The organism is Achromobacter sp. NPDC058515, from assembly GCF_042721735.1.
In the GTDB taxonomy this organism is placed as follows: Bacteria; Pseudomonadota; Gammaproteobacteria; order Burkholderiales; family Burkholderiaceae_B; genus Achromobacter.
The window spans coordinates 1-114,516 of the sequence record NZ_JBHXNI010000018.1 but is presented as its reverse complement, the minus strand read 5'-3'; the positions used below and the strand labels follow the sequence as shown (position 1 = coordinate 114,516).

At 67.7% G+C, this 114,516-nt stretch carries 100 protein-coding genes (1 of these 100 only partly in view); 56 read left to right on the top strand and 44 right to left on the bottom strand.

The genetic code is table 11. The features are described 5' to 3' along the window. The 3 genes from ACFWP0_RS25700 to ACFWP0_RS25690 all read right to left on the bottom strand — a co-directional run. Positions 1-217, bottom strand: the beginning of a protein-coding gene (locus ACFWP0_RS25700; protein ID WP_377846988.1) for a DNA cytosine methyltransferase. 914 nt of this gene lie to the left of the window's left edge; the window shows 217 of its 1,131 coding nt (coding positions 1-217); its start codon is at positions 215-217; the stop codon falls past the left edge of the window. Then, positions 210-617 carry a very short patch repair endonuclease gene (locus ACFWP0_RS25695; RefSeq protein WP_377846986.1) on the bottom strand — a complete coding sequence of 136 codons (408 nt, stop codon included), beginning with the start codon at positions 615-617 and terminating at the stop codon, positions 210-212. The genes ACFWP0_RS25700 and ACFWP0_RS25695 overlap by 8 nt, the downstream gene beginning before the upstream one ends. A gap of 242 nt (positions 618-859) precedes the next feature. Further along, positions 860-1,786, bottom strand: coding sequence for a DUF4928 family protein (locus tag ACFWP0_RS25690; protein WP_377846984.1), 927 nt, complete (start codon positions 1,784-1,786; stop codon positions 860-862). A 144-nt stretch (positions 1,787-1,930) separates the two neighbouring features. Between ACFWP0_RS25690 and ACFWP0_RS25685 the strand changes: the two genes are divergently transcribed. Continuing rightward, positions 1,931-2,896: an HNH endonuclease gene (locus ACFWP0_RS25685; protein ID WP_377846982.1), complete on the top strand. Its 966-nt coding sequence runs from the start codon at positions 1,931-1,933 to the stop codon at positions 2,894-2,896. A gap of 174 nt (positions 2,897-3,070) precedes the next feature. Continuing rightward, on the top strand, positions 3,071-3,352 hold the full coding sequence (locus ACFWP0_RS25680) for a peptidylprolyl isomerase (protein WP_173145302.1): 282 nt from the start codon (positions 3,071-3,073) through the stop codon (positions 3,350-3,352). A 103-nt stretch (positions 3,353-3,455) separates the two neighbouring features. Here ACFWP0_RS25680 and ACFWP0_RS25675 read toward each other — a convergent pair whose 3' ends face one another. From ACFWP0_RS25675 to ACFWP0_RS25640, 8 genes are read right to left on the bottom strand one after another with little or no spacing between them, the layout of a single operon-like run. Next, positions 3,456-4,766, bottom strand: coding sequence for a 3-hydroxyacyl-CoA dehydrogenase NAD-binding domain-containing protein (locus tag ACFWP0_RS25675; RefSeq protein ID WP_377846979.1), 1,311 nt, complete (start codon positions 4,764-4,766; stop codon positions 3,456-3,458). A gap of 20 nt (positions 4,767-4,786) precedes the next feature. Further along, positions 4,787-5,938, bottom strand: a complete 1,152-nt coding sequence (locus tag ACFWP0_RS25670; protein ID WP_377846977.1) for an acetyl-CoA acetyltransferase — start codon at positions 5,936-5,938, stop codon at positions 4,787-4,789. Beyond that, complete coding sequence (locus ACFWP0_RS25665; RefSeq protein ID WP_377846975.1) at positions 5,931-6,338, bottom strand: Zn-ribbon domain-containing OB-fold protein; 408 nt, start codon at positions 6,336-6,338, stop codon at positions 5,931-5,933. Before ACFWP0_RS25665 ends, ACFWP0_RS25670 begins: the two co-directional genes overlap by 8 nt. A gap of 12 nt (positions 6,339-6,350) precedes the next feature. Beyond that, the gene (locus tag ACFWP0_RS25660; protein ID WP_377846973.1) at positions 6,351-6,563 is read right to left on the bottom strand and encodes an acetyl-CoA carboxylase biotin carboxyl carrier protein subunit; all 213 of its coding nucleotides are present in this window, start codon (positions 6,561-6,563) and stop codon (positions 6,351-6,353) included. Between the two features lie 17 nt (positions 6,564-6,580). After that, on the bottom strand, positions 6,581-7,981 hold the full coding sequence (locus ACFWP0_RS25655) for an acetyl/propionyl/methylcrotonyl-CoA carboxylase subunit alpha (RefSeq protein ID WP_377846971.1): 1,401 nt from the start codon (positions 7,979-7,981) through the stop codon (positions 6,581-6,583). After that, complete coding sequence (locus ACFWP0_RS25650) at positions 7,978-10,047, bottom strand: acetate--CoA ligase family protein (RefSeq protein ID WP_377847072.1); 2,070 nt, start codon at positions 10,045-10,047, stop codon at positions 7,978-7,980. The genes ACFWP0_RS25655 and ACFWP0_RS25650 overlap by 4 nt, the downstream gene beginning before the upstream one ends. 19 nt (positions 10,048-10,066) lie before the next feature. Further along, entirely contained in the window at positions 10,067-11,062 is a 996-nt protein-coding gene (locus ACFWP0_RS25645) for a Bug family tripartite tricarboxylate transporter substrate binding protein (protein ID WP_377846969.1), read from the bottom strand. A 58-nt stretch (positions 11,063-11,120) separates the two neighbouring features. Next, positions 11,121-12,665, bottom strand: a complete 1,545-nt coding sequence (locus ACFWP0_RS25640) for an acyl-CoA carboxylase subunit beta (protein WP_377846968.1) — start codon at positions 12,663-12,665, stop codon at positions 11,121-11,123. Positions 12,666-12,805: 140 nt separating this feature from the next. On the opposite strand from ACFWP0_RS25640, the gene ACFWP0_RS25635 reads away from it, so the two are divergent. The 4 genes from ACFWP0_RS25635 (at position 12,806) to ACFWP0_RS25620 (ending at position 17,631) form a co-directional block, all read left to right on the top strand. Further along, complete coding sequence (locus ACFWP0_RS25635; RefSeq protein WP_377846966.1) at positions 12,806-14,476, top strand: sigma-54 interaction domain-containing protein; 1,671 nt, start codon at positions 12,806-12,808, stop codon at positions 14,474-14,476. 159 nt (positions 14,477-14,635) lie between these two features. After that, positions 14,636-15,568, top strand: a complete 933-nt coding sequence (locus tag ACFWP0_RS25630; RefSeq protein WP_377846964.1) for a 3-keto-5-aminohexanoate cleavage protein — start codon at positions 14,636-14,638, stop codon at positions 15,566-15,568. A 31-nt stretch (positions 15,569-15,599) separates the two neighbouring features. Beyond that, positions 15,600-16,799 carry an ABC transporter substrate-binding protein gene (locus ACFWP0_RS25625; RefSeq protein WP_377846962.1) on the top strand — a complete coding sequence of 400 codons (1,200 nt, stop codon included), beginning with the start codon at positions 15,600-15,602 and terminating at the stop codon, positions 16,797-16,799. Between the two features lie 25 nt (positions 16,800-16,824). Next, positions 16,825-17,631 carry an SDR family oxidoreductase gene (locus ACFWP0_RS25620; protein ID WP_377846961.1) on the top strand — a complete coding sequence of 269 codons (807 nt, stop codon included), beginning with the start codon at positions 16,825-16,827 and terminating at the stop codon, positions 17,629-17,631. 5 nt (positions 17,632-17,636) lie between these two features. Here the strand turns inward: ACFWP0_RS25620 and ACFWP0_RS25615 are convergent, their stop codons facing one another. The 4 genes from ACFWP0_RS25615 to ACFWP0_RS25600 all read right to left on the bottom strand — a co-directional run bounded on the left by ACFWP0_RS25615 (position 17,637) and on the right by ACFWP0_RS25600 (position 20,968). After that, entirely contained in the window at positions 17,637-18,566 is a 930-nt protein-coding gene (locus ACFWP0_RS25615; protein WP_377846959.1) for a LysR family transcriptional regulator, read from the bottom strand. Continuing rightward, positions 18,563-20,035 carry a DUF1254 domain-containing protein gene (locus tag ACFWP0_RS25610; RefSeq protein WP_377846957.1) on the bottom strand — a complete coding sequence of 491 codons (1,473 nt, stop codon included), beginning with the start codon at positions 20,033-20,035 and terminating at the stop codon, positions 18,563-18,565. Before ACFWP0_RS25610 ends, ACFWP0_RS25615 begins: the two co-directional genes overlap by 4 nt. Positions 20,036-20,183: 148 nt before the next feature. Then, entirely contained in the window at positions 20,184-20,741 is a 558-nt protein-coding gene (locus ACFWP0_RS25605) for an ureidoglycolate lyase (RefSeq protein ID WP_377846955.1), read from the bottom strand. Continuing rightward, positions 20,738-20,968 (bottom strand): Arm DNA-binding domain-containing protein, encoded by a 231-nt coding sequence (locus tag ACFWP0_RS25600; RefSeq protein WP_377846953.1) that lies wholly within the window; start codon positions 20,966-20,968, stop codon positions 20,738-20,740. Before ACFWP0_RS25600 ends, ACFWP0_RS25605 begins: the two co-directional genes overlap by 4 nt. Positions 20,969-21,069: 101 nt before the next feature. Between ACFWP0_RS25600 and ACFWP0_RS25595 the strand changes: the two genes are divergently transcribed. Beyond that, positions 21,070-21,450, top strand: a complete 381-nt coding sequence (locus ACFWP0_RS25595; protein WP_377846951.1) for a cupin domain-containing protein — start codon at positions 21,070-21,072, stop codon at positions 21,448-21,450. Positions 21,451-21,456: 6 nt separating this feature from the next. Here the strand turns inward: ACFWP0_RS25595 and ACFWP0_RS25590 are convergent, their stop codons facing one another. Both ACFWP0_RS25590 and ACFWP0_RS25585 read right to left on the bottom strand, forming a co-directional pair. Then, positions 21,457-22,698: an MFS transporter gene (locus ACFWP0_RS25590; RefSeq protein WP_377846949.1), complete on the bottom strand. Its 1,242-nt coding sequence runs from the start codon at positions 22,696-22,698 to the stop codon at positions 21,457-21,459. A gap of 84 nt (positions 22,699-22,782) precedes the next feature. After that, positions 22,783-24,204 (bottom strand): sensor histidine kinase, encoded by a 1,422-nt coding sequence (locus ACFWP0_RS25585; protein WP_377846947.1) that lies wholly within the window; start codon positions 24,202-24,204, stop codon positions 22,783-22,785. A gap of 93 nt (positions 24,205-24,297) precedes the next feature. On the opposite strand from ACFWP0_RS25585, the gene ACFWP0_RS25580 reads away from it, so the two are divergent. The 4 genes from ACFWP0_RS25580 (at position 24,298) to ACFWP0_RS25565 (ending at position 31,934) form a co-directional block, all read left to right on the top strand. Then, positions 24,298-24,939 (top strand): response regulator, encoded by a 642-nt coding sequence (locus ACFWP0_RS25580; RefSeq protein WP_377846945.1) that lies wholly within the window; start codon positions 24,298-24,300, stop codon positions 24,937-24,939. Positions 24,940-25,211: 272 nt separating this feature from the next. Next, on the top strand, positions 25,212-25,796 hold the full coding sequence (locus ACFWP0_RS25575) for an RNA polymerase sigma factor (RefSeq protein WP_377846943.1): 585 nt from the start codon (positions 25,212-25,214) through the stop codon (positions 25,794-25,796). 256 nt (positions 25,797-26,052) lie between these two features. Further along, complete coding sequence (locus tag ACFWP0_RS25570) at positions 26,053-29,052, top strand: WG repeat-containing protein (protein WP_377846941.1); 3,000 nt, start codon at positions 26,053-26,055, stop codon at positions 29,050-29,052. A gap of 2 nt (positions 29,053-29,054) precedes the next feature. After that, on the top strand, positions 29,055-31,934 hold the full coding sequence (locus tag ACFWP0_RS25565) for a WG repeat-containing protein (RefSeq protein ID WP_377846939.1): 2,880 nt from the start codon (positions 29,055-29,057) through the stop codon (positions 31,932-31,934). Here the strand turns inward: ACFWP0_RS25565 and ACFWP0_RS25560 are convergent. Further along, the gene (locus ACFWP0_RS25560) at positions 31,928-32,788 is read right to left on the bottom strand and encodes an oxaloacetate decarboxylase (protein WP_377846937.1); all 861 of its coding nucleotides are present in this window, start codon (positions 32,786-32,788) and stop codon (positions 31,928-31,930) included. The two genes, ACFWP0_RS25565 and ACFWP0_RS25560, sit on opposite strands and share 7 nt — an antisense overlap. Before the next feature lie 103 nt (positions 32,789-32,891). On the opposite strand from ACFWP0_RS25560, the gene ACFWP0_RS25555 reads away from it, so the two are divergent. Further along, positions 32,892-33,782: a LysR family transcriptional regulator gene (locus tag ACFWP0_RS25555; RefSeq protein ID WP_377846935.1), complete on the top strand. Its 891-nt coding sequence runs from the start codon at positions 32,892-32,894 to the stop codon at positions 33,780-33,782. Between the two features lie 12 nt (positions 33,783-33,794). Here the strand turns inward: ACFWP0_RS25555 and ACFWP0_RS25550 are convergent, their stop codons facing one another. The 4 genes from ACFWP0_RS25550 to ACFWP0_RS25535 form a co-directional block, all read right to left on the bottom strand. Beyond that, positions 33,795-34,610 (bottom strand): siderophore-interacting protein, encoded by an 816-nt coding sequence (locus ACFWP0_RS25550; protein ID WP_377846933.1) that lies wholly within the window; start codon positions 34,608-34,610, stop codon positions 33,795-33,797. Between the two features lie 28 nt (positions 34,611-34,638). After that, positions 34,639-35,373 carry a PadR family transcriptional regulator gene (locus tag ACFWP0_RS25545; protein ID WP_377846931.1) on the bottom strand — a complete coding sequence of 245 codons (735 nt, stop codon included), beginning with the start codon at positions 35,371-35,373 and terminating at the stop codon, positions 34,639-34,641. Between the two features lie 63 nt (positions 35,374-35,436). Beyond that, entirely contained in the window at positions 35,437-36,330 is an 894-nt protein-coding gene (locus tag ACFWP0_RS25540) for a DMT family transporter (protein WP_377846929.1), read from the bottom strand. A gap of 102 nt (positions 36,331-36,432) precedes the next feature. Further along, positions 36,433-37,311, bottom strand: a complete 879-nt coding sequence (locus tag ACFWP0_RS25535) for a helix-turn-helix transcriptional regulator (protein ID WP_377846927.1) — start codon at positions 37,309-37,311, stop codon at positions 36,433-36,435. 96 nt (positions 37,312-37,407) lie between these two features. Here ACFWP0_RS25535 and ACFWP0_RS25530 point away from each other — a divergent pair, with 96 nt between their 5' ends. After that, positions 37,408-38,847: an MFS transporter gene (locus ACFWP0_RS25530; protein WP_377846925.1), complete on the top strand. Its 1,440-nt coding sequence runs from the start codon at positions 37,408-37,410 to the stop codon at positions 38,845-38,847. An 18-nt stretch (positions 38,848-38,865) separates the two neighbouring features. Here ACFWP0_RS25530 and proC read toward each other — a convergent pair whose 3' ends face one another. Further along, complete coding sequence (gene proC / locus ACFWP0_RS25525) at positions 38,866-39,672, bottom strand: pyrroline-5-carboxylate reductase (protein WP_377846922.1); 807 nt, start codon at positions 39,670-39,672, stop codon at positions 38,866-38,868. Between the two features lie 36 nt (positions 39,673-39,708). Continuing rightward, a complete protein-coding gene (locus ACFWP0_RS25520) occupies positions 39,709-40,842 on the bottom strand; it encodes an alpha-hydroxy acid oxidase (protein WP_377846920.1) in 1,134 nt (377 codons plus the stop codon). 338 nt (positions 40,843-41,180) lie between these two features. Here ACFWP0_RS25520 and ACFWP0_RS25515 point away from each other — a divergent pair, with 338 nt between their 5' ends. From ACFWP0_RS25515 to dapA, 5 genes are read left to right on the top strand one after another with little or no spacing between them, the layout of a single operon-like run. Further along, a complete protein-coding gene (locus ACFWP0_RS25515; protein WP_377846918.1) occupies positions 41,181-42,608 on the top strand; it encodes an FAD-binding oxidoreductase in 1,428 nt (475 codons plus the stop codon). A gap of 49 nt (positions 42,609-42,657) precedes the next feature. Next, positions 42,658-43,740: an ABC transporter substrate-binding protein gene (locus ACFWP0_RS25510; protein ID WP_377846916.1), complete on the top strand. Its 1,083-nt coding sequence runs from the start codon at positions 42,658-42,660 to the stop codon at positions 43,738-43,740. A gap of 20 nt (positions 43,741-43,760) precedes the next feature. Next, complete coding sequence (locus ACFWP0_RS25505; protein ID WP_377846914.1) at positions 43,761-44,855, top strand: ABC transporter ATP-binding protein; 1,095 nt, start codon at positions 43,761-43,763, stop codon at positions 44,853-44,855. A gap of 4 nt (positions 44,856-44,859) precedes the next feature. Next, entirely contained in the window at positions 44,860-46,635 is a 1,776-nt protein-coding gene (locus tag ACFWP0_RS25500; protein WP_377846912.1) for an ABC transporter permease subunit, read from the top strand. A gap of 33 nt (positions 46,636-46,668) precedes the next feature. Beyond that, entirely contained in the window at positions 46,669-47,574 is a 906-nt protein-coding gene (dapA, locus tag ACFWP0_RS25495) for a 4-hydroxy-tetrahydrodipicolinate synthase (RefSeq protein ID WP_377846910.1), read from the top strand. A 552-nt stretch (positions 47,575-48,126) separates the two neighbouring features. Here the strand turns inward: dapA and ACFWP0_RS25490 are convergent. The 4 genes from ACFWP0_RS25490 to ACFWP0_RS25475 form a co-directional block, all read right to left on the bottom strand. After that, complete coding sequence (locus ACFWP0_RS25490; RefSeq protein WP_377846908.1) at positions 48,127-48,954, bottom strand: IclR family transcriptional regulator; 828 nt, start codon at positions 48,952-48,954, stop codon at positions 48,127-48,129. A 143-nt stretch (positions 48,955-49,097) separates the two neighbouring features. Continuing rightward, complete coding sequence (locus tag ACFWP0_RS25485; RefSeq protein WP_377846906.1) at positions 49,098-49,868, bottom strand: phytanoyl-CoA dioxygenase family protein; 771 nt, start codon at positions 49,866-49,868, stop codon at positions 49,098-49,100. Between the two features lie 111 nt (positions 49,869-49,979). Continuing rightward, positions 49,980-51,080, bottom strand: a complete 1,101-nt coding sequence (locus tag ACFWP0_RS25480; RefSeq protein WP_377846904.1) for an AI-2E family transporter — start codon at positions 51,078-51,080, stop codon at positions 49,980-49,982. A gap of 151 nt (positions 51,081-51,231) precedes the next feature. Continuing rightward, positions 51,232-52,299: a LysR family transcriptional regulator gene (locus ACFWP0_RS25475; protein WP_377846902.1), complete on the bottom strand. Its 1,068-nt coding sequence runs from the start codon at positions 52,297-52,299 to the stop codon at positions 51,232-51,234. 395 nt (positions 52,300-52,694) lie between these two features. Here ACFWP0_RS25475 and ACFWP0_RS25470 point away from each other — a divergent pair, with 395 nt between their 5' ends. The 3 genes from ACFWP0_RS25470 (at position 52,695) to ACFWP0_RS25460 (ending at position 58,680) form a co-directional block, all read left to right on the top strand. Further along, the gene (locus ACFWP0_RS25470) at positions 52,695-53,888 is read left to right on the top strand and encodes an efflux RND transporter periplasmic adaptor subunit (protein WP_377846900.1); all 1,194 of its coding nucleotides are present in this window, start codon (positions 52,695-52,697) and stop codon (positions 53,886-53,888) included. A 25-nt stretch (positions 53,889-53,913) separates the two neighbouring features. Beyond that, a complete protein-coding gene (locus ACFWP0_RS25465) occupies positions 53,914-57,129 on the top strand; it encodes an efflux RND transporter permease subunit (RefSeq protein ID WP_377846899.1) in 3,216 nt (1,071 codons plus the stop codon). Between the two features lie 72 nt (positions 57,130-57,201). Next, positions 57,202-58,680, top strand: coding sequence for an efflux transporter outer membrane subunit (locus ACFWP0_RS25460; RefSeq protein ID WP_377846897.1), 1,479 nt, complete (start codon positions 57,202-57,204; stop codon positions 58,678-58,680). A 720-nt stretch (positions 58,681-59,400) separates the two neighbouring features. On the opposite strand, the gene ACFWP0_RS25455 is transcribed toward ACFWP0_RS25460, so the two are convergent. Together ACFWP0_RS25455 and ACFWP0_RS25450 are read right to left on the bottom strand one after the other, a co-directional pair. Further along, positions 59,401-59,946, bottom strand: a complete 546-nt coding sequence (locus tag ACFWP0_RS25455; protein ID WP_377846895.1) for a hypothetical protein — start codon at positions 59,944-59,946, stop codon at positions 59,401-59,403. Continuing rightward, positions 59,946-60,881 carry a LysR family transcriptional regulator gene (locus ACFWP0_RS25450; protein ID WP_377846893.1) on the bottom strand — a complete coding sequence of 312 codons (936 nt, stop codon included), beginning with the start codon at positions 60,879-60,881 and terminating at the stop codon, positions 59,946-59,948. Before ACFWP0_RS25450 ends, ACFWP0_RS25455 begins: the two co-directional genes overlap by 1 nt. Before the next feature lie 181 nt (positions 60,882-61,062). Here ACFWP0_RS25450 and gtdA point away from each other — a divergent pair, with 181 nt between their 5' ends. From gtdA to ACFWP0_RS25380, 14 genes are all read left to right on the top strand, one after another. Further along, positions 61,063-62,130 carry a gentisate 1,2-dioxygenase gene (gene gtdA, locus ACFWP0_RS25445; protein ID WP_377846891.1) on the top strand — a complete coding sequence of 356 codons (1,068 nt, stop codon included), beginning with the start codon at positions 61,063-61,065 and terminating at the stop codon, positions 62,128-62,130. Positions 62,131-62,184: 54 nt separating this feature from the next. After that, on the top strand, positions 62,185-62,883 hold the full coding sequence (locus ACFWP0_RS25440; RefSeq protein WP_377846889.1) for a fumarylacetoacetate hydrolase family protein: 699 nt from the start codon (positions 62,185-62,187) through the stop codon (positions 62,881-62,883). A 2-nt stretch (positions 62,884-62,885) separates the two neighbouring features. Beyond that, positions 62,886-64,145 (top strand): flavin-dependent oxidoreductase, encoded by a 1,260-nt coding sequence (locus ACFWP0_RS25435; RefSeq protein WP_377846887.1) that lies wholly within the window; start codon positions 62,886-62,888, stop codon positions 64,143-64,145. Positions 64,146-64,169: 24 nt separating this feature from the next. After that, positions 64,170-65,135 (top strand): tripartite tricarboxylate transporter substrate binding protein, encoded by a 966-nt coding sequence (locus ACFWP0_RS25430; RefSeq protein ID WP_377846885.1) that lies wholly within the window; start codon positions 64,170-64,172, stop codon positions 65,133-65,135. Between the two features lie 45 nt (positions 65,136-65,180). Further along, a complete protein-coding gene (gene maiA / locus ACFWP0_RS25425; RefSeq protein WP_377846883.1) occupies positions 65,181-65,819 on the top strand; it encodes a maleylacetoacetate isomerase in 639 nt (212 codons plus the stop codon). Next, positions 65,816-66,199, top strand: a complete 384-nt coding sequence (locus ACFWP0_RS25420; protein WP_377846881.1) for a chorismate mutase — start codon at positions 65,816-65,818, stop codon at positions 66,197-66,199. Before maiA ends, ACFWP0_RS25420 begins: the two co-directional genes overlap by 4 nt. Beyond that, entirely contained in the window at positions 66,192-67,220 is a 1,029-nt protein-coding gene (locus ACFWP0_RS25415) for a Bug family tripartite tricarboxylate transporter substrate binding protein (RefSeq protein WP_377846879.1), read from the top strand. Before ACFWP0_RS25420 ends, ACFWP0_RS25415 begins: the two co-directional genes overlap by 8 nt. 51 nt (positions 67,221-67,271) lie before the next feature. Next, on the top strand, positions 67,272-68,624 hold the full coding sequence (locus tag ACFWP0_RS25410; protein ID WP_377846877.1) for an FAD-dependent oxidoreductase: 1,353 nt from the start codon (positions 67,272-67,274) through the stop codon (positions 68,622-68,624). Between the two features lie 19 nt (positions 68,625-68,643). Further along, on the top strand, positions 68,644-69,870 hold the full coding sequence (locus tag ACFWP0_RS25405) for a 3-hydroxybenzoate 6-monooxygenase (RefSeq protein WP_377846875.1): 1,227 nt from the start codon (positions 68,644-68,646) through the stop codon (positions 69,868-69,870). 108 nt (positions 69,871-69,978) lie between these two features. Continuing rightward, entirely contained in the window at positions 69,979-71,154 is a 1,176-nt protein-coding gene (locus ACFWP0_RS25400) for an ABC transporter substrate-binding protein (protein ID WP_377846873.1), read from the top strand. A 68-nt stretch (positions 71,155-71,222) separates the two neighbouring features. Next, entirely contained in the window at positions 71,223-72,137 is a 915-nt protein-coding gene (locus ACFWP0_RS25395; protein ID WP_377846871.1) for a branched-chain amino acid ABC transporter permease, read from the top strand. 11 nt (positions 72,138-72,148) lie between these two features. Continuing rightward, the gene (locus ACFWP0_RS25390) at positions 72,149-73,177 is read left to right on the top strand and encodes a branched-chain amino acid ABC transporter permease (protein WP_377846869.1); all 1,029 of its coding nucleotides are present in this window, start codon (positions 72,149-72,151) and stop codon (positions 73,175-73,177) included. Further along, on the top strand, positions 73,170-73,922 hold the full coding sequence (locus ACFWP0_RS25385) for an ABC transporter ATP-binding protein (protein ID WP_377846867.1): 753 nt from the start codon (positions 73,170-73,172) through the stop codon (positions 73,920-73,922). Before ACFWP0_RS25390 ends, ACFWP0_RS25385 begins: the two co-directional genes overlap by 8 nt. Continuing rightward, positions 73,922-74,614: an ABC transporter ATP-binding protein gene (locus tag ACFWP0_RS25380; protein WP_377846865.1), complete on the top strand. Its 693-nt coding sequence runs from the start codon at positions 73,922-73,924 to the stop codon at positions 74,612-74,614. The genes ACFWP0_RS25385 and ACFWP0_RS25380 overlap by 1 nt, the downstream gene beginning before the upstream one ends. 10 nt (positions 74,615-74,624) lie before the next feature. Here the strand turns inward: ACFWP0_RS25380 and ACFWP0_RS25375 are convergent, their stop codons facing one another. The 6 genes from ACFWP0_RS25375 to ACFWP0_RS25350 form a co-directional block, all read right to left on the bottom strand. Further along, positions 74,625-74,987 carry a glyoxalase superfamily protein gene (locus ACFWP0_RS25375; protein ID WP_377846863.1) on the bottom strand — a complete coding sequence of 121 codons (363 nt, stop codon included), beginning with the start codon at positions 74,985-74,987 and terminating at the stop codon, positions 74,625-74,627. Between the two features lie 139 nt (positions 74,988-75,126). Next, on the bottom strand, positions 75,127-76,143 hold the full coding sequence (locus ACFWP0_RS25370) for a Bug family tripartite tricarboxylate transporter substrate binding protein (RefSeq protein WP_377846861.1): 1,017 nt from the start codon (positions 76,141-76,143) through the stop codon (positions 75,127-75,129). Between the two features lie 199 nt (positions 76,144-76,342). Then, positions 76,343-77,083 carry an amino acid ABC transporter ATP-binding protein gene (locus tag ACFWP0_RS25365; protein WP_377846859.1) on the bottom strand — a complete coding sequence of 247 codons (741 nt, stop codon included), beginning with the start codon at positions 77,081-77,083 and terminating at the stop codon, positions 76,343-76,345. 61 nt (positions 77,084-77,144) lie between these two features. After that, positions 77,145-78,245, bottom strand: a complete 1,101-nt coding sequence (locus ACFWP0_RS25360) for an amino acid ABC transporter permease (RefSeq protein ID WP_377846857.1) — start codon at positions 78,243-78,245, stop codon at positions 77,145-77,147. Between the two features lies 1 nt (position 78,246). Next, on the bottom strand, positions 78,247-79,437 hold the full coding sequence (locus ACFWP0_RS25355) for an amino acid ABC transporter permease (RefSeq protein ID WP_377846855.1): 1,191 nt from the start codon (positions 79,435-79,437) through the stop codon (positions 78,247-78,249). Between the two features lie 129 nt (positions 79,438-79,566). Next, the gene (locus ACFWP0_RS25350) at positions 79,567-80,583 is read right to left on the bottom strand and encodes an amino acid ABC transporter substrate-binding protein (protein ID WP_377846853.1); all 1,017 of its coding nucleotides are present in this window, start codon (positions 80,581-80,583) and stop codon (positions 79,567-79,569) included. A 290-nt stretch (positions 80,584-80,873) separates the two neighbouring features. Here ACFWP0_RS25350 and ACFWP0_RS25345 point away from each other — a divergent pair, with 290 nt between their 5' ends. The 3 genes from ACFWP0_RS25345 (at position 80,874) to cheD (ending at position 83,569) form a co-directional block, all read left to right on the top strand. Beyond that, the gene (locus ACFWP0_RS25345; protein WP_377846851.1) at positions 80,874-81,635 is read left to right on the top strand and encodes a cell division ATP-binding protein FtsE; all 762 of its coding nucleotides are present in this window, start codon (positions 80,874-80,876) and stop codon (positions 81,633-81,635) included. Beyond that, complete coding sequence (locus ACFWP0_RS25340) at positions 81,632-82,540, top strand: cell division protein FtsX (RefSeq protein WP_377846849.1); 909 nt, start codon at positions 81,632-81,634, stop codon at positions 82,538-82,540. The genes ACFWP0_RS25345 and ACFWP0_RS25340 overlap by 4 nt, the downstream gene beginning before the upstream one ends. 243 nt (positions 82,541-82,783) lie before the next feature. Continuing rightward, complete coding sequence (cheD, locus tag ACFWP0_RS25335) at positions 82,784-83,569, top strand: chemoreceptor glutamine deamidase CheD (RefSeq protein WP_377846847.1); 786 nt, start codon at positions 82,784-82,786, stop codon at positions 83,567-83,569. Positions 83,570-83,582: 13 nt separating this feature from the next. On the opposite strand, the gene ACFWP0_RS25330 is transcribed toward cheD, so the two are convergent. After that, positions 83,583-84,539, bottom strand: coding sequence for a GlxA family transcriptional regulator (locus ACFWP0_RS25330; protein WP_377846845.1), 957 nt, complete (start codon positions 84,537-84,539; stop codon positions 83,583-83,585). A 227-nt stretch (positions 84,540-84,766) separates the two neighbouring features. Here ACFWP0_RS25330 and ACFWP0_RS25325 point away from each other — a divergent pair, with 227 nt between their 5' ends. The 4 genes from ACFWP0_RS25325 to ACFWP0_RS25310 all read left to right on the top strand — a co-directional run bounded on the left by ACFWP0_RS25325 (position 84,767) and on the right by ACFWP0_RS25310 (position 88,041). After that, positions 84,767-85,453, top strand: coding sequence for a M24 family metallopeptidase (locus ACFWP0_RS25325; RefSeq protein ID WP_377846843.1), 687 nt, complete (start codon positions 84,767-84,769; stop codon positions 85,451-85,453). Positions 85,454-85,495: 42 nt separating this feature from the next. Beyond that, a complete protein-coding gene (gene thpR, locus ACFWP0_RS25320; RefSeq protein WP_377846841.1) occupies positions 85,496-86,026 on the top strand; it encodes an RNA 2',3'-cyclic phosphodiesterase in 531 nt (176 codons plus the stop codon). Positions 86,027-86,071: 45 nt separating this feature from the next. Then, the gene (locus tag ACFWP0_RS25315) at positions 86,072-86,632 is read left to right on the top strand and encodes a 5'-3'-deoxyribonucleotidase (protein WP_377846839.1); all 561 of its coding nucleotides are present in this window, start codon (positions 86,072-86,074) and stop codon (positions 86,630-86,632) included. A 71-nt stretch (positions 86,633-86,703) separates the two neighbouring features. Then, positions 86,704-88,041 carry an NAD(P)H-dependent oxidoreductase gene (locus tag ACFWP0_RS25310; RefSeq protein ID WP_377846837.1) on the top strand — a complete coding sequence of 446 codons (1,338 nt, stop codon included), beginning with the start codon at positions 86,704-86,706 and terminating at the stop codon, positions 88,039-88,041. A 24-nt stretch (positions 88,042-88,065) separates the two neighbouring features. Here ACFWP0_RS25310 and ACFWP0_RS25305 read toward each other — a convergent pair whose 3' ends face one another. Further along, entirely contained in the window at positions 88,066-88,812 is a 747-nt protein-coding gene (locus tag ACFWP0_RS25305; RefSeq protein ID WP_377846835.1) for a FadR/GntR family transcriptional regulator, read from the bottom strand. Between the two features lie 137 nt (positions 88,813-88,949). Beyond that, positions 88,950-89,687, bottom strand: coding sequence for an SDR family NAD(P)-dependent oxidoreductase (locus ACFWP0_RS25300; protein WP_377846833.1), 738 nt, complete (start codon positions 89,685-89,687; stop codon positions 88,950-88,952). A 413-nt stretch (positions 89,688-90,100) separates the two neighbouring features. On the opposite strand from ACFWP0_RS25300, the gene ACFWP0_RS25295 reads away from it, so the two are divergent. The 10 genes from ACFWP0_RS25295 (at position 90,101) to lpdA (ending at position 101,384) form a co-directional block, all read left to right on the top strand. After that, positions 90,101-91,336 (top strand): branched-chain amino acid ABC transporter substrate-binding protein, encoded by a 1,236-nt coding sequence (locus ACFWP0_RS25295; RefSeq protein ID WP_377846831.1) that lies wholly within the window; start codon positions 90,101-90,103, stop codon positions 91,334-91,336. A 153-nt stretch (positions 91,337-91,489) separates the two neighbouring features. Next, a complete protein-coding gene (locus tag ACFWP0_RS25290; RefSeq protein WP_377846829.1) occupies positions 91,490-92,431 on the top strand; it encodes a branched-chain amino acid ABC transporter permease in 942 nt (313 codons plus the stop codon). Continuing rightward, positions 92,428-93,708 carry a branched-chain amino acid ABC transporter permease gene (locus tag ACFWP0_RS25285; protein WP_377846827.1) on the top strand — a complete coding sequence of 427 codons (1,281 nt, stop codon included), beginning with the start codon at positions 92,428-92,430 and terminating at the stop codon, positions 93,706-93,708. The genes ACFWP0_RS25290 and ACFWP0_RS25285 overlap by 4 nt, the downstream gene beginning before the upstream one ends. Beyond that, positions 93,705-94,457, top strand: coding sequence for an ABC transporter ATP-binding protein (locus ACFWP0_RS25280; RefSeq protein ID WP_377846825.1), 753 nt, complete (start codon positions 93,705-93,707; stop codon positions 94,455-94,457). The genes ACFWP0_RS25285 and ACFWP0_RS25280 overlap by 4 nt, the downstream gene beginning before the upstream one ends. Beyond that, the gene (locus ACFWP0_RS25275) at positions 94,454-95,173 is read left to right on the top strand and encodes an ABC transporter ATP-binding protein (RefSeq protein WP_377846823.1); all 720 of its coding nucleotides are present in this window, start codon (positions 94,454-94,456) and stop codon (positions 95,171-95,173) included. The genes ACFWP0_RS25280 and ACFWP0_RS25275 overlap by 4 nt, the downstream gene beginning before the upstream one ends. A 35-nt stretch (positions 95,174-95,208) precedes the next feature. Continuing rightward, positions 95,209-95,997 (top strand): SDR family NAD(P)-dependent oxidoreductase, encoded by a 789-nt coding sequence (locus ACFWP0_RS25270; RefSeq protein WP_377846821.1) that lies wholly within the window; start codon positions 95,209-95,211, stop codon positions 95,995-95,997. Positions 95,998-96,033: 36 nt separating this feature from the next. After that, positions 96,034-98,217 (top strand): thiamine pyrophosphate-dependent enzyme, encoded by a 2,184-nt coding sequence (locus ACFWP0_RS25265; RefSeq protein WP_377846819.1) that lies wholly within the window; start codon positions 96,034-96,036, stop codon positions 98,215-98,217. Further along, positions 98,214-98,702 (top strand): VOC family protein, encoded by a 489-nt coding sequence (locus ACFWP0_RS25260; RefSeq protein WP_377846817.1) that lies wholly within the window; start codon positions 98,214-98,216, stop codon positions 98,700-98,702. Before ACFWP0_RS25265 ends, ACFWP0_RS25260 begins: the two co-directional genes overlap by 4 nt. Before the next feature lie 10 nt (positions 98,703-98,712). Further along, positions 98,713-99,978 (top strand): pyruvate dehydrogenase complex dihydrolipoamide acetyltransferase, encoded by a 1,266-nt coding sequence (locus ACFWP0_RS25255; RefSeq protein WP_377846816.1) that lies wholly within the window; start codon positions 98,713-98,715, stop codon positions 99,976-99,978. A gap of 8 nt (positions 99,979-99,986) precedes the next feature. After that, positions 99,987-101,384, top strand: a complete 1,398-nt coding sequence (gene lpdA, locus ACFWP0_RS25250; protein ID WP_377846814.1) for a dihydrolipoyl dehydrogenase — start codon at positions 99,987-99,989, stop codon at positions 101,382-101,384. Positions 101,385-101,502: 118 nt separating this feature from the next. Here the strand turns inward: lpdA and ACFWP0_RS25245 are convergent, their stop codons facing one another. The 4 genes from ACFWP0_RS25245 to ACFWP0_RS25230 all read right to left on the bottom strand — a co-directional run bounded on the left by ACFWP0_RS25245 (position 101,503) and on the right by ACFWP0_RS25230 (position 107,353). Next, complete coding sequence (locus ACFWP0_RS25245) at positions 101,503-102,384, bottom strand: LysR substrate-binding domain-containing protein (RefSeq protein WP_377846812.1); 882 nt, start codon at positions 102,382-102,384, stop codon at positions 101,503-101,505. Positions 102,385-103,671: 1,287 nt separating this feature from the next. Beyond that, a complete protein-coding gene (gene ilvD / locus ACFWP0_RS25240; protein WP_377846810.1) occupies positions 103,672-105,540 on the bottom strand; it encodes a dihydroxy-acid dehydratase in 1,869 nt (622 codons plus the stop codon). 106 nt (positions 105,541-105,646) lie between these two features. Beyond that, complete coding sequence (locus ACFWP0_RS25235) at positions 105,647-106,453, bottom strand: AraC family transcriptional regulator (protein WP_377846808.1); 807 nt, start codon at positions 106,451-106,453, stop codon at positions 105,647-105,649. 9 nt (positions 106,454-106,462) lie between these two features. After that, a complete protein-coding gene (locus ACFWP0_RS25230) occupies positions 106,463-107,353 on the bottom strand; it encodes a LysR family transcriptional regulator (protein WP_377846806.1) in 891 nt (296 codons plus the stop codon). A gap of 124 nt (positions 107,354-107,477) precedes the next feature. On the opposite strand from ACFWP0_RS25230, the gene ACFWP0_RS25225 reads away from it, so the two are divergent. Together ACFWP0_RS25225 and ACFWP0_RS25220 are read left to right on the top strand one after the other, a co-directional pair. Next, positions 107,478-108,023, top strand: coding sequence for a GNAT family N-acetyltransferase (locus ACFWP0_RS25225; protein WP_377846804.1), 546 nt, complete (start codon positions 107,478-107,480; stop codon positions 108,021-108,023). After that, positions 108,020-109,207, top strand: coding sequence for an MFS transporter (locus tag ACFWP0_RS25220; protein ID WP_377846802.1), 1,188 nt, complete (start codon positions 108,020-108,022; stop codon positions 109,205-109,207). The genes ACFWP0_RS25225 and ACFWP0_RS25220 overlap by 4 nt, the downstream gene beginning before the upstream one ends. Before the next feature lie 409 nt (positions 109,208-109,616). On the opposite strand, the gene queC is transcribed toward ACFWP0_RS25220, so the two are convergent. Continuing rightward, positions 109,617-110,336: a 7-cyano-7-deazaguanine synthase QueC gene (queC, locus tag ACFWP0_RS25215; RefSeq protein WP_377846800.1), complete on the bottom strand. Its 720-nt coding sequence runs from the start codon at positions 110,334-110,336 to the stop codon at positions 109,617-109,619. A 162-nt stretch (positions 110,337-110,498) separates the two neighbouring features. Between queC and ppc the strand changes: the two genes are divergently transcribed. Together ppc and ACFWP0_RS25205 are read left to right on the top strand one after the other, a co-directional pair. Next, positions 110,499-113,348, top strand: a complete 2,850-nt coding sequence (gene ppc, locus ACFWP0_RS25210) for a phosphoenolpyruvate carboxylase (protein ID WP_377846798.1) — start codon at positions 110,499-110,501, stop codon at positions 113,346-113,348. Positions 113,349-113,359: 11 nt separating this feature from the next. Continuing rightward, positions 113,360-114,172 (top strand): alpha/beta fold hydrolase, encoded by an 813-nt coding sequence (locus ACFWP0_RS25205; RefSeq protein WP_377846796.1) that lies wholly within the window; start codon positions 113,360-113,362, stop codon positions 114,170-114,172. Positions 114,173-114,516: the final 344 nt, after the last annotated feature.

Sequence of the window (114,516 nt, the reverse complement as noted above, 5' to 3'; positions counted from 1 at the left end):
ATGGGAAAGACGCCCAAGCTAGATCAGCATGGCCAGGCAGGTTATTCAACGCTACTGCAGCAACGTCCCCTACCACCAGATGATCGTTACCCCAATTGGCGGCATAGCTAGCAGCTTTCTTGGGATCAAAATCATTAGCAAAACGGCAAGTCCAGCCCTTCCCTAGGCCGGCTCTCGCCATGCCGCCGCCTGCGAAGAACTCATAAAACTCAGCCATCCAAAAACTCCCTCAATTTCACTTCGAGCATCGCGCCATCGCGCAACTCGCACTCCCAAACCACCATTACTTCCCAGCCTTCCTGAAGCAGTGCAGAAAGCTGAGCCGAATCACGACTCACATTGCGTCCAATCTTCGCTTCCCAGTAAGGTCGATTGCACCCAGGAATGCGTGCTCGACTGCAATTCTCATGCGCATGCCAAAAACAGCCATGCACAAAAATCACCTTTCTTCGTCCAGCGAATACTAAGTCAGGTTTTCCCGGCAAATCCTTTTGATGCAACCGATAGCGGTATCCCAAGCCGTGCACAATACGTCGAACGACTAGCTCAGCACTCGTATTCTTCGACCGTACTTGCCGCATGATTTCTGAGCGGCGTTTAGGACTAACGTTGTCCATACAACTCACCGGGAACGACGGGACCGCCGCTATTGATAGCTTTACCGCGGGCCAACATCTGCGATCGACCAACGCCCTGGGCATGCTTTGCCAGCCCTCGGCGTCCCGATCATCACACTCGCTTTCGATACATTAGCTCGGATCCGATCGGACGGGCTGCGAACTCTGTCCTAGATGCTTGGAGCGGTAGGCTCGCGCGTCACTTTACACCACGACGTAGTACGGAGGAAGCCACTTATCGGTCACGATCTGAACTCAACTTTCAGGGACGGGTCTGTCTCGAATTCATCAATGATCTCGTTGTAGCGCTCGGAGAGCGCTGTCACTGCGCTTCTTCTACCCGGCGCGGTGAAATCGCCTAGCTCGTACACCCCGGCGGCCACGAACTGCTCAATCTCGAACACATCAATGCGGGAGCCCAGACCAGCGTTGTCCGCTAGAGCTTCCGCCACCATCACACCCCTGCGTCTTGTAACCAACACTGGCCGATAGCCATCGTTCAGATTGTCGCGACAACGCGAAATTACCGCCTCGCCTGGCGCCGTGGTGACATGAATTGCAACGTCACCAATGAAGAAGTCGCCGGATCGACCAGACTGAGCATCAGAAGTCGTGAAGCTGTTGTGCTCAAACTTTCCAGCCCCCATTACGCAATCAAGCTTTGCTCCCACAAGGTGCTGCATGACCGCCCCAACGTACATCGTGCCTGCGCTTTCACGCTGCCGTTCCTCAGCCTGATCCAACAAGTCTCTGACGAGGGCCCGCAGTCCGTGCGCGCCATCCAACCTGATCTTGAAAGGTTTGGCCGCGAAGAACTCGCGGGTTCTAGCTATCCAAAAATTCTCAACGATATCCAGGTCCAGGGCACCCGTCACAACAAGGCTATTCAAGAAGCCGACATAGTCCCGCATGTTGCCGATGCTTCCCCTACTCGTCCGACCACCCTCAGACGCCAAAACCCTCGTGATCCCGTATCTTCCTAGCACATTCTGAACGGCGCTTCTCCCCAGACCAAGGACCTGACCACCACCGTCCGTGACCAACGCATCAGCATCCAAAGGAAGGCCCTTTTGCCTAGCGACATCAGTGACTATCAGTGCCACGCACAAAGACCCTTTTCGATTGAATTTCTTCTCACGGGTGAACGTCGATAACGCGTCGAGCAACAAGGCTGCATCCTCCATCTAGTTAAGTTCTTAGCATAACGGCGAGACCGCCATCGCCTTTCATAACTTGCACGCAGTGCATAACCCATTGTAATTTGCGTTTACTACAGATTGCTGCAAGAATTTCCACTTCCAACTGAGGTTGAAATGGCGAAATTTTGGTGGGTAAACCACAAGCAAACGCTTCGACAGGAGATCAAAGGCGGATTCCTGTGGTCCCCAAAAGTAGAGCGAAACGGAGCTCAGAGCCACTTCTATAACAATCTGAGGTTGGCTGCCCCAGGGGATTTTGTGGTTTCGATGGCTCACGGCAGAGTGGCGCACATCGGTTGTGTGGCCGATTACGCAATCAGCGCACCCAAGCCAGTCGAGTTCGGAAAAACGGGCAACAACTGGCGCGACGAAGGCTGGTTGCTGGCGATGGTGTGGTCCAACGTACAGCAGCCGTTCTTGCCCAAAGCTTGCCTCGCCAAAGTCGCTCCGCTCCTGCGAGATCGCTATGCTCCGCTGCAACGCGCAACTGGCCATGGCAATCAGAAGGCCTATTTTTCTGAAATTGACGAAGCGCTATTTTCCGTCGTTGCAGATGGAACAAATTTCTCGAAACTTAGTCTGAGCACACTCGTTGAGCGCAGCAAAGAACGAACAAGCGACGAATTTTCCGATGCGTTAGAAGATAGTATTCTGGCCGGTCTCGAGATGGATTCAAGCCTATCATTAACAGAAAGGACAGAATTAAAAAAATCACGGCGCGGTCAAGGAGTTTTCCGACATAGCCTATTCGGCTTGCACCAGATGTGTCGCGTAACAGGAATTCGGAACGCTGATCTACTGATTGCAAGCCACATAAAACCGTGGCGATCCTGTGAAACCTCGTTCGAGCGATTGGATGGATATAACGGACTATTGCTAGCGCCCCACGTGGATTTCTTATTCGATAGAGGACTAATCAGCTTCGAAAACTCAGGAGAAATTCTGCTGTCTCCAAAGTTACAAAAAAGTGATCTGGAAAAATTTGGGATCACTTTAGAAACACCTCGTCCCTACCCCGAATTCCATCAGAACTACAATACGTATCTTGAACACCATCGCCACAATGTGTTTTTGAAGTAGGTGTGCGACAACAAGCAATTCCCCCTGCAAAGTAGTGCACACTGCTCGACGTAAGGACGGACTGTGGCGCTTGCTTTAGGTCAAGCACGAACATCGCTTCCAGCCTAACGCCAATCTGTCGTCGAATGCGTTACTCTCCCCCTCCCCAAATCAAGCCTCCCAAGGAGCCTCCTCATGGCACAAGCCTCCGCCCGTCACATCCTCGTTTCCACCGAAGCCAAGGCCAACGAACTCAAGACCGCCATTGAAAATGGCGCTGACTTCGCTCAGCTCGCCAAGGAAAACTCCAGCTGCCCGTCGAGCCGTGACGGTGGCAACCTGGGTTCCTTTGGCCCGGGCCAGATGGTCAAGGAATTCGATACCGTCGTGTTCAGCGCCCCGGTTGGCGTGGTCCAGGGCCCGGTGAAGACCCAGTTCGGTTATCACCTGGTTGAAGTGACCAGCCGCAAGGACTAAGTCCCGCTGCAGCATGCAAAAAGGCGCCGCCAGGAAAACCTGGCGGCGCTTTTTTTGTCGGCGAATCCTGTCCGCCTCGATGCGGGGAAAACGTCCCCGGTCCTTACGCAAACGCGCGGACCACGCTCGCGCCTTCTCCCGCCAGCCTGAGCAGCAGCGGAGCCGGCGCCAAGGTCTGCCGCCCGGTCTGCTTCGCCATGCGGGCCAGCGCCACGCTGACAACTCCCAGCCCTATCTGATCCGCATACCGCATCGGCCCCACGCTCTCCGCGGGCCAGCCATAGCCATATCGCCACACCACATCGATGTCGCTGGCGCGTGGGACGATGCCTTCTTCCAGGATGCGCATGCCTTCGTTGATCATCGGATACACCAGCCGCTCGAACATGCTGGCGGGGGCCATGGGTGCGCGGACGATGCCCTGGGCTTGGGCGATGGTATCGATGATGTCCGTGACGGCGGGGTCGGGCAGCGGCTTGCGGCTTCCGTCTTCATAGCGGTAGTAGCCCTGGCCGGTCTTTTGCCCGAGGCGGCCGGCGGCGTAGACGGCGTCGGCGATCGCCAGGGGCAGGCCGCGGGCCTGGCGGGTGCGCCAGTTGACGTCGACGCCGGCCATGTCGGTCATGGCGAAGGGGCCCATGGGGAAGCCGAATGCCGTCAATACCGCGTCCACTTCTTGCGGCGAGGCGCCGTGCAGCAGCAGGCTTTCGGCTTCGACGGTGCGGCGCGACAGCATGCGGTTGCCGACGAAGCCGTCGCAGGCGCGCATGGCGACGGGTTGCTTGCCCAGGGTGCGCACCAGGGCCATGGCGTCGGCCAAGGCCGCGTTCGACGAATGTTCGCTTTGCACGACTTCGACCAGCGGCATGATGTGCGCGGGGCTGAAGAAGTGCAGGCCGACCATGCGCGCGGGGTCCTGCACGGCCTGGGCGATTTTGTCGATGTCCAGGAACGAGGTGTTGGACGCGAGCAGGCAGCCGGGCGCGACGATGGCGCTGAGCGCGGTGAAGATCTGTTGCTTGAGGGGCAGGTCTTCGAAGACGGCTTCGATCACGACGTCGGCGCGAGCGGCGGCGGCAAGGTCCGTGGCGGTGCGGATCTGTTGCCGGGCCGCGTCGGCCCGGGCGGCGGTGATTTTGCCTTTGCGGGTGGACGCGGCGTAAGTGTCTTCGATGATGCGGGCGGCGTTTTCAAGCGCTGCCGCGTTGTTGTCGATAAGGGCGACGGCGATGCCGGCGTTGGCGAGGCACATGGCGATGCCGCGTCCCATCGTGCCCGCGCCCAGCACCGCGGCCTGTTTGAAGGCGCGGCCGGTAGCGGGGAATTGCGGCGCGAAGGCGGCGAGTTTTTCCGCGTGGGCGAGGTATTGGGCGGCGTCTAGCGCGGCCGGGTCCAAAGAAGGCGTCGTGTTCATGGGGTTCCTGGAAGGGTGTTCTATAGCGTTGCCGCGGTTCCCAGCAGCGCGGTGACCTGGCTGGACAGTTGACCGCCGTTGCCGTGCACCAGCGCCACTTGCGCGTCGGCCACCTGGCGCTTGCCGGTCTGGCCGCGCAGCTGCAGCACGCCTTCGGCCAGCGCGAAGATGCCGTACATGCCGGGGTGGCAGCACGAGAGTCCGCCGCCGTTGGTGTTGACGGGAAGTTCCCCGCCGGGCGCGATGCGGCCGCCGGAGACGAAGGCGCCGCCTTCGCCTTTGCGGCAAAAGCCCAGGTCTTCCAGGAAGAGGATGGGGTTGATCGTGAAGGCGTCGTAGAGCTGCAGCACGTCGACGTCGGCGGGCGTCAGTCCCGCCATGGCGAATGCGCGCTCGCCGGAATGGCGGGCGGCGGTGGCGGTCAGGTCGGGCATGCTGGAGATCTGGCGGTGCGTGGTGGCGGCGCCCGCGCCCAGCACGTAGACGGGCTCCTGGCGCAGGGAACGGGCGCGGTCCGCGCGCGTCAATATCAGCGCGCCGCCGCCATCGGTGACCAGGCAGCAGTCCAGCAGCGACAACGGGTCGGACACCATGCGGGACGCCAGCACGTCTTGCACGGTGATCGGGTCGCGCTGATGGGCCTGGGGGTTCAGGCCGGCCCAAGCCCGGGCGGCGACGGCGACCTGCGCCAGTTGTTCGCGTGTGGTGCCGTACTGGTGCATGTGCCGCGCCGTGGCCATGGCGTAGCCGGAGATGGGGTTGCGGGGCGCGAAGTCGGCCTCCCAGGTCATCCGCTCGGACAGGGTCTTGAGGCGCGCGCCTTGCGAGCGCTGGTCGGAGCCATAGCAGACGCATGCCACGGTGCACAGGCCGGCTTCCAGCGCCAGGAGCGCGGGCAGCAGGTGGCCGACAAAGGAGGAGCCGCCGATGTTGGTGCCGTCCATGTAGGTGGGCTGCAGGCCCAGATACTCGGCGACGGACAGGGTCGGCATGAATTCGGACAGGGTCGAGGCGAACAGGCCGTCGATGTCGCTGACTTCAATGCCGGCGTCGGCGCAGGCGGCCGACACGCTTGCGGCAAGCTGGTCCAGCGAGGTCATGCCGGGGTTGATCCAGGCTTGCGTCATGCCCACGCCGACGATGGCGGCGCGGCCCTTCAGGTGTTCAGCCATGCGAAGCCTCCACGGGGTCGAATACGACGTTCAGGCGCTGCGAGACCTCGGCGATGCGGGCGATGACCGGCATGCCGATGCTGACGTCGCCCGGGGCGATGTTCTCGACGCGGCTCATCATCCTGGGGCCTTCTTCCAGGTCGATGAGCGCCACGTTGTAGTCGCCGCCTTGTTCGGCGCGGCGGCGCACGACGGTGGTCGAATACACCACGCCGCGGCCGCTGACGGGCTCCCACCGCAAGGTCGGCCGCCCCGTCCAGGGGGATATGCGGCGCGGGTAGAACAGGAAGTTTCCGCTGACGGTGCAGCGCTGCAGGCGAAAGCAGCCCTGGCCGAGCGATAGCCGATAGAACGCTTCGGGGGTGATCGACGCGTCGTCGATGCTGGAGGACGGTGACATGGGCATCGTTCCTCAGGCCAGGGTTGCGACGTCGTCGTCTTCGTTGACGGGCTGGCCCACCACCACCAGCACGGCTGCGATGACGCCCGCTACCTCGGCTTCGACGGGGATCTCCATTTTCATGGATTCGACGGTCACGATCACGTCGCCCGGCGCGACGCTTGCGCCCGGTTCAACGTGGACCTTGACGACGGAACCGGAAACGATGGATTTGATTGTGTTCATGCATCACCTTCGTGGAATCAGGGGGTGGCTCGCGCAGGGGCGTCGCCGGCGGCGAGCAGGCGCTCGACGATGCGGATGTCGAGCGCGCCGGCGGCGTAATCGGGGAAGTCGAGCGCGCGCAACAGGAATGGGATGTTGGTCTTGATGCCCTCGACGTGAAAGCGGGCCAGGGCGCCGCGCAGCGTGCCCAGCGCCTCCGCGCGGTCGCGGCCGGAGGCGATCACCTTCGCGACCATCGGGTCGTAGAAGCGCGGAACCTGGCAGCCCTGGGCATAACCGGTCTCGACGCGCACGCCGGGTCCGACCGGCGGTTCGAAGCGAGCGAGCGTGCCGGGCGACGGGAAGAAGCGCTTCGGGTCTTCGGCATAGACGCGCGCCTCGATGGCGTGGCCTTGCGATTGGATGGGGCCGGGCACCACGTCTTCCAGCCGCTCGCCGGCCGCCAGGCGGATTTGCGCCGCGACGATGTCGATGCCGGTCGTCTCTTCCGTGACGGCATGCTCCACCTGCAGGCGCGTGTTCACCTCAAGAAAGCTGAAGCCGCCTTCGGGCGTGTACAGCATTTCGACGGTGCCGATCACGTCGTAGCCGATGTCCGTGAGGATCTGCTCCAGCTTGGATGCCATGGCGTCCAGGACGGCGGGGGCTATGCCGGGCGCGCGCGATTCCTCCAGCACCTTCTGGTGCCGCCGCTGCACGCTGCAATCGCGCTCGAACAAGGCGCGGGCGTTGCCATGGCGGTCGGCCAGGAACTGGAATTCGATGTGGCGGGGCCGGTCGATCAGTTTTTCCAGGTAGAGGGACGCCTGGCCGAAACTGCGCTGCGCGATGGCCGTCGCCGACGCCCATGCCTGGGGCAGGCTTTGCGCGTCGGCGACGGGCACCATGCCGATGCCCCCGCCGCCCGCCGCGGGCTTGATCAGCACGGGGTAGCCGATAGACTGGGCCGCGGCGCTGACCTGCGCGATGTCGTCGGGCAGGATGTCGGAGCTGGCCGTCTGCGGCATGCCATAGCGCTGCATGAAGCGCCTGGCCCGGGTCTTCTCGCCTAGCTGCTCGATCCATTCCGGGCTGGGGCCGATGTAGCAAAGGCCCGCCTCGCGGACCCGCCGCGCGAAGCCGGCGTTCTCCGACAGGAAGCCATACCCCGGATGAATCGCCTGCGCGCCCGAGCGCCGGGCGATGTCCAGGATGGCGTCCTGGTTCAGGTAGGTGGCGGCCGGCTCGTTGCCCGGCAGCGGATAGGCCTGCGTCGCCTGCCGGACGTACGGCAGGTCTGCGTCGATCTCCGAGTACACGACGACGGACTCCAGCCCCAGCTTTTGCAGCGCCCGCAGCACGCGGGCCGCCACCGCGCCCCGGTTGGCGATCAGCACGCGCGCAAGCGGGGCCGCCGTGGTGGGTAGAGAGCCGGTCATGCCTGCGCTCCTTGGGGAATCACCACCGCGTCGACCAGCACCGGCGCCGCCGTTCGCGACACCAGGACGGGATTGGCGTCCACGGACAGGAAGGCGCCGTTCTGCTGCGCGAACCACTGGCCCAGCGTCACGAGCATCGCGGCCAGCGCCTGCGTGTCCACCGCCGGCAGCCCGCGTGTGGCGGCAAAGCCGCGCGCGATGGCCAGCCGCGAAATCGCGGCCAGCGCCTGCGCTTCGGTGAACGGGGCGACCAGGAACTGCATGTCCTGGTAGGCCTCCACCAGCACCCCGCCCTGCCCCACCATGACGACCGGCCCAAAGGTCGCATCCCAATGCGCGCCCACGGCAAGCTCGAAGTCGCCGCGCGACTGCTCGGCCACGAGCAGTCCGCCGAAGCCCGCCTTCAGTCCGTCCAGGACTTCCTGGTAATCACGCCACGCCTCGTGGCCTTGGTCGACGGTGTGCGCACCCAGCCGCACCAGTCCATGATCGGATTTATGCGTGATGTCGGCGGACACGCCCTTTAGCACGACGGGCATCTGCAATTCCTCGAAGGCCGCGGCGATGTCCTCCGGCTGGCGGCAGACACGATGCCGCATCACGGGCAGGCCCGCCTGCGACAGCAGGGCAAGGCTGGCCGGCTCGTCCCAGGCCGCGCCGGCGGCGCCGGGCGTTGCGCCGCTGAACGCGGCGGGCTGCGCGGCGGCGCGCCCTGCCTCATAGGCGGCGAGCAGGGCCAGGCCGCGCACGGCGCGGAATTCGCTGTTGAACACCGGCACGCCGCGGGTGCGGAAGGCGGCGGCGACCCAGTCCTGCACGGCGCTGACCGCCACCGGCACGCCGTTGGCCGCGACGAAGTCGGCGGTCTGCTGGGCGAAGTACGGCATGTCATAGCCTTCGCCGCCGATGGGAAAGCCCGCGAAGATGCCGTGCGCCGCGGTGCTCGCGGCCACGGTGCGCAGCGCCTCGCCGTAGATGGCGGGCTGCCCGAGCAGCGCCGTGGTCATGTCGATGGGGTTGCGGGCGGCGACGTAAGGCGGCAAGACCGCCCGCAGGGCCTGCGCGTCGGCATCCGTGAACTCCCCCAGCGCCAGGCCGTTCTGCTCGGCGGCGTCGGCGGCCAGCACGCAGGTCGCGCCGGAGTTGCTGATGGCCACGACTTTTCCGCCCTTCGGGCGCTCCCGCCGTTCGAAGAGCTGCGCGTATTCCACCAGTTCGTCGAAGTCGCGCATTCGGATGATGTTGCGCTGGCGCAGGAACGCGTCGGCCAGGGCGTCCTCGCTGGCCATGGCGCCCGTGTGCGAACTGGCGGTGAGCTGTCCGGCCCGCGTGCGCCCGGCCTTCACGGCCAGGATGGGCACATCGCGCGCGGCGGACAGCGCCGCGGCCTCGGCCAGCAGGTCGGGATCGCGCAGCGATTCGGCGTACATCAGGATCAGGCGCAGGGACGGGTCTTCCAGCAGGCCCCGCACCGTGCCCGCCACGTTGACGTCCGCCTCGTTGCCCGTAGCCACCATGTAGCGCACGCCCAGGCCCTGGCGGCGCAGGCCGCCATAGACGATGGCCGCGCCCGCGCCGCTCTGGCTGACGATCGCGATCGAGCCGTCCTGCGGCGGGCATTCGTTGATCATCGTGGAGAAGCTGAGGATGGCGCCGGTCTGGAAGTTGGCGACGCCCTGGGTGTTGGGGCCGATCAGCCGCAGGCCGGCCTCGCGCGCCCGCCGCACCAGCGCTTGCTGCGCCAGCAGGCCTTCCTGGCCCAGCTCGGCAAAGCCCGACGAATAGATCACCGCGCCGCGCGCGCCAACCTCGATGCACTGCGCGACGGCGTCGTCGACCTCGCTGCCGGCCAGGCTGATGACCACTAGGTCGGGCGCTTGCGGCAGGTCGCGCAGGCTCGGGTAGCTGGGCAGGCCCTGCACCTCGGCGCGCTTGGGGTTGACGGGGTAGATGTCGCCCTGGAAGCCGTGGCGGCGCATGTAGGCGATGGGGCGTCCGCCCGCCTTGATCGGGCTTTCGGACGCGCCCAGCACCGCGACGCGGCGCGGCGTCAGCAGTTCGAGCATGTCCGGGGTGGATGGCTGCTTATTCAACTTTCACTCCTGCGCGGGTCACGACGTTTTTCCATTTGGCCAGTTCGTTCGCGACGAAGGCTGCGTATTGCTGCTGGTCCATGTCGCCCGGGTCGGTGCCGTTTTCCTTGAACCACGGACGCGCCGCGTCGCTGTTCACGCTGGCGCGCGCCAGGGTATTGAGGCGTTCGGCCACGTCGGCCGGCAGATTGGCCGGGCCGTAGAAGCCGATCCAGGTGATGGCCTCGTAGCCGGGCACGCCCTGTTCGGCAATCGTCGGCACGTCGGGCAGGGCGGCGCTGCGCGTGGACGAGGTGACGCCCAGCGCCTTGACGCGGCCGTCCCGCACGTAGGGGGCCATCGTCATCACGTCATGAAACAGCGCCGGGATCTGGCCGCCCAGCAGGTCGGTCAGCGCGGGCGACGCGCCCTTGTAGGGCACATGGGTCATCGGAATGCCGGCGTCCAGCTTGAGCATCTCGCCCGACAGATGCGTGGCCCCGCCGATGCTGGAGGAGCCGAACATGAGGCCGCCGGGCTGCTTCTTGGCATAGGCGATGAACTCGGGGATGTTGGACACCGGGATGTCCTTGTTGACGACCAGCAGGTTCGGCGTGGTGGCCAGAAGCGCCAGGGGCGTGAAGCCCGTGCTGGCGTCGTACGGCAGCTTGGCGCGCACGGCCGGATTGATGACGTGATGGGTGGCCGAGACCAGCAGCGTGTAGCCGTCGGGCGCGGCGCGCGCGACGTACTCGGTGCCGATCTGTCCGCTGGCGCCCGCCCGGTTTTCCACCACCACCGACTGCTTCAACGCGTCCTGCATGTCCTTGGCCATGCGCCGCGCCACCACGTCCGTCATGCCGCCCGGCGGGAACGGCACCACGATGGTGATGGGGCGGCTTGGCCACTTGGCGTCCGCGGCCAGCGCGGGCGCCGTAGCCAAAATGCTCAGGCCCGCCACGATGGCGGCGCCGAAGCGCGCAAGGTGTCTCGTGCGATGCAACGTCATGTCTGTCTCCGTATTCCGGCGGTCTTGCCGCCGGCTTGTTATGAAAAGCCTCCGCGCCTCAAGGCCGGATGCCGAACGACCGTTGGCCGGGCTCGCGCAGCCGGGCCGCCAGATTGGCGAAGTCCACCAGCCGCGCGCGGGTCTCGCGCGGGTCGATGATGTCTTCGATGACAAAGGCCTCGGCGCTGCGAAAGGGCGAGGTCAGGCTGCGCACCCGCTGCTCGATCTCGGCGCGCTTGCGCTCGGGATCGTCCGCGCCTTCGATCTCGGCCTTGTAGGCCACCTCCAGCCCGCCCTCGATGGGCAACGAGCCCCAGTTCGCGGACGGCCACGCGTAGCGGAAGTTGTGGCGCCCCATGTGCTGGTGCGCGGCGGCGGCCACGCCGTAGGCGCGGCGCAGGATGATCGAGCACCACGGCACCGTCGCCTGGTACACCGCGGCCAGGGCGCGCACGCCATAGCGCATCACGCCGGATTTCTCCGCATCCAGCCCGATCTGGAAGCCCGCGATGTCGACCAGGTTGACGACCGGCAAATGGAACGCCTGCGCCAGGTCGACAAAGCGCGTGAGCTTTTCGGCGGTGGCGCGGTCCCAGCCGCCGCCGTAGTGATAGGGGTCGCTGGCCAGCACCGCCACGGGCCAGCCGTCGATCCGGGCAAGGCCCGTCACCAGCGCGCGTCCCCACTTGCAGCCGATCTCCATGAACGAGTCCGGGTCCGCCAGCGATTGCACGATGGGGCGGATCTTGTAGACCGCGCGCGGGTCGCGGGGGATGGCGGACAGCAGCCAGTCCTGCGCGGCGGCATCTACCGGCGCCTCGCTGCGCGGCGGCAGTTCGAAGACCGAACTCGGCAGGTACGACAGGAAACGCCGGGCGCGCGCAAAGGCTTCGGCTTCGGTGTCCACTTCGTCGTCCACCACGCCATTGCGCGTGTGGATCTGGCTGCCGCCCAGCTCGTTCTTGGTCACGACCTGCCCGATGCGCGCCACGACCGGCGGGCCGGCGTTGAACAGCTGGGACGTGCCCTTGACCATGACGGAGTAATGGCTGGCGGCCACGCGCGCCGCGCCCATGCCGGCCACCGAGCCCAGCGCCAGCGACACCACCGGCACCAGCGTCATGTTCTCGACGACGTGCTGCCACACCTTCATGGTGGGGATCAGGGTATGGCCCTTGGTCTCGATGTTGCGCACGGAGCCGCCGCCGCCCGTCCCGTCGACCAGGCGGACGACGGGCAGGCGCAGATCGCCGGCCATGCGTTCGGCATAGATGAGCTTGTCTCCCACCGCGCCGTCGTTGGCGCCGCCGCGCACGGTGAAGTCGTCGCCCATCAGCACGACGGGCCTGCCCTCTATTTGCGCGCGGCCGATCACCAGGTTCGAGGGCACCACGCCCAGCACCTTGCCGGCCGCGTCGTACTGGCCGCTGCCGGCCAGCGCGCCGATTTCCTGGAACGACGCGGCGTCCGCGATGGCCTCCACCCGTTCGCGCACCGTGAGCTTGCCGGCGGCCTTGTGCCGCTGCACCTTTTCGGCGCCGCCCATTTGCTGCGAGAGCTTCTTGCGGAATTCCAGTTCATCGACTTCGGGTTGCCAGGACACGTGCTACTCCTTTCTGAGGTGTCTTCGTTGCATACACCTCATAAGCAATTGCCGTGCCAACATGGATTCGCGGGGGAAGCGTCGCTTCCCATCCGAAAAATGTATTCTGTGTGGACAATGAGACCTAGAACGGAGACACAGTGTCCTCAATAAAGACACTCGCGCACAGACAGTCCATCGGTGTACTCGTGCTGGACAAGGACGGCGCGCCGCAATGGGCGCACGGCCTGGCGAGCGATCCCGCCGTGCAGCAGACCGCCATTGCGGCGCTGGCCAAGAGCCGGACCGGGCAAGGCGATGCGCCCGCGGAAACGCTCTTGAGCATTGCGGTGCAGGACCCGGCCGTCCAGTTGCTGGCCTTGGTCATTCGCGATGGATCGTCCACGGTGCTGCTCATGCGCCCCGCCGAAGCCGCCAGCCCCCTGTTCGGATTCATCGGGGCCGTGCCCTTCGCCACCGAGATATTCAGCTACATGATCAGCAACCCCTACCAGGCCATGACGGTGGCGGACGCGGCGGGCAAGATGTGTTTCATCAGCGAGGTGCACGAGCGGTTCCTGGGCCTGGAGCGGGGCGAGGCGATCGGCCGCGACGCCAGCGACATCATTCCCAACTCCCGGCTGGCCGAGGTGGCCCGGTCCGGCAAGGCCGAGATCGCCCAGCTGCAGACCATGCGCGGCGTCACGCGCGTGGTGAACCGCCTGCCCATCCGGCGCGACGGCGAGGTGGTCGGCGCGATCGGCCAGGTCCTGTTCAAGGAACCTGAGTCCATCTTCCGCATGCACCGCAGCGTGGCGCTGCGGCGCGCCGAGCAGCAGGTCGACACGCATGAATCGCTTGCCGCCGGCTCGCCGCTGATCGGGCGCAGCGCGCCCATGCAGCGGCTGCGCAGAGAGATTCAGACGGTCGCCCACCTGGACATTCCCGTCCTGATCCTGGGCGAGAGCGGCACCGGCAAGGAACTGGTCGCGCAGGCGATACACCGCGCGGGCAGCCACGACGAGGCGACGCCGCTGGTCAGCCTGAACCTGGCGGCCCTGCCCGCCACCTTGCTGGAGGCCGAGCTGTTCGGCTACCAGCCCGGCGCCTTCACCGGCGGCAACCGGCAGGGCCAGCGCGGCCGCATCGAGCAGGCCGAAGGCGGCACGCTGTTCCTGGACGAGGTCGGCGACATTCCGATGGAAATGCAGGTGAAGCTGCTGCGCGTGGTGGAAGACCGCCGCGTCGAACGGCTGGGCGGCGGCGACAGCCATCAGGTCAATTTCCGCCTGATCACCGCCACCAACCGCCACATGCAGGGCCTGATCGACGCCGAGCGCTTCCGGCTGGACCTCTACTACCGCCTGAGCGGCGTGGTGCTGCACATTCCGGCCCTGCGCCATCGGCGCGAGGACATTCCCGAACTGCTGCACCACTTCGTGCGCGCCTTCTGCACGCGCAACAGCATGCCCGTGCCCACGATAGGCAGCGAGGTAATCCCCTACCTGGCCGCGCAGGACTGGCCGGGCAATGTGCGCCAACTGCGCCAGCGCATCGAAGAAGCGCTGGTGTTCTGCGATTCGCAGGAACTGCGGGTCGGCAACTTCGACCGCTACACGCCCTCGGAAGAGCCGCGGCCCGGTCCTGCCGCGGCGCTGCCCGCCGCCCCACGGGCCGAGGAGCCCGGCGCGGGCAATGCGCGCCTGAAGGACCTGGAGCGGCAGGCCGTGCGGCAGGCCATTGCCGAGTCCGGCGGCAACAAGAAGCGCGCGGCCGAGCAACTGGGGATTTCGCGGTCGCACCTGTACAAGATCCTGGGGCGAGAGGACTAGGGCCGGTTAACGCTCGGACACGCTGCACCGCAGCACCGGATTCCCTATCAATTGATAATTTCTGTTCAGGTGACAGCGCCCTTGGGCGTGCGACAGAATGGCCCACACCCGGAGGAGACAGCCGGGGCCATAAGAATCCAACGCGCACGCCAGAGGCCCATGAAAAAGTCCAGGAAGGTCATCATCACCTGCGCCATCACCGGCTCGGTCCACACGCCGTCGATGTCGCCCCATCTGCCCGTCACGCCCGACGAGATTGCGCGGTCCGCGCTGGACGCCGCCGAGGCGGGCGCGGCGATCGTGCATCTGCATGCGCGCCAGCCGGACACCGGCCAGCCGACGCAGGACCCGGCGCTGTATGCGCAGTTCCTGCCGCGCATCAAGGAGCAGTCCGACGTGGTGATCAACATCACCACGGGCGGCTCGCCGGTGCTGCCGATTGCCGAGCGCATGGCCCCTGCCCTGCAGTTCAAGCCGGAGGTGGCGTCGCTGAACATGGGGTCGATGAATTTCGGGATGTATGAGTTGCTTGAGCGCTTCAAGGAGTTCAAGCACGCCTGGGAGCGCCCCTACCTGGAAGGCAGCAATGACCTGATCTTCAAGAACACGTTCAAGGACATCGAGCACATCCTGTCGTCCTGCGGCGACAACGGCACGCGGTTCGAGATCGAGTGCTATGACATCGGGCACCTGTACACGGCGGCGCATTTCGTGGATCGCAAGCTGCTCAAGCCGCCGTTCCTGATCCAGTCGGTGTTCGGAATACGCGGCGGGATCGGCACGCATCCCGAAGACGTGATGATGATGAAGCGCACTGCCGACCGCCTGTTCGGCGACGACTACATCTGGTCGGTGCTGGCCGCCGGACGCAAGCAGACGCCGCTGGCGGCGATGGCGGCGACGATGGGCGGGAATGTGCGCGTGGGGCTGGAAGATTCCTTGTGGGACGGGCCGGGCGAGCTGGCGCACTCGAATGCGGATCAGGTGCGCCGGATCCGTCGGATTCTGGAGGACCTGTCGCTGCAAGTCGCCACGCCCGGCGACGCCCGTGAGACGCTGCAACTCAAGGGACGCGATCGCGTCGCGTTCTGAACAACCGTTCAATCCAGTGGGGAGACCAGACATGAAAAGAACATTGTGCGCGACGGCCGTGGCCGCGCTGTTGGGGATGGCGGGCGCGGCGCAGGCCGACGACGGCGTGATACGCATCGGGTTCATCACGGACATGTCCGGCCTGTCGGCGGACGCCGATGGCCCGGGCGGGGCCGAGGCAATCAAGATGGCGATTGCGGACCTGGGCGGGGTGGTGGCGGGCAAGAAGGTGGAGGTGCTGGTGGCCGATCACCAGAACCGCGCCGACATCGCGTCGTCCCGCGCGCGCGAATGGCTGGACCAGAAGGGCGTGGACATGCTGATCGCCGGCGCGAATTCCGCGGCGGCGCTGGCGATGGCGAAGGTGGCCGAAGAAAAGAAAACGCCGTTCTTCGTGGTGAGCGCGGGCGCGTCCGAACTGACGAATGCCCAATGCACGCCCTATACCGTGCACTACGTGTACGACACGGTGTCGCTGGCGCGCGGCACCGCGCGGGCCATGATGAAGGAAGGCAACAAGGACTGGTTCTTCCTGACGGTGGACCATGCCTTCGGCCACGCGCTGGAGCGCGACGCGTCGGCGGTGGTGCAGGCGGACGGCGGCAACACCAAGGGGCGCGTGCGGCATCCGCTCAATTCCGCGGATTTCTCGTCGTTCATCCTGCAGGCGCAGGCCTCGGGCGCGTCGGTGCTGGGGCTGGCCAATTCGGCCAGCGACACCAGCAACGCGGTGAAGGCGGCCAACGAGTTCGGGCTGACGCCCAAGATGAAGATCGCGGGCCTGCTGGTGCTCATCACGGACGTGCATGCCTTGGGCCTGCAGGCGGCGCAGAACATGTACCTGACCACGGCCTGGTACTGGGACCAGGACGAGCCGTCGCGCAAGTGGGCATCGCGCTTTGAGTCCGTAATGAAAAAGAAGCCGTCCATGCTGCAGGCGGGCGACTATTCCGCGGCGACGACTTACCTGAAGGCGGTGGAAGCCACCAAGAGCACGGACGGCGAGACCGTCATGAAGTGGCTGAAAGCCAACCCCGTGAACGACTTCTTCGTGAAGGACGGCAAGATCCGCGCGGACGGCCTGATGGTGCACGACATGTTCCTGATGCAGGTGAAGACGCCGGCGGAATCGAAGGGGCCGTGGGACTACTACAAGCTGGTGGCCCGGGTGCCGGGAAACCAGGTGTACACGTCGCCGGCGGAATCGACCTGCCGCCTGATGAAGCCCTGACGCCATGGACCAACCGGAAACCATCATGAACACCGCCGCCAACTTGCCGGCCCTGCCCGTGGACCTGTCGGGCAAGCGCGTCATCGTCACGGCGGGCGCGGCCGGGATCGGCGCGGCGCTGGCCGACGCCTTCGCCGAACGCGGCGCCCGCGTGCATCTGTGCGACGTGGACGAACAGGCGCTGGCCGGCTGCCGCCACGCCTGGGCGCGCGCGGACGTGAGCCGTCGCGACGAGATCGACCGCTACATGCAGACGGCCCTGTCGCACCTGGGCGGGCTGGACGTGCTGGTCAACAACGCGGGCATCGCGGGTCCCACTGCGGGCATCGCGGACATCGCGGCGCAGGACCTGGACGCGACGCTGGACATCAACCTGGCGTCGCAGTTCCACACGGTGCGGCACGCGCTGCCGGCGCTGCGCGAGGCGGGCGGCGGCAGCATCATCAACATCAGCTCGGTGGCGGGCCGGATGGGCGTGCCCATGCGCACGCCCTACGCGGCGACCAAATGGGGCGTGGTGGGGCTGACCCGCTCGCTGGCGGTGGAGCTGGGGCCGCTGGGCATCCGGGTCAACGCGCTGCTGCCCGGGCTGGTGGCGGGGCCGCGCATCGACCGGGTGATCGCCGCCCGGGCGAAGAACATGGGCCTGACGGTAGAGGAAGAGACCCGGCTGGAGCTGTCCGGCGTCAGCCTGCGGCAGTTCGTGCGCGCGGCGGATATCGCCAACATGGCGCTGTTCCTGGCCAGCCCGTTCGGGGCGATGGTCAGCGGGCAGGCCATCAGCATCGACGGCGACCTGCAATCCCTGCCCTGGCAGCCGCCCGCGGCCTGACGGGCTCAGGCCAGCAGTTCGATGGTCCGCGCGTAGATGCCGCGGCGGCGATCCTGGGCGGTGGCGCGCAAGGCGTCCAGCAGCCGCTCGGTCAGGTCCTGGTTGCGCGCCTCGGTGCGGGTGATGAGCATGAAATCGAACCACTGCCGCGACGCCAGCGGCAGCGCGACCAGGTCCGGGAAGGACGCCACGATGTCCGAGGCCGACAGGGCATTGACCAGGCTGATGCCCTTGACTGCGCGCACCGTGCCCGGCACCAGCGACATGTGGGCCTGCATGCCGGAGCGCAGCAGCAGCGAGTCGGCGATGTCGCCTTGCGCCACGACGTAGTCGGACCACAGCGGCTTGACGTAGGTGTCGGGCGGGATGTCGCCCACGGCGATGGCGTCGCGCCCGGCCAGGGGATGCTCGCGGTGCGCGATGGCCATGACATCCGCCCGCAGGAACGGCGTGAAGCTCAGGCGGGCGCTGTCGCGCCCGACGGCGCCCAGCCCGAAGTCCGCGCGCATGGTTTCCACCGCGCTGATCACCTGCACGGAGGATTCGACGTCAATGGAGAACGGCCGCGTGCCGTTGACGTCCAGGTAGCGCCGCACGGCGTCGGGCGCGTAGCCCAGCGCCAGCGCCGGCGACGACGCAATGCGCAGGCCGCGCCCGCCGAACTGTTCGATGCTGTGCAGCGCCTCGTCGATGCGCACCAGCTCGTCCAGCACGAACTTGGCCTCGCTGTACAGGTACTGCCCGGCCTCGGTGGGACGCAGGGTCTTGTGGGAACGGTCGAACAGCAGCACGCCGGTGGCGCCCTCCAGGCGGGAAATGGCGTGGCTGATCGCCGGCTGGGTCAGGTGCATGGCATGCGCCGCCTGCCGGGTCGAGCCCGTCATGACCACCGTGTAGAAAATGCGCAGGTCGTGAATGTTGAAGTTGCGCTTCACTTCCCTGCCCGCTGTATCTGCGGCGACGCCCACTTCCCGTCCAGCAGGGCCGGCTTGGGCCAGTAGTAGCGCATGGCCACCATGAAGGGCCCCGCCGGCGCGGGCAGCCAGTTGGCTTCCTTGCCCTTGCCCGGCGACTCGGTCTGGATGTAGAGCGTCAGCCCGCCGTCCGGGTCTTTCTTCAGGGACGGCAGCATGGGCGATTTGATGCTGTAGCGGTCGGCCGGATTCGGCGCAAGCAGCTGCTCGGGCAGCTTGTACATGGTCATGGACCAGAACGCGTTGACGGGCGGCAGGCTGCGCGGGGCAAAGCGCAGGGTGTACTTTTTCCTGCCGTCCAGCGTCTGGCCCCGGCTGTCTTTTTCCAGGACGGGATACAGCGCTTCTTCGCGGCTGCTGGCGCCGATGCCGACCTGCGTGCCCGTGGCGCGCGACAGGTAGTCGTTCTTCAGCGTGCCGCGGTCGCCGAACAGCGTGTCGGTCTTGCCGCCCAGGGCCGCGCGGTTCTTGTCGATGTCGTTCTGGCCGTCGTGCATGCCTTCCTGCAGGGCGCGGCGCAGCGCGGGGTTGAGGCTTGCGGTGTCGAAGGGTTCGCCGGGTTCCAGGCCGATGCTGGCGAAGCGTTCGCGCAGCCATTTCTCGGTGGGATGCGTGGGCGCGAACTGCAGCAGGAAGGCGAGCTGTTCGTAGAATTCCAGCGAGGTGCGCATCTGCGCGGGCGGCACCGGCTTGATCCATTCCACGGCGGCGGGCGCGGCAGGCGCGGCTTGCTTGCGGAACGCCGACAGCGGCCGGACCTTGTAGCGCGACTGGATGCGCTTGACGTTTTCCAGGTCGGCCGCGTTAAAGAGCTGGGTGCGCCCCACCACGTTGACGAGTTCGGTTTCGGACGTGATGACCTTGGCGATGCCGGACGGAACCTTGCCCTTCCAGCGCGGGCCGGCGATCAGGAAGTTGCCGCCGCCGTTGCCGGTGGCGCGGCTGCCGATATAGGCGAAGTTGTAGGTGTACAGGTCCATGAGCTGCAGCACGAAGTAGCGCCGCTTCTCCATGGGAGGCACGGTGATGACGACGGGTTCGGCGCGCAGGTCCAGGACGGCGAACGAGTACGGCGTGTCGGAATTGGGGGTGACGAACGCCGTGTCTTCGGGCGCGAAAACGCGCGCGACGTTGTTGAACGTGTTGAACGGCCCCTTGTACTGCGGGTTGTTCTTGTCGATGCTGAAGGCATACATGGTCTGGTAGCTGGCGACCATGGGCGTGCCGTACAGATAGGCCTCGCGGGCGATGCTGCGCGCCTGCTGCGCGGTGACGCCCTGGATGCCGACGGACTGCGATCCGGTGGCGGCGTCGGGCGAGGTGAAGCTGCATCCCGCCAGGCCGGCGGCCATCGCCAAGGCGGCGATCAAGCGGGGAAGCGAACGGCGGCTTGCGTGGAAAAATCCAGTGCTACTCTGACGGTCGCGCATTCAATGCTCCAACACAACGTGATGTTGGCAACGCCCGGATGGCGGCAGCGTCGCGTGCAAGGCTCGGATTCCGGGGGATTCTGGCATATTTCCCGGGGATGGAAAAGAAACGGCGCGGCGACGAGGCGTGACGGCCTGACGCCGGCGGTCAGGCGGCGCCGGCCTCGTCTTGCGGCAATGCCAGCTCGCGCGCGGGGATGGCGGCGATGGCGCTTTCCGAGGCGCGGGCATCGGTGGTCAGGTGCTGGATCAGGTCCACCGTGGTGGAACGGCGGGTCAGCATCAGGCAGGTGACTTCCGCGCCGGCGACACGGGTGGCATGCCAGCAGCCGGGCCGCATGCAGACGCCCTGCCCCTGCGGCACACGGAAGGCGGCCAGGGTGGCCAGGTCGGGGCTGCCGTCGGCCGCGCTGCGAGCCACGACCTGGACGATCTCGCCCGTCAGCGGAACGATGGCCTGCTGCGTGAGCAGGTGCTTTTCCAGGCTGGCGACTTCCGCGGACTGGCTGCGGTAGTTGACCCACAGCAGCTCGGCGTCGCCGCCCGCCCCCGTGTTGAACAGGTGTTCCTGCCAGAAGTCGGTGGCGGTGTTGGAGTACAGCGGCACGCCATGGCCGTCCGGCATCGGCTTGCCCAGCATCCAGCCGTAAGCGGTGAAGGCGTCGGTCGTGAGATCGTTGATTTCCAGCTGCGTGTTGCTTGTCATGCGGAACCCTGTGTCGCACTGCCGCGTTTGGGAAATTCGGCGTCGTAGTCGAACTCGCCGCGCGCGATGGCCTCCAGGATGGCGGCCCGACGGTCGGCGGCGCGCTTGAGATTGGCGGCGGTGGGCTTGACCCGGATGCGCTCGACGCAATGCCGGCCTTCAAAGTAGAAGCCGATCTCGATGGATGACTCGGACGCGGGCCGCACCCCTTCGAATCCCTTGCTCATCGCCTGCTCTCGTTGTTGCCTGGCCAACATGATAAACGCTTCGATATGACGGGCGCGCTGTCATACACTGCCCGAACGCCCCCAACCCGAGGATGCGCATCATGGCTACCGACCTGTCGTCGCACTATGTGTTCCTGGACGCCACCGGCGCCGCCGCCACCGTCGCCGGCGGCGACGCGTTCTGGTCGCAGTCCCATGACGATCTGGAGAAGTACGGACGCGGCTGGCTGGTGTCCGAATACGAATTCGCTTCGGACTGGCCGCAATGGGAGATGCACCCCGAGGCCGACGAGATCGTGCGCCTGATGTCCGGCGCGGCGGAACTGCTTCTGGAATTGCCGGCCGGCGTCCACACCGTCCGGATGGCAGCCGGCGACGCCTGTGTGGTTCCGAAGGGCGCGTGGCACACCGTCAAGGTGATCGAGCCCTGCCGCATGCTGCACATCACCATGGGCGCGGGCACCCGGCACCGGCCCGCATAGCGCCCGCTATCCCGGCGCGCCGGCGGGGCGGGCCCGCTGGATCTCGCGGTCGTCGATCGGCCAATGCAGGGCGGCCGACAGCACGCCCAGCCCCATCGCCCCCAGCCAGATCAGGTCATAGGATTTGGTGGCTTCGAACACGAGGCCGCCCAGCCACACGCCCAGGAACGATCCGAGCTGATGGCCGAAGAACACGAAGCCGAACAGGGTGGTGATGTAGCGCACGCCGAACACCTGCGAGATCAGGCCGTTGGTGAGCGGCACCGTGCCCAGCCAGACAAAGCCCATGACGGCGGCGAACGCATAGACCGTCCACGTGGAGAGCGGCAGCAGCACGAACAAGGCGATGGCGGCCGTGCGCAGCAGGTAGATGCCGGCCAGCAGGTACTTGCGGCGATGGTGCGCGCCCAGGACGCCGCAGACATAGGTGCCCATGACATTGGTCAGCGCAATGATGGCCAGGGCCGCCACCGCATCCGAGGCGCGCAGGCCCTTGTCCGCCAGGTAGGCCGGCAGGTGCGTGCCGATGAACGCGAGCTGGAAGCCGCAGGCCAGGAACCCCAGGTTCAGCAGCCAGAAGCCGGGGCGGGCAAAGGCCTCGCGGATGGCGGCCGGCATGGACAGGCCGGCGTCCGGCGCGGCGGGGTCCTGCGCCTTGCCGGCCGGCTCCCGCAAGGGCAGCGCCAGGGGCAAGAGGAAGACCAGCACGACCGAGAACACCAGCAGCGCCGCGCCCCAGCCCCAGCCGCCGATCAGCCATTGCGCCGCCGGCACCATGGTGAACTGCCCCAGCCCGCCCACCGCGCCCGCGACGCCCAGCGCCCAGCTGCGCCGTTCCGGGGGCACCAGGCGGCTCAGCGCGCCGTAGATGGCGGCGAACGCCGTGCCCGACAGGGCGATGCCGATGCACACGCCCGCCGTCCACATGAAGGCCGCCGGCGTCGTGGCATGCGCCATGCCGACCAGGCCCAGCGCATAGAACAGCAGCCCGCCCGCGATGACCTTGGCCGAGCCATAGCGGTCGGCAATCATGCCGGTAAAGGGCTGCACGATGCCCCAGGTCAGGTTCTGCACCGCCAGCGCGATGGCGAAGGTCTCGCGGCTCCAGCCCCGGTCCATCGTGACCGGCAGGAGGAACAGGCCCTGCACATGGCGCACGCCCAGGGCCAGGCCCATGACGACGCCGCCGGCCAGCACCAGCAGCCATAGCTGCGAGGGATCCAGGGTAGATTTTCGTGGAGCGGACATGGCGAACCTCTGACGGAGCACTTCGCCCCCGTTCGGGCGGGCATCGGCTCTATTACAGGCGCGGCGCGCTCCGGCTTCAACCGATTATTTTTTGTCCGCTGCATGCGCGGCGGGAATGCCAGCCGGCGCCCAGATCGAAAACACCGAACCCTTGCCCGGCGTGGACCTGACCGTGGCCTCGTACCCCAGCAGCCCGGCCAGCCGCCGCACGATTGCGAGCCCCAGGCCCAGCCCCTGCCCCGCGGGCGCATCCGGCGCGCCCGCGCCGCGCGCGAACTCGGCGAAGACCGCCTCCTGGGCCTCGGGCGCGATGCCCACGCCGGTGTCCCAGACCTGGATCAAGGCGCCGCCGCGCCGGGGCCGGGCGCACAGCAGCACGCGGCCCTTGGGCGTGTAGGAGATCGCGTTGCCCAGCAGATTGTCCAGGATGCGGCGCAGCAGCGCGGGGTCCGTGTCCAGTTCGATATCGGTGGGCAGGACCGACAGCGCCAGGCCATGGGCCTGCGCCCGCGGTTCGTAGTCCTGGCGCAGGGCCTCGAACAGGGCGTCCAGGCTGACGCGACGCCGTTCGATGCGCAGCAGGTGCGCGTCCATGCGGGAAATGTCCAGCAGCCCGTCAAGCAGCCGGTTCAGGCCTTCCAGCACCGTTTGCTGGCGCTGCGCCACGTGCAGCGCGTCCTGCGGGCTGATGTGCCCTTGCGCGGCGCGGCTGGCCAGGATGTCGGTGAACAGGCCCAGCGCGTGGACGGGCTGGCGCAGGTCGTGCCCGGCCGAGGCCAGGAAGCGGGTCTTGGCCCGGTCCGCCGCGGCGACGCGGTCGCGCTCGCGCTCCAGGCTGCCGATCAGGGCCGTGTTCTCGAAGCGCAGCGCGACCGTGGTCTTCAGGCTGCGGTAGGTGATGGCGCTGAAGTACATATTCACGCCCAGCAGACAGAAGGCGAAGGCCGCGTAGACCAGATGCAGGCCGTCCCCGACGGCCAGGCAGGCCGCGGTGAACGGCGCCAGCATGGCCAACGCCGATCCGGCGTAGGCCGGCGGATAGGCCGACAGCGACGGCACCGCCCCGCTGCACATGCCCGCCAGCATCACACAGCCGAACGCCAGCATCATGTCGTCGTGCGACAGCACGGCCGCCAGGCCGGCCAGCCCCCACAGCAGGCCCGACAGCCAGGATAGCGCGGAAAAGCCGAGCACCCACGGGCGCACGGCGGACAGCGCGGCCTGCCGCCGCAGAAAGCCGCGGCTCAGGCCCACGCGCAGCGCGGTCAGCAGGTAGATGGCGGCGGCCCAGGCGGCCAGCAGCCAGGCCGGCACGCTGCCCCGCATCACGTAGGCCACGGGGATCACCACGGCGAAGTTGGCGAACAGCACGCCGTAGGACTGCTTGTAGAGCAGCCCCGCCAGCGCGGCCTGCGTCGACGCGGCCGCCGGCGGCGGCTGGCCGCCGCTTGAGGTCGCGAGGAGCCCGGGCGCGGAGGGCGCGGCGGGGGAGGCGGAAAGGGTCATGGGCGCGTGCCGGGGTCGGGGCGGAATCGGGGCCGGGGTCCGGTCCCTATAATGACGCATCATTCTGACACATCATGTCATCCTCCCCGCCCCATGAGCTTCCCTCCCCGGCACGCCCCGCTGCGCATCCTGATTGCCGATGACCACGGCATCGTGCGCGAAGGCTTGAAGCTGGTCCTGGCCCAGGCGCCGACCCTGGCCGGCACGGTGGACGAGGCCGGCACCGGCGAACAGGTGCTGGCGCTGCTGGCGGCGCACGGCGCCGACCTGCTGGTGCTGGACCTGGGCATGCCCGGCGTGTCGGGCTCGGGCTGGGTGCGCACCCTGCGCCAGCGGTATCCGGCGCTGCACATCATGGTGCTGACGGCCAACACCGACGAGCGCACCCGCGCCGCCGTGCTGGAGGCCGGCGCGGACGCCTATCTGGCGAAGACCGGGGATTCGCAGCCGCTGCTGGCCGCCGTCGCGCGGCTGGCGGGCGGCGCGGCGCGGCCGCGCGCCCGCGCCGCGCAGGCCGCGCATGTGGAGACGCCCGACGAGGCCCTGACGCGGCGCGAACAGCAGGTGCTGGCCATGGCCGCGCTGGGCGCGACCGCGGCCCAGATTGCGCAGGACCTGCACATCAGCCCGTTCACGGCGCGCAAGCACCGCGAGAACCTGATGCGCAAGCTGGGCCTGCACAACACGGCCGAGCTGGTCGCCTACGCGATGCGCCTGGGCCTGCCCACGGCCTAGGGCCGCCCGCCAAGCGCCTGCCATCCTCTCGGAAAAAATACGACACGCATCGTATTTGCTACCGGATCTTCCAACACTAGACTGGCCTGGCAGCGCTCCGCCTTCCCCGCACGCCAAGACGTCGGGGATCGCGGGCGCGCATTGAACTCCCCCGCCGCCCAAGCCTTCCCGCGCGCCGCCGACCGCGTGGGCCGGGAAGCCTTGCGCCCGCGCCTGGCGCGTGCCGCCACGCGCGTCGAGCATCCCGTCCATGAACAAGCCGCACCGTCCCCATGCACCCTGCTCCCGCCGCCGCCTCCCGCGTTCCCACCCGTGCCGCCTCCGCCCGGCGCCAGCCGCCAGCCGACCCGGCCGGAGACCTGGCGCGCGAACAACGCGACCGGCTGCACCGCTTCGTGGCGCGGCACGTGGGCAATCGCAGCGAAGCCGATGACATCACGCAGCAGGCGCTGGCTGAGATGTGGCTGTCCTACGACCGTTTTCGCGGCGACAGCAAGCCGTCGACCTGGCTCTACGGCATCGCGCTGAACCTGATCCGCAACTACCTGTCGCGCTCGCCGGAACGGCGCTACGCCTTTGTGGACATCGACACGCTGGCGGCCGAGGCCAGCGCCGAGCCCGATCCTCCGGCGCGGGCCGAATGGCGGCAGATGCTCGGCATCGTGGACCGCGCCATGAACGAAATCCCGCCGGACCTGCGCGAACTGCTGCATCTGGTCGCCGTGGAAGAACTGAGCTACGAAGAGGCTGCGCAGCGCCTGGCATTGCCCATCGGCACGGTGCGCAGCCGGCTGTCGCGCGCCCGCGCCCAGCTTCGCATCCGGATGCGGGCCCGGGGCGTCAGCCTGGACTCTTGATCCTGGCCGATCGTGGCCGCTGGAAGGCCGTGATGAATTCATCGAAGTTGTCCTCTCTTGCCGACTTTTGCAGCCGCAAGACGGAAAACGCCGAGCGACGCTAACGCTTCGTGTTTTATCGTTACATCTATCCGTCCCGATGCTGCTACCCCTGGTTACAGTGCTGCCTTCCCATCTTTCTCGGCAGGCATCCGACCATGTGGCAAGCCCGGCTTGGCTATTCCGTTTCCGCGGCCCGTTCCCGCGCCGCTGCGCAATGAGGGCCGCGCTAGTCTTCAAGCCCCTGGCGCTGGCCGCGGCGCTGGCCAGCCTGCCCGCCCTCTCGGGCGCGGCGCAGGCCCAGCCCGACTGGATGCGCCAATGCGCGGCCAGCTACTACGGCCAGGGTTCCGACACGCATTGCCATCAGGCCTATCGGGAAGGCCTGGCGGCGGTGCTGACGGGTTCGGCCAGCGACCAATCGGGCGCCTGGGGCTACATCGACAAGCAAGGCCGCATGGCGATCGCGCCGGCCTACACGGACGCCAGGCCCTTCCAGAATGGCCTGGCCGCGGTGAGCCAGGGCGAGCTCTGGGGCTATATCGACGCCAAGGGCCAGTGGGTCATCAAACCGCGCTTTGCCAGCGCCACGGGCTTTAACGCCGAAGGCACGGCGCTGGCCGAGGAAGACGACCGGGACGTGCTGATCGACCGCGCAGGCAAGGTCATCAAGACCTTTCCGCTGGGCACGCGCACATGGGGCTTCCAGCCCGGCCAGAAGCTGGCGTCCATGGAAGTGCCGACGCCGCCGCGCCTGTTCAACACCGCGACCGGCAAGGCCGCGGCGCTGCCCGAGGGCGTGATGGCGCTGGCCGCGCCCACCGGCGGCTATCTGCCGGCCCAATCTCGCGATACGCGCTACGGCGGCTGGTGGGGCCTGCTGGACAAGGGCGGCAACTGGGCGATCGCCCCGCAGGTGCTGCGCTCCATGGAAGCTACGATGCGCGACGGCGACGTGGTCGCCGTGCGCCGCGAACGCGAGTGGGAGTTCGTGGACACCCGGGGCGAGTCCGTCTCGCCCGACCGCTATGAACGGGTGCAACTGCTGGCGCCCGGCATGTGGCTGGCCAAGCCCGCAGAGGGCAACACGGCCCTGCTGGACGGCAAGCTCCAGACGGTTCATCAGTTCCCGGTCGAGTACCTGGGATTGCAGGAGCGCGACGGCTGGCGCTACGCGGCCGTGCCCGGCATGACGCTGCTGATCGATCCCGCGGGCAGATTCCAGCTGCTGCCGCTGCGCAACGGAAACGTGGAAATCAGCCGCGGACAGGCGTGGGTGTATGGCGCGCCAGCATTGGCTGACGGGCCGCAGATCGACGACGCCATGGACGCCGCCGCTCCTGCGATCAGCGCGACGGAAGAGGCGGCGGAGGCGATGGCATCGCCGCCGGTGGCGGCGGAGGCGGCGGCGATTGATGTGGCCGTCGATGCGGCGGCGCTTGCCGCCGCGGAAGCCGACGCCGCGCCGGATGTCGCGGCCGACGACGCCAGCAGGACCCCGCACCAGGAGTCTGCCGACGACGGCGTGCTGTTCCAGATCTACGCCCACGATGGCCGCCCGGTCCTGGACGAAGCGACAGTGTTGAAGCTGCGCGATTACCAGATCAACCCATTGAACCTGAGCCGGCGGACCGATCCGCGCGTCGCGGACGCGCCGCTGGCGCTGCTGCGCCCCAACGACTACGAGCAGCCCCTGGGCATCCTGACCGCGGCCGGCAAGATCGCGACGAATCCGGACTGGGAGAACATCGACACCTATGACGTGACGATGCCGCTCGTCGTCCGCACGAAGGACCGCGGAACGGGCGCGATCGGCCCGGACGGCGCCTGGGCCGTGCCGCCCGCGTTCAGCAATATCCGCGCCTTCAGCGGCCCCTACACCTGGGCCCGCAAGGAATCCATGAACCGCGACGACGCCCTGCTGATCGACGCGCGCGGCAAGACGGTGCCCATCCCTGCGGACGTCGCGCGCGAGGCATCGAAACTCGACGGCGAACTGCTCCTCTACCGCGCGGCGGATGAAAACCGCCAGCGCCGCTGGGGCATCTGGAACATCCGCCGCGGCGCGCCCGCGCTGACGCCCGCGTACGAGCACATCGAGGAATTCGAGGATGACTGGGCCAAGGTCGAAGACAAGGGCCGCTGGGGCGTCGTCAACCGGGAAGGCCGGTGGGTCGTGCCCGCAACGCAAGCCGGCGCCTACGACATGGAGTACCTGGGCAACGGCCTCATGCTGATCGACGAGCCCGAGGCCAAACGCAGGCGCACGGGCTATTCCGAGAGCGCCTACCGCCTGGTCAACCTGCGCACCGGCAAGTCCAGCGAACCCCTCATCGGCAAGCCGGAAAAGCTCAGGGACGGACGCTTCCTGGGCGAGCTCGCCGATTCCAGCGCCGTGCTGTTCGACGCGCAAGGCGGCGCCACCCGCATCTCCGACGGCAGGCCGGAGAGCAAGGAGCAGTACGAGGACTGGATCTACATCAGGCACGACGATCGCGAAGGCGCCATCGACGCCCGCGGCAATATGAAGGTGCCCGCCATCTACGGCGAGTTCAACCCGTTCTTCGCGCAGCCCGAAGGCCTGGCCCGCGCGAACGTCGGATCGGGCTACCGCGTGATCGACCAGAACGGCCGCGCCGTGCTGGAGAAGCTGGGCGACGGCACGCCGCTGGCTTCGATGCGGCGCATCGTCTTCGGCGACGAAAAGGACTCCGCCAGCATCATGACAGACCTGCAGGGCCGCGAAATCGCGCGCATCGCGGGCCGCTACGCCGTGGACGACCACAATGCCAGCGAAGGCGTCGTGCCTTATAGCAACGCGGATGGAAAGTACGGATTCATCGACGCCGCCGGCAAGCGTGTCGTGGGAGCGCACTTCGACCAGCTCGGCGCGCTGAGGAACGGCTTGGCCAAGGCGCGCCGCCTGGAGCGCACCGGCAAGCTGTACGGTTACGTCGACCTGACCGGCCGCTACGCGATTGCGCCCGCCTTCATCTGGGCGGACGACTTCCGCGAGGAACGCGCGATGGTGCGCCGGGACAGGCTGGTGGAGTTCATCGACACCAAGGGGAAGACGACGGCGCTGTTCGGCGTGCTGTGCGACACGATCGTGATCGTCGATGCGCAGGACAGGCAAAGCTGGCCGCCCCAAAAGCTCTCCTGCCCCGAAGCCGCAGACCTCGAACCGCCCGTCCCCGACAACGCCAAAGCAGAATAACCATGACGTCACGCGTGATCCGAACCACCCGTATCGCCTGCGCCCTTGCCGCGCTGGGCGCGTCGCTGTCCGTGCAGGCGCAAAGCGGCCATGTGTATTGCCTGGAAGAGGCCGACTACCGCGCCTATCCCGCCGCCGACGACATCGCCGGCCGCAATCCCTTTGCCAACGGCTGCATCCGCGACCTGTCCGACGAGCGCGCCGCGGTGCTGCTTCCGTCGGCCATCGAGAACATCGACCGCGTGCCCCGCAACGGGTCGCTGCGCCGCCATGCCTGGGGCTTCCTGGACCAGAACGGCCGCGTGGCGGTTCAGCCCATCTTCGAGGCGGTGGGCGACTTCCGCCACGGCCTGGCCGCCGTGCTGTGGCAGGGCAAGTGGGGCTTCATTGACAAGAACGGCCGGATGGCGGTGCGGCCACGCTATGACGAGGTGCAGGATTTCGTCGAGATCGGGCTGGCGGTGGCCACGCTGGACGGGCGTCCGCTATTGATCGACCGCCGGGGCAATCCGGTGGGCGCCCCGCTGGAGGACAACGTGCGCGCCCTGCGCCTGTCCGAAGGCGTGCCCGCGCGGGCCACGGTCCAGTACAAGGAAGAGTACCGCTCGGCTGCCGGCGAACGCCGGTATGGCGGAACCGGCGTCGTCATCTCGAAGCCCTTCGGCCAGGGCCTGTACATCGCCACGAACGCCGAGGGCAAGTACGGTGTGGTCGACGGAGACTGGAAATGGATCATCGATCCGGCGCTTGAGGACCTGTCTGTGCATGAGGGCGGCACGCTGGCCACGGGCTATGGCCGCGACGGCGCCGTGCTGGTCAGCCCCGAGGGCAAGCTGATCGGCGCCGACCAGCACTACGAAAGCCTGAACCTCGTGGGCAAGGCATTCTGGAGCGCGGAGCTGCCGCGCCGCGCCGGCTATGCGGTGCTGGACGCGGCGGGCACGCTCGTAGCCACGCTGACTCCGGACGAAGGGCAGGCCTCGCAGCGCTACGGCGACACCATCGTCTATCCCTCCGGCGGCAACATCGTGGCCCTGGCGCCGGGGCATGCCGCGCCGCTCACGCTGGGAACCGAACTGTCCGCCACCCAGGACGCCGAAGGCTATGTATTGTTCGTTGACGACCAGCGCCTGCCCGCGGGCCTGTTGACGTCGACGGGCGCGTGGCTGCATGGCGAAACGGCGCCGGCCTGGCTGGCCCAGGCCGGCCGCATCGAAGCGCGCCAGGACAGGCTGTGGGTGTTCGATTCCGAAAACAAGCTGCTGAACGTGCTGGACCAGGACGGCAAGGCCTTGCTCAAGCCTGAAGCCGTCAAGGCCGCGCAAGACCTGGAACTGAAGCCGCTGCCGGCGGACGTTCCGGGCGGCCCGCTGGGCCTGCTGGGGCAGAGCCATTGCCACTGCGCCGACGCCGGCGCGGGGATGCTGCTGGCGGACGGCAGCATCGTCGCCGATCCGTCCTGGACCGGACTGGTCCCGCTGGATGCCGACGAGGACGCCGGCGGGCTCGGCGCGGCGCAACTGCGCTACGCCGCCGAAACCGCCGACGGCATGCTGCTGCTGGACGCCCGAGGCCAGCCGGTGGGCCTGCCCATGCAGCAGCACATCGGCCTGTTCCGCCATGGCTACGCCCAGGTCTACGGCGACGGCGTCGTGCGGATGATCGACCGCGGCGGCAAGACCTACGATTTGCCCGAGAATTTCGACACGCAAACCGTGGCGCCCGGCGTGGTCCGCTTCCTGAAGACCGCCGCCGACGGCGCCCCCTGGGGCCTGTACGACTTCGTGGCCGGCAAGGAACTGGCCGCGCCCAGGTTCCACGACATCGGCGCGTTCAGGAACGGCCAGGCCGTGGCCTCGCTCGGCCCCGGCCGCGTGGGCGTCATCGACCTGCAGGGCAGGTGGATCGTGCCGGCCAGCCACCACGGCGTCGAGCGCGTGAACGACAAGCTGTGGCGCGTATTGCAGGCCGGCAAGCAGGAAGAGGACTACAACCGGCCGGCGGCGGTGTTCAATGCGCAGGGCCTGGCGCTGACCGCGTTCGTGCGCGGACTGCAGGTCGGCGCCTATGGGGATGGCTCCATCACCGCCGGCAGCGGCAAGCACCGCTGGATCATCTCGCCCGACGGGACGGACGCGCTGGACATGAAGGATGCGGACTACGTGCGCCTGGGCGACTGGATGGAGATCCGCCGCGCCGACCGCCAGGGCTACCTGAACAGCCAGGGAAGCTGGCAGATCGAGCCCGCCGCCGCGCTGGGCTCCACGTTCCACGGCTCGCCTGCGCGGGCGCTGTCGACGGACGACACGGGCACGCGCGTGATCGACGCAAGCGGCAAGGTCCTGGCGACGCTGGCGGATGGCGAATGGAGCTGGCCGCGCGGATCCGCCACGCTGCTCAGGCATTACCCGGCGGGCGGCAAGACCATGACGGACTACACCGACCTGGCGGGCAAGACCCGGCTCACGGTCGAGGGCTTTGCGTCGGCGTATTCGGAAGGACGCGCGGTCTCGCAGCTGTCGAGCGACGGCGTGCGCGCGGTCGATGCCAAGGGCGCATTCGTCGGTCCCGCGTTCGATGCGCTGGGCGCGATGCGCGACGGCCTGGCGCCCGCAAGCGCGGAGCGCGCCTATGGCTATGTGGACGGCCAGGGCAGGTTCGCCATCCCGGCCGAATACAAGGTCGTGTCGCCCTTCGCGAATCATCGCGCGGTGGTCTCCACGGTGGACGATACGCGGATCATCGACCCCGCGGGCAAGACGCTCGCGCGCGTTGCGATGGAATGCGGCATCCGCACGCTGTACGGCGCCGCCGGCCAGCGCTTGTGGCCGCGGCGCATGCCGCAGCGCTGCCAGGGCGCCGCGGGGTCCGATGGCTACTGAGCATCCAGCGCCAGATAGCGGCGGGTCTGCACGATCTCTTCGCGCTCCTTGAAGCTGGTCAGCTGGCCGGCCAGCGCGCTGCTGTCGCCCGTCTGCCTGATGGCCGCAAGCGTGGCCTGCATCGCGTGGATGGCGGCGCGCTGCAGGTCCGACGGAATGATCGCCAGCCGGTAGCCCATGGCGGCCAGCTCCGGCAGCGGCACCAGCGGCGTCTTGCCGCCGTAGAACATGTTGATGAGCTTGAGCCCCGGCAGGCGTTCGGCGATGGCGCGGATCTGCGCCAACGTCTCGGGCGCTTCCACGAAGATCATGTCCGCGCCCGCCTTCAGGTAGCGCTCGGCGCGCGCGATGGCGGCGTCGAAGCCCTCCACCGCGATGGCGTCGGTGCGGGCGATGACCAGCGTGTCCGCATCGGCCAGGGTCTGCCGGGCGATGTGGACCTTGCGGCACATCTCTTCGGCGTCCACCAGGCTCTTGTCGTCCAGGTGGCCGCAGCGCTTGGGAAAGGACTGGTCCTCGATGTGGAACGCGGCGACGCCCGCGCGCTCCATGATGCGAACCGTGCGCTCGACGTTGGCCGACCCGCCAAACCCCGTGTCCGCGTCCGCCACCACGGGCAGGCCGCTGGCGTCCACGATCTTCTCCACGCGGTCCATGACTTCGGTGAAGCTGAGCAGGCCGATGTCGGGATAGCCCGCGGCGCGGGCGATGGCGCCGCCGCTGGCGTAGACGGCGGAAAAGCCCGCCGCGGCGACCAGCCGGGCCGACAGGCCGTCGTAGGCGCCGGGCGCCGCGACGATGTCCTGGGCCAGGCGCTGGCGCAGCAAGGCGCCGGGTTTGAGAGGGGTGCTCATGCGGATTCCTTCTGGCGATGGATGGATGTGTGCATGATCGGTCCGCAGAACTAGAATGTCCAATATATGGAAAATTGATAACCAGGATTTTTTACGTATCAATATGGAATTACGCCACCTGCGCTATTTCGTCGTCACCGCCGAGGCCCAGCACTTCACGCGGGCCGCGGAACTGCTGGGCATGGCGCAGCCGCCGCTCAGCCAGCAGATCCGTCAGCTCGAACAGGAAGTGGGCACGCCGCTGTTTGACCGGACCGGCCGCGGCGTGGCGCTTAACGACGCGGGGCGCGCCTTTCTTGCGTGCGCGCAGGACATCCTGCAACGCGCCGATGCCGCGGTGCGCACGGCCCGGCGCGCCGCGCGCGGAGAGGTCGGCGAGCTGACCTTGGGGTTCACGGAATCCGCGTCGTTCAATGGGGTGGTAACCGAGCTGATCCGCCAGTATCGGCAGCGATACCCGGACGTGGAGATGACGCTGTCGCAAGGCGACAGCGAAACGCTGGTGGCGCAGCTGCGCGAGGGCGAGATAGACGCCGCCTTTGTGCGGCCGCCTTTCGCGCTGGACGGCGGGCTGAGGTTTGCGCAGTTGGCCGAAGAGCCGCTGGTGGTGGCGCTGCCGCTGGGCCACGCGCTGGCGCGCCGCAAGCGCCTGGCGCCGGCGGACCTGGCGCGCGAACGCTTCATCCTGTATTCGCGCAAGTCGGGCTACGGGCTCAGCGCGGACATCATGGCCGCGTGCCGCCAGCATGGCCTGAACCCGGTGATCGGCCAGCGCGCGCCGCAACTGTCGTCGGCGGTGAACCTGGTGGCGGCCGGGATGGGCGTGGCCATCGTGCCGGCGTCCCTGCGCCATCTGCGCCCCGACGGCGTGGTCTACCGCCCCTTCGCGCTGGACTGGCCGCGGGCGGTATTGGGGCTGGCGGTGCGCGAGCGGGCGCCCGGCGGGCGGGCGGCGAACCTGTTGAGGCTAGCCCGCGATCCGCGCAAGGCGTGAAGCGCCGCGCGCTCAGTCTTCGTGCGACTCGTGCACGGCGACCGCGCCGCGCTTCCAATAGCTGGCGGCGCGAATGCGGCTCTTGTCGATGCCGTGCTGCGCCACCATGATTTCGCGCACGGCCTTGGCCACGGCCGATTCCGCCGCCACCCACACATAGCCTTCGCCCTGCGGCAGCGCCAGTTCGCGCGCCGCTTCCAGCAGCAAGGTGCTGTAACCGGGGGCCGTGCCGTTGCGGTGCAGCCAGCGGACCGAGGCCTGGGCGCGGGTGGCCAGCGGGATCTCGTTCGCGGCGGCGGGCACTTCGATCAGGACCAGCGCCTGCGCCGCGGCGGGCAGTTCTTCCAGCCGGCGCGCCATGGCGGGCAGCGCGGTTTCGTCCCCGATCAGCACGTGCCAGTCGAACGCCTTGGGCACCACAAAGGAACCGCGCGGGCCGCCGATGCCAAGCTGCTGGCCGGGTTCGGCCTGCTCGGCCCAGGTGGACGCAGGGCCGTCGCCGTGCAGCACGAAATCTATGTCCAGTTCCTGGCGGCCGGCATCGAAGCGGCGCGGCGTGTAGTCGCGCGCGGCGGGCTTGGCCGCGCCCTCCGGGAACTTGACGCCATCGGGGCCGGCGGTGGGCAGCGCCAGCGGCTGCGAGGGATCGGCGGGGAAGAATATCTTCACATGGTCGTCGAAGGATGCGGACACGAAGTCCTGCAGGTCTGCGCCGGTGAAGGTGACGCGGGCCAGCATGCCGGCGATGCGTTCGACGCGGGCCACGGTCAGCGCGCGCATCTTCAGGGTGTGGCGCACGCGTTCTACGTTCAGGTCGCTACGGGTCATCAAAACTCCAGATCGGTGGGGAACGGGATCAGGCGCCGGCCTTGCCGGTGATCTCGTCGGTCGCGCGCGCCAGGATGGCGGCGATGCGTCGTTGTTCGGCGGGGGAAGCGTCGGTGCGTTCCAGCAGCGCGCGCTTGAGCGCCTGGCGGGCCTCCACGAATTCAGGTACCCAGCCGGTGCGGGCATCCTCGCCCTCGGGACCGGTGCTGCGCGGCTGGCCGCTCCAGGCTTGGCGCATCCAGTCCATCTTGCGCGCCACGTGCTTGAGCTTGTTGAACATCATCGACAGGCGGTCGCGGTTGGCGTCCAGATGCGCCTTGCCCGGCGCAGCCAGGTGATAGCGCTTCTTCGCGCCCTCTTGCTCGACGGTGGCGTAGCCCAGTTCTTCCAGGTAGGTCAGCGCGGGATAGACCATGCCGGGGCTGGGCGTGTAGAAGCCGTTGCTCAGGGCGCCCAGCGCCTTGATGAGCTCATAGCCGTGGCTGGGGTTCTGTTCCAGCAGGCCCAGCAGCATCAGTTGCAGGTCGTCGCCCGTGACCTTGCGGCTGCGCGTGAAGCCGCGGCCGTCGCCGCCGAAGCCGTCGGCGTCGCCGCGGCCGTCGGACGAGCCCGAGAACCAGTCGCCGCCCGCGCTGGCCTGGTGGTGGTGATGGTGACGACCGCCGTGGCCGTGATGCTCGTGGCGCCCGTGAGCGTGATGCCCGTGGGCATGGCGCGCCTCGAAAGCATGGCGGAACGCGGTCAGAAAATGGGAATGGCGCATGGTTAGCTCTTAAGATGTATCTTACGATATAGATCGTACGATATACCTGCCCGCCCCCGGCCGTCAAGCACGCCGTTCAAGCACCCCGGCGGCGATGCCGGTCACGATCAACGCCATGCCCGCCAGCAACGAGGCGCTGAGCGGCTCGTGCAGGATTACGGCCGAACACAGCAAGCCGAATACGGGCACGCCCAGCAGGCCGATGGACGTGACGCCCGCCGGCAGGGACCGGTTCACGTTCACGGCCGCCCAGTACGCGATGGCGATGCCAAAGACCCCGCCGTAGCCCAGCAGCCACGCCAGGTCGGCGCTCCAGTCCACCACGGGCATGCCTTCCGCCGCGAACGCCAGCGCCGACAGCACCCCGGTCGCCAAGAGGGCCTGCCATAACGCCAGTTCAAAGGGCGGCGTTGCCCAGCGGTGGGCGCGCACGTAGACGATGTTGGCCGCCCAGCACAGCGCGGCCAGCAGCACCAGGCCGTTGCCCAGAAGGGCATCGCGGTTGCTCCAGTCGAACGCGAGCGGGTTGAAGATGAGGATCAGGCCCGCAAGCCCCAGCGCCAGTCCGGCCTGCCGGCCGCGTCCGATGGGTTCGCGCAGGAACAGCCAGGCGGCCGGTATCACCCATAGCGGCGTGGTGTAGGCCAGCACCACCGAGCGGCCCGCCGGCACGTATTGCAGCCCCAGGCTGACCAGCGCGGCGAACGCGCCCATGTGCAGCAGGCCTACGCTGAGGATCACGGGGATGTCGGCCTTCACCGGCCATGCGACGCGGCGCAAGGCCAGGCCCAGCGCCAGCAGCGCGGCGGTGCCCGCCATGCTGCGCGCGGCCACCGCCCACAGCGGCGTCATGTGCAACAGCAGCAGCTTGCTGACGACCCAGGTAAAGCCCCAGGCCAGCACCACCACGGCAAGCAGCAGCATGGCGTTTGGACGAGAGAGCGTGGCGGTGGACATGGGCGGCAGGCGGATCGCGCAAACGGCGTCCGCAAGACAGAAGGCGAAGGGAGTTCCGACTATAGGAGCCGCCCGCGGCGTCCCCGTAGACCCACGGCGCGCCTATTCTCTGGAGCCAGGCGGCGGCGTCCGGCCCGCCTGCGCCCAGCGCGCAAAGTCGGCGGCCTTCGGTTCGTCCGGCGCGGGCGCATAGACCACCAGCCGCAAGTGCCGGCTCTCGTCGACGCTCAAGGTGGCGTGCTCGAACGCGATATCGCCCAGCGGGTGCACGTGCAGGCTGCGCAGGCCCATGCACGCGCCATGCACGTCGTGCTCGCGCCACCAGGCCTTGAAGTCGGGCGACACGCTTTCCAGTTCGTCGACCAGTTCCGCGATGTCGGGCGCACCCGCCGCGCTGGCGAAGTCGCGCCGGAAGGTGGACAGCATGCCGGGGGCCTGCGCCGCCCAGTCCACGAACAGCCGCCGCATCGCCGGCTCCACGAACAGCATCCACAGCAGGTTGCGGCGGCCCGGCGCCTGCGCCGAAAAATCGAACACCCGATCCGCGGCGGCGTTCCACACCACCACGTCCCAGCGCAGGTTCAGGATGTAGGCGGGCCGCGCGGGGAGGTCGTCCATCAGGCGGCGCACCTGGGCCGGCACCGTGCACCAGGTGCGGCCGGGCTCGGTGGGCGGACGCTGGTGCGCCAGCAGGTACAGGTGGCGGCGTTCGGCGGCATCCAGCCGCAGCACGCGCGCCAGGTTTTCCAGGAAGGTGGCCGACACGCCGATGTTGCGGCCTTGTTCGAACCAGGTGTACCAGGCAAGCCCCACGCCGGCCAGCGCCGCCACTTCCTCGCGGCGCAATCCGGGGGTGCGGCGGCGGCCGCCGGCGGGCAGGCCGAGATCGGCGGGACTGAGCCGCTCGCGGCGCAGGCGCAGGAATTCGGACAGATCGGCGCGGGTGCGCTCCAGGCGTTGGGAAGCGGCGGTGTCGGTCATGAGGCTATTGCGGTTAGTAATAGCATAAACAGCTAAATTGTATAAGGCTGGGAGTCTGCCCAGAATAGCGCCAATCCCGACTCCGATGGCGCTTTCATGACGACCTCCGCACTGCCCTCCCCCTGCGCCTGCGCCGCCGCGCCGCCCATGGGCCGCTTCGGCCTGGCCGTGCTGCTCTCCGGCGGCTTCATCACCATCTTCGACCTGTTCGTCGTGAACGTGGCCATCCCCAGCATGCAGGCCACGCTGTCGGCCAGTTTCGCGCAGATCAACTTCATCATCGCCGCGTACGAGCTGGCGTACGGCGTGCTGTTGATCGCGGGCAGCCGGCTGGGCGACCGCCACGGCAGGCGGCGGCTGTTCGTGCTGGGCATGGCGGGCTTTGCGCTGGCCTCGGCGCTGTGCGGGCTCGCGCCCACCGCCAACACGCTGATCGGCGCGCGCATCCTGCAAGGCGTGGCCGCTGCGATGCTGTTCCCGCAGGTGTACGCGCTGATCCGCGTCAGCTACGAAGGGCACGCGCGGCGGCGCGCGTTCGGCCTGCTGGGCATGACGTTGGGGCTGGCGGCCATTGCCGGGCAGGTGCTGGGCGGATGGCTCGTGCATGCCGATCTGTTCGGACTGGCGTGGCGCGCCATCTTCCTGATCAACGTGCCCCTGGGGCTCGTGGCCTGGCGGCTGGCGCGCCACATGCCGGAATCGCGCGAGCCCTCGGGCGCGGCCATGGACTGGCCCGGCGCCGCGCTGGTGGGCGCGGGGCTGGCCCTGCTGCTGCTGGCGCTGATCGAAGGCCCGGCGCGCCACTGGCCCGCCTGGACGCTGGCCAGCGCGGGCGCCTCGGTGGCCGCGCTGGCGGCGTTCGTGCACATGCAGCGCCGCATCGCCGCCCGCGGCGGCGCGCCGCTGGTGGACATGGCCTTGCTGGCGCAGCCGCGCTTTGCGGCAGGCTGCCTGCTGGTGATGCTGGTGTTCTCCACCGCCAGCGCCATGTTTCTTTGCTATGCCTTGCTGGTGCAAACGGGCTTCGGGCTGGACGCGCTGACGGCCGGCATGATCTTCGCGCCGGCCAGCGTGGGGTTTGTGGCCGGGTCGATGGCCGCGCCGCGGCTGGTGGCCCGGTTCGGCACGCCGGCCATCGCGCTGGCCGCGCTGCTGTATGGCGGGGCCACGGCGGCGCTGATGCTGCAGGTGGGCGCCGCCGGCGCCGGCCTGGCGCCGTGGACGCTGGTGCCGGCGCTGGTGTGGCTGGGCGCGGCGCAAGGCGCGGTCAACACGCCGCTGGTGAACCTGGCATTGGGTCTGGTCGAGGACCGCCAGGCCGGCATGGCGGCGGGCGTGGTGTCCACCTTGCAGCAGGTGGGCGCGGCGCTGGGCGTGTCGGCGGCCGGCATGCTGTTCGGCGGCACGCTGGACGCCTATGCGGATGCAAGCGCGGCCGAGCGCCATGCGCGGGCGTTCGCGTCGGCCATGCAGTTCAACGTGGCGGCGATCCTGGCGGCGGCGGCCCTGCTGTGGTGGCTGGGCCGCCGCCGCTAGCGGCTTGCGTTTCGAAGGCTAGCCGGCGGACAGTTCGCGCGCGCGCTGTTCGGCCTTGTGGACCGCCTGCGCGATGGCCTGGGCCACGCCGGCTTCCTGCATGTGCGACAAGGCGGCGTAGGTGGTGCCGCCCTTGGAGGTGACGCGGTCCTGCAGTTCGGTCAACGGCACGTCTTCGCTGGCGGCCAGGCCGGCCGCGCCGCGAAACGCCGCCACCGCCAGCCGGCGTGCATCGGCGGGCGCAAAGCCCAGCTCCACGGCGCCCTTTTCCAGGGCCGCCATGAAGTGGAAGACGTAGCCGGGGCCGCTGCCCGTCACCGCGGTGACGGCGTCGATCATGGCTTCGGTCTCGGTCCAGATGCGCTCGCCCACGGCGGCGAACAGCGCGTCGACCTGCTCGCGCTCGGCCGGGCCGCAGGCCGGCGTGGCGTACAGGCCGGTCATGCCCAGGCCCACCTTGGCCGGCGTGTTCGGCATGGCGCGCACGATGCGCGCATGGCCGCCCAGCCAGTCGGCCAGCGACGCCAGTTCGACCCCCGCCGCGATGCTGACCACGGTGGCGCCGGCCGCCAGATGCTGGCGGACCTGTCCGCAGGCCTCGCGCAGCACCTGCGGCTTGGTGGCCAGCACGCACAACGCGGCGTCGGCAATGCCGGCGTCGACGCTTGCGCGGCACGGCAGGCCGCGCGCGGTCAACGCGTCGCGGGTGGGCTCGTAGGGCTCGATCACCAGGAAGTCGGCCAGCGCGCGGCCCTGGCCGAGCAGGCCGTCGATGATGGCCGAGGCCATGTTGCCGCCGCCGATGAAGACGATTTTTTCACGCATGTTGCTTCACTTCCAGAGTAAGGATTGCAAGACGGTTCAGCGCTTGCGCACCGCCGCGGCGTCCAGCGCGCCGATGCGGTTGCGGCCCAGCAGCCTGAGGGTATTTTCCAGTTCGCAGCGCAGAATGGCCAGCACCTCGTGCGCGCCCCCGGGCCCCCTGCCCGCCAGCCCGTACAAGGGCGCCCGGCCCAGCAGCACGGCGCGCGCGCCCAGCGCCACGGCCTTGGCGATGTCGCTGCCCCGGCGCACGCCGCCGTCCACCAGGATCTCCAGCGAGCCGCCCAGTTCGGACGCGACCTCGGGCAGCACCTCCAATGGCGACGGCGCGCTTTCCAGTTGCCGGCCGCCGTGGTTGGACAGGACGATGCCGTCCACGCCATGGGCCTGCGCGCGCCGCGCGTCGGCCAGCCCCTGGATGCCCTTGATGACGATGCGCCCGCGCCAGGCGCGGCGCAGCCAGGCGACGTCGTCCCAGGTCAGCGCGAGGTCCATCTGGCGGCTCAGGGCGGACGCCTGCTCGGTGATGTTCTCGCGCGCGTTGGAGCTGACGGCCAGGTTCTTGAGCTGCGGCCCGCCATGGCGCAGCATGCGCCAGCACCAGCCCGGGTGCGCCGCCAGATCCAGCAGCAGGCGGCGCGACGGCCGCAGCGGCAGCTTGAAGCCGTTGCGCTTGTCGTGGTCGCGGTTGCCGTGGACCGGCACGTCCACGGTGAGGAACAGCGCCGTGTAGCCGTTCTGCCAGGCGCGGTCCATCAGGTGCTCGGCGATGCGGCGGTCCCGCTGCACATACAGCTGCAGCCAGAGGTCGCCGGACGTGGCGGCGCGCACGTCCTCCAGCAAGGAGGTGGACGCGGTGGACAGCACGAACGGCAGCCCCGCCTGGTGCGCGGCGCGCGCCAGATGCTCGTCGGCCTCGGGCCAGAACAGGCCATTCAGGCCGGTGGGGCCCACGATGGCGGGCATGGCGGCGTCGGCGCCCAGCACGGACACCTCCAGCCGGCAGTCCGTCACGTCCACCAGCACGTCGGGGCGGAATTCCAGGTCGGCATAGGCCGCCGCGTTGCGCGCCAGCGTGATGCCGTCTTCGGCTCCGCCCTCCAAGTAATCGAATGCCAGCCGGGGCAGGCGTCTTTGCGCCTGCCGCCGGTACTCCATCACGCTGGGAAGCATGTCCCTTCCTTCATCCGCACGGTGAGATTAGAATTGCATATCGAGCAATATGATTGTATTTCGATCATTTCAAAGATCGCAATCAGGGACTGCCATTAGGCGTTGCAAATGCTGGACACGCGGCGGGCCAAACGCCAGGAAGCTTGCCAGAATGCGGGTTCGCGGTGATTCGGGCTGCTGGAGCGACAGTCGGGACCAGACGCTTTCACCCCTAGGATATACCCTATAATCAATTGATATACGATTAATCAAATCTCAAAGCGATTTAAATAATCGTATGCTGTGCCTCAATGCGCTCGGGGTTCCGTCGATCCCCCCGCCCCATTCGGGACACAGACATGACCAACGGCATCACCCTGCTAGACGCGTTGACCCAGGCCCTGGGCCAGGACGCCATCCTTCATTCCGACGCCGACACGGCCGGCTACACCGAAGACTGGCGCGGCCGGTACAAGGGCCCGGCGCTGTGCGTCGCGCTGCCCGGGAGCACGCAGCAGGTGTCCGACATCGTGCGCCTGTGCAACCAGCACGCCACGCCCGTGCTGCCCCAGGGCGGCAACACCAGCCTGTGCGGCGGTGCGGTGCCGGACGCGGGCGGCATGCCGCCCGTCATCGTGAACCTGTCCCGCATGCGCAAGATCCGCGGCGTCGACGCCGCCAACAACTCCATGGAAGCCGAGGCCGGCTGCGTGCTGGCGACGGTGCAGGAAGCCGCCGCCGCCAGCGGCCGCCTGTACCCGATCAGCCTGGGCGCCGAGGGCTCCTGCCAGATCGGCGGCACCATCGCCACCAACGCCGGCGGCACGGGCGTGCTGCGCTACGGCAACACGCGCGACAACATCCTGGGCCTGGAAGTCGTGCTGCCCGACGGCCGCATCTGGAATGGCCTGACCGCCCTGCGCAAGAACAACACGGGCTTCGACCTGAAGCACCTGTTCATCGGCGCCGAGGGCACCATGGGCATCGTCACCGCCGCCGTGCTGAAGCTGCATCCGCTGCCCACCGCGCACGCCGTGGCATGGCTGGCGCCGGACAGCCCGCAGGCGGCGCTGGACATCCTGGGCCTGTTCCAGCGCGCCTGCGGTTCGCGCCTGTCGGCCTTCGAGATGATCGACAGCAATCAGCTGGACGTGGTGATGGAGCACGTGCCGGGCCGCAAGAATCCGCTGGCCGGGGCTCACCCCTGGCATGTGCTGGTGGAGCTGTCCGACACCGGCGGCGACGCCGGACTCCAGGACCTGCTGCAGCAGATCCTGGAGCAGGCTTCCGAGCAGGGCCTGCTGCATGACGCCGTGGTGGCCAGCAACGGCGCCCAGCGCGCCGCGCTCTGGGAAGTGCGCCACAGCGTGTCGGAAGGCAACAAGAAGGCCGGCGTCGGCCTGACCACCGACAGCGCCGTGCCCGTATCCAGCGTGCCGCGCTTCATCGAAGCAGCCACGGCGGCAGTGCGCCGCCTCGTGCCGGGCCTGCCCGTGCTGATCGTGGCGCACCTGGGCGACGGCAACGTCCACTTCATTCCCTTCTTCACGTTCGACGCCTGGAACGCGCTGCCCGACCGCGACGCCATGGCCGCCGCCATCCGCCGCGCCGTCAATGACGTGGCCGACGCGCTGGGCGGCACGTTCAGCGCCGAACACGGCGTGGGCCGCACGTCGCTTGCCGAAATGGCGCACTACAAGTCGCCGGTGGAACTGGCGATGATGCGCGCGCTGAAAGCCACCTTCGATCCCGCCAATCTTTTCAACCCCGGCCGCTTGCTGCCTTGAGCCGTCATTCTTGATCCGCAGTCCCTGACCCGACCCGCAGGAGTCTTCCATGAAATCGACCTCCCACAACGCCTCGCGCCGCAACGCGCTGAAATCCGTCGCGGCCGGCGCCGCCGCGCTCGCCATGCCCATGATCTGGACGCCATCGCGCGCGGCCTCCAAGCGCATCGTCGTGCGCGACGACGGCGGCATCTACAGCAAGGCCTATGGCGCGGTGTTCTACAAGCCCTTCACGGAAGCCACCGGCATCCAGGTGGTGGGCGTGCAGGCCAACGCCGAGCCCACGGCGCAGATCCGCAGCATGGTGGACACCGGCAACTACACCTGGGACATGGCCAAGATCAGCCAGCCCGCCATCCTGATGCTGACCGAAGGCGGCAAGGTCTACCTGGAAAAGCACGGCCTGGAATCCGACCCCGTCGTGGCCACCATCCCCAAGCAGTACATGTCGCCCTATGGCGTGGGCAACAACGTCTACACCACGGTGCTGGCCTACCGCACGGACGCCTTCAAGGGCCGCCGCGCGCCGGCCTCGTGGGCCGACTTCTGGAACGTGAAGGAAATCCCGGGCCGCCGCGGCCTGCGCAAGCATCCGTTCGACACCATCGAAGAAGCGCTGATGGCCGACGGCGTGCCGACCGACAAGGTCTACCCCTGCGACATCGACCGCGCGCTGGCCAGCCTGGACAAGGTCAAGCCGTCCGTGGACGTATGGTGGAACACCGGCGCCCAGGTCGAGCAGATGCTGGGGTCCGGCGAGGTCGACATGATCGCCACCTGGGTATCGCGCGCGCAGTCCGCCATCGCCAACGGCGCGCCGGTGCAGATCGTGTGGGACCAGAACATCTGGGGCTGCGACAACTGGTCGATCCTGAAGGGCACGCCGAACGCCGACGCCTGCCGCGAGTTCATCAAGTTCGCGTCCGACCCCAAGCGCCAGGCCGCGCTGGTCGAGTACTTCGCCGCCGGCGTCACGCAGCCGGCCGCCTTCGACTACATCAAGGCCGACGTGGCCCGCAACTGCCCGACCCATCCCGACAACATCAAGACGGGCCTGCACATCAACGCGGCTTACTGGCTGGACAAGCAGCGCGACGTGATCGAGCGCTTCAACGGCTGGGTCCTGAAGTAATACTTTTCTAGTTGAACACCATGTCTTCTTCCAATCTGCAAATCTCGGGCCTGGGCAAACGCTATGGCGACTTCGTCGCCCTCGCGCCCACGCACCTGGACGTCGCCCGCGGCGAATTCCTGACCCTGCTGGGTCCTTCAGGCTCCGGCAAGACCACTCTGCTGAGCCTGATCGCCGGCCTGGCCCAGCCCGACGAGGGCCGCGTGCTGATCGACGGCGCCGACGTGACCTATGGCGCGCCGTATGAGCGGGATATCGGCATGGTGTTCCAGAACTACGCGCTGTTCCCGCACATGAGCATCGAGGAAAACATCGCGTTTCCGCTGAAGATGCGCAAGGTGCCCGCGGCCGAAGCCCGCCGCCGCGCGCTGGAGGCGCTGGAGATGGTGCGCCTGCCGCACGTGGCGTCCCGTCTTCCGCGCGAACTGTCCGGCGGCCAGCAGCAGCGCATCGCACTGGCCCGCTGCATGGTCTACCGTCCGGCGATCATCCTGATGGACGAACCGCTGGGCGCGCTGGACAAGAAGCTGCGCGACCAGATGCAGCTTGAGATCAAGCGCATCCACCGCGAGCTCGGCGCCACCATCGTCTACGTGACGCATGACCAGGAAGAGGCCATGACGATGTCCGACCGCATCTGCCTGATGAACGGCGGCGCGATCGAACAGCTGGGCACGCCCGCGGACCTGTACTTCCGCCCGCGCACCCTGTTCGTCGCCGACTTCCTCGGCGAATCGAACCTGCTGCAAGGCGTGGCGGCGGCGGTCGACGGCGAGACCCTGTCGGTCAAGCTGGCCCACCAGGGCGTGACCGGCCAGGCGCTGTCCAACGGCGCCCCCATCAAGGCCGGCCAGAAGGTCACCGTGATGCTGCGCCCGCAGAACCTGCGCGTGAGCGCCGCCGGCGGCGGCAACGGCGAACAGCCGCTGACGGGCAAGCTGCTGGACGTGATGGTGACGGGCAGCCTGACCAAGCTCTACCTGGACACGGGCATCGTCGACGCCGCGCCGGTCGTGGTGGCCTACCCCACGCAGCGCCAGGCCGAGCAATACGCCATCGGCCAGGCGCTGTCCGTGAGCTGGCAGGCCGCCGACGCGGTGGCCATCGCGGAGTGATCGCATGACTACCCTTGCTACTCCCCGTAAGCGCATGAGCCAGGGCCGCCGCCATTTCCTGATGGCCGCCCCCCTGGTCCTGCTGCTGGTGGTGCTGCTCATCTATCCGGTGGGCCAGCTTCTGCTGCTGAGCGTCTTCGGCGAAAAAGGCTTCAGCCTGTCGCAGTACCAGAAGCTCTTCGAGTCGTCGGTCTATGTGAATGTGCTGCTCATCACGCTGAAGATCTCGCTGTGGACCACGTTCTTCTCGGTGGTCGCGGGCTATCCCGTGGCCTACCTGATCTCCAGCCTGTCGGCCAGGCGCAAGACGTCGCTGCTGTTCTGGGTGCTGCTGTCGTTCTGGACCAGCTTCCTGGTGCGCACGTTCGCCTGGGTGGTGCTGCTGGGCAGGAACGGCGTGGTGAACCAGCTGCTGCAGGCCCTGGGCATCCTGGACGCGCCGGCCAACCTGCTCTACAACTTCGGCAGCGTGCTGGTGGGCATGGTGCATGCGCTGATGCCGCTGGCCGTGCTGACGATGCTGTCGGTCATGGAGAACATCGACCGCAACCTGCCGCGCGCCGCGTCCACCCTGGGCGCCCGGCCCGGCACCGCGTTCTGGAAGATCTACTTCCCGCTGTCGATGCCCGGCGTCGCCGCCGCGGCCATCATGGTGTTCGTGACCGCCATCGGCTTCTTCATCACGCCCGCGCTGCTGGGCGGACGCAAGGAAACGATGATCACGCAGATCATCATCGACCAGGTCCAGCAGACGCTGAACTGGGAGTTCGCCGGCGCGGTGTCGGTGCTGCTGCTGGTGGTGGTGCTGGTGGTGTTCGCCATCTACGACAAGGTGCTGGGCCTGTCCACCATGACGGGCGGCGCCTCCACCCGCGTGCGCGCGTCGGGCAAGGAGAGCCTGACCCGCCGCGCGGGCGACGCCGTGCTGACGGTGCTGGCCAACGTGTCCGACGCGCTGTTCGCGCTGCTGCCCAAGCGCCTGCGCCGCTCGGTGTCCGGCACGGGCCAGTCGCGCACCTTGTGGTGGATCGTGCTGGCGGTGCTGGCCTTCCTGTCCGCCCCCGCCTTCCTGATGATCCCGCTGTCGTTCGATTCCGGCTCGGGGCTCACGTGGCCGCCCAAGGGCTTCTCGCTGCAATGGTATGAACAGATGTTCACCTCGCCGGTGTGGATGCAGGCGATCACGCGTTCGCTCATTGTCGGCGTGGGCACGGGTTTCCTGGCGATGCTGATCGGCACGCCCGCGGCCTTCCTGCTGATGCGCGCCAACATGCGGGGCAAGTCGGCCATGCTGGCCTTCGTGCTGTCGCCCATCGTGGTGCCGCGCATGATCATCGCCGTGGGCATGTTCTATTTCTTTGCCCGGGTCGGGCTGGTGGGTTCCACCATCGGCCTGATCCTGGCGCATACGGTGGTGGCGGTGCCCTATGTGGTGATCACCATGATGGCGGTGCTGCGCAACTACGACACGCGGCTGGACCTGGCCGCGCAAAGCCTGGGCGCGGGCCCGTGGTCGACGCTGCGCTACGTGACCTTCCCGATTTTGAGCGCGGGGCTGATGTCGTCGTTCCTGTTCGCGTTCGCGACGTCGTTCGATGAGCTGACGATTGCGCTGTTCGCCTCGGGCGGCCTGAACGCCACCTTGCCCAAGCAGTTCTGGGACGAAGTGACGCTGCAGATCTCTCCGGTGATCGCCGCTGTCTCCACCTGCCTTTTCATCTTCATTGCCGCGCTGATCTGGCTGGCCGACCGTCTGCGCCGCCGCAGCCTGGCCAACTGATCCGCGTTTGTTTCACCCTTTAGGATTCGCAACATGCTGAACGCAACCCACCTGCGCGGTGTCTTTCCCGCCATCCCGACGCCCGTCAACGCCGACGACACGATCAATGTCCCGGCCGCGAAGGCGCTGATTTCCTATCTGCTCAAGCAAGGCATCGACGGCATCGTGCCGCTGGGCGGCACGGGCGAGTACGGCGCGCTGGCCCGCGCCGAACGCATCCGCATGTGCAAGCTGACGGTGGAAGCGGTGGAAGGCCGCGTGCCGGTGATTCCGGGCGTGCTGGACCCGGGCTTTCACGACGCCCTGCAGGCGGGCCAGGAGTTCGCGGATGCGGGCGCGGACGCGCTGATGGTGCTGACGCCCTATTACACGACGCCCACACAGGCGGGCATCCGCGAGTACTTCCTGCGCTATGCGGATGCATCGCCGCTGCCGGTGATGATCTACGAGATCCCGTACCGCACCCGTATCGCGATCGCGCCGGAGGTGCTGCATGAGCTGTCGCGGCACGAGAACATTATCGGGATGAAGGCCTGCAATACCGACATGTACCATTTCCTGCGGACGGTGGCGGGAGTGGATGAGTCGTTTGCGGTGTTCAGCGGGGAAGATACATTGCTGCCGGTGCATCTGGCGGCTGGGGCGCGGGGCGGGATCGTGGTGACGGCGAGTCTGTTGCCTTCTGCCTGGCGCAAGGTTTATGCGCTGGCGGCCGAGGGGCGGACGCGGGAGTCGATGGATCTGCATCGCCGGTTGATTCCGTTGATGAATCTGGCGTTTGCGGAGACGAATCCGGGGCCGATGAAGTCGGTGATGGATTTGATTGGGGTTGATGCGCCGGAGGTTCTGGATCCTTTGGTGGCGCCGGCGGATGGATTGCAGGCGGCTTTGCGGGCGGAGTTGATTCCTTTGCTTCGGGAGTTTGAAGGGATTGCTTGAAGGTTTGGGGTTTTGACCTGTACGGATATTCCGGGGGCACGTCAGTTCAGATTGGTGGTCCTTTTTTTGGTGGGTTTGGATTCGTTGGTGGTTCTTGAACTAGGTGTCTGACACCCATGAAACGAACTAGGTGTCTGACACCCATGAGACGGCGGCTCAAACCGACGATCGTCTCACACGGGTGTCAGACACCGGCAGATACCGATGAAACGTCGAACCAGGTGTCTGACACCCGTGAGAATACCCGCCCCCCTACCTCGAATAAGCCGAGAATTTGGACTTCGAGATCGAAGTCGCCGCCACCTGAACCAGGTGTCTGACACCCATGAGACGGCGGCTCAAGCTGGAGATCGTCTCGCACGGGTGTCAGACACCGGCAGACACCGGCAGCGCAGTGACAGGCCAGGATTTTCTGGCTTGCCGCTAATCGCCATTTCAACTCCAGTGTCCGATGGGCGCCGACTGGCGACCTACGAAGCACCAGCCCAGGCACTCGCCCCTCATCAATCACGTAAATAGTCTTCCAAGCCACGTACGTAATACCCGCCCCCCCTACCTCGAATAAGCCGAGAATTTGGACTTCGAGATCGAAGTCGCCGCCACCTGCACATGCGGCGCCAGCTCAGCCTCAACCCTTGCCACTGTCCACCTCGTCGTCGGCACGGAAATATTGATCGCCGCCACCGCCAAACCGCGATGGTCAATCACCGGCGCAGCCACCGAAATATCCCCCAGCACCGTTTCGTTCACGATGATCGCGTAGCCCTTCTCGGCCACCCGCTGCACGCGGTCCAGCAGCCTGTCCGGATTGACCTCGGTGTACGGCGTGATCGCTTCCAGCCTGGTCTGCGCCAGGATCTCGCGGCGCTGCTCGTCGGACAGGCGCGACAGGATCGCGGTGCCGGAGGCCGTGAAGTACGCGGGCAGGCGGCTGCCGACGGCGATGTCCACGTTGACCAGGTGGTGGCCGGGAAAACGCGCCACGAACACGATCTCGTGGCCGTCCAGTTCCTGCAGGTTGGTGGTTTCGCCCAGCGTGCGGCTGATGTCCAGCAGATAGGGCGAGGCCTTGTCGATCAGTTCGTTGGCGCGCACGTAGTTGTACGAGAACTGCAGCACCTTGGGCGTCAGCCCGTAGTTGCGGGTGTCCGGGATGCGGCGCAGGTAGCCCAGGGTTTCCAGCGTGTAGACCAGGCGCTGCGTGGCGCTGCGGTCCAGGCCCGAGGCGCGGGCGATGTCGGCCAGGGTCATGTGGCGCTTGGAGCCGTCGAACGCGTGCAGGACCTGGAAGGCTTTTTCGGTGGAGCCTACGAACAGCGAAGACCGGGTCTCGGTCGGCGCTTGCGGATTTTCCGTGTCGGCGATGGGTGATTTGCGCACAGGGGCAGCCTATTGAGTTCTAGGGAGGCGGCGCAAGAATCAACGCGACGCGGGTTTGCCGGCCCGTCGTCGCGTATTGCGCTTAATTTAATTGTAATTCAATCATTAATAGCAGATTTCAATTACTTTTATCGCTGCCAGTGCTAAACGGTCGTCAACGGCACGCCAGGCTGCGAGGCGGAACGCGTGCCCGGCAGGGGGTGGCAGGACTGCGGATGATAGGTGTGGACCACCGACAGCTTGACGCGGTCGCTGCGGTTGCCCTGGGCGGCGTGCAGCGTGCGGCAATGGAAGAACACCACGTCGCCGGCTTCCAGGTCCGGGCAGACGGCGCGCGCGATCCATTCGGCATTGCGGGGCTCGTCGTCGCGGAAGAACTTCTTGTCGTCGAACTGCTCGGGCGCGAAGGCGGCCGCATGGGAACCGGGGATGAACGACAGGCCCCCGTTGGCGCGCGTTTCCGGGCCCAGGGCCAGCCAACAGGACACCAGGTCCGTGTCGGAGAAGGACCAGTAGCGGATGTCCTGGTGCCAGCCCGTCAGGCTGCCGTAGGCGGGGTGCTTGGTCATCACGCAGTTGTGGTGCACCGTGGACAGCACGGGGGTTTCGCTGAAGTAGCGCGCCAGCCATGTTTCGATGCGCGGGTCGGTGGCCCACCGGGCGAACAGGGGGTCGCGGGCGTAGGCGCCGAGCAGGCGGCGCACAGTCAGCCCGCCTTCGGCGGCGCGCGACTCGGGCGCGCCGGGGTAGCGCAGGTCGGCTTCGTATTCGATGGGCGCCACGTGGTCGCGCAAATGGCGCTCGGCCAGCGCGCGCAAGGCGGCCACCTGTTCAGGGCTTGCGAATTGGCGCGCCACCACGAATCCCTGCTCGCGCAGGACGGCTATCTGATCATCAAGCAGTAACCCGGACATCTCAATCCTCACACCCCGCGGCGTATGCGACGCGTCTGCATGCGGGCAGGCGCGCACCGGATCGGGCGCCGGTACACGTGGGGACGGCTAGATTACCAAAACTGCCTGCGCCTAATCCGCGGCGGAAGAGGCGCGCCGGTTCAGGCGTTCGGCGTCGCGCTCCTGGACTTCATGGTGCACCCATTCGCGCCATACCGCCACCAGCAGCGCCATCAGCACCGGGCCCACGAACAGCCCGACGATGCCCATGGTCTTCACGCCCCCCACCAGGCCGAAGAAGGTCGGCAGGAAGGGCAGCTTCACGGGGCCGCCCACCAGGCGCGGGCGCAGGGTCTTGTCGACGATGAAGAGCTCCACGCTGCCCCAGACCATCAGCGCGATGCCCGCCACCACATGGCCCGACCCCACCAGGTACAGCGACACCAGCGTGAACGACAGCGGCGCGCCGCCCGGGATCAGCGCCATGAAGCCGGTGACCACGCCCAGCAGCACCGGCGACGGCACGCCGGCCACCCAGTAGGCGACGCCCAGCACCAGGCCTTCGCCCAGGGCGATCAGGCCCATGCCCGTGACGGTGGAATTGATGGTGGCCGGCACCACGCGCGAAAAGCGCTGCCAGCGCGCGGGCAGGATGCGTTCGCCCAGCACGTCCAGCTGGGCCACCATGCGCACGCCGTCCTTGTAGACAAAGAACAGCGTGATCAGCATGAACAGCACGGTCAGGAGCAACTGGAACACGTTGCCCGTGGCCGCCAGCACCATGCGGTAGATGTTGCCCAGGTGTTCGCCGCTGACGGCCTCGACCAGCGCGCCCAGCGCGTGGGGCTGGCCGAGATAGGATTCCCAGTAATGGCCCAGGCGTTCGCCCACGACGGGCATGGACGTGATCCAGGCCGGCACCGACACCCCGTGGCGGTTGGCCGCGATGGCCCAGGCGAAGAAGGCGCTGGCTTCCTTGATGGCGTAGGACAGCGCCAAGGTCATCGGCACGATCAGCACCACGATGACCACCAGCAATGCCAGCGAGGCGGCAACCGCCGTGCGGCCGCGGCAGCGCACGACCAGGCGCTGGTACAGGGGCCAGCTGGCCAGACCGATGATCAGCGCCGCCAACGCGGGAACGAGGAATCCGCTAAGAAAGTAAACCCCCGCCAACAACACGAGCAGCAACAGCCAACGGGCGATCAGGTAAGCGGGTAGAACAGGCTGCATAGAGCGGATCGACAGTAAGGGCGTTGTAGGCTTTGACTGTCGGACTATACAGACGTTTCATCACATACGAGGGACGCAAGGGCTGTATTTACTACGGGGTTTCCCGTGCTTAGGACGCATGGCGGGCGCCTCGGCCCGCCATGCGGGGCCCTTACAGGGCGTACTCGGCCGCTTCCTCGCGCGCGCTGCGGCGGCGCGGCGGCATGTCGGCAAGCGCCGGCACCATCGGGAGCCTGGGCTGGGCCGCGGTGACCAGCCCCTGGTTGCGCTGGTAGACGCCGCAGGAGGCGGCGGCCGGATCGGTCTCGTCGCGGCCGCTGAGCAGCGGGCAGCCGGCGAACAGCTCCGCCACCCAGTCGGTGAAGGCGCGCACCTTGGGCGACAGCTGGCGGCTCTGCGGATACAGCACGGAAATGGCCGTGGAGCTGGGCTTCCATTGCGGCAGGATTTCGATCAGCTCGCCCGATTGCAGGTAAGGCAGCGCCATGTAGCGCGCGGTCTGGATCAGGCCGAAGCCCTTCAGTCCGCAGTCCAGGTAGGCGCCGGCTTCGTTCACGGCCACCGTGCCCTTCATGTCCACTTCCTGGTGCTTGCCGTCCACCTTGAAGTCCCAGGCGCAGTTGCGCCCGCTGCGGCTGGAGAAGTAATGCACCGCGTGGTGGTCGCGCAGGGATTCGATGGTTTGCGGCATGCCATGGCGCGCCACATAGGTGGGCGACGCGCAGGTCACAGTCTGCAGCGTGCCGATGCGGCGGGCGACCAGGCTGGAATCTTCCAGGTCGCCGGCGCGGATCACGCAGTCCACGGCCTCTTGCACCATATCCACCGGACGGTCGCCCAGGCCGAGCACCAGCTCGACATCCGGGTATTTGTCGTGGAAATCACACAATGAGGGGATCAGGATCAGGCGCCCGATGCAGGTCGGCACGTCGATGCGCAGCCGCCCCTTCAGGCGCAGGGCGGCTTCCTGGAAGCAGGCCTCGGTTTCCTCGACGTCGGCCAGGATGCGCACGCAATGCTGGTAGTAGCCCGCGCCGTCCGGCGTCAGGCCGATGCGGCGCGTGGTGCGGTTGAGCAGGCGCACGCCCAGGAGGCGTTCGAGGTTCTGGATGATGGTGGTGACGGTGGTGCGCGGAAGCGAGAGGCTGTCGGCCGCCCGGGTGAAGCTATTGGCGTCCACGACGCGCACAAACACCTGCATAGCCTGAAAACGGTCCATGGCGGTGGGTGTCCTTTTGGGCAAAGAGTCGGGGTGAACGCAGCATAACCCGATTTCGGCGCTGATTAGTCATTCCTGACGAATAGTGTTGCCGGAATAGACAGGTTTATCCGGCCCCACAAAACACTCAGAATGCAAACCATCTTGAAGTGCCCTTGCCGCCCGGCACCCAAACGGGGCATGTCAATCCTCAGATTCCGAACCCGCAGCGACCCGCCCCGCCAAGGCGCCGCAGCCCAGGATACGCAACCTCGTTGCATGCTGCATCGCAGCATAAGCAATAAGCATATATCCATCGGATTCTTAGGACTGGCATTCCCCCTGGACCGCCGCCGCCTCCCGCCCCAGGCCCCGGGCAAGCGCGCTTTCGCCCCTACACCACTCAAGGAAACATCATGGTTTCGCGTAATCGTATTGCTATGCTCGTCGTCTTTGCAGCCGTGCTCGCGGCAGGCGGCGGCTATGCCCTCACCCGGGGCCCCGCCGGCGGCAACGTCGCCATGGCCCAGGGCGCCCCCGCCGCCCCGCCCGTCGAGGTGGCCGAAGTCGTCAACAAGACCATCGTGGACTGGCAGCGCTACTCCGGCCGCCTGGAGGCCATCGACCGCGTCGACATCCGCCCCCTGGTGTCCGGCACGCTGACCGCCGTCCACTTCCAGGACGGCACCATCGTCAAGAAGGGCGACGTGCTCTTCACCATCGACCCGCGCCCCTACGCGGCCGAAGTGGACCGCGCCGCGGCCGCCCTGACGGCCGCCAAGGCCCGCGCCGCCTACACCGCCTCGGAACTGGCCCGCGGCCAGCGCCTCCTGGCCGACAACGCCATCGCCCGCCGCGACTTCGAGGAAAAGCAGAACGCCGCGCGCGAAGCCGCCGCCAACCTGCAGGGCGCGCAAGCCGCGCTGGACTACGCCAAGCTGAACCTGGGCTACACCCGCATCGAAGCGCCCGTGGCCGGCCGCGTCTCGCGCGCCGAGGTCACGGTGGGCAACGTGGTGGCCGCCGGCGCCGCGTCGGTGCCGCTGACCACGCTGGTGTCGGTGTCCAAGATGTACGCCTCGTTCGACGTGGACGAACAAACCTTCCTGAAATACGTGAACCCCGCCCGCAACGGCCGCGCGGGTTCCGTGCCCGTCGAACTGGGCCTGGCCAACGAGGAAGGCTATTCGCGCACGGGCGTCGTGCAATCGGTGGACAACCGCCTGGACGCGACCTCGGGCACGATCCGCGTGCGCGCCGAGTTCGACAACGCCGACGGCTCGCTCCTGCCCGGCCTGTACGCCCGCGTCCGCCTGGGCGGCAGCGATCCGCGCTCGGCCGTGCTGATCGACGAGAAGGCCATCGGCACCGACCAGGACAAGCGCTTCGTGCTGGTGCTGGACGACAAGAACCACGCCGTGTATCGCCAGGTGAAGCTGGGCGCCAACCAGGAAGGCCTGCGCGTGGTGGACTCGGGCCTGGCCGCCGGCGAGCGCATCGTCGTCAATGGCCTGCAACGCATCCGTCCCGGCGACGCCGTGACCCCGACCGTCGTCCCCATGGTTGCCGCCCAGCGCAACCCGGTCAAGACCGCATCGGCGCAGAACTGAGCCGACGCGTCGAACGAGAACGTCCATGAATATCTCGAAATTCTTCATCGACCGGCCGATCTTCGCCGGCGTGCTGTCCATCCTGGTGCTGCTGGCGGGCCTCTTGGCCATGTTCCAGCTGCCCATCTCCGAATACCCGGAAGTGGTGCCACCGTCGGTGGTGGTGCGCGCGCAGTATCCGGGCGCCAACCCCAAGGTCATCGCCGAAACCGTCGCCTCGCCGCTGGAGGAATCCATCAACGGCGTGGAAGACATGCTGTACATGCAGTCGCAGGCCAACAGCGACGGCAACCTGACGCTGACCGTGAACTTCAAGCTGGGCGTGGACCCGGACAAGGCGCAGCAGCTGGTGCAGAACCGCGTGTCGCAGGCGCTGCCGCGCCTGCCGCCGGACGTGCAGCGCCTGGGCGTGACCACGGCCAAAAGCTCGCCCACGCTGACGCTCGTCGTCCACCTTATCTCGCCCAATGACCGCTACGACATCACCTACCTGCGCAACTACGCGATCCTGAACGTCAAGGACCGCCTGGCCCGCATCACGGGCGTGGGCGAAGTGACGGTGTGGGGCTCGGGCAACTACTCCATGCGCGTCTGGCTGGACCCGCAGAAGGTGGCGCAGCGCGGCATGACCGCGTCGGAAGTCGTCGCCGCCATCCGCGAACAGAACGTGCAGGTAGCCGCCGGCGTGATCGGCGCCTCGCCCACGCAAGGCGACGTGCCGCTGCAGCTGAACGTGAATGCGCGCGGCCGCCTGCAAACCGAAGAGGAATTCCGCGACATCATCCTGAAGACCTCGCCGGACGGCGCCGTGACGCACCTGTCCGACGTGGCCCGCGTGGAACTGGATGCGCAGGAATACGGCCTGCGCTCGCTCCTGGACAACAAGCAGGCGGTGGGCATGGGCATCATGCAATCGCCGGGCGCCAACGCGCTGGACGTGTCCAGCAAGGTGCGCGCAGCCATGACCGAGCTGGCGCAGGACTTCCCGCCGGGCGTGGAGTACCGCATCGAATACGACCCCACCCAGTTCGTGCGCTCCAGCATCGAGGCCGTGGTGCACACGCTGCTGGAAGCCATCGCGCTGGTGGTGCTGGTGGTGATCCTGTTCCTGCAGACCTGGCGCGCGTCCATCATTCCGCTGCTGGCGGTGCCGGTGTCCATCGTGGGGACCTTCGCGCTGCTGCTGGTATTCGGCTATTCCATCAACGCGCTGTCGCTGTTCGGGATGGTGCTTGCCATCGGCATTGTGGTGGACGACGCCATCGTGGTGGTGGAAAACGTGGAACGCAACATCGCGGCGGGGCTGAGTCCGCGCGATGCGACCTACCGCGCCATGCGCGAAGTCAGCGGCCCCATCATCGCCATCGCGCTGACCCTGTGCGCCGTGTTCGTGCCGCTGGCCTTCATGACGGGCCTGACCGGCCAGTTCTACAAGCAGTTCGCGATGACCATCGCCATCTCGACGGTGATCTCGGCCTTCAACTCGCTGACCCTGTCGCCCGCGCTGTCGGCCTTGCTGCTCAAGAGCCACCACGACAAGCCCGACTGGCTGACCCGTGGCATGAACCGCGTGTTCGGCCGCTTCTTCAACTGGTTCAACAACATGTTCGGCCGCGCGTCCGAGTCCTACGGCACGGGCGTGGCCAACGTGATCCGCCGCAAGGCGAGCGCCATGGGCGTGTACGCGGTGCTGGTGGCCGCCACCATCGGGGTGTCGTATCTGGTGCCCGGCGGCTTCGTGCCCGCGCAGGACAAGCAGTACCTGATCGGCTTCACGCAGCTGCCCAACGGCGCCTCGCTGGACCGCACCGAAGACGTGATCCGCCGCATGAGCGACATCGCCCTGAAGGAACCCGGCGTGCAGTCCGCCATCGCCTTCCCCGGCCTGTCGATCAACGGCTTCACCAACAGCTCCAGCGCCGGCATCGTGTTCGTGACCTTGAAGCCCTTCGAGGAACGCAAGAGCGCCGATCTGTCGGGCAACGCCATCGCGGCGTCCCTGAACCAGAAGTTCGCGTCGATCCAGGACTCGTTCATCGCCGTGTTCCCGCCCCCGCCCGTGATGGGCCTGGGCACGCTGGGCGGCTTCAAGCTGCAGCTGGAAGACCGCGCGGCGCTGGGCTATGCCGAACTGGACAAGGCCAAGCAGGCCTTCCTGGAAAAGGCGCGCCAGACGCCGGAACTGGGCCCGTCGTTCTCCAGCTATGAGATCAACGTGCCGCAGCTCGATGTGGACCTGGACCGCGTGAAGGCCAAGCAGCTCGGCGTGCCGGTGACGGAAGTGTTCGACACCATGCAGATCTACCTGGGCTCCATGTACGTCAACGACTTCAACCGCTTCGGCCGGGTGTTCCAGGTGCGCGCGCAAGCCGACGCCCCGTTCCGCGCGCACGCCGACGACATCCTGCAGCTCAAGACCCGCAACGCCGCGGGCGACATGGTGCCGCTGTCGTCGCTCGTGACGGTCAAGCAGACCTTCGGCCCGGAAATGGTGGTGCGCTACAACGGCTACACCGCCGCCGACATCAACGGCGGCCCGGCTCCCGGCTACTCGTCCGACCAGGCGCAGGCCGCGGCCGAACGCGTCGCCGCCGAAACGCTGCCGCGCGGCGTGAAGTTCGAATGGACCGACCTGACGTATCAGCAGATCCTGGCGGGCAACGCCGGCCTGTGGGTGTTTCCCATCAGCGTGCTGCTGGTGTTCCTGGTGCTGGCCGCGCTGTATGAAAGCCTGACCTTGCCGCTGGCCGTCATCCTGATCGTGCCGATGAGCATCCTGGCCGCGCTGACCGGCGTCTACCTGACGGGCAACGACAACAACATCTTCACGCAGATCGGCTTGATGGTGCTGGTGGGGCTGTCGGCGAAGAACGCGATCCTGATCGTGGAATTCGCCCGCGAACTGGAAATGAACGGCCGCACGCCGCTGGAAGCCGCCATCGAGGCCAGCCGCCTGCGCCTGCGCCCCATCCTGATGACGTCCATCGCGTTCATCATGGGCGTGGTGCCGCTGGTGCTGTCCTCGGGCGCGGGCTCGGAAATGCGCCATGCCATGGGCGTCGCCGTGTTCTTCGGCATGCTGGGCGTGACCCTGTTCGGCCTGTTCCTGACGCCGGTGTTCTATGTGCTGCTGCGCTCCATTGGCGGCAAGAAGCTGCACTCCGCCGCGCCGCATGAGGCGCCCGTGTGCATGCCTCACGTGGACCCGAACGCGCCGCCCGCCACCCAGCACAACGCGTAGGCCCGCAGACAGAAGAGAAGCCAGCGCGTCTCGCCCAGCTAGACGGGACGCGCGCTAAAGAGAATAGTCATCATGATCCAAAGACTGACCCGCGGTTCCGCCCTGCTTGCCATCCTGCTCGTGCTGGCCGGCTGCGCGGTGGGCCCGACCTACGAACGGCCCTCGGCCGCCACGCCGGCGGCCTTCAAGGAAGCCGCCCTGCCCGCCGCCGAAGCCGGCACCTGGAAGCCCGCCGAGCCGTCCGAAGACGCGCTGCGCGGCGCCTGGTGGAAGGTGTTCGGCGACGAAGGCCTGAACCAGCTCGAAGAAGAAGCCCAGCAGGCCAACCAGGACCTGCAGGCCGCCGCCGCCCGCCTGACCCAGGCGCGCGCGCTGCAGCGCGAAGCCCGCTCCGGCTTCTTCCCCAGCCTGGACGCCGGCTTCGGCCCCAACCGCCAGCGCCCCTCGGCCGTGTCGCAGGGCCTGCCCGACGGCGCCTCGACCAATCCCGTCACCACCTGGCGCGCCCAGGGCACGGTGTCATACGAAGCCGACCTGTTCGGCCGCGTCGCCTCCACCGCGGACGCCGCCACCGCCGACGCCCAGCAAAGCGAGGCCCTGTACCGCTCGGTGCTGCTGGCCCTGCAGGCCGACGTCGCCACCACCTACTTCCTGGTGCGCGAACAGGACGCCGAATCGCGGCTCTACCACCAGACGGTCAAGCTGCGCACCGACACCCTGCAACTGATCCAGCGCCGCTACGACGCCGGCGACATCAGCGAACTGGACCTGGCCCGCGCCAAGGCTGAACTGGCCTCCGCGCAATCCGAAGCCCTGGGCATCGACCGCCGCCGCGCCACCGCCGAACACGCGCTGGCCGTGCTGCTGGGCCGCGCTCCGTCGGACTTCACCATGCCGCCGCAGCCCATCGAAAAGGTCGCCCTGTCCATCCCGGCCGGCCTGCCGTCTACCCTGCTGGAACGCCGCCCCGACATCGCCGCCGCCGAACGCGCCATGGCCGCCGCCAACTCGCGCGTCGGCGCCGCCAAGTCCGCCTTCTTCCCGCGCCTGGACATCACCGGCGCCTTCGGCTACGAATCATCGGACCTGGGCAACCTGTTCGAATGGTCCAGCCGCACCTTCCTCCTGGGCCCCTTGGTGGGCGCCGCCCTGTCCATGCCGATATTCGACGGCGGCCGCCGCCAGGCCGGCCTGGACCGCGCCCGCGCCGTCTACGAGGAAGACGTCGCCGTCTACCGCCAGACCGTGCTCAACGCGTTCCGCGAAGTTGAAGACAACCTGGCCAACCTGCGCATCCTGGCCGACCAGACCAAGGCCCAGGACGCCGCGGTGGAAGCCGCCGCCCGCGCCGCCAAGCTCTCGCACACGCAATACCGCGAAGGCTCCATCAGCTTCCTCGACGTGATCGAAGCCGACCGCAGCGTCCTGCTCCAGCAGCGCGTCTCGGTGCAATTGAACGGCGAGCAAGCCCGCTCCGCCGTAGGCCTGATCCGCGCCATCGGCGGCGGCTGGGAAAACCCGGTGCCGCCCGAAACCGTGGCGGCAAAGTAACGCAGCCGGTGTCAGACACCCGGGAAGATACAGCCGGTGCAGCTGGTGTCTCGCAGCTGGTGTCTGACACCCGCGAAGATCAGCCGATGCAGCTGGTGTCTGACACCCGGGAAGATGCAGCCGGTGCAGCCGGTGTCTGACACCCGGGAAGATGGTCGTCAGCTTGCGCGACTATCTCCAGGGTGTCAGACACCTGTATCCGCCACCGCGCAACCAGCAACCAGCAATCAGCAACCACGCCCCCCGCGCCAGCGCGCAGCGTCCCCGCCCCGACGCAAGACACCGCGCAAGCCCCACAAGGCCGCCCGCGCGGCCGGCCTGGGGCGAGGCCCGCAAGCTCCTCCGCCGCCACCCCACCGTTGAAGAGCACGCCAAGCACACCGTCCGCCCCAGCCCCCGTGAAGTTTCAACCACCAGAGCCCGGCGCGTCGGCGGCCTGGGGTGCGCGGGGCGTCGATAAGCCCGAGGGAATCTGAAGGAAGCGCCAAAGGCGCTGACGAAGATGACAACGGGGAAGTCCGGAGCGAAGGCTCCGGACCGCAATCGCAGCCCCGCGCACCCCAGGCCGCCGACGCGCCGGGCGCCAAAAGAACCACCACCACCACCACCACTACCACTACCACTACCAACACCGACACCGACACCGAAACCGAAACCAGTCACCACCATCACCACCGACGCCAACACCAACACCAACACCAACACCACATCAAAAACCAACTACCCCTTCCTCATCAAATACCGCCGAGCCATCTGATACCCAGCAAACACATAAAACCCACTGCTATTAAGCACCAGCCAAGCCCCCAGCCCCCCCAACAACGCCACCACCGGCCCCACAGCCCGCACATCCCCCTGCGTCCAGGCAATCACCCCCAACCCGCCCACAACAACCAGCCCGATCGCCAGCCACTTCAGCAACACCAGCCCCCCGGCCCGCCCCGCCATAAACATCACCACCCCGATCGCCAGCCCCAACGCCGTCCCCGCGCAAACCACCACCAGCGCAAACGCCGCCAACGCCGCCCCCACGCCGCTCAGCAGCAGGCTCAGCACCTCGATCCCCACTCCCAGCCCGCCCACCATCACCAGCACCGCCAGCGCCAGCGGCGACCACATCCCCGGCGGCGTCCGCCTGGCATCCATCTCCGCCACGAAGCGATGCATCGCCGCCGACGCAGCCGGATCCCCGTCGCCCGCCAGCGCCGCCTCCAGCTTGCGGCACTGCCCGATCAACGCATTCAGACCCGCGCCGGAACCTGGCATCAGACCCTCGCCGCGCCCGGCGCGTGTTCCGCCACCGTGCCCCGCAACGCCGCCATCGCCTCCTGCACCGCCACCGGCCGGAACGCATCCTCCCGCCAGTACATCGCCACCGAGCCAAAGCCCGACAGCCGCACCGGAATGATGCGCATCGCCCGCATCTGCGAAAAGCGCACCGCCGCGCGATGCGAGGCCACGCCGATCATGTCGCTGTTGTTGATCAGGGTGAGATTGATCGTGACCGAATTCGACTCCACGTGGTCCGCCGGCGGCGCCTGCCCCGCCGCCGCCAGCGCCGCGTCCACCGCATTGCGGATGGGCGTGCCCTTGGGCCACAGGATCCAGCGGTAGGACAGCAGGTCCTGCCAGCTTGGCTGCTCCACCGCGAACAGCGGATGCCGGGGCCGCGCCACCAGGTGGATGGGCTCCAGGTACAGGGCCTCGAAGCGGATGGCGGGATCATGGTGCTCGGGCGCCGAACGGCCCACCACGATATCCAGGTCGCCTTGCGCAAGCTGCGCCAGCAGCCGGTCGGTCGTGCCCTCGACCAGCTTCACGCGGGCCTGCGGCATGCGCTCCAGCAGCTTCATCACCGCCAGCGGAACGGTGTCCGACGCGGACGCGCCCGAGGCGCCGATCACCACCCGGCCCCCGCCGCCCTCCCGCAGCGCCGCCATGTCCGCGCTGGCGCGGTCCAGCTGCGACTCCACGCGCTGCGCGTGCGCGATCAGCACGTCGCCGTGCGGCGTCGGGCGCAGACCGCGCGCGTGGCGTTCGAACAGCGGCAGCCCGATATCGTCTTCCAGATCCTTCAGCCACTTCGACAGGCCCGGCTGCGTCGTATTGAGCATGGCGGCCGAATGGCTGATGTTGCGGGTCTGGGCCAGGCTGAGCAACATCTTGAGGTTGCGCAGGCGCAAGCGGTGGGTCCAGTCCATGCAGGCCCTCGTCTGGTGGGGATGTCTCGTATGTATATTGTTATTCGTATGGATAATAAGATAATTTCATTTCAAAACACATAGCTGCTTACGCATAATCGTCTCCATATCAGGACCAGCCGCGAACCACGCGGCGGCCGCCCGTAGAAGCCGGCAACAGCCGGACATACAGGAGACAACCATGCACGACGGTCATCCCACCGGCGCGGACAGCGCTGCCTCGGAGCGCGCCCTCTACTACGCGCGCATCGCCAAAAAGCACATGTCCCCCCTGTGGGAATCGCTGCACAACCTGGTGCCGCGCCACCCCGCGCCCCGCTGCGTGCCCGCCATCTGGAAATACGACGACGTGCGCGACGACGTCATGGCGTCCGGGTCGCTGATCACCGCCGAAGAAGCCGTGCGCCGCGTGCTGATCCTGGAAAACCCCGGCCTGCCCGGCCAGGCCAGCATCACGCAAAGCCTCTATGCCGGCCTGCAGCTCATCCTGCCCGGCGAGATCGCGCCCAGCCACCGTCACACGCAATCGGCGCTGCGCTTCATCGTGGAAGGCCGCGGCGCCTACACGGCCGTCAACGGCGAACGCACCACCATGCATCCGGGCGACTTCATCATCACGCCCTCCTGGACCTGGCACGACCACGGCAATGCCGAAACCGTCGAAGGCGGCGAACCCGTGGTCTGGCTGGACGGCCTGGACATCCCGCTGCTGCGCTTCCTGGACGCGGGCTTTGCCGAGAACTACCCGTCGGCCACCCAGCCCGTGACGCGCCCCGAGGGCGACAGCATGGCGCGCTTCGGCCACAACATGGCGCCGGTGCGCCACCAGGCCGCAAGCGGCACCTCGCCCATCTTCAACTACCCCTACGAACGCAGCCGCGAGGCGCTGGACGAGCTCTACCGCCACGGCGAGCTCGATCCCTGGGACGGCGTCAAGCTGCGCTACCTGAATCCCGCCACCGGCGGCTATCCCATGCCCACGATGGCCACCTTCATGCAGTTCCTGCCCGCGGGCTTCCAGGGCAAGACCACCCGCACGACCGACTCCACGGTCTACAGCGTGGTCGAAGGCCGGGGCACCGCGCGCATCGGCGACCAGGAATTCCATTTTGGCCCGCGCGACGTCTTCGTGGCGCCGTCCTGGCTGCCCTTGCAGTTGGCCGCGCTGGAAGACGCCACGCTGTTCAGCTATTCCGACCGCCCCGTGCAGGACGCGCTGGGCCTGTGGCGCGAAGAACGCGTCGGCTGAACCGGCCCTGCGCCACCCATTCCGTATTCATATTCCGCCTTCAAAGGGTGATCCATGTCTTTTGTGTTTGCTCCCGCCGCTCCCGTTGCCGTGCCCGTCGCCGGCGGCCAGGACAGCTTTCCCGTGCGCCGCGTCTACTGCGTGGGCCGCAACTACGCCGCGCATGCCCGTGAGATGGGTTTCGACCCCGACCGCGAACCGCCCTTCTTCTTCTGCAAGCCGGCCGACGCCGTCGTGCCCGTCGTCCAGGACACCACGCTGTCCCTGCCCTACCCGCCCGAAACCGCGAACCTGCACTACGAGATCGAACTGGTCGCGGCCATCGGCAAGGGCGGCGCCAATATCGCGCCCGAAGACGCGCTGCAGCACGTATGGGGCTATGCCGTGGGCCTGGACATGACGCGCCGCGACCTGCAGATGAAGATGCGCGAAGCCGGCCGCCCCTGGGAACTGGGCAAGGCCTTTGACCTGAGCGCGCCCATCGGCCCGCTGCATCCGGCGCGGTCGGTCAACGGCATCGAGCAGGCCGGCATCTGGCTGCAGGTCAATGGCGCGGACAAGCAGCGTAGCGACATCGGCAAGCTGATCTGGTCGGTCGCCGAAACCATCGCCTACCTGTCCCGGTACTTCCGGCTGGAAGCCGGCGACCTGATCTACACCGGCACGCCCGAGGGCGTGGGCCCGGTGGTGCGCGGCGACACGATGGTGGGCGGCGTCGACGGCCTGGGCACGCTCAGCGTGCGGATGGTGTAGCCATGCGATCCGATACCGATGTGATCATCGTCGGCGCGGGCGTGGGCGGCCTGGTGCTGGCGCTGAGCCTGCACCAGGCGGGCATCGCCTGCCGCGTCTACGAGGGCGTGCGCGAGATCAGGCCGCTGGGCGTGGGGATCAACCTGCTGCCCCACGCCACCCGCGAACTCGACGAGCTGGGACTCTTGCCCACGCTGGACGCCATCGCCGTGCGCACGCGCGAATCGGTGTTCTATACGCGGCACGGCCAGTTCATCTACGGCGAGCCCGCCGGCATCGACGCCGGCTACGACTGGCCGCAATACTCCATTCATCGCGGCGACCTGCAAATGGCGCTGCTGGCGGCGGTGCGCCAGCGCCTGGGCGACGACAGCGTGGTGGTCAACGCCCGCTGCACCGGCGTGGAACAGGACGCCGACGCGGTCACCGCCCGCTTCCAGGACAACGACGGCAATGCGCTGCCCCCGGTGCGCGGGCGCATCGTGGTCGGCTGCGACGGCATCCACTCGGTGCTGCGCAAGCAGCTCTATCCACAGGAAGGCGCGCCGCGCTATTCCGGCGTCAACATGTGGCGCGGCACCACGCGCTGCAAGCCCTTCCTGTCCGGCGCCAGCATGGTGCGGGCGGGCTGGCTGTCCACCGGCAAGATGGTCATCTATCCCATCCGCGACAACATCGACGCCGACGGCAACCAGCTCGTGAACTGGGTGGCCGAGATCGAGGCCGCCGAGCCCGCCGTCCGCGACTGGAACCGCAGCGGCCGGCTGGAAGACTTCTTCCCCGCATTCTCCAACTGGCATTTCGACTGGCTGGATGTCGCGCGCCTGATCCAGGACGCGGACGCCATCCTGGAGTACCCCATGGTGGACCAGGACCCGCTGCCCACCTGGACGCAGGGCCGCATGACGCTGCTGGGCGACGCCGCCCATCCCATGGTGCCGCGCGGCTCCAACGGCGCGGGGCAGGCCGTGGTCGACGCCCGCTACCTGACCGGCCAGCTCAAGCGCCTGGGCCTCACGCCCGAGGCGCTGCAGCAGTACGACCGCGTCCGCGTCGAAGCCACCACCCGCGTCGTGTTGACCAACCGCAGCAATCCGCCCGACGCCATCCTGCGCGAAGTGCACGAGCGCTCGGCGGACAAGCCCTACGCCCGGATCGAAGACGTGATCAGCCGCGAGGAACTTGAAGGGATTTCGCGCCGCTACAAACAAGTGGCGGGCTTCGACCCCGAGGCGCTCAAGGCGCGGGCGCCCTACGTGTAGTCCATGCAAGACTGGAGACAAACCATGTGCAAATTCCTTCGCGTCCTGGCCGCGACGATCCTGGCGTTCACCGCCACGGCCAGCCACGCGGCCTGGCCGGACCGGCCCATCACCCTGGTCGTGCCCTTCACCCCGGGCACCGGCATCGACCTGATCGCGCGCCAACTGGCGGCCAGCCTGCCCCAGACGCTGGGCCAGCCCGTGGTCGTGGAAAACCTCGCGGGCGCCAGCGGCAATATCGGCACCGAGAAGGTCGCGCGCGCCAACCCCGACGGATACACGTTCCTGGTGACGGTGAACACCTTTGTCATGAACAGCAGCCTGTACAAGGGCAAGCTGCGCTTCGATCCTCAGCAGGACTTCGCGCCCGTCGGCCTGACTTCCTGGGGTTCATTGCTGCTGGTCACGCACCCGTCCAACCCCGCCAATACCGTCGCGGACGTGGTCCGCGCGGCCTCCGCCGCACCCGGCAAGCTCAGCTACGGAACGCCCGGGGTGGGCACGCCGCATCACCTGTCGATGGCGCTGTTCCTGGACCGCACCGGCACCGCCATGCTGCACGTGCCGTACAAGGGCACGGCCGGCGCGGTCACCGACATGCTGGGCGGCCGGCTGGACTACATGTTCCTGCCCGTGCACGTGGCGCTGCCCCAGGTGAAGGCGGGCAAACTGAAAGTGATTGCCACCGGCAGCCCGAAGCGCCTGCCGCAGCTGCCCGATACGCCCACGCTGACCGAGGCCGGACTGCAAGGCGCGGACGTGGACATGTGGTACGGCGTGCTGGGCCCCAAGGGCACGCCGGCAGCCATCGTGGACCGCATGAACCGCGAGATCAACGCCATCCTGAAGGCCCCGGCCACCGCCACCGCGTTCGACGCGCAAGGCATGGTCCCGGCCACCTCCACGCCCGCCGAGTTCGGCGCCCTGATTGCCCGTGACGCCAAGCGCTGGGACGACGTCGTCGCGCGCACCGGCATTACGGCCGAATAGCGATCCCCGCCAGCCCCGTCCACATCCCTTATCGACGCACACTCCATGCAACTCCACAGCTTCTTCAACAGCTCCACGTCCTACCGGGTGCGCATCGCGCTGGCGCTCAAGGGCCTGTCCTACGAGTACCTGCCCGTGAACCTGCGCAAGCAGGAGCAGCGCGACGCGGGCTACGTGGCCAAGAATCCGTCGGCGGGCGTGCCCCTGCTGGTCGATGGCGACACGCAGCTGTCGCAGTCGCTTGCCATCATCGACTACCTGGACGCCACCCACCCCGAGCCGCGCCTGATCCCGGCCGGCACGCTGGCCCGCGCGCGCGTGCTGGAGCTGTCCGACGCCATTTCCTGCGACATCCACCCGGTCAACAACATGCGCATCCTGCGCTATCTGCAAGAGGTGCTGGGCGCCACCGACGAGCAGAAGACCGCCTGGTACCACCATTGGATCCGCGAGGGCCTGACCGCCGTGGAAGCGCTGCTGGCCCGCCACGGCCACGGCGCCTACTGCTTTGGCGACGCGCCCACGCTGGCCGATTGCTGCCTGGTTCCGCAGGTGGCCAACGCCCAGCGCATGGGCTGCGACCTGTCCGCCTACCCGCGCATCCTGCGCATCCATGAACACTGCGGCGCGCAACCCGCCTTCCAGCAGGCGGCGCCCGCCCGGCAACCGGACTTCAGCCTATGAGCACGCAAGAACCCGACACCCAAGGCGCGCCGCTGCGCGAATACGCCGACCCCGCCTACCGCCCGCTGTGCGCCAGCCTGGCCGAGGTGCGCGCCCACATCGACCGGCTGGACGACGACATCGTCCGCCTGATCGCCGAGCGCGCCATGTACGTGAAGGATGCCGCGCGCTTCAAGCGCGACGCCTTCCAGGTGAGCGCGCCCGCGCGCCAGGCCCAGGTCTTCGAAAAGGCCCGGAAGCTTGCCGGCCGCCACAACCAGGGCTTTGCCAATCTGGAACAGGTGGTGGACGCCACCTACCGGGCGATGGTTGCCGCCTTCATCGCCAATGAACAGACCTATTTCGACACCATGAAAGACGTGGGAGACACGCATGCATGAATTCTCGACCCCGGCGCCCGCGCGCCTGCTTTCGGACCTGCTCGCGCGCCGCCTCGCCTCCCGCGCGCTGGCCCTGGCGCTCGCGGCGTTCGCGCCGCTGGGCGCCGTCCACGCCGCCGACGCCTGGCCCACCCAGCCGCTCAAGGCGGTGGTGCCGTTCGGCCCCGGATCCAGCCCCGACCAGGTCGCCCGCATCGTCGGCGAAAAGGCCGGCGCCATCCTGGGCCAGACCATCGTGATCGAGAACAAGCCGGGCGCCAGCGGCAACATCGGCACCTATGCCATCGCCAACGCCAAGCCCGACGGCTACACCTTCGGCGTCTCCATCACCGGCCCGCTGGTGAACAACACGCTGCTGTTCGACAAGCTGCCCTATGCGCCCGCCACCGACCTGTCGCCGCTGACGCTGGCCGTGCACCAGCCCAATGTGCTGGTCGTGCCCGCCAGCGCCGGCATCGGCAACATCGGCCAGTTGCTGGAAGCGCTGAAGAAAAACCCGGACAAGTACAACTTCCCGTCGCCGGGCGCGGGCACCGTGTCGCACCTGGCCGTCGAGCTGCTGCTGCAGCAGATCGGCGCGCGCGCCACGCACGTCCCCTATCCCTCGTCGCCCGCCGCGCTGACCTCGCTGTTGTCCGGCGACACGCAGTTCGCCGCGCTGCCGCCCATCGCGGTCATGCCCATGGTGCGGGACGGCCGGCTGAAGGCGCTGGCCGTCACCTCGTCCAAGCGTTCGGCGCTGCTGCCCGACATTCCGACGCTGGCCGAAGTGGGCGTGCAAGGCATCGAGGGCTCGGCGTGGATCGGTTTCGTGGTGTCATCCAAGGCGCCGGCCGACGTCCAGAAAAAGCTGTCGGACGCGCTGATCCAGGCCATCCGCGATCCGGAAGTCGCCAAGCGGCTGCAAGCCCAGTTCATGGACCCGGTAGGCGACACGCCCGCCGAGTTCCGCGGCTACATGGACGAAGAATTGAAGCGCTGGGAACCGCTCATCAAGAAGCTGGGCATCAAGGGCCAGTAGGCCGCCGGGCCAGGCAGTTCCGCAGCAACCGCAATACGCAAGGAGAATCAGATGCTCATCACCGAACCCGCCCGCCAGATACCGCTCCATGGCGAATATGAAGTCGTCGTGCTGGGCGGCGGCCCGGCCGGCGTGCTGGCGGCCGCCAGCGCCGCGCGCAACGGCGCCCGCGTGCTGCTCGTGGAACGCTACGGCTTTCTGGGCGGCATGGGCACGGCGGCCGGGGTGTCCAACTTCTGCGGGCTGCACGCCAACATCCACGGCGATATCCGGCAGGTGGTGCACGGCATGACCGACGACCTGCTGGACCGCATGCGCGCGATGGACGGGCTGAACGATCCGCATCTGATCCTGGGCAAGATCCACGCCCAGGCCTACGACATCTCGGCCTTCAAATGCGCGGCCGACGGGCTGGTGCAGGACAGCGGCGCGCAGGTGCTGTTCCATGCCCTGGCCACGGGCCTCACGCGGGACGCGGACGGCCGCGTGGACGCGCTGTTCCTGGAAACCAAGTCCGGCCGCTGCGCCGTGCGCGCGAAAGTATTCATCGACTGCTCGGGCGACGCCGACATCGCCCAGTGGGGCGGCCTGCCGTTCGAAAAGGGCGACGAGCACGGCCGCATGCTCTACCCCACGCTGATGTTCAAGGTGGGCAACGTGGACGGCGCGCGCGCACAAGAGGCCTGGAAGACCATTCCCCAGCTCATGGACGAGGCCGCGGCCAGCGGCGAATTCACCTTCCCGCGCCGCGGCGCCATCGTGCGCCCGCAAAAGCACGACTACGAATGGCGGGTCAACGTGACCCAGCTGGCCAACGCGGACGGCAGCGCGGCCGACGGCACCGACGCCGGCTCGCTGTCGGCGGGCGAACTCGAAGGCCGCCGCCAGATCGTCCAGTACCTGGCCTTTCTGCGCGCCAAGGTGCCGGGTTTCGAACAGGCCTACGTGCTGGACATCGCGCCCCAGCTGGGCATACGCGAGACGCGCCGCATCGTGGGCGAGGCGGTGCTGAGCAAGGAGGACGTGCTGGGCTGCGCGGATTTTCCGGACAGCATCGGCGTCAACGGCTGGCCGCTGGAAATGCACACGGCCGGCGACGTGCAATGGGTGTGGCCGCCCATCCCCGAATCGCGCGGCTACAACCAGCTTCCGTTTCGCATGATGGTGCCCAAACGCGGCGCGGGCGTGGCGGACAACGTGCTGGTGGCGGGCCGCTGCGCCTCCATGACGCACGAGGGCCAGTCGGCCGCGCGCGTCAGCGGCAGCTGCTTCGTGATGGGCGAGGCGGCGGGCACCGCCTCGGCGATGGCGCTGCGCGCGGGCATCGCGCCCGGCGCCGTGCCCATTCCCGCCTTGCAGGCGCAACTCCGAAAACAGGGCGCCTTCCTGGGCGGCCAGGACTGAACCGGCGCGGGACTCCGATATGACGACAAGCTTGGCAGGAAAACCGAAAGCGCAATCCGTGATCGTCGTGGGCGGCGGCATCGGCGGCCTGGCCGCCGCGCTGGCGCTGACGCGGCAAGGCATTGCCGTGCAGCTGCTGGAGCAGGCCGCGCACATCGGCGAGATCGGCGCCGGCATCCAGCTCGGGCCCAACGCCTTCGCGGCGCTGGATGCCCTGGGCGTGGGCCAGACGGCGCGCATGCGCGCGGTGTTCACGGACCACATCATCATGATGGACGCGGTGGACGCCAGGGAAGTCGTGCGCATCGAAACGGGCAGCGCCTTCCGCGCCCGCTTCGGCGGCCCCTACGCCGTGATCCATCGCGCCGACATCCATTTGTCCATCCTGGAAGCCGTGCAGCAGAATCCGCTGATCCGCTTTCGCACGTCGACCCAGATCGCCGGCATGTCGCAGGACGGACATGGCGTGGAGGTCGTGGACACCCAAGGCAACCGCTACCGCGCGGATGCGCTGGTGGGCGCGGACGGCGTCAAGTCCGTGGTCCGCGAACGCATGGTGGGCGACCCGGCGCGCGTGACGGGCCACGTGGTCTACCGCGCCGTGATCGAACGCGACAACATGCCCGAAGAGCTGCGCGTCAACGCGCCCGTGCTGTGGGCCGGCCCGCACTGCCACCTGGTGCACTACCCCTTGCGCGGCGGGCAGCAGTACAACCTGGTCGTCACCTTCCACAGCCGCGAACAAGAGGAATGGGGCGTGCGCGAAGGCAGCAAGGAAGAGGTGCTGTCGTACTTCCAGGGCATCCATCCGCGTCCGCACCAGATGCTGGACCGCCCGACCTCCTGGAAGCGCTGGGCCACCGCCGACCGCGAACCCGTCGAGCACTGGGGCCAGGGCCGCGCCACCATCCTGGGCGACGCCGCCCACCCCATGACGCAATACATGGCCCAGGGCGCCTGCATGGCGCTGGAAGACGCCGTGACCCTGGGCGAAGCCGTCCGGCATTGCGGGCACGACCTGCAAGCCGCCTTCCGGCTGTACGAATCGGTCCGCATTCCGCGCAGCGCGCGCGTGGTCTGGTCGACCCGGGAGATGGGCAGGCTCTATCATGCGCGGGGGGTGGAACGCACCGTGCGCAACATGCTGTGGACGGGCCGCAGCCAGTCCCAGTTCTATGACGCGTTGCAGTGGCTGTACGGATGGAAGGTGGAAAACTGCCTCACGGCGGGGAATAGTGCGCAGTAAAAAATGCCCCACGCCGCGCACGCTGCGCGTGCTTGCTGCCCCCGGGGGGCGCTTTTCGCCTTGAGGCGGCTCGGCGGCAAAAAAACATAATCGCAAGAGGAGACAACCATGAAAAGAACCACAATCCGCGGCACCGCCGCCATCATGCTGTCCTTGGCTTCATACGCGGCCAGCGCGCAGCAGAAACCGGTGGACATCGGCTTCATCGGCACCCTGTCCACGCCCGCCGGCTACATCGGCGAAGACGAACGCGACGCCTTCATGCTGGCCGTGAAGGAAGGCGGCGGCAAGCTGGGCGGCGTGCCGGTCAACGTGCGTGTCGAGGACGACGCGCTCAAGCCCGCCAACGCCAAGCAGATCGCCGACAAGATGGTGCAGGGCGGCGTGCGCCTGTTCACCGGCATCAACTTCTCGAACGTGATGGCCGCGGTCGGTCCCACCGTGCTGAACGCCGGCGCGTTCTACGTCAGCCTGAACGCCGGCCCGTCCAACTACGCGGGCAAGGCCTGCAACCCCAACTACTTCTCCGTCGCGTTCCAGAACGACTCGTACGCGGACACCGCGGGCATGGCGGCCAATGAGCTGGGCGCCAAGCGCGTGGTCATCATGGCGCCCAACTACCAGGCCGGGCGCGACGCCGTCGCCGGCTTCAAGCGCACCTACAAGGGCGAGATCGCCGACGAGATCTACACCAAGCTGGAGCAGGCCGACTTCTCGGTGGAACTGGCGCGCATCCGCTCGCTCAACCCCGACGCCATCTTCCAGTTCCACCCGGGCGGCGCGGGCATCAACCTGACCAAGCAGTTCGCCAATTCCGGCCTGGCCGAAAAGATCAAGATGATCACGCCCATCTATTCGATGGACGACCGCATGCTGGCGGCGACCGGCACGGCGGGCAAGGGCTTCTACCTGAGCTCGCTCTGGAGCGCCGACCTGGACAACCCCCAAAGCAAGCACTTCGTGGAGGCCTTCACCAAGGCCTACAACCGCGCGCCCACCGCCTACGCGGCGCAGGCCTACGACACCGCCAACCTGATCGCCTCGGGCCTGAAGGCTGTCGACGGCGACATCGCCGGACGCGCGGACGACTTCCGCAACGCCTTGCGTAAAGCAGACTTTCCCAGCGTGCGCGGCAAGTTCAAGTTCGGCTCGAACCAGCATCCCATCCAGGACTGGTACCTGCTGCACATCGAGGCCGGCCCGGACGGCAAGCTCGTCTACAAGAACCTGAAGGTGCTTGCCCGCGACCACACCGACGTCCACGCGGCGGATTGCAAGATGTAGGCCCGCGCCGCGCATGACGGGCTGCGCGCAGCAGCCCGCCATGCCGCCTCACTCCACAAGGAGTTCCAATGCTGATGTTCCTGGAGCAGGTCTTGAACGGCCTGCAATACAGCGCATTGCTGTTCCTGTTGTCGGCGGGCCTGACGCTGGTGTTCGGCATCATGAACGTCATCAACCTGACGCACGGCTCGTTCTACATGGTGGGCGCGTTCTGCGCGGCCAGCGCGGCCGCGTCCACGGGCTCGTTCGCGGCCGCCGTGCTGGCCGCGCTGGCGGGCGCGGCGCTGTATGGACTGGTGGTCGAACTGCTGGTCATCCGCCACCTGTACCGCCGCGACCACCTGGACCAGGTGCTGGCCACGCTGGGCCTGACGCTCTTCACCAATGAGCTGGTGACGGTGCTGTTCGGGCGCAGCCCGCCCTTCATGGACATTCCGCCGTTCCTGTCGGGCTCCGTGACGCTCCTGCCCGGGCTGAACTATCCCATCATGCGGCTGGCCTTCATCGGCGCGGGCGCGCTGGTGGCGCTGGGCCTGTGGCTGCTGATCTCGCGCACCCGGGTCGGCATGCTGGTGCGCGCCGGCGCCGACGACGGCGAGATGGTCGACGCGCTGGGCGTGAACATCCAGCGCCTGTTCACCCTCATCTTCACGCTGGGCGCGCTGCTGTGCGGCTTTGCCGGCGTCATGGCCGCGCCCCTGCTGGCCGTGGAAATCGGCATGGGGGAACGCATCCTGATCACCACCTTCGTGGTCATCGTGGTGGGCGGCGTGGGCTCGGTGCGCGGCGCGCTCGTGGGCTCTTTGATGATCGGCATGACCGACGCGCTGGGGCGCGCCTACATCCCGTTCTGGATGTCGCGCCTGCTGCCGCCCGAACTGTCGGACTCCGCCAGCTCCAGCCTGGTGTCCGCCAGCATCTACATCCTGATGGCCATCGTGCTGCTGTTCCGGCCGCGCGGTCTTGTGCCCGCCCAGCGCTAGGAGCGATACCCATGACCAGCCAAACTCCGGTGTCTGACACCCTTCGCATTCCGGTGTCTGACACCCGCATCCCCGCAAGAAAAATCATCGTCAACACGATCGGGCTGCTGCTGTTCGCCCTGGTGCCGGCCATCGCGTCGGCCACGGGCGAAGCCTTCCTGGTCAACCTGATGACGCGCTTTCTCATCTACGCCATCGCCGCCGTCAGCCTGGACCTGATCCTGGGCTATGGCGCCATGGTGAGCTTCGGCCATGCCGCCTTCTTCGGGCTGGGCGGCTACGTGATCGGCATCGTGGGCTTTCACCTGGGCCAGGGCGACACGCTGTTCGGCTGGAGCGGCAGCAACGCCGCGCTGGTCATGTGGCCGCTGGCCGTCGCCGCGGCCGCGCTGGCCGGACTGGTGGTGGGCTTCCTGTCGCTGCGCACCTCGGGCGTGCAGTTCATCATGATCACGCTGGCCTTCGGGCAGATGCTGTACTTCATCCTGGTGGGCCTGATGGTCTACGGCGGCGACGACGGCCTGTCCATCGACGCGCGCAACACCCTGCCCGGCCTGGACCTGAACCGCCCCGCCACCTTCTATTACGTGTGCCTGGCGCTGCTGGCGGCCTGGGTGCTGGTGTGCCGGCGCATCGTCAATTCGCCGTTCGGCATGGCGCTGCAAAGCATCAAGCAGAACCCGCGCCGCAGCATCGGCCTGGGCCTCGCGCCGCTGCGCTACCGCCTCACCGCCTTCGTCCTGTCGGCCGCGGGCGCCGGGCTCGCGGGCGCGCTGTGGGCCAACTACGCGCTCTTCGTCAGCCCCGACATGTCGGCCTGGCAGAAGTCTGGCGAACTCATGGCCATGGTGATCCTGGGCGGCATGGGCTCCATCTTCGGCCCCGTGCTGGGCGTGGCCGTGTACCTGGGACTGGAACAGGTCGCCACCGCCTGGACCGAGCACTGGATGCTGATCCTGGGCCCCGTGCTGGTGCTGGTGGTGCTGTTCGGCAAGCGCGGCGTCTACGGCTGGCTGGTCGGAGGAAGAAGCAATGACTGATCGTCCGAAGCTGGAAATCCGCGGCCTGCGGAAGACCTTCGGCGCCGTGCAGGCGACGCAGGGCGTCAACCTGGAGGTCAGGCCCGGAGAACTGCACGCCCTGATCGGCCCCAACGGCGCGGGCAAGACCACGCTCTTGTCCCAGATCAGCGGCGAGATCCTGCCCGACGCCGGCAGCATTTTGCTCGACGGCGCCGACATCACCCGCATGCCCGCCCACAAGCGGCCCGCGGCGGGGCTGGCGCGATCCTTCCAGATCAGCCAGCTCTACCCCGACTTCACCGCCGAAGACAACGTCGCCATGGCCGTGCAGGCGCACAGCGCCGGCGGCTTCAACCTGTGGAAGAACGCCCGCCGCCAGGCGCGGCTGCGCGAACCCGCCCTGCAGGCGCTGCGCCGCGTCGGCTTGGGCGACCGCGCCCACGTGCGCGTATCGGCCCTGGCGCACGGCGAGAAGCGCCAGCTTGAACTGGCCATGGCCCTGTCGCTGGACGCGTCCCTGCTGCTGCTGGACGAACCCATGGCCGGCATGGGCGCCGAGGAGTCCCAGCGCATGACGGCGCTGCTGCAGGAGCTGAAGGGCCGCTACGCCATCCTGCTGGTCGAGCACGACATGGACGCCGTCTTCGCGCTGGCCGACCGCGTCACCGTGCTGGTCTACGGCAAGACCATCTTCACCGGCGCCCCCGACGAGGTGCGCCGCCACCCCGACGTGCGCGCCGCCTACCTGGGCGAGGAAGACTGATGCTGCAAGTCAAACAACTGCAAGCCGGCTACGGCGCCAGCAAGGTGCTGTTCGGCGTGGACCTGGACATCGCGCCGCGCCAGGTCGTCTCCCTGATCGGCCGCAACGGCATGGGCAAGAGCACCACCGTCAAGACGCTCATGGGCATGCTGCCCGCGCAAGGCGGCAGCATCCTGCTGGGCGGCAAGCCCATCAACGGCCTGCCCCCGCACCGCATCGCGCAACTGGGCATCGGTCTCGTGCCCGAAGGCCGCCGCGTCTTCGGATCGCTGTCGGTGGAAGAAAACCTGATCGCCACCGCCCGCAACACGCAGGCCGGCTGGCACGTGGGCCGCGTCTTCGAACTGTTCCCGCGCCTGAAGGAACGCCGCGCCCAATCCGCCCGCACCCTCTCCGGCGGCGAACAGCAAATGCTGGCCGTCGGCCGCGCGCTGCTCATCAACCCCCGCCTGCTCATCCTGGACGAAGCCACCGAGGGCCTCGCGCCGCTGATCCGCCAGGAAATCTGGAACTGCCTGCGCCGCCTGAAGGACGAAGGCCAGACCATCCTGGTGATCGACAAGAATCTCAAGGAAATGGCCACCCTGGTGGACCGCCACCACGTCCTGGAGAAAGGCCGCGTCGTCTGGCAAGGCAGCCCCGCCGAACTCGCCGCGCAACCCGAACTGGCGCAGCGCTACCTGGGCGTCTAGCCCTCGGGGCCTAGTCCTTGTCTTCGCAAAAACTCAGGCGGTTGCCAAACGGATCGATGACCGCCATCACCCGCCCCCAGGGCATGTCTTCCACGCCCGGCCGCATATACCCATAGCGCTTGGCGCTGACCTCGGCGTGATATTCATCCACGCCCTGCATCCGCACAAACACCGCGGACCCGGGCGTCGCATCGCCATGATGCTCGCTCAGATGCAGGACCAGATCCCCGCGGTGCACCTGCGCATAAAGCGGCACTCCCGTTTCAAACCGATGTTCCCAATCCCACGAGAACCCCAGAAAATCCAGATAGAACTCGCGCGCCTTCTCCACCGAGAAGATACGCAAAATGGGAATCGCGGCGTTCAATTGCATGACGGCCCCTTGGCAGCATTCAAAGGACAACCAGCATAAATCACAACCTAACGGCAAGCCAACGCGCATTGCGCGCAGCGCAGGCCGCCAACGCGACGGGCGGCTAAAGAACCAGCAGCCGCCCGTCAATACAAACCAATCAATTCAAACTAGCACCCGAGATCTTCACGATCTCCTGATACTTCGCCTTCTCGCCCTTGACGAACTCCGCAAACGCCTCAGGCGTCATCGCACCCGCCTCGGAGCCCATCGTCAGCAACCGCTGCTTGACATCCGGCTGCTGCATCGCCTCCGCATAGGCCTTGTTCAGCTTCGCCACCACCGGCGCAGGCGTCCCGCCCGTCGTGAACACCCCGAACCACGTCCCCAGGTCAAATCCCGAGACCCCCGACTCTTCCACCGTCGGCACATCCGCCAGCAGCGACGAACGCTTGGCGGTCGTGACCGCCAGCGCCTTCACCTTTCCGTCCTTGATCAACGGCGCCGACGCCGCCAGATTGTCGAACATGAAATCCGACTGCCCCGACAGCAGCGCCAACTGCGCCGGCGCCGCGCCCTGGTAGGGAATGTGCTCGACATTGATGCCCGCGCGCGCCTTCAGCAGCTCGCCCGACAGATGGCCCGCGCTGCCGTTGCCGCCCGAACCGTAGTTCAGCTTGCCCGGATTCTTCTTTGCATAGTCGATCAGGTCCGCCAGCTTCTCGATCTTGTTCTTCTGCGCGAACTCCACGTTCATCACCAGCACGTTCGGCACCGACGCCACGATCGTCACCGGCGCGAAATCCTTCACCGGGTCATACGGCAGGTTGGCGAACAGCCAGGGATTGATCGCGTGCGTCGCGACCGCGCCCATCACCAGCGTATAGCCGTCGGCCGGGGCCTTGGCCACCAGGTCGGCGCCGATGTTGCCGCCCGCGCCCGAACGGTTTTCCACGATCACGGGCTGGCCCAGCGAGCCGCGCACCTTCTCGGCCAGCATGCGGGCCATGGTGTCCAACGGGCCGCCAGGCGGATAAGGCACGACAAAGCGGATCGGCTTGGCCGGGAAATCGGCGGCTTGCGCCAGCGCGGGCGCGCCGAAAGGCAGGGTGGCGGCCAGCGCCACGGCGCCTTGCAACAGAGCGCGGCGCACAGCGCTGCGGGGGGTATTCGTCATGATGGTGTTCTCCTCCGGATCAATGGCGGTCAGTAGCATACCGCAGGCAAGAGAACGGCGTAACAAAGGGATACCAGGCAGATGGGCCGGATTTCCCCGGAATGAACCACGGCCGGCCAATGAAAAAACCGCCCGAAGGCGGTTTTGAGGCCGGTGTCAGACACCTTTGTGACGCCGGTGTCAGACACCTTTGTGACGCTCAGTGCAGGATCTGGCTCAGGAAGAGCTTGGTCCGGTCGTTCTGCGGGTTATCGAAGAACTCGTCCGGGCTGTTCTGCTCGATGATCTCGCCGCGGTCCATGAAGATCACGCGGTTGGCGACCTTGCGCGCAAAACCCATTTCGTGGGTCACGCATATCATCGTCATGCCGCTTTCCTGGGCCAGGTTGACCATCACGTCCAGCACTTCCTTCACCATTTCCGGATCCAGCGCGGAAGTCGGCTCATCGAACAGCATGATCTTGGGGTTCATGCACAAGGAACGCGCGATCGCCACGCGCTGCTGCTGGCCGCCCGACAGCTGGCCGGGAAACTTCTTGGCCTGCTCCGGGATGCGCACGCGCTCCAGGTACTTCATCGCCGTCGCTTCCGCTTCCGCGCGCGGCTTCTTCAGCACCCACATGGGGCCCAGCGTCAGGTTCTCCAGCACCGTCAGGTGCGGGAACAGGTTGAAGTGCTGGAACACCATGCCGACGTCCTTGCGGATGGTCTCGATGTGCTTCAGGTCATTGGTGAGCTCCGTGCCGTCCACGATGATGTGGCCCTTCTGGTGCTCTTCCAGCCGGTTGATGCAGCGGATCATCGTGGACTTGCCCGAACCCGAGGGTCCGCACACCACGATGCGCTCGCCTGGCGCGACGTCCAGGTTGATGTTGCGCAACACGTGGAACTGGCCGTACCACTTGTTCACGTCCTGCAAACGAATAATGGCATCCGACATGCCTGTACTCCCGTAAGTATCGCTGGGCGCGCCCGCCTTGCGGCGGACGCGCGGCAAATTGCTAGCGTGCGTGATCGGTGGCCAGGCGTTTTTCCAGCGCCTGGCTGTATTTGGACATGGAGAAGCAGAACACGAAGTAGATGAGCGAGATGAACAGATACGCCTCCACCCCGAATCCGCGCCATGCCGCGTCGGACAAGGCTGCCTTGGCCGCCAGCGTCAGGTCGAAGATGCCGATGATCACCACCAGCGACGTGTCCTTGAACAGCGCGATGAAGATGCTGACCAGCGGCGGAATCACGATCTTCAGCGCCTGCGGCAGGATGATCTTGCGCATCTGCTGCCAGTAGTTCAGGCCCAGCGAATCCGCGCCTTCGTACTGCCCCTTCGGGATCGCCTGCAAACCGCCGCGCACCGTTTCGGCGATGTACGCCGCCGCGAACATGATGATCGCGATCTGCGCGCGCAGCAGCTTGTCGATGGAGAAGCCTTCCGGCAGGAACAAGGGCAGCATCACCGACGACATGAACAGCAGGCTGATCAGCGGAACGCCGCGGATCAGCTCGATGTACACGACGCACAGCGCCTTGATGGCGGGCATCTTCGAGCGCCGGCCCAGGGCCAGCAGCACGCCGATGGGGAACGCGAAGGCGATGCCGAACGTGGACAGGATGAGCGTGAGCGGCAGGCCGCCCCAGCGCGCGTTCTCCACGTAGGTCAGGCCGAACACGCCGCCCCACATCAGGAGCGCCACGGCCGTCAGGCCCACGGTCCAGATGACGGCCAGCTTCCAGTTCCAGAAGCGGCGGATGCCGCTGCAGACGATCACCCCCACCAGGATGACGGTGGCGATCAGGGGCCGCCACTGTTCATCGAAGGGATAGGTGCCGAACAGGATCAGCCGGTGCTTCTCGATGATGAACGCCCAGCAGGCGCCGCCGGAAGCTCGGCATTCCTGGGCGTTGGTCGCGCTGAAGTTGGCCTTGATGAAGGCCCATTCCACCAGCGCCGGCACCGCCATCAGCAGGAACCACGCAAGCAGCACCGTGATGAGGATGTTCAGCGGGGTGGAGAACAGGCGGGTCTTGAGCCAGGCCCACGCGCCGACCTGATTGCTGGGCGGCGGCAGGGCTTCGCTGGGGGTATGCGTAGTGCTGCTCATCTCAACGCTCCACCAGCGCGATGCGCTTGTTGTACCAGTTCATGAATATCGAGATCGACAGGCTGACCGTGAGGTACGCGCCCATGATGATGAGAATGCCCTCGATGGCCTGGCCCGTCTGGTTCAGCGTCGTGTTCACCACCGACACGATGTCGGGGTAGCCGATGGCCACGGCCAGCGAGCTGTTCTTAGTGAGGTTCAGGTACTGGCTGGTCATCGGGGGGATGATCACGCGCAGCGCCTGCGGCAGGATCACCAGGCGCAGCACCTTGGCGCGCGGCAGGCCCAGCGAGCCGGCGGCTTCCCACTGGCCGTTGTTGACGGCCTGGATGCCCGAACGCACCACTTCGGCGATGAACGCCGAGGTGTAGATCACCAGACCCGCCAGCAATGCGGCGAATTCCGGCGACAAGGTCAGGCCGCCCGAGAAGTTGAAGCCCTTGAGCTCCGGCATGTTCAAGGTCAGCGACGCGCCGCTGACCAGCCAGCCGATGATGGGAAAGCCGATCAGCAGGCCGATGGCCGCGCGTCCCAGCGGGAAAATGCGGCCCGTGGCTTCCTGGCGCTTCTTGCCCCAGTGGCCCAGCAGGATGATCGCCACGATGGCCAATCCCAGCCCGGCCAGCATCCAGTCCAGCGAATTGCCTTCCAGCGCCGGCACTTTCAGCCCGCGGTTGGAAATGAAGACGCCGGGCAGCGGATTGTGCGCCTGGCGCGGACCCGGCATGTTTTCGGTGATCAGCGCATACCAGAAGAACAGCTGCAGCAGGAGCGGCACGTTGCGCATCACCTCGACGTAGACCGAGGTGATCTTCTTGACCAGCCAGTTCTTGGACAGGCGGCCGATGCCGATCAGGGTGCCGAGGATGGTCGCCAGCACGATGCCGATGACGGCCACGCGCAGGGTGTTGAGCAGGCCGACCAGGATGGCGCGGCCGTAATTGTTTGCGGGGGTGTAGGCGATGGGCGTTTCGCCGATCGCGAACCCGGCCTCACGGTTCAGGAACCCGAAGCCCGTGGCGATGTTGCGCACGGACAGGTTGTGGAGCGTGTTTGAAACCAGGAACCACACGGCCCAGGCTACCGCGGTCAGCGCAAGCACCTGGTAGACCACCGAGCGTACGCCGGGATCGTTCCAGTTCAGACGCCGGGGGGGTGCCGAAATCGGGACGTTTTTATTGGGAGTCGTCATGATGAATCTACAGAAGTCGGACACCGGGCGGCAAGGCCGGAAAGACCAGGCCACCCACTCCTGCCGCCCGCGCGGTGGCGGGCCAGGCAAAACGGAGCGCGAGGCTCCGTTTTACCAGGCAGCCGTGTGTTAGCGCACCGGCCAGCCGTACATCAAGCCACCCTGCTTGTACGAAGCGTTCAAGCCGCGCTCCAGCTTCATCGCGCTGCTCTTGCCCAGCGTCGCCTCGAAGCTTTCACCGTAGTTGCCCACGTTCTTGATGATGTTGAACGCCCACTTGTCGTCCACGCCCAGGTTCTTGCCCATGCCCGGGGTCACGCCCAGGATGCGCTGGATGTTGGGGTTGGGGCTCTTGGTCATTTCCTGGACGTTGGCCTTGGTGATGCCGTATTCCTCGGCTTCAAGCATGGCGTTCAGCGACCAGCGCACGACGTTGAACCATTGCTCGTCGCCCTGGCGGACCATGGGGCCCAGCGGCTCCTTGGAGAAGTCTTCCGGCAGGATGATGAACTTGTCCGGATTCTCCAGCGTCGTGCGGGTGGAAGCCAGCTGCGACTTGTCGGTCGTGAAGGCGTCGCAGCGGCCGGCCGAGAAGGCGCGAATGATTTCGTCGTACTTGTCGATCACGACAGGCTTGAACTCGATCTTCTGGCCGCGGAACCAGTCGGCCAGGTTCAGCTCGGTGGTGGTGCCGGGCTGCACGCAGATCGTGGCGCCGTTCAGTTCCTTGGCGCTCTTGACGTTCAGGTCCTTGGAGACCATGACGCCCTGGCTGTCGTAGTAGTTCACGCCCACGCCGATCAGGCCCAGCGTCGTGTCGCGCGTCAGCGTCACGGTGGTGTTGCGGGTCAGCACGTCGACTTCGCCGGACTGCAGTGCGGTGAAGCGCTGCTGCGTGTTCAGCGGCGTGAACTTGACCTTGGTGGCGTCGCCGAACATGGTCGAGGCGATGGCGCGGCACAGGTCCACGTCGATGCCCTTGTATTCACCCTTGCTGTCCGCGATCGAGAACCCCGGAATGCCCGTTGAAACCCCGCACTGGACAAACCCTTTCTTCTTGACGTTATCGAAGGTCGCGCCCGCATTGGCAGCCGCGGATGCAGCGAGCAGGGCGGCGCCAATGGCAGCGAGTTTCAGTACTTTCATCGTGATCTCCGTGTGGGATGAAGCGAATCCTTGCGCAGGCCGGGTTGGGCCCATGCATGGGGCGGATGGTAGCGTCCGCGCCGCAGGCGGCGCATCCGGGAATTCCCTTGAAATATAGGGACACTGGATGAAATGAAACGCTGTTTTCAGACAAAATCGGGGACACCGTTTCCCCGGGTGCAAGCCCGTCCCGGCCGTGCCGCCGAAGCCGTCCGGGCGCCGCCCCGCCAAGAGGTGTAGGCCACCTTAGTGTCCCCGAGTTACTATTGCGGCTTCATCTGACAGCCGCCATGATCGAATTCCAGCACGTATTCAAATCATATGGTCGCGGCCGCAATATCCTGGCCGACATCAACTTCCGCGTGAGCGCGGGAGAATTCGTTTTCGTATCGGGGCCGTCCGGCGCCGGCAAATCCACACTGCTCAAGCTGATCGGCGGGCTGGAGCCCGCGAGCCGCGGGTCCATCCAGGTCAACGGCCAGCGGCTGGACAAGCTGCCCGCGCGCGCCCGGCCCTATCTGCGCCGCGCGGTGGGGGTCATCCTGCAAGACACCCATCTGCTGTTTGACCGCAGCGCGTTTGAAAACGTGATGCTGCCGCTGGCGGTCACGGGCCATGCCTGGGGCTCGGCCGCGGCGCGCGCCCGCGCCGCGCTGGACAAAGTGGGGTTGTCGGGCAAGGAAGACCTCAATCCCATCGAGCTGTCGGGCGGCGAACAGCAGCGCCTGGCGATCGCCCGCGCCATCGTGAACCGGCCCGCCATCCTGATCGCGGACGAACCCACCGCCAACCTCGACCACGACAACGCGCAGCGCATCATGAACGTGTTCCGCGACTTCAACCGCGTCGGCGTGACCACCCTGATCGCCTCGCACGACCAGGAACTCATGGCGCGCTACGCCTCGCGCACCTTGCGCATCGATCCGGGCAAGTTCGCCGATTCCCACGGCAACGGCGCGCCGCCGCCCTCCGACGCCGGACGCCCCGCGCCCGGCCGGACCGAACCCGGCCGCGCCGCGCCTGGCCGCGACCATTCGGGAGAGACCGCATGAACGCCTGGCTGCGGCAACACCGCTATGCGCTCCTGGTCACCCTGCGCCGGCTGATCAAGCAACCGTTCTCCTCGCTCGCCAACCTGCTGGTCATGGCCCTGGCCCTGGCGCTGCCGCTCCTGGGCAGCGCCATCCTGGTGTCGGTGCAGCCGGTGGCGCGCGAAATGTCCGTCACCCCCGAAGTCACCGTGTTCATGCGCGTGGACGCGCCGGCCGGCGCCGCCGCCGATGTGGCCAAGCGCATCAAGGACGAATACCAGCAGGACGTGCGCGCCGTGCGCGTGGTGGGCCGTGAAGACGCCCTGGCCGACCTGCGCGCCAATCCGGCCTGGCAACAGGCGCTGGCCGTGCTGCCGGGCAACCCGCTGCCGGACGCGGTGGTGGTCACCCTGGCCGAAGGCGACAACCTGGCCGGGCGCGCCGACAAGCTCGCGGGGGCCTGGAAGCAATGGAACCACGTGGACCTGGTGCAGCTGGACAGCGCCTGGGTGCAGCGGCTGGAGGCCATCCTGCGCTTTGCCCGCATCGGGCTGGGCTTCCTGGCCGCCTGCGTGGCGGTGGTGGTGCTGGCCACCGTTTTCAATACCGTGCGCATGCAGGCGCTCTCGCAGCGCGAGGAAATCGGCGTGGCGCGCCTGGTCGGCGCGACCGAATCCTTTGTGCGCCGCCCCTTCCTGTACCTGGGCGCGCTCTCCGGGGCCGCGGCTTCGCTGCTGGCCATCGGCGTGGCGGCCATCGCCCTGTCGCCGCTAAACGACGCCCTGCTCGGGCTGGCGCGCAGCTACGGGGCCGAGTTCGCCCTGCATCTGCCCGGCGCGCCCGTGCTGATCGGCGCGGTCATTGCGTCCGCCGCCCTGGGCGCGCTGTCGGCCCGCTGGTCCGTCACGCGCAGCACGCGGTTCTAAAGCTCCGTATAACGCCCCTTCCTCCCCGTGATCCGGGGAAAGCCCGCCGACAGGCCTGTGTAGGATGGTTGCCAGCCATCCTCGCGGGCCTTTGGCTTTTCGCATTTACACAGTATTTCCCCCATTGACTGCCGGGATATGCAAGAATAAAGCGACATTTTTGTACATGTTTTGAAACAAATGCTGCTTTACCCTGTATCTTCTTAGTGTCTCAATCGCCGTTCTTGCCCAAATTTCAGTCCAATGGTCGCTCGTCTTGAAGCCCGTGCAACGCGTCATTATTTCGACAGCGCGTTCCAATGTCAGGCGGTGAAAGTACTTCCCAACGAGTACTACGTCACCAACGAAAACCTGATGATCTCGACCGTGCTCGGGTCGTGCGTCGCCGCCTGCATCCACGACCCCATCACGGGCGTGGGCGGCATGAATCACTTCATGCTCCCCGAAGGCGACATGCAGTCGCCCGCTTCGGCCACCATGCGCTATGGCGCCTTCGCCATGGAAGTGCTGATCAACGAACTGCTCAAGGCGGGCGCCTCGCGCGACCGCCTGGAAGCCAAGGTTTTCGGCGGCGGCGCGGTGCTGGCCGCCATGCAGCAGATGAACATCGGCGAGCGCAACGGCGAATTCGTCCTGAACTACCTCAAGACCGAAGGCATCCCCGTCAAGGCGCAAGACCTGGGCGACGTGCATGCGCGCCGCATCAATTATTTTCCGCGCGACGGCCGCGTGATGGTGCGCAAGATGGCGCCGCACCACCAGCGCGCGGAAGAGCTCATCGCCAGGCGCGAACAGGCCGCGGCGCAAACCGTGGCGGCCAAGACGGCCACCCCGCCGCGGGTCGAGCGGTTCGCGCGGCCCGGCGTGGAGCGTTTCGACCGTCCGGGCGTCGAACGCCTGGATCGCCCCGGGGTGGAACGTTTGAGCCGTCCTGGCGTGGAACGCTTCGACCGTCCGGCCCGGCCGGGCGTCGAGCGTTTCGACACCGGGCTGGCCCGCCGCCCCAAGCCGGAAACCGCGGGCAGCTGATTCCGCCGCCGCGTCAGAATCCGAAGCTGGCGCGGTAATGGCTGGGCGACACGCCCAGCCTGCGGGTGAATACCTCGCGCAGGTGGCGCGCATCCCGAAAGCCGCATTCATAGGCCACGGTCTTCAAGGGCGCGGCGTCGCGCTCCAGGCGCGCCCGCGCCGCATCCACGCGCGCGCTCTCCACGAACTCCGCCGGCGTCACGCCCGCATCGCGCAGGAACACCCGGGAGAAGTTGCGCCGGCTCATCCTGGCCACGGCGGCCAGCTCGGCCAGGCCCAGATCGCCGCCCAGATGGCCCATCACGTATTGCTGCACCTGCGCCACGGCCGAGGTCTCCTCGACGAAGGGCGTCAGGAACGGACTGAACTGGGACTGCCCGCCCGCGCGCTGCGTGAACACCACCAGGCGTTTAGCCACGTTCAGCGCCACCTCCGGCCCGTGGTCCTGCGCCAGCAGGTATAGCGACAGGTCGATCCCCGCCGTCACGCCCGCCGAGGTGTGCAGGCGGCCGTCCTGGATATAAAGCCTGTCCGCCTCGACCCGCAGCGCCGGATAGCGCGCCGCCAGCGCGGGCGCGTCGTTCCAGTGGGTGGTGACAACGGCGTCCCGCAGCACGCCGGCGCGCGCCAGCAGGAAGGTGCCGTTGCAGATCGACCCGTAGCGCGGCGCCCTGGCGCAGGCGGCGCGCAGCCAGGCCAGCGTTTCTTCGGGCTCGCTTTGCCCCGGCAAGGCGGGGCCGCCGGCCACCAGCAGCAGGTCGGGCGTGTCCGCCACGTCCGCATAGTGGCGGTGCGGCGCGATCACCATGCCGTTGGAACAAGGCACCGCGCCGCGCGTCAGGCCGATGGTTTCCAGGCGGTATTGCTGCGCCGGCAGCAAGAAGCGGTTGGATTCGGCGAACACGTCCAGCGGCCCGCTGACATCCAGGGCCTGCACTCCGGGGAACACGACGATGGCGACGGTTTTCATGGCAACTACCTTAGCCGACCGCCAGGGCATCTGCGCGCGCGCGAGCGGACCTGGCCGCAAATCGTTCCATCGCGGCCCCAAACCGCCCCTTGCCGCCGGCCTGGCCGCCGGACGCGCCAGGCTGGCCCGATTCCGTCCCCTGGAGCGCTCGCCTGCCCGGCTCCCCGCGCCCAGACTGTTCCCGTCCGGCCCGGCATGCCGCCGCGGCCCTTCCCAGGAATTCCGCCATGACGATGACACCCTCCCCCGCCAGCGAACGCGTCGGCCCCGCTTTTTCCGTGGACGGCATGCTGCTGGCGCGCAACAAGACGCGAGAGGCCATCGCCGACATCGCCGCCCGCATCCGGCCCGGCATGGTCGAAGAGGACGCGGTCAGGCTCGCCAAGCAAACGCTGATCGACGCAGGCATGGCGCTCAGCTGGCATCCCACCCGCGTGCGCTTCGGCGCCAACACACTGAAGTCCATGCGCCAGCGCTCCGCCCCCGGCGTGGTGCTGGGCGAAGAGGACATTTTCTTCCTGGACATCGCGCCCCGGCTGGACGCCTGGGAGGGCGATGGCGGCCAGTCATACACGGTGGGCGGCCACGCCGACCAGGCCCGCTGCGCGCGCGACGCCGAAGCCCTGTTTCACGACGTGCGCCGCGTGTGGCTGCGCGAGCGGGCGAGCGGGCAGGAACTGTATGCCTACGCCGACCGCCTGGCGCGCGCGCTGGGCTGGGAGCTGAACTTCGACCTGCCGGGGCACCGGGTATCGGACTTCCCGCACGCGGCGATCCACACGGGATCGCTGGCCGACCTGGAGATTCCGCCTTCGGAAATGCGATGGATCCTCGAAATCCACCTGCGCGATCCGCAAGGGCGCTTCGGCGCGTTCTTCGAAGACATGCTGCTGGGCGATGCGCACTACGCCTGACGCTGCCGCCCGCCGCTAGCCGCGCACCCCTACAATCAGCGGATGTCCACCGTCCGCCTCTTCTTCGCCCTGTGGCCGTCTCCCCAACTGGCGGCATCGCTTGCCGGCTGGGCGGAACAGGCCCGCCTGATGTCCGGCGGGCGGGCCATGCGCACCGAGACGCTGCACCTGACCCTGGCGTTCCTGGGGCCGGTGGACACCGCCCTGGCGGACGAACTGGCCGCCGCCACGCCCGAACACCGGCTAGCGCCCGGCGAGGTGCCGATGGAGCGCTATGGCGTGTTCAGCCGCCAGCGCATCCTCTGGGCCGGCCCCGCGGACATCCCCGCCGGCCTGCAGGCCGCGCATGACGAACTATGGCGATGGCTGGCGGGCTACGGGCTGGCCGCGCCGCCCCAGCCGTTTCGCCCGCACGTCACGCTGCTGCGCAACATCGTCCACCCCCATCCGCCCGAGGAAACGCCCGCGCCGCTGGCGTGGCGCTATGACCGCATGGTGCTGGCGGCCTCCGAATCGCTGACGGGCGGCAGCCGCTACCGCATCGTGGCGCAGTCCCGGCCGCGTGATTCCTGACCCCGCTCTGGCACAATCGGACGGTTGCAACCACCTGGGTTCACCATGATCATCCTGCTGGATCAAGACGGCGTGCTGGCCGACTTCGAGCATGCCTTCATCGACGCCTGGCGCGCGCGCCATCCCGACATCGCGCCGGTCGCCTTCGAGGATCGCAAGTCCTTCTACATCCGCGAGGATTACGCCCCCGAACTACGCGGAATGGCCGAGGCCATCTACACGGCGCCGGGCTTCATCCGCAACCTGCCGCCCGTGCCGGGCGCGCTCGACGCCGTAAAGGAATTGCTGGCGCTGGGCATGGACGTGCGCATCTGCTCGTCGCCGCTGTCGCAGTTCGAGAACTGCGTGGCCGAGAAGTATCTGTGGGTGGAAAGGCACCTGGGACGCGAGGCCACCAACCGGCTGATCCTGACCAAGGACAAGACGCTGGTGCAGGGCCACCTGCTGATCGACGACAAGCCCCTGATCGAGGGCGCCGCGCGGCCCCGCTGGAAGCACATCCTGTTCGACGCGCCCTACAACCGCGCCGTCGCGGACCGCCCCCGGATCACCTGGCAAAACTGGCGCAACGTGCTTGCCGGCGAGCTGTATACGGCAGATGCCTGAGTCCTGTTCAGCGGTCATGTTTTAGGACTATCCTGTGGTGCTGTACCCCCCACCCCGGAGGAGCCTGCACCATGAATCTGCACCGTCTGCTCAAGCAGCGAGAAGCCGACCACAAGCCCTTGCGTGTTGCATTGTTGGGCGCCGGAAAGTTCGGCGCGATGTTCATGAGCCAGGCCCCGCGCACCCCGGGAATGCGCCTGATCGCGGTGGCGGACCTGGTGCCCGACCGCGCCCGCGCCGCGCTCACCCGGGTAGGCTGGCCGGCCAGCGCGCTCAACGCCAGCAGCACCAATGACGCGCTGAAAAACGGCAAGGTCTTTTTCAGCGACGATCCCCACGCCATCATCGCCAGCCCCGACGTCGATATCGTCATCGACGCCACCGGCCAGGCCGCGGCCGGCATCAGCCACGTGCTGGCCTGCTGCGAATACGGCAAGCACATCATCATGGTCAACGTCGAAGCCGACGCGCTGGCCGGCCCGCTGCTGGCGCGCCGCGCGCGCGAGGCTGGCATTGTCTATTCGCTGGCCTACGGCGACCAGCCCGCGCTGATCTGCGAAATGGTCGACTGGGCGCGCGCCAGCGGCTTTGAAGTCATGGCCGCCGGCAAGGGCACCAAGTACCTGCCGGAATTCCACACGTCCACGCCCGACACCGTCTGGCCCTATTACGGCTTCACCGCCGAAATGGTGGCGGCGGGCGACTTCAACGCGCAGATGTTCAACAGCTTCCTGGACGGCACCAAGAGCGCCATCGAGATGGCGGCGGTGTCCAACGCCACGGGCCTGTTGCCCTCGCCGTCCGGCCTGCACTTTCCGCCCTGCGGGGTGGACGACCTGGCCCGCGTGCTGCGCCCGCGCGACGAGGGCGGCATCCTGCATCATCGCGGGCAGGTGGAAGTGATCTCCTCGCTGGAGCGCGACGGCCGGCCGGTGTTCCGGGACCTGCGCTGGGGCGTCTACGTGACGCTCGCGGCCGACAGCGACTATGTGCGCCGCTGCTTCCAGGAATACGGCCTGGTCACGGACCCTTCCGGCAACTTCACCGCCATGTACAAGCCCTATCACCTGATCGGGCTGGAGCTCGGCATCAGCGTGGCCAGCGTGGGCCTGCGCCGCGAACCCACGGGCGCGCCGGCCGGCTGGCACGGCGACGTGGTCGCCACCGCCAAGCGCGACCTGCAGGCTGGCCAGATCCTGGACGGCGAAGGCGGCTACACGGTCTACGGCCGCCTGATGCCCGCGCCCGACTCGGTCGAGGAAGGCTACCTGCCGCTGGGGCTGTCGCACCAGGTCAAGCTGAAGAACCCGGTGCGCCAGTCGCAAGCGATCCGCTGGCGCGACGTGGAATACGACGACCGTTCCACGGCGGTGCAGTTCCGCCGCGAAATGGAGCAGACCTTCGCGTAAAACCCGCGCGGCCCCGGCGCCCGCCTAGCGCGGCGCCGGACGCTCCGCCTGGAACAAGCGCAGCCGGTCGGCCGCGTTGCGCAGATGCTGCTCGGCCGCGCGGCCGGCGGCGTCCGGGTCGCCTGCTTCGATCGCCGCGAAGATGGCCTGGTGCTCGCTTTGCACCGCCGCCATGCGCTCGGCGTACATGCGCGCCGTGTTGTTGCGCGCGCTGCGGATGACGCGGCGCACATTGGCTTCCAGGTAGTCGTTCAGCGCCACCAGGTGCGGGTTGTGCGTGGCCTGCACGATGGCCTGGTGGAACTGGTAGTCCTCTTCGTCGCCCAGCTTGTCGTTGATTAGCGCGTACTCCATGCCCACCAGCGCCTGGCGCATCTTCTTCAGGTCGGGATCGGTGCGCCGCTGCGCCGCGTAGCGCGCGGCGGTGACCTCGATGGACAGCATCAATTCCAGGATGTGTTCCAGGTCCTGGGTGTCGCCCGGCGTGGGCGCGGCAATGCGGAACGCGTGCTTGTGGAAGTTCGGGTCGACGAACACGCCGCTGCCTTGCTGCGACGTGACCAGGCCTTCGGACTTCAGGCGGGCCAGCGCCTCGCGCACGACGGCGCGGCTGACCGAGTGCTTTTCGGTCAGCTGCTTTTCGGTCGGCAGGCGGTCGCCGGGGGCCAGCACGCCTTGGCGGATCTGGTCCGCCAGCGCATCCGCCACCGCCGCGGACAGCGAACTCTTGGGCGCGGCGCGCGGCGGATCTTGTTCTTGACTGGGCTGCATGTGGAATCGTTGAAACGTGTGGGCGGCGCGCGGCGCGCACTGCCGTGTTTATAGGAATGTCTCGACGTCTTGCTGCGGCGGCGCCCTTGAAAATTATGGGATTTTTGCCGGTTTTCCCGAGGCGCCGCCGCTGCACTTTACGCGATATGGATGCCGCCGTTGACCTGCATGACCTCGCCCGTCACGAAGCCCGCCAGCGGAGAGCACAGGAAGGCGATGGTCCCGGCGATTTCCTCGGGCGTGCCAAAGCGGCGCAGCGGCGTGCTTTCCAGCAATTGCGCGCCCTTCTGGCCGATCAGGTCGTGGGTCATGGACGTGGCGATGATGCCGGGCGCCACCGCATTCACGCGGATCTGCGGCGCCAGCTCCAGCGCCAGGCTGCGGGTGAAGCTCAGCACCGCGCCCTTGGACGCGGAATAGGCGGCGTGCGCATAGCTGCCGCGCTGCGCGGCCAGGGACGTCAGCAGCACGATGGAGCCGTCGTGGCGCAGATGGCGCTGGGCGGCGCGGCACACGTAGAACGTGCCGTCCAGGTTCACGCGCATCAGCGTGCGCCAGGCCTCGTCGCTGGTGTCCTTGACCAGTTGTTCCGGGTAGATGCCGGCGCAATGGACCAGATGGTCCAGCCCGCCGAAATGCCGGGCCGCCGCCTCGAACACCCGTTCGCAGTCGTGCGATATCGACACGTCCAGCGCATGGGTGTAGACCCGCTGCCCGCTGGGGTCCAGCTCGGCCGCCACCTCCGCCAGACGGGCGTTGTCGATGTCCGTCAGCACCAGCCTTGCGCCGTGCGCGGCCATCAGGCGCGCCGTCGCCAACCCGATCCCGTTGCCTGCGCCCGTGACGGCGGCAACCTGTCCTTCAAACGAAATCATCCTGTCTCCTGAAGCGCTGTTTTGAGCGGGCCCGCGCAACGTCGCGGCAGCCGCGGCAATTCCGATTGAACTCCTGAATCCACCGCTTGACACGAGAAAAACGCTTGCCCTATGATTTATCGGACAACTTAATAAAGTTGCCTGACAACTTATCCGCAAAGCGTAAATCAACCCGCGCTTTCAGGCAAGCGAGTCAGAAAAACACGGCGCCACGCCGCATAACAGGCAGGGGACAACCAGGTGAACTTCACCGGCAGCATGACCGCATCCGCGCCATCGGCACGCCCGATCGCGCCATCCCCTCGTCCCCGCCCCACGCAGACAGCCCGCCCGCCGGGCATGGACGCGTCGCGGCTCGCGCGCTTGCTTGATCAACGGCATCACCACACTCCCGTCCCACGGAGGAGACACGCATGAAATTGGCTTTCACCACCGGCCTGCTGTGCCTGGCCGGCATCGCCGCATCGGCGCAGGCCGCGCCCGTCAAGATCGGCCTGATCGAAACGCTGTCGGGCCCCCAGGCCTCGACCGGCCTGATGTTCCGCGCCGCCGTCAAATATGAGCTGGACCGCATCAACGCGGCCGGCGGCTGGAACGGCCAGCCGCTGGAACTCGTCGAGTTCGACAACCAGGGCGGCCCCGTCGGCGCGTCCGACCGCTTCCGCGCCGCGGCCGCCGAAGGCGTGCAGGTGCTGGTGCAGGGCTCGTCGTCCGCCATCTCGGGCCAGTTGACCGAAGACGTGCGCAAGCACAACCTGCGCAATCCGGGCAAGGAAGTCGTGTTCCTGAACGTGGGCGGCGAGGCGCTGGAGCTGACCGGCCAGAAGTGCCACTTCTACCACTTCCGCTTCACCACCAACGCCGACCTGCGCGTGAAGTCGCTGGCTTCCGTGATGTCAGCCGACGGCACGCTGGGCAAGCGCGTGTACGCCATCAACCAGAACTACTCCTGGGGCCAGGACATGGAAGGCGCCACCGAACGCTTCGCCAAGCAGTACGGCTACGAAGTGGTGGGCAAGACGCTGCACGAGGTCAACAAGATTCAGGACTTCGCGCCCTATGTGGCGCGCATCCGTTCGGCTACGCCGGACACGGTGATCACCGGCAACTGGTCCAACGACCTGCTGCTGCTCATGAAGGCCACGCAGGCGGCCGGCCTGAAAGTGCGCTTCGCCACGGTGTTCCTGGACCAGGTGGGCAACCTGGCCAACGCCGGCGACGTCGCGCTGGGCCATTACATCGCCCATCCCTACAGCATCGAAGCCGCCGGCGACGAAGGCGCGAAGTTCGCCGAGGACTACAAGTCCAAGACCGGCCACTACCCCAGCTACACCGAGCCGCAGACGGTCATCGGCGTGCGCTTCCTGGGCGAGGCCTTGAAGCAGGTCAAGCCGCAGGACGGCAAGCTGTCCGTGCCCGAGCTGGCCCGCGCGCTGGAGAAGGTCACCTACACCTCGGCGCTGGGCAGCTACACGATGCGCGCCGAAGACCACCAGGTGCAGTTGCCGATGGTGGTGTCCAAGGTAAGCAAGAACGCCAAGTACAAGGCCGACGGCACCGACATGGGCTTCGAGCCCGTGAAGGTGCTGGCCGCGGCGGACGTGTCCGCGCCGGTGCAGGCCACCTGCAAGATGCAGCGTCCGAACTGATGGGGGGCATGACGGGTTGCGCGCGGCGGGCAAGCGCGCGGCCCGCCATCACCCGCACATAACAAGCGCACTTCCGGCGCGGGCCGGAAAAAACAGCGTGCGCAATCGCTCGCGGGACGCCCGGCGTCCTAGCGCAAGATCTTTGGAGCGGACATGGAATACTTTACCGTCTCGCTGTTGAACGGCGTGATCTACGGCCTGCTGCTATTCATGGTGTCGGCAGGCCTGACACTGATTTTCGGGATGATGGGCGTGCTGAACTTTGCGCACGCCTCGTTCTACATGATAGGCGCGTATGCCGCCTACACCCTGACGCCCGTCACGGGCTTCTGGACGGCGCTGGCGCTGGCCACGGTCATCTCCGGCGTGCTGGGCATGGGCATCGAGCGCTTTTTCCTGCGCCGAGTCCACAAGTTTGGCCACGCGCAGGAACTGCTGGTGACCTTCGGCCTGGCGTTCATCGTTGCCGAGCTGATCAAGCTGTTCTATGGCGACTTCCCGGTCGACTACCGCGTGCCGCAGTTCCTGAATTTCGCGGCGTTCCGCGTGTTCGACGCGGACTACCCCTTCTACCGGCTGCTGATGGGCGGCGTGTCGCTGGCCATGTTCGCCGTGATCTACCTGCTGCTGGCGCGCACCCGCGTGGGCATCGTGGTGCGCTCGGCCATCTATCGTCCGCGCATGGCCGAGGCCCTGGGGCACAACGTGCCGCTGGTCTTCATGAGCGTGTTCGGCGTGGGCGCGGCGATGGCGGGGCTGGCCGGCGCGGTCGCGGGCGCCTTCTACACCACCAATCCGAACATGGCGCTGGAGCTTGGCGTGCTGGTGTTCGTGGTGGTCGTGGTGGGCGGCCTGGGCTCGCTGGAAGGCGCGATGATCGCGTCGCTCTTGATCGGCCTGATCAGTTCGTTTTCGGTGGGCATCGACGCCAGCCTTGCTACGCTTTTCGGCCTGTTCCGCGCGGGCGAATGGGCTGAAAGCGTGGGCGGCCTGATGACCGTGAAGGTTTCCAGCCTGGCGGCCACCCTGCCCTTCCTGCTGATGCTGGTGGTGCTGCTGGTCAAGCCCTCGGGCCTGAAGGGAGAGCAGGCATGAGCCAGACCCTGACGACTACCCGCCGCGCCACCGCCGCGCTGCTGCTGGTCCTGTGCGTGGCCGCGCTGTGCGCGCTGCCCTGGCTGCTGCCCCCGGGCCAGCTGGTGGCGGCCGTGCAGATGCTGATCGCCGCGCTGTTCGCCTGCGCCTTCAACCTGCTGGCTGGCCAGGGCGGCATGCTGTCCTTCGGCCATGCCGCCTACTTCGGCGTGGGCACCTTCGCCACCATCCATGCCATGAATGCGCTGGGCGGCGCGGGCCTGTTGCCCACGCCGCTGATGCCGCTTGCGGGCGGCGTGGCCGGGCTGCTGTTCGGGCTGGTCGCCGGCTGGTTCGCCACCATGCGTTCCGGCGTGTACTTCTCGATGATCACGCTGGCGCTGGCCGAGCTGCTGCATGCGCTGGCGCCGCACCTGAAAGGGGTGTTCGGCGGCGAGGCGGGCGTGTCCGCCATGCGCATGCCGGCCTGGGGCTTCACCTTCGGCTCCGACATCGAGGTGTACTTCCTGGTGCTGGCCTGGGTGCTGATCTCGCTGGCGGCGCTGTACGGCCTGACCCGCACGCCGCTGGGCCGGCTGACGCTGGGCCTGCGCGAAAACGCCAACCGCCTGCGCTACCTGGGCTACCGCCCGCATGCGCTCAAGACCATGGTGTTCGCGCTGTCGGCGATGTTCGCGGGTATTGCGGGCGGGCTGCAGGCCTTGAACATCGAGGCCGGCAACTACGTGCTGTTCGAGGTCAAGCTGTCCACCGACGCGGTGCTGTTCGCCTACATCGGCGGCGTCAACGCCTTCCTGGGCCCGGTGCTGGGCGCTTCCATCCTGACCTTCCTGTCGCAGACGCTGGCCGATATCACCCGGTCCTGGCTGCTGTACCAGGGCATCCTGTTCGTGCTGGTGATGCTGTTCGTGCCGGACGGTCTGGTGGGCCTGGTGCAGCGCGCGGCCAAGTCGTTGCGCGAACGCGGCCTGGCCAACTGGCTGCCGCGCGCGGCGGTGTCGGTGGCGGGCGGCCTGCTGCTGACCGGCGCCACCGTCTTCACGGTGGAGCTGCTGCAGCGCATGTTCGCCCGCGACTACCGCGCCCTGCTGGCCATGAACCCCGAGGCCGGCTGGCCCGCCATTGCGCTGTTCGGCCAGGACTGGGCGCCGCTGGCCGCCTCGACCTGGCTGCTGCCGCTGGCACTGTACGCCGCGGGCCTTCTGGCCTGCCGCTGGGCGCTGGCCCTGTGGCGCGATGCCGACGATGCCGCCCCCGTGCTGGAGCCCGTGAAATGAGCCACGACATCCTGACCCTGACCGACGTGCGCAAGTCCTTCGGCGACGCGCAGATCATCCGCGGCGTGAACCTGGCTATCGAGGCCGGAGAACGCCACGCCGTCATCGGCCCCAACGGCGCGGGCAAATCCACCCTGTTCCACCTGATGTCGGGCTCGTTCGCGCCCACGTCCGGCGACATCAACCTGCGCTCGCGCTCCATCGGCGGCCTGGCCCCCGAAACCATCAACCGGCTGGGGCTGGCGCGTTCGTTCCAGATCACCAATGTGTTCCCGCGCCTGTCCGTGCGCGAGAACCTGCGGCTGGCGGCGCTGCGCATGCACGGGCTGGTCTACAACTTCTGGCGCCCGATCGCGCGCAACCGCGCCGTGAACGAAGACGTGGACCGCCTGCTGGAAAAGGTGCGGCTGACGGCCAAGCAGGACACGGCCGCGGGCGACCTGAACTACTCCGAACAGCGCTCGCTGGAGATCGGCATGACGCTTGCGTCGCGCCCCAAGGTCATCCTGCTGGACGAGCCCATGGCCGGCATGTCCCAGCACGAGGTCGACTACACCGTCGAACTGATCAAGGACGTGACCCGCGACTGCACCCTGCTGATCGTCGAGCACGACATGCAGGTGGTGTTCTCGCTGGCGGACCGCATCAGCGTGCTGGTCTATGGCGAGATCCTGGCCACGGGCACGCCCGCCGCCATCCGCGGCGACGCCCGCGTGCGCGAAGCCTACCTGGGAGAGGAAACGGTATGACGACGCAATCCCCCCTGTTGTCGCTGCAGGGCGTGCACGCCCATTACGGCAAGAGCCACATCCTGCACGGCATCGACCTGTCCATCGGGCGCGGCGAAGTGGTCAGCCTGCTGGGCCGCAACGGCGCGGGCCGCTCCACCACCATGAAGAGCATCATGGGCCTGGTGGACGTGACCGGCGGGCGCATCGCCATCGAAGGCCGCGACATCACCAACAAGCGCCCCTTCGAGATCGCGCGCGCCGGACTGGGCTTCGTGCCCGAGGAGCGCGAGGTCTTCGCCAACCTGACGGTGGACGAAAACCTGCGCATGGGCGAACAGCCCCGACGCGACGACGCGCCCTACTGGACCGTGGCACAGATGTTCGACTACTTCCCCCGCCTGAAAGAGCGCAGCAACACCCGGGCCGGCAACCTGTCGGGCGGCGAGCAGCAGATGCTGACCATGTGCCGCTCGCTGCTGGGCAACCCCAAGGTCATGCTGATCGACGAGCCCACCGAGGGCCTCGCGCCCAAGATCGTGGAAGTGATCGCCGACGTGATCCGCGACATCCACAAGCGCGGCGTGTCCGTCGTGCTGGTCGAGCAGAAGCTGACGATCGCGCTCAAGGTGTCCACCCGCGTCAGCGTGATGGGCCATGGCCGCATCGTGTTCGAAGGACCGCCCGCGCAGCTGCATGAGCGCCAGGACGTCGTCCAGGAATGGCTGGCGGTCTGACGCCGGCCGCGCAATCACCTCTACAGGCACACATCTTGGACAACACTACAGAAGTCATCCACGGCGAGCTGCGCGGCCAGTCGGTCGTGATCACCGGCGGCGCCAAGGGCATCGGCTATGCCACTGCCCAGGCCTTCGCGCGCCAGGGCGCGCGCGTCGCGCTGCTGGACATGGACGCCGCCGCGCTGGACGCGGCCGTCGCCGGCCTTGCGGCCGAGGGCGGCGAGGCGCTGGCCGTCCAGGCGTCGGTCACCGACGCCGACGCGGTCGAACGCGCCTTCGCCCAGGTCGAGCAGGCCTGGGGCCGCGTCGACGTGCTGGTCAACAACGCCGGCATCTCGGCCAACAAGCCCACGCTGGAAGTCACCGTGGACGAATGGCGCCGCGCCGTGGACATCAACCTGACCGGCGTCTTCCTGTGCGCGCAGGCCGCCGGCCGCCGCATGGTGCCGGCCGGCGCGGGCTGCATCGTCAACCTCGCGTCCATGTACGGCGTGGTGGCCGCGCCCGACCGCGCCGCCTACTGCGCCACCAAGGGCGCGGTGGTGCTGCTGACCGAGACGCTGGCCGTGGAATGGGGCCCGATGGGCGTGCGCGTCAATGCGCTGGCGCCCGGCTATGTCGAAACCGACCTGGTGCGCGACCTTGCCGCGCGCGGCAGGCTGGACCCCGAACGCCTGAAGCAACGCACCCCCCTGCGCCGCATGGCGCAGCCGGCCGAGATGGCCGGCCTGGCGGTCTTCCTGGCTTCGCGCCAGGCCGCCTACATCACCGGACACACCCTGGTGGCGGACGGCGGCTGGAGCCGCTACAGCTACCTCTAACGCACTGACGCATACCCACATTCTGGAGATTCACTCATGGCCACCTATCAACCGCTTGAGCCCCAGGCGCCCTGGCGGCAACTGACGGTCGAGGCCTCGGACTGGCAGCAGGCGGACCCCGCCCTGCTCGACACGATGCTGACCCAGCTGCATTGGATCCGCGCCTTCGAGGAGGCCGTGCTGGACCTGGCCGCCGAAGGCCTGGTGCACGGCCCCGCGCACTCGTCGGTGGGCCAGGAAGGCGGCGCCGTCGGCTCGGTGCTGGCCCTGGGCGCCGGCGACCAGATCAACGGCTCGCACCGCGGCCACCACCAGTTCCTGGCCAAGGCGCTGCAGCACGTGGCGCCGCTGGGCCTGGACCCGCGCAGCCCGCTCACGCCCGCCATCGACGAGGTCCTGCAAAAAACGCTGGCCGAGATCATGGGCCTGGCGCAGGGCTATTGCCGCGGCCGCGGGGGCAGCATGCACCTGCGCTGGCTGGAAGCGGGCGCGCTGGGCACCAACGCCATCGTCGGCGGCGGCGTGCCGCTGGCCGCCGGCGCGGGCTGGGCGCACAAGCACGCCGGCACCGACCGGGTGGCCGTGACCTACTTCGGCGACGGCGCGGTGAACATCGGCTCCGTGCTGGAAACGATGAACCTCACCGCCGCGTGGAAGACGCCGCTGTGCTTCTTCATCGAGAACAACCGCTACGCCGTGTCCACGACCGTGGAAGAGTCCACCGCCGAACCGCGCCTGTCGGCGCGCGGCCTGGCTTTCAACGTCCCGTCGTGGAAGGTCGACGGCATGGATCCGCTGGCCGTGCACCTGGCCATGTCCGAAGCCGTGGCGCACATGCGCGCCGGCCGCGGCCCGACGATCGTCGAGGTGGACGTGTACCGGTTCTTCCACCAGAACGGCCCCTTCCCCGGCAGCGCCTTCGGCTACCGCACGAAGGACGAGGAAGCGCAATGGCGGCTGCGCGATCCGCTGGACAAGATTGCGTCGGAGATGATAGTCCGCAAGCTGATCACCCAGGCCGAGGTGGACGCGCTGCGCCAGCGCTGCAAGGACGTGATGAAGGACGTCTCCAGCCGCCTGACCGAAGCCGCCGACGGCGGCAAGCGCCGCGTGCGCGCCGATCTGTGGCCCAGCCCCGACTTCCGCGACGTGGGGCTGCGCAGCGACGGTTCGGAGCTGGCCGGCCTGCGCTACCAGGACGCCGCCGATCATGCGGGCGCCAAGGTGGAACGCAAGTTCGTCGACGCCGTGGCCGACGTGCTGGACCGCCGCATGGAAACGGACGCCGGCGTGGTCGTGCTGGGCGAGGACGTGCACCGCCTGAAGGGCGGCACCAACGGCGCCACCCGCGGCCTGAAGGACAAGTACCCCGACCGCGTGCTGGGCACCCCGATCTCCGAGAACGCCTTTGCCGGCCTGGGCGGCGGGCTGGCCATGGACGGCCGCTACAAACCCGTCGTGGAATTCATGTACCCCGACTTCATGTGGGTCGCTGCCGACCAGATCTTCAACCAGATCGGCAAGGCGCGCCACATGTTCGGCGGCGACATCGACGTGCCCTTCGTGTTGCGAACCAAGGTCGCGATGGGCACGGGCTATGGCTCGCAGCATTCCATGGACCCGGCCGGCATCTTCGCCACCGCGCCCGGCTGGCGCATCGTCGCCCCGTCCACGCCCTACGAATACATCGGCCTGATGAACACGGCGCTGGCTTCCAAGGACCCGGTGCTGGTCATCGAGCACGTGGACCTGTACGCCTCGTCGGGCGTAGTGCCCGACGGCGACCTGGACTACGCCATTCCGTTCGGCCGGGCGCGCGTGCGCCGCGAGGGCGGCAAGGTCACCATCCTGACCTATCTGTCCATGGTCAGCCGCGCGCTGGCGGCCGCTGAAAGCGCGGGCGTGGACGCGGAGGTGATCGACCTGCGCACCCTGGACCGCGCAAGCCTGGACTGGGACACCATCGGGGCCAGCATCCAGAAGACCAACAACGTGCTGATCGTGGAGCAAGGCGCGCGCGGCACGTCCTACGGCGCCATGCTGGCCGACGAGATCCAGCGCCGCTACTTCGACTGGCTGGACCAGCCGGTCAAGCGCGTCACCGGCGGCGAGGCCTCGCCCAGCATCTCCAAGGTGCTGGAGCGCGCCGCGTTTGCCGATACCGGCGAAGTGGCGGCGGGCCTGGCCGACGTGCTGGCCGACCTGGGAGAACAGGCATGAGCGCCCTGCACATGACCGTGCCGATGGAAGTCGGCATCTGCTGCGCGGACCTGGATGCGCTGCTGGCCTTCTACACCGATGTCGTCGGCCTGAGACTCGTGAACCGCGTGACCGTGCCCGCCGACAAGGCCCGCGCCACGGGCCTCACGCCGCACGGCTATGACGTGGCGCGCCTGCAGACGCCTTACGGCGAGCGCATCAAGCTGCTGCAGCCCACCGCCGCTCCCCAAGCCGCCGTGCGCGGCGCGGCCATCCTGGACCGCCAGGGCGCCGCCTACCTGACCTTCATCGTGCGCGATCTGGCCGGCGTGGTGCGCAGTCTGGAGGCCAAGGGCGTCGCCTTCGACAGCGTGCCCGCGCCCATGGAAGTGCGGCCCGGCACCTGGCTGGCCTTCTTCCGGGACCCGGAAGGCAATGTGCTGGAACTGGTCGAGTACGACGATCCCGCCGCCTACCGGCCGGACCTGGCCGGCGCCGCTGAATAGGAAGAACATCGTGGCACACCTTATCAAGCTCCCCTCCGTTGCCGCCGACACCTCGGGCGGCGTCCTGCACCAGTGGCTCAAGAAGGAAGGCGACCGCGTCGCCGTGGGCGATGCGCTGGCGGAAATCGAAACCGAGAAGGCCATCGTCGAGATCAACGCCGAGCACGCGGGCGTGCTGGGCCGGATCGTGGTCCAGGCCGGCGCCGCCTCGGTGCCCATCAATACCGTGATCGGCGTGCTGCTGGCCGATGGCGAGGACGCGTCCGCGATTGATCGCGCGCTGGCGCAGGCCGGCGCTGCGGCAGCCGGCGCCGCGGCAGCCGGCGCCGCGCCGGAAACGGCGCCCGCTCAAACCTCGGCGGCGGCGCCCGCGGCAGCAACAGCTTCGGCTTCCCCCGCCGCCAAGACCACCGCCCCCCTCCCCGGCGGCCGCCTCTTCGCCAGCCCGCTGGCCCGCCGCCTGGCCGCGCAATGGCATGTGGACCTGCTGGGTGTCGCCGGCACCGGCCCGCACGGCCGCATCGTGCGCCGCGACGTGGAAGCGGCGCGGGACCGCGCGCCGGCCACGGCCGCCGCGCCGCTCGCCGGCCGTCCCGCCGCCCGCCGCGTGCCGCATACCGGCATGCGCCGCGCCATCGCCCGCCGCCTGACCGAAAGCAAGCAGAATGTGCCGCACTTCTACCTGACCGTGGACTGCAGGATGGACGCGCTGCTGGCCCTGCGCTCGCAGGCCAATCATGGCGGCGCGGTAAAGCTCTCGGTCAACGACTTCATCGTGCGCGCAGCCGCACTGGCCCTGCGCGAAGTGCCCGAGGTGAACGCCAGCTGGCACGAAGACGACATCGAGTACCACGCGGGCGCCGACATCTCGGTGGCGGTGGCGACCGACGGCGGCCTGGTCACGCCCATCGTGCGCGACGCCGACGTGAAGCCGCTGTCCGCCATCGCGGGCGAAATCGTCGAGCTGGCCGCGCGCGCCAAGATCAACCGCTTGAAGCCCGAAGAGTTCAACGGCGGCTCGCTCACGGTGAGCAACCTGGGCATGTACGGCATCAGCCAGTTCGCCGCCATCATCAACCCGCCGCAGGCCGCCATTCTGGCCGTGGGCGCGGCCGAGCGCCGGCCCGTCGTGGACGAGAACGGCGACCTCATCGCCGCCACCGTCATGACGGCGACGCTGTCCGCCGACCACCGCGTGGTGGACGGCGCGGTCGGCGCGCGCTGGCTGGCCGCGTTCCGGACGCTGGTCGAAAACCCCGTGCGCATCCTGCTGTGAGCCCGACGATGACGAAGACGAACTTTGACCTCATCGTCGTGGGCGGCGGCCCCGGCGGCTACGTGGCCGCCATCCGCGCCGCGCAGCTGGGCATGTCGGTGGCGCTGGTGGAACGCGCCGAGCTGGGCGGCATCTGCCTGAACTGGGGCTGCATACCCACCAAGGCGCTGCTGCACAGCGCCACGGTGTTGCGCGCCTGCCGGGAGGCCGCGCATTACGGCGTGACGGGCGCGGCCGAGGCCCGCCCGGACCTGGCCGCCATGGTGGCGCGTTCACGCAAGGTGGCGGGCCGCCTGGGCCAGGGCGTGGCGCACCTGATGAAGAAGAACGGTGTGACGGTGTACGCCGCCAGCGCCAGGCTGGCCGGGTCCGGCAAGCTGTCGCTGGACAACGGCGCCGCGCTGTCGGCCCCGCACATCATCCTGGCCACCGGCGCGCGCGCCCGCGACCTGCCGGCGCTGCTCGTGGACGAACGCATCTGGTCCTATCGGCAGGCGCTGGTTCCCACGGAGATCCCGAAGTCGCTGCTGGTGGTGGGCGCGGGCGCCATCGGCGCGGAGTTCGCAAGCTTCTATCGCGCGGTGGGTTCGGAGGTCACGCTGATCGACATGACGCCCGAAATCCTGCCGCAGGAAGACGCCGAGATCTCGCAGCTGGCGCGCAAGGCCTTCGAAAAGCAAGGCATCCGCGTGCTGACGCGATGCGCGGTGACGGCATCGTCGCCGACCGCAACCGGCGTGAAAGTGGCGCTGGAGCAGGAAGGCAAGAAGACGGAACTGGAAGTCGACCGGGTGATCGTCGCCGCCGGCATCGTCGGCAACGTGGAAAACCTGGGGCTGGAACAGACCCGCGTGAAGGTCGAGAAGACGCACATCGTCACCGACGGCCTGTGCCGCACCGGCGAACCGGGCGTCTACGCGATCGGCGACGTGGCCGGCGCCCCCTGGCTGGCCCACAAGGCCAGCCACGAAGCCGTACTGTGCGTGGAAGCCATCGCCGGCAAGCCCGCGCACGCCATCGACCCGTTGCGCATCCCCGCCTGCACGTATTCCTATCCGCAGGTGGCAAGCATCGGCATGACCGAAGCGCGCGCCCGCGAGCATGCAAAACAGGCGGGCGGCGAGATCCGGGTGGGCAAGTTCACCTTCGCCGGCAACGGCAAGGCGATCGCGATGGGCGAGGACCAGGGCCTGGTCAAGACCGTGTTCGACGCGAAGTCAGGAGAACTGCTGGGCGCGCACATCATCCATCCCGAGGCCTCCGAACTGATCACGGGCTATGGCGTGGCGGCCTCGCTTGAAGCCACCGAGGAAGACCTGATGCACACGGTGTTCGCGCACCCGACCTTGTCGGAGACGCTGCACGAGTCAGTGCTGTCAGCGTTTGGACGCGCGTTGCACGGCTAAGGGGCAGACACGCTGCACGGGTGTCTGACACCGGGTGTTTTGCCCAGGTGTCTGACACCGGTGTCTGACACCGATCAAATTCTTGGCCAGGTGTCTGACACCGGGTGTCTGACACCGATCAAATTCTTCCCGCGTAGAAATCCAGGAAGCACGCAATGCGCCGCGACAGCTGCGTATTGCGGTGATACACGGCATGCATGGGCTGCAGGTAGTCGGTGTATTCGCTTTCCATGACCTTCACCAGCCGCCCGGCCTGAATGTCTTCGCGCACGACGAAGTCCGACAGGCAGGCGATGCCCACGCCGCGCAGCGCCAGCTGCCGCTGCGTTTCGCCGCTGGAGGTGGCGAGCGTGGGCGTGGCCTGGTAGCTGGTCCCGCCGGCGTGGCGCAGCGGCCATACGTTCAGGCTTTCGGGCTGGGTGAATCCCAGCAGCTCATGCCCGGCCAGATCCTCCACCGTCTTCGGCGCGCCGCGCCTGGCGACGTAGTCCGGGCTGGCCATCATCCAGCGCGGCGACGGCCGCAAGGAGCGCGCATGCAGGGTAGAGTCCGTCAGCGGCCCCATGCGCAGCGCCACGTCGGTGCGGTGTTCCATCAGGTCGACGATGCGGTCGTTGCTGGTGAGCTCCAGCGTGATCTCGGGATATTCGCGCCGGAAATCCCCGACGTGGGGCACCACGCAATGCAGCATCACCGGGACCGACGCATCCACCCGGAGGCGGCCGGCGGGGCGCTGATGAACCATGCGCATGCATTCCTCGGCCTCTTCCAGCGACGCGACGATCTGCCGGGCCTTGGAGAGGAAGTGGTTGCCTTCTTCGGTCAGCTCCATGCGGCGGGTGGTCCGGTTCAGGAGCGTGACGCCCAGGTCTTCCTCCAGGCGCTGCAGGCCACGGCTGACGCCCGAGGCGGTCTGGCCGAGCATTTCGGCGGCGGCGCTTAGGGAGCCTGCGTCTACGACTCCAAGGAACAGCCGCAGGGCATCAGAGTTCAGGGACATTTGCTGGGGGCTTGTGGTCGGTTGTTTTCGGATTTTATAGGGGTTGTTTTGGGTGGCGGGGGGTTTGGTCGATTGCCGGGAGGTGGGTTCTTGAGACGCCTGTCGCGGCGGGGGCCTGGGGTGCGCGGGGCTGCGATTGCGGCCCGGAGCCTTCGCTCCGGGCTTCCCCCTTGTCATCCTCGTCCTCGCCTGCGGCGACTCCTTCGGATTCCCTCGGGCTTATCGACGCCCCGCGCACCCCAGGCCCCCGCCGCGACAGGCTCTGGTGGTTGAATCTTTACGGGCGCTGGGGCGGGGTGTGTTCTTAAGGTTCTCGCCCTGGTTGGGGGGTGGCGGAAGATCTTGCGGGGCCCGCCCCCGGCCGGCCGCGCGGGCGGCCTTTGGGGGCTTACGCGGTGTCTTGCGTCGTAGCGGATGACGCTTCGCGTGTGGGTCGCGATGTTGGTGTACTTTTCCCGCGTCAGATTGCCGATGGAATATCTTGCGACGCTCGCCCCTGGTCGGCCGCGCGGGCGGCCTCGGGGGCTTTGGCGGTGTCTTGCGATTGGGAATGCCGCTGCGCGAGTATGAGAGATTTCGTTTGCCGGGCCCGCCTCAAAACGGCCGCCCGGGCGGCCTTTTGAGGCTTACGCGGTGTCTTGCGGCACATGCTGTCGCTGCGCGAATGCAGGAGATCTCGCTTCCAGCCCGCCACTAATCGCCATTTCAACTCCAGTGCCCGATGGGCGGCGCGCGCGCACAAGTCTGCATGCGCAAGCGGCTCGCCATCGCGCGCCGCCCATCACCGCCCCTCCCCCCCGACGCGAGTGCCAATAGCAAACCACCCTACGCATTCGCGCAAGCGACCACCGCATCGACGACCCGACACACAGATGCCGAATGCAGCCGCCCGCGCGGCTGCATTTCGGCGGCCCCGCAAATTCCCTACCCCGACCACAGCTCTAGCAGCGCATCAAACCCAGACACTCGTAGCCCGGCGTCGCGGGCGGGGGGGCTGCGAGCAACCTCCATGCGCCCGAGGGAATCTGAAGGAACCGCCGAAGGCGGTGACGAAGATGACGACGGGGACGTCCGGAGCGAAGGCTCCGGACCGCTATGGCGGGCGCTCGCAGCCCCCCCGCCCGCGACGCCGGGCGACCTACGAAGATCGATCGAACGAACGAACGAAGCCATCCACAACCACCCAACAGCAAAAATCACGAAAGTAACCGCAGAAATCCCTAACGTGATAAACAAATCCAAAAAAAAGCGACGCCCAAAGCGCCGCCTTTTTCAACAATCAGCCAATCACCGCTTAGCCTTCTGCTTCAACTGCGACAAATCCCGCACAGCCCCACGATCTGCCGAAGTCGCCAACGCAGCATAAGCCTGCAAAGCCAGCGACACCACACGCTCGCGCCCCACCGGCTCCCATCCGTCAGCGCGCGCATCCATTGCCGCGCGGCGGCGGGCCAGCTCCTCGTCGGAGACGGCCAGGTGCATCTTGCGGTTCGGGATGTCGATCTCGATCACGTCGCCCTCTTCCACCAGGCCGATCGTGCCGCCTTCCGCCGCTTCCGGCGAAGCGTGGCCGATCACCAGGCCCGACGAGCCGCCCGAAAAGCGGCCATCGGTGAACAGCGCGCAGGTCTTGCCCAGGCCCTTGGACTTCAAGTAGGACGTGGGATACAGCATCTCCTGCATGCCCGGGCCGCCCTTGGGGCCTTCGTAGCGGATCACCACCACGTCGCCCGCCACGATCTTGTCGCCCAGGATGCCTTCCACGGCGTCGTCCTGGCTTTCGAAGACCCGCGCGCGGCCCGTGAAGACCCATTGGGACTCGTCCACGCCCGCCGTCTTCACGATGCAACCCTTTTCCGCCAGGTTGCCGTACAGCACGGCCAGGCCGCCGTCCTTGGAATAGGCGCTTTCCTTGCTGCGGATGCAGCCCGTCTTGCGGTCGGTGTCCAGCGTCAGGAAGGTGGCGTCCTGGCTGAAGGCGACCGTGGTCGGGATGCCGCCGGGGGCTGCGCGGTAGAACTTTTGCGCTTCCTCGCCCGCGCCGCCGGCCACGTCCCACTTCTGGATCGCGTTGCCCAGCGTGCCGCTGTGGACGTTGCCGCAGGACAGGTCCAGCAGGTCCGCGCGCGCCAGCTCGCCCAGGATGCCCAGGATGCCGCCGGCGCGGTGCACGTCTTCAATGTGGTACTTGTCGGTGGCGGGCGCCGCCTTGCACAGGCAGGGCACCTTGCGCGAGATGCGGTCGATGTCGGCCATCGTGAAGTCCACCCCGGCTTCCTGCGCCGCGGCCAGCAAGTGCAGCACAGTGTTGGTCGAGCCGCCCATGGCCACGTCCAGCGCCATGGCGTTCTGGAACGCGCTCTTGGTCGCGATGTTGCGCGGCAGGACCGATTCGTCTTCTTCCACGTAGTAGCGGCGGCACAGGTCCACGACCAGGCGGCCGGCTTGTTCGAACAAGCCCTTGCGCCAGGCATGCGTGGCCACGATGGTGCCGTTGCCCGGCAGCGCCAGGCCGATGGCTTCGGTCAGACAGTTCATCGAGTTGGCGGTGAACATGCCGGAACAGGAGCCGCAGGTCGGGCAGGCGCTGCGTTCGACTTCGGCCACTTCGGCGTCCGACACCTTGGGGTCGGCGGCCTTGATCATGGCGTCGATCAGGTCGATCTTGGCGATGACCGAACCGTCGATCGGCGACTTGACCTTGCCCGCTTCCATCGGACCGCCGGACACGAACACGACCGGGATGTTCAGGCGCATGGCGGCCATCAGCATCCCCGGGGTGATCTTGTCACAGTTCGAGATGCAGACCATGGCGTCGGCGCAGTGCGCGTTCACCATGTACTCCACCGAGTCGGCGATGAGTTCGCGCGAGGGCAGCGAATACAGCATGCCGCCGTGGCCCATGGCGATGCCGTCGTCGACGGCGATGGTGTTGAATTCCTTGGCGACGCCGCCGGCGGCTTCGATTTCCTTGGCTACCAGCGCGCCCAGGTCGCGCAGGTGCACGTGGCCCGGCACGAACTGCGTGAACGAGTTCACCACCGCGATGATCGGCTTGCCGAAATCGCCGTCCTTCATGCCGGTGGCGCGCCACAGGGCGCGGGCTCCGGCCATGTTGCGGCCGTGGGTCGAAGTGCGGGAACGGTAGTGCGGCATGATTTGTCTCAGGCTGTTGCTGTTAGCGTGGGCGGCAAAACGGTAAATAATACGCTGGTTCGGCGCGGGCCTGCCAGGCGGCGGCCCCGTGACCGGCGATCGGCCATCAGGCGGACGCCTGCCCGCGCGCCGCAAAGGCGCTGGGCGATTCGCCAAGCGCCTTGCGGAACATGGCGGCGAAGGCGCTGGGGCTCTCATAGCCCAGGTCCAGCGCCACATCCAGCACCCGCTCGCCCCGCGCCAGCCTTTCCATGGCGGCCAGGAGCCGCGCCTGCTGGCGCCAGCGGCCGAAGGTCATGCCCGTGTGGCGCAGGAACAGACGATGCACGGTCTTCGGATCCACCCCCAATTCCCGCCCCCAGTCGGCCGCCCCGTCCTGGCGTTCCGGATGCCGCACGATGGCGCGGCAGATGCGGGCCAACCGGGGTTCCGACGGCTGCGGCAGGTGCAGCGGCAGCACGGGTTCCTGGCGCAGCTCGTCCAGCAGCAGCATCATCAGCCGGCCGTCGCGCGTGTCGGGCGCCCAGTCCAGCGGCACCTCGGCCGCGGCTGCCATCAATTCCCGCAGCAACGGGGACACCGACAGCACGCAGCATTGCGCTGGCAAATGCGCCGCGGCGCCGGGCTCGACGAAGACCGTGCGCATGCGGGGCTCGCCGCTCATGCGGATGCCGTGCGGCACCCAGGCCGGCACCCACACGCCGCGGGTGGGCGGCACGACCCAGATGCCCGCATCGGTATCGACCACCATCACGCCCGAGATCGCATAGACGAGCTGTCCGCGGCGATGGCGGTGGCGCTTCACGCGATGGCCGTCCTCGTAGTCCACCGCCAGCCCGGCCACGGGGCGCCGCGAGGATTCATAGGGAAACAGGTCCAGGCCGGCCGGCGCATGGGGAGATGATCCAGTCATATCCATTCCTCAGGCCCGCAACGCCAGCAGCGCGTCCTGCAGATGGCGCAGCCCGCGGCTGAGCGGCTTGTCGCGGCGCAGGACGATGGCCAGGTCACGCGACAGGCGCGGCGTCAGCGAGCGCACCTCCAGCGCATCGCGCCGGCCCGCGCCCGTCACGGCCAGCCGGGGCAGCACGGCGCAGCCCAGCCCCGCCGCCACGATCTCCTTCATGGCTTCCGTGCTGCCCAGCTCCATGATGGGCTTGGCCGCCACGCCCGCCGCCTCGAACCAGTCGTCCACCAGCCGGCGCGTGCGCGCGCCGGGCTCGAACAGCACCAAGGGCAGCTGCGCCAGGGACTGCGGGGTGACGATGGCGGGAATGGCGTCCGGGTCCCGCGCGGGAAAGATCGCCACGAACTCGTCTTCCATCACCGGCGTCGCCTGGAACATGCGGCCCGGCGCCGGCAGCGTGATCAGGACGATATCCAGGGCGTTGTTCTCCAGCCCGCGCAGCATGTCCGCGGTGTTGCCGGTGCTGGCCACGATGTCCAGCGCCGGAAACCGCCGGCGCAGGTCGGCCAGCAGCGGCGGCAGCAGGTAGGTGCAGGCGGTGGCGCCCGTGCCCAGCCGGATCCGGCCGGACACCTGGGACGCGTGCGCCGTCATGGCCTGCTCGGCCTGAGCCAGCGCGCCGTCGATCACCCGGATGTGGGTCAGCAGCTCCAGCCCCGCCGCGGTCGGCCCGGCGCGGCGGCCGATGCGCTCCACCAGCTTCAGCCCGAACCGCCGTTCCAGCTGGCGGATCTGCAGGCTGACGGCGGGCTGTGTCACCCCGCCCCGCTCGGCGGCGGCGGAAAAACTGCCCAGTTCGATGACCTGCGCAAAGGTGCGCAAATGGTCCAGGTTCAGGCCACGCATCGCCTCAATCCAAAGTTTTGCTTATGAAAACCATAATAGACCAAAGCTTTATTAATGAATGCGCTTGCGACACACTGGCGGCTGCTTCTTCGATTTTTTCGCCACCACCCTAGCCGGCCATTTCATGTCGCCCCACGCCCCCACCGTCCTCATCCGCGACAGCGCGGAAGCCGATCTTCCCGCCATCAAGACCATCTACGCGCACCACGTGCAGCACGGCACCGCCTCGTTCGAGCTGGAGCCGCCCTCCATCGCCGACATGCTCCAGCGCCGCGCAGCCGTGCTGGAAAAGGAAATGCCCTATCTGGTGGCCGAGATCAACGGCGAAGTCGTGGGCTACGCCTACGTCACCCCCTATCGCCCGCGCCCGGCCTACCGGCACACGGTGGAAGACTCGGTCTATGTGAAGGCCGGCCGCGCCGGCCTGGGCATCGGCGGCAAGCTGCTCGCCGCGCTGATCGAACGCTGCACTGCGGCGGGCTGGCGCCAGATGCTGGCGGTAGTGGGCGACAGCCGCAACGCCGCCTCGCTGGCGCTGCACGCCAGCCAGGGCTTCCACCCCGTCGGCACCCTGCGGTCCGTAGGCCACAAGCATGGCGAATGGCGCGACACCGTGCTGATGCAGCGCAGCCTGGGCGAAGGCGACGCAACGCCGCCGCAACGGCCGTGATCCCCCCGCGCGCCATCGTCTGCCTGGGCCTGACCCAGCTGGTGGGCTGGGGCGTCACCTTCTACCTGATCGGCGCGCTGGGCCCGGCCATGGCCGCCGACCTGGGCTGGAACGCCGCCACCGTCTACGGCGGCTTCTCCGCCGCCATCGTCGTGATGGCCCTGGTGTCGCCCCTGGCCGGCATGGCGGTGGACCGCTGGGGCGGACACCGCGTCATGCCCGCCGGCGCAATCATCGCCGCGCTGGGCTGCGCCCTGCTCGCCGCGGCGCATGCCGTGCCGCTGTACTTCCTGGCCTGGGCGCTGCTGGGCATAGGCATGCGCCTGTGCCTCTACGACGCCGCCTTCGCCTCGCTCGCCCGCGCCGCCGGCCCTACCGCGCGCCGCCCCATGTCCCAGATCACCCTGTTCGGCGGCCTTGCGTCCACCGTGATGTGGCCGGTCGGCCACGCGCTGTCCGGCTGGCTGGGCTGGCGCGGCGCCGCGCTGGCCTACGCCGCCCTGGCGCTAGCCACCGTGCCGCTCTACCTGGCCCTGCCCCGCCAGCGCTACGCCGCCCCCGCCGCCGACACCGGCAAGGCCGCTGCAGGCCTGACCCGCAGCCCCGCCGAACGCCGCCAGGCCGGCGCGCTGTACGCGGTCATCGCCATGCTGACCAACTTCCTGGCCGCCGGCAACGCCGCCCACCTGATCTCCCTGCTCTCCGGCCTGGGCCTAGCCGCAGCCGCCGCCGTCAGCGTCGCCGCCCTATGGGGCATCGGCCAATTCGCCGCCCGCCTCGCCGACGTCGCCCTGGGCTCCCGCCTGCATCCGCTGACCCTGACCCTGGCCGTAGGCGCCCTGCTGCCGCTGTGCTTCCTGCTGGCGCTGCTGTCCGGCGGCAACCTCTACGCCACCGCCGCCTACGCCCTGCTCTACGGCGCCTGCAACGGCCTGATGACCATCACCCGGGGCACGCTACCGCTCGCCCTCTTCGACTTCCGCAGCTACGGCACCCTGGTCGGCGCGCTGTTGATCCCCAGCTTCCTGCTGACGGCAACCGCGCCGGTGGCCTATGCATTTGTCATCGAAGGCCAAGGCGCGCCATTCACGATGGCAGTCTCCGCCGCGCTGGCAACAGCAATTGCCGCGGCAGCGTTCACACTAAGATGGAAATTCATTGACCGGGTAGCCGCAACCACTTAGGAAAGCGCAGTTCGACAAACGCAGAACACACGCAGCCCACACGCGAAGCGACATCCTCACGACGCAAGACGAAACGTAAGCCCCCAAAGGCCGCCCGCGCGGCCGGCCGGGGGCGGGCGCCGCAAGACATTCCTCACCACCCCGATACCGGCAAGAACCAGAAGAAAGCAGCTCGCCCCCGCTGACTTCAAGTTTCAGACGCTAGAGCACGGCGTGGCGGCGGCCTGGGGTGCGCGGGGCGTCGATAAGCCCGAGGGAATCCGAAGGAGTCGCCGAAGGCGAGGACGAGGATGACAAGGGGGAAGTCCGGAGCGAAGGCTCCGGACCGCAATCGCAGCCCCGCGCACCCCAGGCCGCCGCCACGCCGTGCGTCTCAAGAACCCCTTCGGCAAAAAAACCAAACCCCCAATCACCCCTCAGCAGCAGAAGCCACCACCCACTTCTCCCACCCAATCTTCCTCAACTTGCAAGCCGGACACTCCCCACACCCATACCCCCAATCATGCCGGGCCCCCCGCTCCCCCAAATAGCAGGTATGGCTCTCCTCGACTATCGTCTCCACCAGCGCATCCCCGCCCAGCTGATGCGCCAACGCCCAAGTCTCCGACTTGTCGATCCACATCAATGGCGTCTCGATCGTCACCCTGGCCCCCAACCCCAGCCCCAGCGCCACCTGCTGCGCCTTGATCGTATCGTCGCGGCAATCCGGATACCCGGAAAAATCCGTCTCGCACATGCCCCCCACCAGCACATCCAGCTGACGCCGATACCCCAGCGCCGCCGCCAGCGTCAGGAACAGCAGATTGCGCCCCGGCACAAACGTATTCGGCAGCCCGTTGGCCTGCATCTCGATCGCCCGGTCGCTGGTCATGGCGGTATCGCCCACCTGCCCCAGCACCTTCAGGTCCAGCAGATGGTCCTCGCCCAGGCGCGCCGCCCACTCCGGAAAATTCTCCCGGATCTCGCGCAGCACATTCAGCCGCGCCGAAAGCTCGATGTGATGGCGCTGGCCGTAATCGAACGCCACCGTTTCCACATGGGCATAGCGGTCCAGCGCCCAGGCCAGGCAAGTGGTGGAATCCTGGCCGCCCGAAAACAGCACGAGCGCGCGACGTTGATAATTTTGCATAAAGGGGGCTTCTAGAAAGACGAAGGGACACCACGAACTTTAACGCAGCCCCGGCGCTTCCCCGTAAGGAACGCTGCGTAAAATCGACCGGATTCCATTTACGGTTCACCAGCAACGCCCACGCCCTCCCTTTCCTCCAGCAGCCCGACGGATCCCCGCCAGATGAATGCCACTCGCACGCAGTCAGACTCCGCAGAACCCTTGCGTCACGACATCCGGCTGTTAGGCCGCTTGCTGGGAGAGGTCATAGAGGAATGCGAAGGCAAGCGCGTCTTCGACACCATCGAAACCCTGCGCCGCACCGCCGTGAAATTCCGCCGCGAAGGCAACGACGCCGACAGCAAACTGCTGGAACAGCGCGTCAAGCGCCTGCAAGGCAGCGACCCCAACTCCGTCGCGCGCGCCTTCAGCTACTTCCTGCACCTGGCCAACATCGCCGAAGACCGCGACCAGAATCGCCGCCAGCGCGCCCGCGCGCTGACCGACGACACCCCCGCGCGCGGCAGCCTGCGCGAAGCCATCCAGAACCTGGGCCGGCATGGCGTGGGCGTGGCCCGCGTCCGCCGCCTGCTGGCCGACGCCTGCGTGATGCCCGTGCTGACCGCGCACCCCACCGAAGTGCAGCGCAAGAGCACCCTGGACGTCCACCGCGAAATCTCCACGGCCCTCGCCCAGCGCGACGGCCTCCTCACCCCCGAAGAACTGGCCGAGCTGGACGCCGCCCTGCTGGGCCGCGTGGCCACGCTGTGGCAGACCCGCATGCTGCGCTACACGCGGCTGACGGTCTCCGACGAAATCGAGAACGCGCTCTCGTACTACCGCAGCACCTTCCTGCAAGTCATCCCGCGCCTGTACGCCGACCTGTCCAAGCTGCTCAACCGCGAATCCGCCAAGCCCTTCGCCGCCCCGCCCCCGCCGCTGGAACCCTTCCTGCGCATGGGCAGCTGGATCGGCGGCGACCGGGACGGCAACCCCAACGTCGACGCCGCCACCCTCGAACGCGCGCTGCTGCGCCAGGCCACGGTGCTGTTCGAGCACTACCTGCAAGAGGTCCACGCGCTGGGCGCGGAACTGTCCATCACCACCCTGCTGATCGCCGCCGACCCCCAGCTGCTGGCGCTGGCCGACAGCAGCGGCGACGACTCCCCGCACCGAAGCGACGAGCCCTACCGCCGCGCGCTGGTCGGCGTCTACGCCCGGCTGGCCGCCACCGCGCTGCGCCTGACCGGCCAGGACCTGGCCCGCCGCAGCACCGTCGCGGCGCCCGCCTATGACGCGCCCGAAGAACTGTCCGCCGACCTGGCCATCATCGCGGCGTCGCTCGCCGCCCACCACGGCGCGCCCGTCGGCAAGCTGCGCCTGGCCGGCCTGCAGCAGGCCGTCGAAGTCTTCGGCTTTCACCTGGCCACGGTTGACCTGCGCCAAAGCTCCGACGTCCACGAAAACGCCCTGGCCGAACTGTTCTCGCGCGCCGGCGCCACGCGCAACGGCAAGCCGCTGGACTACCTGGCCCTGAACGAAGAAGAACGCGTCGAACTGCTGCGCGCCGAATTGGCGCAGGCGCGCCCGCTTGCCTCGCCCTGGATCGCCTACAGCGAAGACACCACCCGCGAACTCGCCGTGCTGCGCGCCGCCGCCGCCGGCCGCGCCCGCTACGGCAAGCAGGCCGTGCGCCAGACCATCGTGTCCCACACCGAGACCTTGAGCGACCTGCTCGAAGTCATGGTGCTGCAAAAAGAAGCCGGCCTCATCGCGCCCGCCGGCCAGGACGTCGCGCCCGAAGACGGCCTGATGGTCGTGCCCCTGTTCGAAACCATCCCCGACCTGCAGCGCGGCGCCGACATCATGGCCGCATGGCTCGACCTCCCGGAAATCCGCCAGCGCGTGAAGCAGGCGCAGAACGGCGCGCAGGAAGTCATGCTGGGCTACTCCGACAGCAACAAGGACGGCGGCTTCCTGACGTCCAACTGGTCGCTCTACCAGGCCGAACGCGCGCTGGTCGACGTGTTCTCCACCCGCCACGTCCGCCTGCGCCTCTTCCACGGCCGCGGCGGCTCCGTCGGACGCGGCGGCGGCTCCAGCTTCGACGCCATCCTCGCCCAGCCGCCCGGCACCGTCGCCGGCCAGATCCGCCTGACCGAACAGGGCGAAGTCATCCAGAGCAAATACAAGGACGCCGAAGTCGGCCGCTGGCACCTGGAACTGCTGATCGCCGCCACGCTGGAATCCAGCCTGGCCCCGCGCGCCGAGGCCACCAGCGCCGAAGACGCGCACATGGCGCACCACGGCCCCGCCATGTCCTTCATGTCCGACACCGCGCAACGCACCTACCGCGGCCTGGTCTACGACACCCCCGGCTTCGCCGAATATTTCTTCGCCGCCACCCCCATCAGCGAAATCGCCGGCCTGAACATCGGCTCGCGCCCCGCCTCCCGCAAAAAGGGCCAGCGCATCGAAGACCTGCGCGCCATCCCCTGGGGCTTCTCCTGGGCCCAGTGCCGCCTCATGCTCACCGGCTGGTACGGCATGGGCTCCGCCATCGAGGCCTACCTGGAAACCGGCGCCCCCGACGCCCCCCGCTCCCGCCGCAGCCGCCTCGCCCAACTGCGCGAAATGGCCCGCGACTGGCCCGCCTTCCGCACCCTGCTCTCCAACATGGAAATGGTGCTGGCCAAGTCCGACCTGGCGATCGCCGCCCGCTACGCCCAGCTCGTGCCCCAACGCGGCTTGCGCGAGCGCATCTTCGGCTCCATCAGCGCCGAACACGCCCGCACGCTCGCCATGCTCAAGCTCCTGACCCAGCGCGAACTGCTGGCCGACAACCCCACGCTGCAAGTCTCGCTGCGCGAGCGCTTCGCCTACATCGACCCGCTGAACTACCTGCAAATCGACCTGATCCGCCGCCACCGCGCCGCGCACAAGCACCCCAACCCCGAAGTCGACGAGCGCGTGCAACGCGCCATCCACCTCACCATCAACGGCATTGCGGCAGGGCTGCGCAACTCGGGGTGAGCGGCGCCGCCATGAATGCAGCCCTGAACGTTGTCTCCGGCGCCGCCGTCCTCGCCACTGAAATGGCTGGCAGCGGCGCCCCTGTTGTTTTTCTCCATGCCAACATCTGCGACAGGCGCATGTGGCATGCGCAGATGCAATCCAGCGCAACGGACTATCAAGCGATTTCCTATGACCGACGCGGGTTCGGGGAAACTCGCGCGGCAGCGGAGAACCACTCCGCCGTAGCCGACCTGATTGCGGTGATGGACGCCACCGCCGGCGCGGCCCCGGCGATTCTGGTTGGATGTTCGCAAGGCGCAAATATCGCGCTGAACGCGGCGCTCAAGCACCCCGCACGCGTGCGCGGGCTGGTGCTTATTTCGCCGACCGTGAACGGAGCCCCGCAAGCGGTCTATACGCCAGAACTTCGGGAGATGCTGGCGCGTCAGCAACAGGCGGAAGCGTCCAAAGATCTCGACCAGCTGAACGGAATCAAGGCGCGCCTGTTCCTGGATGGCGCGCTGGCTCCCGAAGGACGCGTAACCGGCCATGTTCGACGGCTGTTCCTGGAGATGAACGCCATTGCGCTCGCGGCTTCGCCCGCGGGGACCCCTTGCGACGATGGCCGCGCTTTTGATCGGCTGGGGGAAATCAGCGTCCCGTCCCTGGTCATATCCGGGAAGCTGGACTTCCCCCATATCCAGGAACGCGCCCGTTTAGTCGCAAACCTTCTCCCTGTTTCGCAAGCCCACACATTGCCCGACGTTGCCCACCTGCCGGGTTTGGAGCAGCCCGACATAGTTACCGGCTTGATCAAGCACTTCGTCAAGCGCTGCGCCTGATAGAGACAGCAAGCCCCGCCCCACACGCGAAGCGTCACCCCCCCGACGCAAGACAATGCGTAAGCCCCCAAAGGCCGCCCGCGCGGCCGGCCGGGGGCAGGCCCCGCAAGATCCTCCACCACCACTCCACCGGTGGCGAGAACCTCAAGAACCCCACCCGCCCCAGCGCCCGCAAAGCTGAAACCACCCGAGCCCGGCGTGGCGGGGGCCTGGGGTGCGCGGGGCGTCAGATCAGCCCGAGGGAATCTGAAGGAACCGCCGCAGGCGGTGACGAAGATGACGAAGGGGGAGTCCGGAGCGAAGGCTCCGGACCGCAATCGCAGCCCCGCGCACCCCAGGCCCCC

Coding starts and splice junctions, on each gene's coding strand:
- ACFWP0_RS25695 (WP_377846986.1), bottom strand. CDS start 617: ATGGACAACGTTAGTCCTAAACGCCGCTCAGAAATCATGCGGCAAGTA.
- ACFWP0_RS25685 (WP_377846982.1), top strand. CDS start 1,931: ATGGCGAAATTTTGGTGGGTAAACCACAAGCAAACGCTTCGACAGGAG.
- ACFWP0_RS25680 (WP_173145302.1), top strand. CDS start 3,071: ATGGCACAAGCCTCCGCCCGTCACATCCTCGTTTCCACCGAAGCCAAG.
- ACFWP0_RS25675 (WP_377846979.1), bottom strand. CDS start 4,766: ATGAACACGACGCCTTCTTTGGACCCGGCCGCGCTAGACGCCGCCCAA.
- ACFWP0_RS25670 (WP_377846977.1), bottom strand. CDS start 5,938: ATGGCTGAACACCTGAAGGGCCGCGCCGCCATCGTCGGCGTGGGCATG.
- ACFWP0_RS25665 (WP_377846975.1), bottom strand. CDS start 6,338: ATGTCACCGTCCTCCAGCATCGACGACGCGTCGATCACCCCCGAAGCG.
- ACFWP0_RS25660 (WP_377846973.1), bottom strand. CDS start 6,563: ATGAACACAATCAAATCCATCGTTTCCGGTTCCGTCGTCAAGGTCCAC.
- ACFWP0_RS25655 (WP_377846971.1), bottom strand. CDS start 7,981: ATGACCGGCTCTCTACCCACCACGGCGGCCCCGCTTGCGCGCGTGCTG.
- ACFWP0_RS25650 (WP_377847072.1), bottom strand. CDS start 10,047: ATGCTCGAACTGCTGACGCCGCGCCGCGTCGCGGTGCTGGGCGCGTCC.
- ACFWP0_RS25645 (WP_377846969.1), bottom strand. CDS start 11,062: ATGACGTTGCATCGCACGAGACACCTTGCGCGCTTCGGCGCCGCCATC.
- ACFWP0_RS25630 (WP_377846964.1), top strand. CDS start 14,636: ATGAAAAAGTCCAGGAAGGTCATCATCACCTGCGCCATCACCGGCTCG.
- ACFWP0_RS25625 (WP_377846962.1), top strand. CDS start 15,600: ATGAAAAGAACATTGTGCGCGACGGCCGTGGCCGCGCTGTTGGGGATG.
- ACFWP0_RS25620 (WP_377846961.1), top strand. CDS start 16,825: ATGAACACCGCCGCCAACTTGCCGGCCCTGCCCGTGGACCTGTCGGGC.
- ACFWP0_RS25610 (WP_377846957.1), bottom strand. CDS start 20,035: ATGCGCGACCGTCAGAGTAGCACTGGATTTTTCCACGCAAGCCGCCGT.
- ACFWP0_RS25605 (WP_377846955.1), bottom strand. CDS start 20,741: ATGACAAGCAACACGCAGCTGGAAATCAACGATCTCACGACCGACGCC.
- ACFWP0_RS25600 (WP_377846953.1), bottom strand. CDS start 20,968: ATGAGCAAGGGATTCGAAGGGGTGCGGCCCGCGTCCGAGTCATCCATC.
- ACFWP0_RS25595 (WP_377846951.1), top strand. CDS start 21,070: ATGGCTACCGACCTGTCGTCGCACTATGTGTTCCTGGACGCCACCGGC.
- ACFWP0_RS25590 (WP_377846949.1), bottom strand. CDS start 22,698: ATGTCCGCTCCACGAAAATCTACCCTGGATCCCTCGCAGCTATGGCTG.
- ACFWP0_RS25585 (WP_377846947.1), bottom strand. CDS start 24,204: ATGACCCTTTCCGCCTCCCCCGCCGCGCCCTCCGCGCCCGGGCTCCTC.
- ACFWP0_RS25580 (WP_377846945.1), top strand. CDS start 24,298: ATGAGCTTCCCTCCCCGGCACGCCCCGCTGCGCATCCTGATTGCCGAT.
- ACFWP0_RS25575 (WP_377846943.1), top strand. CDS start 25,212: ATGCACCCTGCTCCCGCCGCCGCCTCCCGCGTTCCCACCCGTGCCGCC.
- ACFWP0_RS25570 (WP_377846941.1), top strand. CDS start 26,053: ATGAGGGCCGCGCTAGTCTTCAAGCCCCTGGCGCTGGCCGCGGCGCTG.
- ACFWP0_RS25565 (WP_377846939.1), top strand. CDS start 29,055: ATGACGTCACGCGTGATCCGAACCACCCGTATCGCCTGCGCCCTTGCC.
- ACFWP0_RS25560 (WP_377846937.1), bottom strand. CDS start 32,788: ATGAGCACCCCTCTCAAACCCGGCGCCTTGCTGCGCCAGCGCCTGGCC.
- ACFWP0_RS25555 (WP_377846935.1), top strand. CDS start 32,892: ATGGAATTACGCCACCTGCGCTATTTCGTCGTCACCGCCGAGGCCCAG.
- ACFWP0_RS25550 (WP_377846933.1), bottom strand. CDS start 34,610: ATGACCCGTAGCGACCTGAACGTAGAACGCGTGCGCCACACCCTGAAG.
- ACFWP0_RS25545 (WP_377846931.1), bottom strand. CDS start 35,373: ATGCGCCATTCCCATTTTCTGACCGCGTTCCGCCATGCTTTCGAGGCG.
- ACFWP0_RS25540 (WP_377846929.1), bottom strand. CDS start 36,330: ATGTCCACCGCCACGCTCTCTCGTCCAAACGCCATGCTGCTGCTTGCC.
- ACFWP0_RS25535 (WP_377846927.1), bottom strand. CDS start 37,311: ATGACCGACACCGCCGCTTCCCAACGCCTGGAGCGCACCCGCGCCGAT.
- ACFWP0_RS25530 (WP_377846925.1), top strand. CDS start 37,408: ATGACGACCTCCGCACTGCCCTCCCCCTGCGCCTGCGCCGCCGCGCCG.
- proC (WP_377846922.1), bottom strand. CDS start 39,672: ATGCGTGAAAAAATCGTCTTCATCGGCGGCGGCAACATGGCCTCGGCC.
- ACFWP0_RS25520 (WP_377846920.1), bottom strand. CDS start 40,842: ATGCTTCCCAGCGTGATGGAGTACCGGCGGCAGGCGCAAAGACGCCTG.
- ACFWP0_RS25515 (WP_377846918.1), top strand. CDS start 41,181: ATGACCAACGGCATCACCCTGCTAGACGCGTTGACCCAGGCCCTGGGC.
- ACFWP0_RS25510 (WP_377846916.1), top strand. CDS start 42,658: ATGAAATCGACCTCCCACAACGCCTCGCGCCGCAACGCGCTGAAATCC.
- ACFWP0_RS25505 (WP_377846914.1), top strand. CDS start 43,761: ATGTCTTCTTCCAATCTGCAAATCTCGGGCCTGGGCAAACGCTATGGC.
- ACFWP0_RS25500 (WP_377846912.1), top strand. CDS start 44,860: ATGACTACCCTTGCTACTCCCCGTAAGCGCATGAGCCAGGGCCGCCGC.
- dapA (WP_377846910.1), top strand. CDS start 46,669: ATGCTGAACGCAACCCACCTGCGCGGTGTCTTTCCCGCCATCCCGACG.
- ACFWP0_RS25485 (WP_377846906.1), bottom strand. CDS start 49,868: ATGTCCGGGTTACTGCTTGATGATCAGATAGCCGTCCTGCGCGAGCAG.
- ACFWP0_RS25480 (WP_377846904.1), bottom strand. CDS start 51,080: ATGCAGCCTGTTCTACCCGCTTACCTGATCGCCCGTTGGCTGTTGCTG.
- ACFWP0_RS25475 (WP_377846902.1), bottom strand. CDS start 52,299: ATGGACCGTTTTCAGGCTATGCAGGTGTTTGTGCGCGTCGTGGACGCC.
- ACFWP0_RS25470 (WP_377846900.1), top strand. CDS start 52,695: ATGGTTTCGCGTAATCGTATTGCTATGCTCGTCGTCTTTGCAGCCGTG.
- ACFWP0_RS25465 (WP_377846899.1), top strand. CDS start 53,914: ATGAATATCTCGAAATTCTTCATCGACCGGCCGATCTTCGCCGGCGTG.
- ACFWP0_RS25460 (WP_377846897.1), top strand. CDS start 57,202: ATGATCCAAAGACTGACCCGCGGTTCCGCCCTGCTTGCCATCCTGCTC.
- ACFWP0_RS25455 (WP_377846895.1), bottom strand. CDS start 59,946: ATGCCAGGTTCCGGCGCGGGTCTGAATGCGTTGATCGGGCAGTGCCGC.
- ACFWP0_RS25450 (WP_377846893.1), bottom strand. CDS start 60,881: ATGGACTGGACCCACCGCTTGCGCCTGCGCAACCTCAAGATGTTGCTC.
- gtdA (WP_377846891.1), top strand. CDS start 61,063: ATGCACGACGGTCATCCCACCGGCGCGGACAGCGCTGCCTCGGAGCGC.
- ACFWP0_RS25440 (WP_377846889.1), top strand. CDS start 62,185: ATGTCTTTTGTGTTTGCTCCCGCCGCTCCCGTTGCCGTGCCCGTCGCC.
- ACFWP0_RS25435 (WP_377846887.1), top strand. CDS start 62,886: ATGCGATCCGATACCGATGTGATCATCGTCGGCGCGGGCGTGGGCGGC.
- ACFWP0_RS25430 (WP_377846885.1), top strand. CDS start 64,170: ATGTGCAAATTCCTTCGCGTCCTGGCCGCGACGATCCTGGCGTTCACC.
- maiA (WP_377846883.1), top strand. CDS start 65,181: ATGCAACTCCACAGCTTCTTCAACAGCTCCACGTCCTACCGGGTGCGC.
- ACFWP0_RS25420 (WP_377846881.1), top strand. CDS start 65,816: ATGAGCACGCAAGAACCCGACACCCAAGGCGCGCCGCTGCGCGAATAC.
- ACFWP0_RS25415 (WP_377846879.1), top strand. CDS start 66,192: ATGCATGAATTCTCGACCCCGGCGCCCGCGCGCCTGCTTTCGGACCTG.
- ACFWP0_RS25410 (WP_377846877.1), top strand. CDS start 67,272: ATGCTCATCACCGAACCCGCCCGCCAGATACCGCTCCATGGCGAATAT.
- ACFWP0_RS25405 (WP_377846875.1), top strand. CDS start 68,644: ATGACGACAAGCTTGGCAGGAAAACCGAAAGCGCAATCCGTGATCGTC.
- ACFWP0_RS25400 (WP_377846873.1), top strand. CDS start 69,979: ATGAAAAGAACCACAATCCGCGGCACCGCCGCCATCATGCTGTCCTTG.
- ACFWP0_RS25395 (WP_377846871.1), top strand. CDS start 71,223: ATGCTGATGTTCCTGGAGCAGGTCTTGAACGGCCTGCAATACAGCGCA.
- ACFWP0_RS25390 (WP_377846869.1), top strand. CDS start 72,149: ATGACCAGCCAAACTCCGGTGTCTGACACCCTTCGCATTCCGGTGTCT.
- ACFWP0_RS25385 (WP_377846867.1), top strand. CDS start 73,170: ATGACTGATCGTCCGAAGCTGGAAATCCGCGGCCTGCGGAAGACCTTC.
- ACFWP0_RS25380 (WP_377846865.1), top strand. CDS start 73,922: ATGCTGCAAGTCAAACAACTGCAAGCCGGCTACGGCGCCAGCAAGGTG.
- ACFWP0_RS25375 (WP_377846863.1), bottom strand. CDS start 74,987: ATGCAATTGAACGCCGCGATTCCCATTTTGCGTATCTTCTCGGTGGAG.
- ACFWP0_RS25370 (WP_377846861.1), bottom strand. CDS start 76,143: ATGACGAATACCCCCCGCAGCGCTGTGCGCCGCGCTCTGTTGCAAGGC.
- ACFWP0_RS25365 (WP_377846859.1), bottom strand. CDS start 77,083: ATGTCGGATGCCATTATTCGTTTGCAGGACGTGAACAAGTGGTACGGC.
- ACFWP0_RS25360 (WP_377846857.1), bottom strand. CDS start 78,245: ATGAGCAGCACTACGCATACCCCCAGCGAAGCCCTGCCGCCGCCCAGC.
- ACFWP0_RS25355 (WP_377846855.1), bottom strand. CDS start 79,437: ATGACGACTCCCAATAAAAACGTCCCGATTTCGGCACCCCCCCGGCGT.
- ACFWP0_RS25350 (WP_377846853.1), bottom strand. CDS start 80,583: ATGAAAGTACTGAAACTCGCTGCCATTGGCGCCGCCCTGCTCGCTGCA.
- ACFWP0_RS25345 (WP_377846851.1), top strand. CDS start 80,874: ATGATCGAATTCCAGCACGTATTCAAATCATATGGTCGCGGCCGCAAT.
- ACFWP0_RS25340 (WP_377846849.1), top strand. CDS start 81,632: ATGAACGCCTGGCTGCGGCAACACCGCTATGCGCTCCTGGTCACCCTG.
- cheD (WP_377846847.1), top strand. CDS start 82,784: ATGGTCGCTCGTCTTGAAGCCCGTGCAACGCGTCATTATTTCGACAGC.
- ACFWP0_RS25330 (WP_377846845.1), bottom strand. CDS start 84,539: ATGAAAACCGTCGCCATCGTCGTGTTCCCCGGAGTGCAGGCCCTGGAT.
- ACFWP0_RS25325 (WP_377846843.1), top strand. CDS start 84,767: ATGACGATGACACCCTCCCCCGCCAGCGAACGCGTCGGCCCCGCTTTT.
- thpR (WP_377846841.1), top strand. CDS start 85,496: ATGTCCACCGTCCGCCTCTTCTTCGCCCTGTGGCCGTCTCCCCAACTG.
- ACFWP0_RS25315 (WP_377846839.1), top strand. CDS start 86,072: ATGATCATCCTGCTGGATCAAGACGGCGTGCTGGCCGACTTCGAGCAT.
- ACFWP0_RS25310 (WP_377846837.1), top strand. CDS start 86,704: ATGAATCTGCACCGTCTGCTCAAGCAGCGAGAAGCCGACCACAAGCCC.
- ACFWP0_RS25305 (WP_377846835.1), bottom strand. CDS start 88,812: ATGCAGCCCAGTCAAGAACAAGATCCGCCGCGCGCCGCGCCCAAGAGT.
- ACFWP0_RS25300 (WP_377846833.1), bottom strand. CDS start 89,687: ATGATTTCGTTTGAAGGACAGGTTGCCGCCGTCACGGGCGCAGGCAAC.
- ACFWP0_RS25295 (WP_377846831.1), top strand. CDS start 90,101: ATGAAATTGGCTTTCACCACCGGCCTGCTGTGCCTGGCCGGCATCGCC.
- ACFWP0_RS25290 (WP_377846829.1), top strand. CDS start 91,490: ATGGAATACTTTACCGTCTCGCTGTTGAACGGCGTGATCTACGGCCTG.
- ACFWP0_RS25285 (WP_377846827.1), top strand. CDS start 92,428: ATGAGCCAGACCCTGACGACTACCCGCCGCGCCACCGCCGCGCTGCTG.
- ACFWP0_RS25280 (WP_377846825.1), top strand. CDS start 93,705: ATGAGCCACGACATCCTGACCCTGACCGACGTGCGCAAGTCCTTCGGC.
- ACFWP0_RS25275 (WP_377846823.1), top strand. CDS start 94,454: ATGACGACGCAATCCCCCCTGTTGTCGCTGCAGGGCGTGCACGCCCAT.
- ACFWP0_RS25265 (WP_377846819.1), top strand. CDS start 96,034: ATGGCCACCTATCAACCGCTTGAGCCCCAGGCGCCCTGGCGGCAACTG.
- ACFWP0_RS25260 (WP_377846817.1), top strand. CDS start 98,214: ATGAGCGCCCTGCACATGACCGTGCCGATGGAAGTCGGCATCTGCTGC.
- lpdA (WP_377846814.1), top strand. CDS start 99,987: ATGACGAAGACGAACTTTGACCTCATCGTCGTGGGCGGCGGCCCCGGC.
- ACFWP0_RS25245 (WP_377846812.1), bottom strand. CDS start 102,384: ATGTCCCTGAACTCTGATGCCCTGCGGCTGTTCCTTGGAGTCGTAGAC.
- ilvD (WP_377846810.1), bottom strand. CDS start 105,540: ATGCCGCACTACCGTTCCCGCACTTCGACCCACGGCCGCAACATGGCC.
- ACFWP0_RS25235 (WP_377846808.1), bottom strand. CDS start 106,453: ATGACTGGATCATCTCCCCATGCGCCGGCCGGCCTGGACCTGTTTCCC.
- ACFWP0_RS25230 (WP_377846806.1), bottom strand. CDS start 107,353: ATGCGTGGCCTGAACCTGGACCATTTGCGCACCTTTGCGCAGGTCATC.
- ACFWP0_RS25225 (WP_377846804.1), top strand. CDS start 107,478: ATGTCGCCCCACGCCCCCACCGTCCTCATCCGCGACAGCGCGGAAGCC.
- queC (WP_377846800.1), bottom strand. CDS start 110,336: ATGCAAAATTATCAACGTCGCGCGCTCGTGCTGTTTTCGGGCGGCCAG.
- ppc (WP_377846798.1), top strand. CDS start 110,499: ATGAATGCCACTCGCACGCAGTCAGACTCCGCAGAACCCTTGCGTCAC.
- ACFWP0_RS25205 (WP_377846796.1), top strand. CDS start 113,360: ATGAATGCAGCCCTGAACGTTGTCTCCGGCGCCGCCGTCCTCGCCACT.